Origin of the sequence: Streptococcus sp. HPH0090, from assembly GCF_000411475.1 — a bacterium.
GTDB lineage: Bacteria > Bacillota > Bacilli > Lactobacillales > Streptococcaceae > Streptococcus.
The window spans coordinates 459,673-575,015 of sequence record NZ_KE150464.1 but is presented as its reverse complement, the minus strand read 5'-3'; the positions used below and the strand labels follow the sequence as shown (position 1 = coordinate 575,015).

The following is a 115,343-nucleotide window of genomic DNA, read 5'->3' as shown; positions in this document are numbered from 1 at the left end:
TTTTTAGACACAGCCAAGATTAAAGTAAAGGCTGGTAATGGTGGCGATGGCATGGTTGCCTTTCGTCGTGAAAAATACGTCCCTAATGGTGGACCATGGGGCGGTGATGGAGGACGTGGTGGTAACGTTGTTTTCGTTGTAGACGAAGGTTTACGTACCCTGATGGACTTCCGTTACAATCGTCATTTCAAAGCCCAATCTGGCGAGAAAGGAATGACAAAAGGAATGCATGGTAGAGGGGCAGAAGACTTAATTGTCCGTGTACCTCAAGGGACAACTGTGCGTGATGCTGAGACTGGAAAAGTCATCACTGATTTGATAGAGAACGGACAAGAGTTCATCGTGGCTCATGGAGGTCGTGGTGGTCGCGGAAATATCCGTTTTGCAACACCTAAAAATCCTGCGCCAGAAATCTCAGAAAATGGAGAACCAGGTCAGGAACGTGAATTACAGTTAGAACTTAAAATTCTTGCGGATGTTGGCTTAGTTGGCTTCCCATCTGTCGGTAAATCAACTTTGTTAAGTGTTATTACTTCTGCAAAACCAAAAATTGGAGCTTACCATTTTACAACAATTGTTCCAAATCTTGGTATGGTTCGGACTCAATCCGGTGAATCCTTTGCAGTGGCAGACCTTCCTGGATTGATTGAAGGTGCAAGTCAAGGCGTTGGACTAGGAACTCAGTTTTTGCGTCATATCGAGCGTACCCGAGTTATCTTGCATATCATTGATATGTCTGCCAGTGAAGGACGTGATCCTTACGAGGATTATTTAGCGATTAATAAGGAACTTGAATCTTACAATCTTCGTCTGATGGAGCGTCCACAAATCATTGTTGCCAACAAGATGGATATGCCAGAGAGTCAGGAAAACCTTGAAGAGTTCAAGAAAAAATTAGCTGCAAATTATGATGAATTTGAGGAATTACCGCCAATCTTCCCGATCTCAGGTTTGACCAAGCAAGGCCTTGCACCTTTATTAGATGCAACCGCTGAACTTCTTGATAAGACGCCAGAATTTCCAATTTACGATGAATCTGAAATGGAAGAAGAAGCATACTATGGCTTTGATGAAGAAGAAAAACCATTTGAGATTGGTCGTGATGATGATGCAACATGGGTTCTTTCCGGTGAAAAACTCATGAAACTCTTTAACATGACCAACTTTGACCGCGATGAGTCTGTTATGAAGTTTGCCCGTCAGTTGCGTGGTATGGGAGTTGATGAAGCTTTGCGTGCTCGTGGCGCTAAGGATGGGGATCTTGTTCGTATTGGAAAATTTGAGTTTGAATTTGTAGACTAGGAGATAGCTATGGGTGATAAACCAATATCTTTCCGAGATGCTGATGGAAATTTTGTTTCTGCAGCAGACGTCTGGAATGAAAAGAAATTAGAAGAACTTTTTAATCGCCTCAATCCAAATCGTTCATTGAGACTTGCGAGAATGAAGAAACAAGCCGAAGAAAAAAAATAAGAATAAAAAAACCCGTGATATTCGTATCACGGGTTTTCTGGTTTACTAACTATTTTTGATAAGGAAGTTCTAGACTTGATTGTGAAAGGTCCACAGTTAATTGATAGTCTGTATTGTCACGTATAGTGATCTCAAAGTCAGTAGTATAAAGAACGAGTCGAATTGTATCGCCTTTTCTTAGTTTGTAAATTGTTGGTTGGAGTTCAAATTGGAATTCCATCCATTCATCTGGCTTAACTTCTTTAATTTTCAATAAATCATGACGATTTTGGAGATTGAGGTAGCCTTTGGTAATAACACGCTGTGCATTTGGGCTAAATGGTAGTTCACAAAGATTTTCCAGCATGTGGTAACGGCCATTATCGATTGTACGGACTGATAAGATTCCTGGATACGGTTGTAGGTATTTCTTTTGACCAAGTTCAAGAAGTTGAGCAGAAAGTAAGCCTTTATTGGTACTTGATTTAAGATGGAGGTTTAGTTTGACACGACCATTAAGATGAAGGTCTTCCGTCACTGGAATGTCAATGGTTACCTGATTGACTTTCCCTTGATAGAGTTCATTGTTAAAGGTTTGGTAGGTTTTTCCAAAACGTTCAAAGTCAGAATCTTGGTAATGATTTTCAATGATAGCTTCTTCAGTACCCAAAGAGAAAGTTTTATGTTCAGCTTGATTTCCAAAGTCATTTAGTTTATGCCAGGTTTGTGGACTAGTATTGTCTTGCCAAACGACTCTTGGAAGTTGGTAGTCAGTTTCTTGCCCCAATAATTTATGTGTCAAAAGGGCATTCATAGATTCACGGAAATCAATAGACTGCCAGTTGTTCATATAAACATGAGCCCCGTTATGATAAAAGAGGTGCTTATTAATATGACTTGGAAGAGCATTAAACATTTGATAGACGTGAAGTGGTTTGACATTCCAGTCTTGCGAACCGTGGGTAAAAACAACTTCAGCCTTAACTTTTTCAGCATTAAGGAGGTAATTTCTGTCATGCCAAAATTGGTTATAATCTCCAGTTTTACGGTCTAGATTATTCTTCAGTTCTTCTATGGATTTTTTATGAGCCTCGTTTCCACGAATATAGTCACCAGCTAAGAGATTACGAGAATAAGTTAATTCATCTAATGAATCGAAGTCCTCCCCTGGATAGCCACCTGGGCTTGTCACAAGACCATTTTCACGGTAATAGTTGTACCATGATGAGATACCTGCTTCAGCAATAATGACTTCTAAACCATCAACTCCTGTAGTAGCCAGACCATTAGACATTGTTCCTAGGTAAGAAAGTCCAGTAGTTGCTACTTTACCATTTGACCAGTCAGCATTTACTTGACGTTCACGACTATGGTCTGTGAAGGCACGGCATCGACCATTGAGCCAATCAATGACATTTTTATAAGCTTCGACTTGTCGGTAGTCACCATTGGTCATTTGACCTTGAGAATCCTTGGTACCAAGACCAGATACATAGATATTTGCAAATCCTCTTGGGAGGAAGTAGTCGTTAAGTGTGTAGCTACTATTGATATGAGTGAGTTTTTCTTCAGCATCAGAAACGAGTGTTGCGTCCCCAACTGGTTCAACCAAGTCTAGGGTTGGCTTATCTAGCGTAATTTCATGTGGTTCCTTGACTTCTAGTTCGGCTTCCATTTTATAGAGAGCCTTATCGCTTGCCTTATCATTGGTTCCTTGATGGTATGGGCTTGCTGTCATGACAGCAGGAATCTTTCCATGGTATGTTGGTCGGATTATGCTCACCTTAATGAGATCAGGCAGACCATCCTTATCAGAATCAACACGAGTTTCTACATAAACTACTTCACGAATGACATTGTTAGTATTGAAGGTTGCCAAACTCTTACCATTGAAGTAATGATAGTCATTGTCCTCAGGAATGAGACCATCACTAACTAGCTGATCAATCAAGGTATTTCCCTTTTTAGTGCGCGTATTAAGAAGTTGGTAGAGGTTATCAATCAAATTACCGTAAACAATTGGGAATGCTGTTTCTTTATGAAAAGCAAGACTATCTTCAAAGTCTACTAAGTAACTGAATCCAAGTAACTGGAATGCTACAGTATAGAAAATCTCTGCAGTTAATTCACGTTCTGAATTGAAGAAGGTTAACAGGTCAGTCTCCTTATCAACTGCTAAAGCGGAAAGTGGATAGTCGGTATTTTTGTAATTGAAGAAACACTTTCTGACGAAAGATTCAAACTGCTCTTTGGCTGATGCTGATAGGTCAAGATTGAAGCCAAGGTCAGATAATTCCTTTAGAGCTTGTTGATTTGTAACGGGATAATAACTAAATTGATTAAAACGCATTAATATCTCCTTTAAAGATTCATTCAAAAGTCATTATATCAAAAAAAGATAGAAAATAACAGAAATAGTAGAGTATGTCTGATAGTCAGGCATGATAAGAGAGTCGATACTAAAACAAGGACAATTTTCATTTTTTGAGTATCTTATAAGGATATGCTATACTAGATATATGTTAGATTTGGAGAAATATGGCGTGTCCATGTGGGAAGAAGATAAAATTCGCTCTTTCCGAAATAAATTATTAGCCTGGTATGATGAGAATAAGCGAGATTTACCTTGGAGAAGAAGTAAGAATCCTTACCATATCTGGGTGTCTGAAATTATGTTACAACAGACCAGAGTTGATACAGTTATTCCCTATTATGAACGGTTTCTAGAATGGTTTCCTACTGTCGAGAGTTTAGCAAATGCACCTGAAGAACGTTTATTAAAGGCATGGGAAGGTCTTGGATATTATTCGCGTGTTCGCAATATGCAAACTGCGGCTCAGCAGATTATGAATGAATTTAATGGAGAATTTCCTTCAACTTACGAAGGTATTTCAAGATTGAAAGGGATAGGTCCCTATACAGCCGGAGCTATTTCAAGTATTGCCTTTAATCTAGCACAGCCTGCAGTTGATGGGAATGTCATGCGTGTTTTGGCTCGTTTATTTGAAGTCAATCACGACATTGGCAATCCAAGTAATCGCAAGATATTTCAAGCCATGATGGAAATTTTGATTGATCCAGAACGTCCAGGTGATTTCAATCAAGCCTTGATGGATTTGGGTTCAGATATTGAGGCCCCCGTTAATCCGAGACCAGAAGATAGTCCAGTTAAAGATTTTAGTGCTGCCTATCAAAATGGAACAATGGGACGCTATCCCATTAAAGCGCCAAAGAAAAAGCCAGTTCCTGTCTATCTTAATGCTTTAGTTGTTCAAAATGATAAAGGACAGTTTTTACTAGAAAAGAATGAAAGCGAAAAGTTACTAGCTGGATTTTGGCATTTTCCCTTGATTGAGGTAGATGAATTTTCTAAAAATGAAGAACTAAATCTCTTTAATCAGGTAGCTGAATCATCTATTCAACTTGGGCCATCACCGCAAGAAAGTTTTGAGCAGGATTATGATTTAGAAGTTGAGTGGCAGGATAGTCATTTCGAAGAAGTGAAACATATCTTTAGCCATCGAAAGTGGCATGTACGAATCCTATCTGGGCAAGTAGTTGATAGCAAAGAATATTGTGATAAAGAGGTAGTTTGGTTAACCCCTGAAGAGTTTGACCTCTATCCACTAGCAAAACCTCAACAAAAAATTTGGCAAGCATATTTAAAAAGATAGGATAATACCAGTCTTTCGTGTCTTCTTTGCATTTTTTTGGTATAATTGATATAAGGAAAAAGGTGACTATATGAAAAAAATATTGATTGTAGATGATGAAAAACCAATCTCAGATATTATTAAGTTTAATATGACCAAGGAAGGTTATGAGGTTGTTACAGCCTTTAATGGACGCGAAGCCATCGAATTGTTTGAAGCTGAGAAACCAGATATTATTATTTTGGATCTGATGCTTCCAGAGATTGATGGTCTTGAAGTGGCTAAAACGATTCGCAAAACAAGTAGTGTTCCAATTATCATGCTTTCGGCAAAAGATAGTGAGTTTGACAAGGTTATTGGTCTTGAACTTGGTGCGGATGATTATGTGACCAAGCCATTTTCAAACCGTGAGCTACAAGCGCGTGTGAAGGCTCTTCTTCGTCGTACGGAGTTAGTAACAGTAGATAACCAAGAGGAAGATACTAAATTGCAAAGTCTTCAAATTAGGGATTTAGAGATTCTTCCAGATGCTTATGTAGCCAAAAAATATGGAGAAGAATTGGACTTAACTCACAGAGAGTTTGAGCTATTGCATCACTTAGCTTCTCATCTTGGTCAAGTTATTACCCGTGAACATCTCCTTGAGACTGTTTGGGGTTATGATTATTTTGGTGATGTTCGTACTGTCGATGTTACCATTAGACGTCTACGTGAGAAGATTGAAGACACACCAAGTAGACCTGAATATATCTTAACTCGTCGTGGTGTGGGTTATTATATGAGAAATAATGATTGATATAATTAAACAAACAATTTTAACCAGAGATTTCGTCTTTGTACTCATATTAATTGGTTTTATTATGCTTGTTAGCTTTCTCTTGCTTGAAGGCCGAAGAGATAATATTCGACTTAAACAGTTGAATCAAAAGATTAAAGATTTAATTGCGGGTGATTATTCTCAGGTATTAGATATGCAGGGGAATACTGAAATCACTAACATTACGAATAACTTAAATGATTTGTCTGAAGTTATTCGTCTAACTCAGGAAAACCTTGAGCAGGAAAGTAAAAGATTGCATAGTATCCTGTCATATATGACAGACGGAGTTCTTGCAACCAATCGTCGTGGTCAAATCACTATGATTAACGATATGGCTAAAAGACAACTTGGGGTTGAAAGTGATGACGCGCTCAATCAGAACATTTTAGAGTTGCTCAAGATTGAAGATGAGTACGAGCTTAGAGACTTAATTACGCAAAGTCCTGAAATGATGATTTATTCCCAAAATGTAAATGGGGAGTATATTAGTTTGCGTGTGCGTTTTGCCTTGATTCGTAGAGAGTCTGGCTTTATCTCTGGTTTAGTAGCGGTTCTACATGATACGACTGAACAAGAGAAGGAAGAACGTGAGAGAAGACTATTCGTTTCAAACGTTAGTCATGAATTGCGAACTCCATTGACCAGTGTAAAATCTTACTTAGAGGCCTTGGATGAGGGTGCATTATATGAACCTGTTGCTCCTGATTTTATCAAAGTATCTCTAAATGAGACCAACCGTATGATGCGAATGGTAACGGACCTCTTGCATCTTTCGCGTATTGATAATGCAACTAGCCATTTAGATGTTGAATTGATTAACTTTACAGCTTTCATTACGTTTATCCTAAACCGTTTCGATAAGATGCGATCTCAGGATCAAGAAAAGAAATACGAGTTGGTTCGAGATTATCCGATTACATCGGTCTGGATTGAAATTGATACAGACAAGATGACTCAGGTAATCGATAATATTCTTAACAATGCCATCAAGTATTCGCCTGATGGTGGGAAAATTACGGTTAGTATGAAAACCACTGATGACCAGATGATTTTATCTATTTCGGATCAAGGACTTGGGATTCCTAAAGAAGATTTACCAAAGATTTTTGACCGTTTTTATCGTGTTGACAAAGCAAGAAGTCGTGCGCAAGGTGGTACTGGTCTAGGACTTGCTATTGCTAAAGAAATCGTCAAACAACATAATGGTTTTATCTGGGCTAAGAGTGAATACGGTAAGGGTTCAACCTTTACCATTGTACTTCCTTATGATAGAGATGCTGTGAAGGAAGAAGTATGGGAGGATGAAGTAGAAGACTAGAATGAGTGAAACAGGCTTTAAATATAGTATTTTAGCATCGGGTTCTAGTGGTAATTCCTTCTATCTAGAAACCCCTAAGAAAAAGATTTTAGTAGACGCAGGATTATCTGGCAAAAAAATCACAAGCTTATTGGCTGAGATTAACCGTAAGCCAGAAGATTTGGATGCTATCTTAATTACGCATGAACACACGGATCACATACATGGTGTTGGAGTTTTAGCGCGTAAGTATGGCATGGATCTTTACGCCAATGAGAAAACTTGGCAAGCTATGGAAAATAGTAAGTACTTAGGTAAAGTTGATTCTTCTCAAAAGCATATTTTTGAAATGGGAAAGACTAAAACCTTTGGCGATATCGACATCGAGAGTTTTGGTGTTAGTCATGATGCGGCAGCTCCCCAGTTCTATCGTTTTATGAAGGACGATAAAAGTTTCGTCATGCTGACAGATACAGGCTATGTCAGTGACCGTATGGCTGGTATTGTTGAAAATGCAGATGGTTACCTTATCGAGTCAAATCATGATGTAGAAATTTTGCGATCTGGATCTTATGCTTGGCGACTCAAACAACGGATTCTTTCTGACCTCGGTCACCTTTCGAATGAAGATGGTGCAGATGCCATGATACGTACACTTGGTAATCGTACCAAAAAAATCTACCTGGGCCATTTATCTAAGGAAAATAATATCAAGGAGCTTGCCCACATGACCATGGTCAATCAGCTAGCTCAAGCGGATCTCGGTGTAGGAGTAGATTTTCAAGTTTACGATACGTCTCCTGATACCGCAACACCATTGACAGATATATAAAAAAAAAGAAGGCATTTGCCTTCTTTTTTTTATGTTTTTTACAAACCAGCAAATTCTTTGATTTCTTGTGCAGACATAGAAGAATCACAACGAACCTTGATTTCTCCATTAGCAACATGTACGAATCCAGGTACTGTAGGGATTTCATAACGTGAGCGGAAGTTTTGTAATGCATCGAGCTGACTTGGTTCTTCGCTGTTGATGAAGTAGATGTGTGCTTTTGTTTCGGCAACGACACCAGCTAAAGTTTCGGCAAATTTACGGCAGTAAGGACAAGTTTTACGGCCGATAAAGAAAGTTGCAGTTTCTTTTTTATCAAGGGCTTCTTGAGCACGTGCTACAGTTGTAACTTCGAGATCTTTAATATCTTCTAAGAATTGTTCCATGAGTTTACCTCGCTTTCATTGATAAATCTAGTATGCCATAAAGTTTTTAAAAATGCTTAGATTTGATACGAAAAAAGATGAGATGGTCTATCTCATCTTTTTAAGTTGTTATTTTACAAAAGCGTTGATTTCAGCTTCAATGTTTGCAATTTTAGTTTGTGAATCTTCATTGCTTTCACCAACCACTGCAATATAGAATTTAATTTTTGGTTCAGTACCTGAAGGACGAACAGCAATCCAAGAACCATCCGCAAGTGTGTATTTCAAGACATCACTTGGAGGAGTTGTCAAGGCTGTTACAGTGCCATCTGCAGCAGTAGATGTTTGAGCTTTAAAGTCTTCAACAACAGTAATTGCTGTATTATTGAATTCTTTTGGACCATTGTCACGGAATTTAGCCATGATTGCCTTGATCTGCTCAGCACCATCAACACCTGAAAGGGTAACAGAAATAGTCTTTTCAGCATAGTAGCCGTACTCTTTGTAGATTTCTTCAATACCATCTGCAAGTGTCAAACCACGAGAGCGGTAGTAGGCAGCAAGTTCAGCAACGACAAGAACAGCTTGAATCGCGTCTTTATCACGTACGAATGGTTTGATTAAGTAACCGAAGCTTTCTTCAAATCCCATCATGTAAGTGTGATTGTGTTTTTCTTCGAATTCTTGAATCTTTTCAGCGATAAATTTGAAACCAGTCAAAACGTTAAACATAGTTGCGCCGTAGCTTTCAGCAATCTTAGTAACCAAGTCAGTTGAAACGATTGATTTGCAAAGGGCTGCATTTTCTGGAAGGGTTCCAGCGTTCTTGTGAGCTTCCAAGATATACTTAGCCATGATAGCACCGATTTGGTTACCTGAAAGGTTGAGGTAGCTACCGTCTTTTTGAAGGACTTCAACACCAACACGGTCAGCGTCAGGGTCAGTCGCAACAAGAACATCAGCTCCAACTTGACGACCAAGCTCTTCAGCAAGGGCAAATGCTGCTTGATTTTCAGGGTTTGGAGATTTAACAGTAGAGAAATTTGGATCTGGAGTTGCTTGAGCTTCAACAACCTGAACAGAGTCAAATCCTGCTTGAGCAAGAGCGCGACGAGCCAACATTTCACCAGTACCGTGAAGAGGAGTATAGACAATCTTCATATCTTTACCAAACTCTTCAATCAAGGATGGGTTGATGTTTACATCTTTAACTTCTTTAAGGTACTCTGCATCAACTGCTTCACCAATGACCTCAATCAAACCAGAAGCTTTTTCAGCTTCAACATCAGCAACCTCAATAGTAAATGGGTTTTCGATAGCACGGATGTAAGTTGTCAAAGCATCTGCATCGTGTGGAGGCATTTGACCACCATCTTCACCATAAACCTTGTATCCATTAAATGGAGCTGGGTTGTGGCTAGCAGTGATCATGATACCTGCGAAGCAGTTGAGGTGACGAACAGTAAATGAAAGTTCTGGAGTAGGACGGAGACTTTCAAAGACATATGATTTAATACCGTGTTTTGCAAGAACAGCTGCAGATTCAAAGGCAAATTCTGGAGAGAAGTGACGGCTATCGTATGCGATGGCTACCCCACGTTCTTTTTCATTTCCACCTTTAGATTCAATCAAACGAGCCAAACCTTCAGTCGCTTGACGGACTACATAGATGTTAATGCGGTTTGTACCTGCACCAATCAATCCGCGCATACCAGCTGTACCGAATTCAAGATTAGTATAGAAGGCGTCTTCCTTTGTTTTCTCATCCATATTTTCTAAATCTTGACGGAGGTAGTCAGGAAGTTCTGCAAAATCTACCCATTTTTGGTAATTTTCTTGATAAGTCATTGAAGTTCTCCTTTTTTTGTTATTATTATTAACCGTTTACATTATAGCATTTTTTAAAGTTTTAGTAAAACGTTAGCATGAACAATTTATATGAATTCATGATATCATTTTTTGTAAAAATAGGTAGTTTTTTATCATTTTTTTAAAAATATATAATATTTTTAAAGCGATTTCCCGTTTCTAGTTTGAAATTTTTAGATGGTATGGTACAATATAGTAAATAATAAAAGGAGATTTTCTATTATGAAAAAAGTTCTTAAGCATTCTGCTTTGCTTTTAACTGCTTTAGCATTAGTAGCTTGTGGAAATAGTAAAAAAGCAAGTGACAATGGTACTGCATCTAATTCAAACTTTGAAGTTTCTGTTAAAGACGGTATGTATGTTCTTCCAAAAGATGAAGATTCAAACTCACACTACCTTGCTCTTCAAGTAGAAATCAAAAACAATCGTGATAAACAGTTTAGTTTTACTAGCCATGATATCACGCTTTATAACGAAAAAGACGAAAAAGTTGAACCGATTCAAATCTATGAGTCAGACAGTAAAACAAAATTTATGTCTTATGGAGACAGCCTCTCTAAAGGTAAGAGTGTAGCTGGTTACGTTGTATATGAAGTTGATAAAGACGCTAAGTATGAACTTCACTTTGCACCAAGCTTTTACGATGATGTAAAAGAAAACTCAAAAGATAAAAACGATGTAGCGATTAAGGTTGATCCTAGCCAATACGAAGACAATATTGATGAAGCCAAAGAAGCTTTGAAAAAATATGTAGATGCTGTTTACCTTGATGGAGAAAACACTGGTGGAGCTTCTAATGTAAGTTTTACTAATGACAAATCTCAAATCGTTGCACTTGAAGACAAAAAATCTGATAAGAAATCAGATGATAAGAAATCAGATGATAAGAAATCAGATGATAAGAAATCAGATGACAAGAAGTCAGATGACAAGAAATCAGATGACAAGAAATCAGATGACAAGAAGTCAGATGACAAGAAGTCAGATGACAAGAAGTCAGATGACAAGAAATCTTCTAATGATTCAGATGTTATCACAAATGATGTGAAAGCTGACAGAGAAGAATTCATCAAAAAATTCATCGAATCATTTGGTAAAGGTTTCTACAACTACAAACCTTCTGATTCTGAACTTCGTACATTTGCAGAAGCATACATCAAAGCGAATGCTAAACGTGCAAAAGTAGATTATAAAGTTAAAACATACCTTCCAGACTACGCTGTTGTCTATGTCCGTCCTGAAACAATTGATTTGGATAACTTGAATGTTTACGAATTGAGCCGTAAGTTCTACAACGAGAACAAAGGGAAATACAGCAGCTATTCAGAAGCTATGAAAGCTGGTGAGAAATACATTTTAGAAAATGCACCAAGTCAATTTGATTCAACACCGCTTGATACTAGCGATAATATGCAAAAAGAAGGTTACGAAATCAAAATGACCAAGAAAGACGGAAAATGGACAATCGACACATCTTCTAAGAACTATAACTTAAAAGATATGGCGCGTACATTCCGTGGTGGTATCGGTTATTAACATTTAAAAGTTCGAGTGTTAAACTCGAACTTTTTTTATTTGAATTGTTAAAAATAGAAAAAGATAGTAAAATAGTTACATGATTATATTACAAGCAAATAAAATCGAACGCTCTTTTGCAGGAGAAGTTCTATTTGAAAATATTAACTTACAAGTCGATGAAAGAGACCGTATTGCCCTGGTTGGGAGAAATGGTGCAGGAAAGTCTACACTTTTAAAAATCTTGGTAGGAGAAGAAGAACCAAGCTCTGGAGAGATTAATAAGAAAAAAGATATTTCTCTGTCTTATCTAGCACAAGATAGTCGTTTTGAGTCAGAAAATACTATCTATGATGAGATGTTGCACGTCTTTGATGGCTTGCGCATGACTGAAAAACAGCTTCGTCAAATGGAGCTAGAGATGGTTGAAAAGTCAGGTGCGGATTTAGAAAAACTAATGGCTGACTACGATCGTTTTTCAGAAAACTTCCGTCAGGCCGGAGGTTTCACCTACGAAGCGGATATTCGGGCTATTTTAAACGGATTTAAATTCGATGAATCGATGTGGCAGATGAAGATTGCCGAGCTCTCTGGTGGTCAAAATACTCGTCTCGCACTGGCAAAAATGCTCCTTGAAAAACCCAATCTCTTGGTTTTGGATGAACCAACAAACCACTTAGATATTGAAACGATTGCCTGGCTTGAAAATTACCTCGTAAACTATAATGGTGCCCTTATTATCGTCAGTCACGACCGCTATTTCCTCGATAAGGTAGCAACTATAACGCTTGATTTAACCAAACATTCTTTAGATCGATATGTAGGAAATTACTCTAGTTTTGTTGAGCAAAAAGAACAGAAGTTACTGACTGAAGCTAAGAACTATGAAAAGCAGCAGAAGGAAATTGCTGCTCTAGAAGATTTCGTAAATCGCAATCTTGTTCGAGCTTCGACAACAAAACGTGCGCAATCGCGACGCAAACAACTAGAAAAAATGGAACGTTTGGACAAGCCTGAAGCTGGAACTAAATCAGCTAATATGACCTTCCACTCTGATAAAACATCTGGTAATATTGTTTTAACTGTTGAAAATGCTGCGATTGGCTATAATGGAGAAATATTATCAGAGCCTATCAACCTCGACCTTCGTAAGATGAATGCCGTTGCAGTAGTAGGTCCAAATGGTATTGGAAAGACGACCTTTATCAAGTCTATTGTTGATCAGATTCCTTTAATTAAGGGCGAGAAGCGTTTCGGTGCAAATGTTGAAGTTGGTTACTATGACCAAACTCAAAGTAAGTTAACACCAAGCAATACAGTTTTAGATGAACTTTGGAATGATTTTAGATTGACGCCAGAAGTAGAAATCCGTAATCGTTTGGGTGCTTTTCTTTTCTCTGGAGACGACGTTAAGAAATCAGTTGGCATGCTTTCAGGTGGAGAAAAAGCTCGCTTGCTCTTAGCTAAACTTTCTATGGAAAACAATAACTTTCTGATACTCGATGAGCCGACAAACCATTTGGATATCGATAGCAAGGAAGTCTTGGAAAATGCCCTGATTGACTTTGATGGTACTCTTCTATTTGTCAGCCATGACCGTTACTTTATTAATCGTGTAGCGACTCATGTGCTAGAATTGTCAGAGAATGGATCAGCCCTCTATCTGGGTGATTATGACTATTATGTTGAAAAGAAAGCAGAGCTAGTAGCTAGTCAAGCGGAAGAATCGGCAGCTGTTAACCAAGAAAAAGAAGTTTCTCCAGTTAATGATTACCAAGCTCAGAAAGAGAGTCAAAAAGAACTGCGTAAGTTGATGCGCCAGATTGAAAGTTTGGAAATGGAAATTGAAGAACTGGAAAATAAAGCCCAAGATATTTCTGACCAAATGCACACTACAAATGATGCAGATGAACTGATGCAATTACAAGCAGAACTGGATAAAATTAGCAATCGTCAAGAAGAAGCTATGCTTGAGTGGGAAGAGTTATCAGAACAGGTATAAAAAAACAGCGATTGACGCTGTTTTTTTATTCTAGCTATCCACCCTGAGGGAATCGAACCCCCATTTCAAGAACCGGAATCTTACGTGATATCCATTACACTAAGGGTGGAAACTCTCATCATTATATCAAAAATAGGAGTTTTACTCAAGACCAATATAATACTAAAGAAAAGTAAAAAAAGGATTTAGACAAATCTAAATCCTTTTACATTCTTAGTTTTTTTCAAGAAGTGCTTTGATTTCTTGAAGAACTTCCAATTCAGTTGGACCAGCTGGAGCTGCTTCAACTTCTTCTTTCTTACGAAGGTTTTGAGCTTTCTCAATTCCTTTAATTACAAAGAAAAGAACAGTACCAACTACTACGAAGTTGATGATAGCGCTCAAGAAGTTACCATAAGCAACACCGTTCCATGAAAGTTCAGCAATGCGGTCAACTTTCGCAGCTTTCAAAGCTGGGTTCAATAGTAGTGGAGTGATGATATCGTTAACGAATGAAGTTACGATAGCACCAAAAGCAGTAGCGATGATCACACCGACAGCAAGGTCTACGACGTTACCGCGGAGCAAGAAATCCTTAAGATCCTTTAACATAATCTTTTTCCTTTCAAAATTTTATCAAATTTTTACAGGAAACATTATATCGTGAATTTGTGGGGAAAGCAAGAAAAGTGCTCAATGATTTTTAAAAACAAAAAGCTTGCTAAATAAGTAGTTTAGAACGACTATTGTAACCTGTGCAAAAATGATTTCTATGGTGTTAACCATGTTGATGTCATCACCAACAAATTGATCGATAATATGAGGAAATTTAGTAACAAAGATAAAGGTTAATGCCATATCAAGTAGGAAGGTAAAAGCTCTAGCTCCTGAGAATTTAATGAGACGCCCAAACCAATTTTCACGTTTTTGTTTAAAAACAATGGTGTCGTTGGTAAAAAAGGCAAATAAAATACCTGTTATATTTCCTAAAGCAGTTGCTAGCAACTCTTGTCTGGTTATAAAAAATATAATCATGCGGGTTCCTACGGAAACAATCGTAGTTGCAACTCCAAAAAATAAATAGGATAGAATTTCGTTATCGAAGAATTTTTTTATGTATCTTTTCATAAGATTAGTATAGCATAAAGCCTATATTTGTGCTATACTAATAAAGTTGACTTGATCAACCCTTGGTGCTTAGCTTCTTTCACCAAGCATATTATACGCGGGATAGCCGCTAAAGGAGAAAATATGAAAAAACTAACTGTTCGTGATTTGGCAGATATTGCCATTGTCGCAGCTATTTATGTGGTTTTGACAATCACACCACCACTTAATGCCATCAGCTACGGCGCTTATCAGTTCCGTATTTCTGAAATGATGAACTTTCTAGCTTTTTACAATCCTAAGTACATTATCGGTGTTACTCTTGGATGTATGATTGCTAATTTCTTTAGTTTTGGACTTATTGATGTTGCAGTCGGTGGAGGATCAACTCTTGTCTTCCTAAGTCTAGGAGTTCTGTTGTTTAGTAAATACAGTAAAGATTATCTGTTTAATGGATTGATTCGTAAAGATCATTTCTTCTTTTCAATTCTATTTTCAATTTCAATGGTAACAATCGCTGCTGAATTGCACATCGTAGCAGAAGCACCATTCTTCTTTACATGGTTCACTACTGGTATCGGAGAATTCGCTTCACTCATTGTAGGAGCTATTATCATTGGTAAAATTGGGCAACGTATCGATTTGACGAGATAAGTATCCAATATTTAAATCTGATGAATGGACTGAACTTTGTTCAGTCTTTTTTTATGAATTAATATCCTATAAAAGTGGTATAATGAAGAAAAATGAAGAGAGTCGGTTTTTATGTTTGATTATTTTTGGATTGGATTTAAATTATTGTCGAAAAGTCCTGTTATTACATCGGCAATTTACTTTCTAGCCTTCATTCTTTTACTGATACTTTGGCGTCGGTATAGTATAGCCAAAAGGAGTGGCGGAAATTTTTTATCACCATTTCAAATTGCACAGGGGAATTTTTATATCCATAATGCTTTTGTCTTTAGAAATCGCATTATACCTCTAAATGATATTAAAATGATTGAGGTCCATTTTATTCCAAGTGTTAAATTGAATGGAGCCAGATATCTTTTGTGTATCCAACAAAAGAGTGGAAAAGCTCTGGCCTATTTCTTTGGCCAATCAAAAGAGAATGATAAGCTTGTCAGAAATCTAAAAAATGAAACAAAAAAATACAATATCAAAATACGCATTTTAGAATCATAGGTTTTAATTTTTTTAAAATTTCAGAAAGCCTTTCCATAAAGTCGATTTTATGTTATAATATTCACAAATAAAAGTTTTAGGAGTTTATATGGTTTCATCAGAATTTATCTCAAAAATTGAATTTGCTTGTAAAAAGAAAGAAAGTCTTTATTCAAATAGCAAATTCAAGTATGCTATCCGTTCAATGTTTGCAGGTGCATTCCTTACCTTCAGTACAGCAGCTGGAGCTGTTGGTGCTGACTTGATCAATAAAATCGCTCCTGGTAGTGGACGCTTCCTTTTCCCATTTGTTTTCGCTTGGGGATTGGCCTACATTGTCTTCTTGAATGCTGAGTTGGTAACATCAAACATGATGTTCCTTACAGCTGGTAGCTTTTTGAAAAAAATAAGCTGGAGAAAAACAGCTGAAATTCTTTTATATTGTACTTTCTTTAACTTAATTGGTGCGCTTATCGCTGGTTGGGGATTCGCACACTCAGCAGCTTACGCAAACTTAACACATGATAGCTTTATTTCTGGCGTTGTAGAAATGAAGTTAGCGCGTTCAAATGAATTGGTGTTACTTGAAGGTATTTTAGCGAATATCTTTGTAAACATCGCCATTCTTTCGTTTGTTTTGGTTAAAGATGGTGGAGCTAAACTTTGGTTGGTTCTTTCAGCCATTTACATGTTTGTATTCTTAACAAACGAACACATCGCCGCAAACTTTGCATCATTTGCTATTGTGAAGTTCAGTGTTGCTGCTGATTCTATCGCAAACTTTGGTATTGGAAATATCCTTCGTCACTGGGGTGTGACCTTTATCGGTAACTTTATTGGTGGTGGTCTACTAATTGGATTACCTTACGCTTTCTTAAACAAAAACGAAGATACATATGTAGATTAAAAGTTGGATTGATTCCAACTTTTTCTTTTTGTTTTTCCATGCTATAATGAAAGTAGTAATGTTAAATTTAGAGGAAAATCATGAACGAAATTAAATGTCCAAATTGTGGCGAAGTTTTTACTGTTAATGAAAGTCAATATGCAGAACTAATTTCTCAAGTTCGCACTGTAGAGTTTGACAAGGAGTTACATGCCCGAATCAAGCAAGAATTGACATTGGTGGAACAAAAGGCCTTGAATGAACAACAGGCAAAACTTGCTCAAAAGGATCAAGAAATTGCCCAGCTACAAAGTCAAATTCAAAACTTCGATACTGAAAAAGAATTGGCCAAAAAAGAGGTAGAGCAAAGCGCTAGCCAAAGTCTGTTAGAAAAAGAAAAAGAGGTCCAAGCTCTTGAGAATCAATTGGCCACCTTGCGCTTGGAGCATGAGAATCAACTACAAAAAACTCTTTCTGACCTGGAAAAAGAACGCGATCAGGTCAAAAATCAGCTCCTTTTGCAAGAAAAAGAAAACGAGCTTTCTCTTGCTTCGGTGAAACAAAACTATGAAGCACAGCTCAAGGCAGCTAGTGAGCAAGTTGAATTTTACAAGAATTTCAAGGCACAACAATCTACAAAGGCAATTGGTGAAAGTCTAGAACAGTATGCAGAGAGCGAGTTTAACAAGGTTCGTAGTTTTGCCTTTCCAAATGCTTATTTTGAAAAAGACAATAAGATTTCTGCGCGTGGTTCTAAAGGAGACTTCATCTTCCGTGATTTTGATGAAAATGGGCTGGAATTCATTTCCATCATGTTTGAGATGAAAAATGAAGCAGACGGGACTGAGAAGAAGCACAAGAATGCCGATTTCTACAAGGAGTTGGACAAGGACCGCCGTGAGAAGAACTGTGAGTATGCTGTATTAGTATCGATGTTAGAAGCCGATAATGACTACTTTAACACAGGGATTGTGGATGTCAGTCATGAGTATGAAAAAATGTATGTTGTCCGTCCTCAGTTTTTTATCCAGTTGATTGGTCTCTTGCGCAATGCGGCTCTTAACTCTCTAAAATATAAGCAGGAGTTGGCGCTTATACGTGAGCAAAACATTGATATCACTCATTTTGAGGAAGATTTGGAAGCTTTCAAGGTAGCCTTTGCCAAAAACTACAATTCAGCTTCTGTTAACTTCGGTAAAGCCATTGATGAAATTGACAAAGCCATCAAGCGGATGGAAGAAGTCAAGAAATTCCTGACAACATCCGAAAACCAACTCCGCCTCGCTAACAACAAGTTGGATGATGTTTCCGTTAAAAAATTGACAAGAAAAAATCCGACTATGAAAGCTAAGTTTGATGCCTTGAAGGAAGACTAGGAGGCTCTTATGCAGATACGAAAAGCAAACATAAAAGATGCTGAAGTCCTACTGTCTTTATACGAAGACTTGGGCTATCCAACGACCGCTTCTAAGCTGTCTCGACGTTTAGAAATGATTCTTTCTCAACCACATTATGGCTGTCTTCTAGCTGAAAGAAACGGAGAAATTTTAGGTTTCTTAGGGTATGCAAAGCTCTACTTTTTTGAAACAGATGGATCTTACTATCGTATTTTAGCTTTGTCAGTTGCAAAATAAACAAGAAGACAAGGAATTGCTAGTAGGCTAATTGATGAATTGAAAAAACAAGCGATAAAAGAAGGAGTTAAGGCACTGGCTCTAAATAGTGGATTAACCGCTGAACGAAATGCTGCACATCAGTTTTATCAGGCAGTTGGATTTGAAAAAGTGACTGCCGGCTTTGCCTTGCATTTATAAATTCAACATAAATAAATCATGAAAAAATAGTAGAGGGAACGAAGTAATGTCTTCAACAAAAGGGAAAACCTTACATTTTAACGAAAAGAGCATGGACTATGTGACATTTGGAAAAGGAAAGGATCCTCTAGTAATTATACCAGGCTTGGGGGATGGGCTTCAGACCGTGAAAGGTATGGCTATACCTCTTTCAATCATATACCGTATACTTGCCAAACGTTACAAAATTTATGTTTTTTCTCGAATCAATGAGTTGAGGCAGGGTTATACCACACGGGATATGGCAGCAGATGTTGCAGAAGCAATGGAGACACTAAACTTAGATACCGCCTATATCATAGGAATTTCACAAGGTGGAATGATTGCCCAATGGTTGGCAGTTGATTTTCCTGAAAAGGTTCAAAAGCTAGTTTTAGCTGTCACAACTGCTAAACTAAGTAATCTAGGTAGGGAGAGAATTAGTTGCTGGCTGAACCTGATTCAAACAGGTACTTATAAAGATCTGATGATTGATATTGCTCGTCACTCTTACACGACTAAATCCTTTGGAAGATTTAAATACCTTTATCGAATAATGGGAATCTTTGGTCGCATTAAAGATAAACAACGTATTGATATTCAGGCTGTATCTTGTTTGAAACATGATAGTCTAGATTTTTTGGAAAAAATTAACTGCCCTACGTTAATCGTTGGAGCAGAAAAAGATGATGTTCTTGGCGTAGAAGCTTCGCTTAGAATGCATCAGCATATCAAAAGTAACCAGCTCACTATTTTGCCAGAGTGTGGGCATGCACTATATGAACAGAATAAGGATTTCCAAAAGAGAGTTTTAGTATTTTTAGAAAGTTAATGAATGAACGGTATTATCAACTTAAAGAAAGAAGCAGGGATGACCTCACATGATGCGGTTTTTAAACTGCGTAAGATTTTAGGGACTAAGAAAATCGGACACGGTGGGACCTTGGATCCGGATGTTGTGGGTGTTTTACCCATTGCTGTAGGGAAGGCGACTCGCATGGTTGAGTTCATGCAGGATGAGGGAAAGGTCTACGAAGGTGAAATCACACTTGGATACTCTACGACTACTGAGGATGCTAGTGGTGAAATAGTTGCAGAAACTCCTGTGTTAGCTCCATTGGATGAACATCTTGTCGATGAAGTCATTGCGAGTTTAACTGGTCCTATCACTCAAATCCCACCAATGTACTCGGCCGTTAAGGTCAATGGTCGCAAACTCTATGAGTATGCGCGTGCTGGTCAGGAAGTGGAGCGTCCAGAACGGCAGGTAATCATTTATAGTTTTGAAAGAACGAGTCTGATTTCTTATGATGGTCATCTTGCACGATTTACTTTTCGTGTAAAATGCAGTAAGGGTACTTATATCCGTACCTTGTCAGTCGACTTGGGAGAGAAACTTGGTTATGCTGCGCATATGTCTCAGTTAACACGGACCAGTGCTGCTGGTTTGCAATTGGAGGACGCATTGACTCTAGAAGAAATTACTGCAAAAGTAGAGTCTGGTGAATTGGACTTTCTCCATCCTTTAGAGATTGGGACCGGTGACCTTGTCAAAGTTTTTCTTACACCTGAACAGGCAGAAGAGGTTCGTTTTGGACGTTTTATCGAATTAGAGCAAACAGAAAAACAATTAGCTGCTTTTGAAGGCGAGAAGCTATTAGCTATTTTAGAAAAGCGTGAAAATCTTTATAAACCTAGAAAGGTTTTCTCTTAAAAATTTACCAAACCGTTGATTTTTATCTACAATTTAGAAGATGAGTTTTTCTCATATATTTCAAAAAATGGCCGTGAAAATATTTTAGAATTTTATGTCCTAAAAAACCATTGAAAATACAGTGTTATTTGACAGTTTGGCTTACTTATGATAAGATTTAATTTAAGAAAAGTTAGAGAAAAATAGAGGATATTATGAGTATTGAAATGACTGTCAGTGAGATTGCTGAGGTCTTGGGGCTATCCCGACAAGCAATCAATAATCGTGTCAAAGAATTACCTGAAGAAGATATTACAAAAAACGACAAAGGTGTCACCGTTGTTACCCGTAGTGGATTGATCAAACTTGAAGAAATCTACAAAAAGACTATCTTTGAAGATGAACCAGTTAGTGATGAAGTTAAGCAACGAGAGCTTATGGAGATTCTTGTTGATGAGAAGAATGCCGAAATCATCCGTCTTTATGAGCAATTAAAAGCTAAAGATAAACAACTGGCTGAAAAAGATGAACAGATGCGAGTCAAAGACCGCCAAATCGCTGAAAAAGATAAGCAATTGGATCAACAACAACAGTTAACCCTTCAAGCTATGAAGGATCAAGAAACACTTCAGTTGGAGTTGGATCAAGCTAAGCAAGAAGTACAAGCATCGAAGAAAGGCTTCTTTGCTCGCTTATTTGGAAAATAAGAAAAAACTGCTTGGTTTCTATAAATAGACCAGGTGGTTTCTTTTTACAAACTAATTAGGTACGATAAGATGGAAACACTAAGAGATTATATCTCATTTGATTTAGAATTTAACAAACACCAGGATAAGACTCATTTGATTCAAGTATCGGCGGTACATTTTAAAGACGGTGAAGAAGTAGGAGCGTTTGACTCTTATGTCTACACTGATGTTCCTTTGAAAAGTTTTATTAATGGTTTGACTGGTATTACTTCAGAGACTCTCAAAGATGCTCCAAAGGTAGAAGAAGTTCTCCAAAAGTTTCAAGATTTCGTTGGTAACTTGCCCCTTGTTGGATACAATGCTGCAAAGAGTGATTTACCGATTTTACTAGAACATGGGTTTGACTATCGTGATCAATATAAAGTCGATCTTTATGATGAGGCTTTTGAACGTCGTAGTTCTGATCTACACGGAATCGCTAATCTAAAATTGCAAACTGTGGCTAGCTTTCTAGGATTTAAAGGGCAATCTCATAATAGTTTAGAAGATGCTCGCATGACTGCGCAAATTTATGAAGCTTTTCTGGATTCGGATGAGAGTCGGCTTTTACTCAATACTCAGAGCAACCTCAATTCTAATCCTTTTGGTGGTTTAGATTTATCACAACTTTTTGATTAGGAGGTTTTTATGAAACCTGAAAAACCGAAAAAATTGGGTTTTAAAAAGATTTACCTTAATCTAGATAAAATCCTATTTCTATTCTTTCTAATCTTTATGCTGGTTGACTATATTTGGTTGCCATTAAACTCAGTCATAGCTGGATTTTTACTAAGTCAGACTGGATATTTGTTTATTTCTTATAACAATATTTTTTCAATCATAAAAAATGCTCCTATAGTCAGTCTTGGTTTTGTGGTTTTGATAGCCATTAATCTACTGGTAGCCTATTTTCAACTCAGTATTCTCTTTATTGGAGCACGTCATCTCCTTTATCATGAAAAAAGAACTCTCATAGAATATAGTCGAAAAGTATTCCGTGAAAGCCTTGCTTTTATGAAGAAGTTGACTATTTCTAAAGCATTATTTATCTTTCTTTTTGTGGCAATGCTATTTCCTTTTATCAGAAAGATATTTAAGATTTATTATTTCAATAAAATAGTGATTCCGGAGTTTATCCAAACTTACATGGAAGATAAATATTGGATGTGGTGGGTAGCTATTATTAGCTTATCACTTTTATTCTTCTATGTTTCGGTTCGGTTGATGTTCGCATTACCAAAAGTCTTTTACGAAAAGATGTCAGTTAAGGACTCCGTTCTTTATAGTCTTGAAAAAACCAAGAATAACTTTTGGTTTTATGCCTGGCATTTATTCTTAATTATTGTAAAGACAAACCTATTCTTTTACCTACCTCTCATCCCTATATTATCAATTCAGTTTATAGTGGATAGCATAACACAGAAAGAATCCCTAGTTCTTGCTATTATTAACTTTGTTCTCATCAAGAATTTTCACTATATGGCATTAACCTATTTCCTTGTTAAATTCTCTTCTTTTCTAACAGGAGAAGAACTTGACATTATGCCAAGACGGGAGAAGGACCATATCATGAGATGGGGTGTGATGGTCTGTGCAAGTACTTTCTTTGCAATTGAAGGATATAATTATCTAGAAGCTCCTGTAGTCAATCCGCCACTTGTAATTTCACATCGGGGCGTATCAAATGGCAATGGTGTACAAAATACAATCCAATCCTTGGAAAAAACTGCTCAATTAAAACCAGATTTAATCGAGATGGATATCCAGGAAACCAAGGATGGCCAATTTGTCATGATGCACGATGCCAATCTTAGAGGTTTAGCAGGGATCAATAAAACGCCACAGGATTTAACCTTAGAAGAGTTACAAGAGATTGATATACACGAGAATGGTTATGAGACAAAGATTTCGAGTTTTGATGATTACTTGAATCGTGCAAATGAATTGCATCAAAAACTACTCATTGAAATTAAGACCAGTCACAAAGATAGCCCGCAAATGATGGATCATTTTCTCGAAAAGTATGCTGCAAAAATTAAGGTTTATGGTCATCAAATGCAATCCTTGGATTATCACGTTGTTGAGAAAGTAACCCAGTATGATAAGGATATTCCAATCTATTTTATCCTTCCTTATAATTCTGTCTTCCCGAGAACAAATGCAACGGGGTATACTATGGAGTACTCTACATTGGACGAATACTTTGTAACCAAACTTTGGAATACTGAACAAAAACTCTATGTATGGACAATCAATAGTTCTGAGTCATTTGATAAGTCTTTCCGCTTAGGTGTCAACGGCATGATAACGGATAACTTGGAAATGATTAAAGATGAACTAGAAACAGCTCAGGAAGATCCTGAGTATACAGACTTGCTTTTAAAAAAGGCAACTGAATTCTTTACATTCTAATCAAAAAAGAGGCTGTTAACCAGCCTCTTTTTGTACGATATTAAAAAGGTAATTTACCTGCGAATGCACCAAGTTTCTTTTTGGTAGTTTCGTCAATTTGCTCGAGAGCAGCATTGAGTGCTTGGACAGTCATATCAGATAGTGTCTCAATATCTTCTGGATCTACGACTGCTGGATCAAAATCAATCTTAATGACTTTTTTATCACCGGTTAATGTTGCAGTTACCAGATTTTGAGCAGAAGTTCCAACAAATTCAGTAGCAGCAAGCTCAGCTTGGCTTTGCTCCATTTGTTTTTGAAGTTTTTGAGCTTGGCGCATCATGTTTTGCATATTCATCATGGCGGTAGTTAGCTTCCTTTTCTTTTATTTTCCATTTTATTTTATCAATTTTAAAACGAAAAGTCTATTTTTAATTTTAGTGCTCTTTTTCTATCTAAATTCATTTTAAGGTTTCTTTAAGTTTTTTATACTATTCTGAAGAACTCTATATTAATCGAGAGCTTGAAATAACAGATTAGAACTCAATTTTACCAAAAACGTAATTTTGATAGTAGTTTCTAGCTTGAGGGACCTAGTATTTATTTTAAGATAGTGCTAGATTATGATATAATAGAAAAGAATGAGTTTTTAGAACAAACCAAAGGAGAATCAATATGATTTATGCTGGAATTTTAGCAGGTGGAACCGGCACGCGCATGGGTATCAGTAATTTACCTAAACAATTTCTTGAGTTGGGAGACCGCCCAATTCTAATCCATACAATTGAAAAATTTGTCCTAGAACCAAGTATTGAAAAAATTGTTGTTGGAGTTCATGGTGACTGGGTGACACATGCAGAAGATTTAGTCGAAAAGTTCCTTCCACTCCACAAGGACCGTATCATCATTACAAAAGGTGGAGCAGACCGCAATTCTAGTATTGAAAAGATTATTGAAGCTATCGATGCTTACCGTCCACTAACAGAAGATGATATCGTAGTGACGCATGATTCGGTTCGTCCCTTTATCACACTTCGCATGATTCAAGACAATATCGCTCTTGCTCAAAAACATGATGCGGTTGATACTGTGGTTGAAGCAGTGGATACTATCGTTGAAAGTACAAATGGTCAGTTCATTACAGATATTCCAAATCGTGCTCATCTATACCAAGGACAAACTCCACAAACCTTCCGTTGTAAAGATTTTATCGACTTGTATGGTTCTCTTTCAGCAGATGAAAAAGAAATTTTAACAGATGCATGTAAAATCTTTGTCATTAAGGGGAAAGATGTAGCCTTGGCTAAAGGGGAATACTCAAACCTTAAAATTACAACAGTTACAGACTTGAAGATTGCTAAAAGCATGATTGAGAAAGACTAGAGACATGATTAATCAAATTTATCAACTGACAAAACCAAAGTTTATTAATATTAAATATCAGGAAGAAGAAATTGATCAAGAGAATCATATCCTCATCCGACCAAACTATATGGCTGTTTGTCATGCGGATCAGCGCTATTATCAAGGTAAACGAGATCCAAAAATTTTAGCAAAAAAACTACCAATGGCTATGATTCATGAGTCTTGTGGTACAGTCATTTCTGACCCAACAGGTACCTATAAAGTTGGTCAGAAGGTTGTCATGATTCCAAATCAACCACCTATGCAAAGTGATGAGGAATTCTACGAAAACTACATGACTGGAACGTATTTCCTATCAAGTGGCTATGATGGATTCATGCGTGAATTTGTTTCTCTTCCAAAGAATCGTGTAGTAGCTTATGAGGACATCGAAGATACGGTAGCTGCTATCACTGAATTTGTCAGTGTAGGTATGCATGCCATGAATCGTTTTTTGACAGTTTCTCATAGCAGAAGACAGAGAATAGCTGTCATTGGTGATGGAAGCTTAGCCTTTGTTATGGCGAATATTATCAATTATACCTTGCCTGAAGCTGAAATTATCGTCATTGGTCGTCACTGGGAAAAGTTGGAACTCTTCTCATTCGCTAAAGAGCTTTACATTACTGATAGTATCCCAGAAGATCTTAGTTTTGACCATGGTTTTGAATGCTGTGGTGGAGATGGATGTGGACCTGCTATAAATGACTTGATCCGTTACATCAAACCTCAGGGAACGCTATTAATGATGGGTGTTAGTGAGTATAAGGTAAATATAAATACCCGTGATGCCCTCGAAAAAGGTTTGTTACTAGTGGGTTCATCTCGTTCTGGGCGAATTGACTTTGAAAAAGCCGTTCAAATGATGGAAGTCAAGAAGTTTGCCAATCGTTTGAAAAATATTATTTATCTAGAAGAGCCAGTCAGAGAAATCAAAGATATTCACCGAGTTTTTGCAACTGACTTAAATACCGCTTTTAAGACAGTCTTTAAGTGGGAAGTCTAATGGAGGATGATTGTGGAAAAAATCATTAAGGAAAAGCTTACTTCTTTACTATCAACTGATGAAGATATTCTGAGCGTTGAACAATTAGGTGGGATGACCAATCAAAACTACTTGGTCAAAACATCTTCGAATCAATATATTGTTAAGTTTTTCGGAAAAGGTACAGATAAATTAATCGACCGTCAGAATGAAAAGTTCAATCTTGAATTGTTGAAAGATTTGAAATTAGATGTAGAAAATTATCTTTTTGATATTGAAGCAGGCATCAAGGTTAATCAATACATTGAAAACGCTGAAACGCTTAACTCATCTACTATTAAAACCAAATTTGAAAAGATTGCACCAATACTACAAACCATTCACGCTTCAGGTAAAGAATTAAAAGGAGAGTTTGCTCCTTTTGAGGAAATTAAAAAATATGAATCTTTGATTCAAGGGGAAATTTCCTATCCGAACTATGAAGTTGTCAGAAATTCAGTATTCTCACTAAAAGATCAACTTGAAGAAATTGGAATTGATAGAAAATCATGTCATATTGATTTGGTTCCAGAAAACTTTATTGAAGGACCAGATGGACATCTTTATCTCATTGATTGGGAATATTCATCTATAAATGATCCTATGTGGGATTTGGCAGCCCTCTTCCTAGAATCTGAATTTACAAGTGCAGAGGAAGAAGACTTCCTAAGTCATTATGAGAGTGATAAGACTCCCGTTTCAAGGGAGAAAATTCGTATTTACAAAATCTTGCAAGACATCATTTGGAGTCTTTGGACTATTTACAAGGAAGAAAATGGTGCAGATTTCGGAGATTATGGAATCTCTCGTTACAATAGAGCTGTGAAGGAATTGGATTCTATGGGAGGTTCCAATGAAGACTAAAAATGGAGTTTCTTTTGGGCTACTATCGGGTGTGTTCTGGGGATTAGGACTAACTATAAGCGCCTATATATTTTCTATCTTTACAGATCTTTCACCTTTTGTAGTAGCAGCAGCACACGACTTCCTAAGTATTTTTATCTTACTAGGTTTCCTTCTAGTTAAGGAAGGTAAAGTTCGTTTTTCAATCTTCTTGAACATTCGAAATGTGAGTGTTATTATCGGAGCACTTTTAGCAGGACCAATTGGTATGCAGGCCAATCTCTATGCGGTTAAATACATCGGGAGTTCCTTAGCATCATCGGTCTCAGCTATTTATCCTGCTGTTTCAGTCTTGCTTGCCTTCTTCTTTTTGAAGCACAAGATTTCCAAAAATACAATTTTCGGTATCTTTCTAATCATTGCTGGGATTATTGCTCAGACCTATAAGGCAGAACAAGTGAATTCTTTCTATATCGGAATTTTATGTGCCTTGATTTGTGCCCTAGCTTGGGGAAGTGAAAGTGTTCTAAGTTCTTTTGCTATGGAAAGTGATCTCAGTGAAATTGAAGCTCTTTTGATTCGACAAGTTACATCCTTCTTGTCTTATCTAGTCATTGTACTCTTTACACATCATTCATTTGCAGAAGTGGCAAATGGCCAATTGTTTGGTCTATTGATTGTCTTTGCAGCCTTTGATATGATTTCTTATCTTGCTTATTATATGGCTATTAATCGATTGCAACCGGCAAAAGCAACGGGGCTAAATGTCAGTTATGTAGTCTGGACTGTCTTCTTTGCAGCAATGTTCTTAGGTACACCTCTGACTGTCTTAACAATTATTACTTCATTTGTTGTAATGGCTGGTGTTTATATTATTATTAAAGAATAAAGGAGAAAACGCGTGAAAGCGATCATCTTAGCAGCAGGTTTGGGAACTCGTTTACGTCCTATGACAGAAAATACTCCCAAAGCCTTGGTTAAAGTCAATCAAAAACCTTTGGTTGAATATCAAATTGAATATTTAAAAGAACGAGGAATTGATGACATTATCATCGTCGTAGGTTATTTAAAAGAACAATTCGACTATCTTAAGGAAAAGTACGGTGTGCGTTTAGTCTTCAACGAAAAGTATGCTGATTACAATAACTTCTATTCACTTTATCTAGTAAAAGAAGAGTTGGCTAATAGCTACGTTATCGATGCGGATAACTATCTTTTCAAGAATATGTTCCGTAATGATATCGAGCGTTCAACATACTTCAGCGTTTATCGTGAAGACTGTGACAATGAATGGTTCTTGGTTTACGGTGATGACTATAAAGTACAAGATATCATCGTTGATAGCAAAAATGGACGCATCTTGAGTGGTGTGTCATTCTGGGACGCTCCAACAGCTGAGAAAATTGTTGGGTTTATCGATGAAGCCTATGCAAGTGGCGAATTTGTTGACCTCTACTGGGATAATATGGTTAAAGATAATATCAAAGAACTTGATGTATATGTAGAAGAGTTAGAAGAAAATAGCATCTACGAAATTGATAGCGTCAAAGATTACCATAAATTAGAGGAAATTCTCTCATCGCAAAAAAAGTAAACTAAAATTCGTCAGACACCTTACCTATTTTTACTTGACTTTTTATGTTGGTTACAGTATACTAGTGGAAATTTAACCTTTAAGGGAAGTCCAGAGAGGCTCACAAGGTGTCAGATAGAAAATAGATTACACAAACTTCGAGTAAACACAGTTTATTTGATTCTTTTCTGTAAGTATCTTAACTGAAACCTTGCGATTGCAAGGTTTTTCTTTTTCTGAACCCCTTAAACTTTAAGGAGGAAAAGGTATGAATCCTAATTGTAACAAACGCATGGGTGCTATTCGCTTAGAAACTATGAAAGTTGTAACCCAAGATGAGATTGCACCAGCAATCTATGAGCTAGTACTAGAAGGAGAAATGGTAGAAGCTATGAGAGCTGGACAATTTCTTCATTTACGAGTTCCTGATGATGCTCATCTCTTGCGTCGTCCAATTTCAATCTCATCTATTAATAAGTCTCAAAACCAATGTCATCTCATTTATCGTATTGAGGGTTCTGGCACAGCAATCTTTTCGACCTTAAAAGCAGGGGATAGACTGGATGTTATGGGACCTCAAGGAAATGGATTTGATTTATCAGAATTAGACCAACGTAGTCGTGTTCTTCTAGTTGGAGGGGGAATTGGTGTTCCACCTTTGCTTGAAGTAGCTAAACAACTAAATGAGCGTGGTGTTGAAATAACAACTGTGCTCGGATTTGCTACTAAAGATGCTGTCATTTTGGAAGCCGAATTAGCCAAATATAGTAAAGTGTTTGTGACGACCGATGATGGCTCTTATGGAATCAAGGGTAATGTCTCAGTTGTGATTAAGGAATTGGATAGTGAATTTGATGCTGTTTACTCTTGTGGGGCACCTGGTATGATGAAATACATCAATCAAACCTTTTACGACCATCCAAGAGCCTATCTATCTTTAGAATCGCGTATGGCTTGTGGTATGGGAGCTTGTTATGCTTGTGTCCTAAAAGTTCCAGATAGTGAAACAGTTAGTCAACGTGTCTGTGAAGATGGGCCTGTATTTAAAACAGGAACAGTAGTTTTATAAGGAGAGTGTCATGACTAAAAATCGATTACAAGTTTCTCTACCTGGTTTAGAGTTAAAGAACCCTATCATTCCTGCTTCAGGTTGTTTTGGTTTTGGTCAAGAGTATGCCAAATACTATGATTTGGACCTTTTAGGGTCTATCATGATTAAAGCAACTACACTTGAGACACGTTTTGGGAATCCTACTCCTCGAGTAGCAGAAACCCCTGCAGGTATGCTAAATGCTATCGGTTTACAAAATCCTGGTTTAGAGGTCGTTTTGTCTGAAAAGTTACCTTGGCTTGAAAGAGAATATCCAAATCTCCCTATTATCGCCAATGTTGCTGGATTTTCAAAACAGGAGTATGCAGCCGTTTCTCATGGAATTTCAAAGGCAAATAATGTAAAAGCCATCGAGCTCAATATCTCATGTCCTAACGTCGATCATGGAAATCATGGTCTTTTAATCGGGCAAGACCCTGAGTTAGCTTATGATGTAGTAAAAGCTGCTGTAGAGGTTTCAGATGTCCCTGTCTACGTTAAACTAACTCCAAGTGTGACGGATATCGTAACTATAGCAAAGGTAGCAGAAGATGCCGGTGCTAGTGGTCTTACCATGATCAATACTCTTGTTGGGATGCGTTTTGATCTCAAGACAAGAAAACCAATCCTCGCAAATGGAACAGGTGGGATGTCAGGTCCAGCAGTCTTTCCGGTAGCTCTCAAATTGATCCGTCAAGTAGCCCAATCTACCAATCTACCAATCATTGGTATGGGAGGAGTTGATTCAGCTGAAGCTGCTATAGAAATGTACTTAGCTGGTGCGTCAGCGATAGGTGTCGGAACAGCAAACTTTACCAATCCATATGCCTGCCCTGATATCATTGATAAACTACCAAAAGTTATGGACAAGTATCATATCGAAAGTTTGGAACAACTGAGAAAAGAAGTGAAGAGTAGCCTATAATCTTTTAAATTCGTAATATTTTGAATGCCTTCTTCTTTTTGGTATAATATGACTATGATTGTAACAATACCTATTAAAACTGAAAAAGACATTGCAACACCAGGTCCAACAGTCCTTGTTTTAGGATATTTTGATGGTATTCATCTAGGACATCAAAAATTATTTAGCATTGCTGGTGAAATTGCTGCTAAGAAGAGATTAAGCGTTGCTTTAATTACATTTCATGAATCACCAAAATTAACCTTGAATCCTTATTCGCCAGAAAATTTACTTCATATCCTGAATGCAGAAGAACGTGAACGTAAGTTTAAACGTGCTGGTGTCGAAAATCTTTATTTAATGGACTTCTCAAGTCGTATCGCTAATATGACAGCTCAAGAGTTTGTAGATACTTTTGTCAAAGAAGTTAAAGCAGATACCATTGTAGTTGGATTTGACTATAGTTTAGGTTCTGATAGAAAATCAGCAGAAGATTTAAAAGAAATCTTTGATGGAGAAGTAGTTGTAGTTCCTCCTGTAGAAGATGAAAAAGGAAAGATTAGCTCTACTCGTATTCGTCAAGCTATCCTTGAAGGGAATGTGAAAGAAGCAGGTCAGCTGCTTGGAAGTCCACTTCCTACAAGAGGAATAGTCGTACACGGCAATGCTCGTGGCCGAACAATCGGCTATCCAACTGCCAATCTCGTGCTCTTGGATCGTACTTATATACCGGCAGATGGTGTCTATACTGTTGATATCGAAATCAAGAGAAAACTCTATCGTGGAATGGCCAGTGTCGGTAAGAATGTTACCTTCGATGGAGAAGAGGAGCGATTTGAAGTCAATATCTTTGATTTTGATGAAGATATTTATGGTGAAACAGTAACCGTCTATTGGTTAGATCGTATCCGAGATATGGTAAAATTTGACAGTGTTGAACAACTGGTCAAACAACTCGAAGAAGATGAAAAAGCTGCAAGAAAATAAAAATGAAGTTCGAATGAAAATTCGAGCTTTTTATTTTGTTAAAATCTAAGAATAACTAGGATTAGAGATGAGATATGAAATAAAGTCTGTTATAATTTCATTAAGAGACTAAAGGAGATTTTAATGTTTAAAGAAAAAAGAAATAAAGGCTTTACCGCAGTTCTTTTGATTTCACTCGTATTTTTCGCACTCGCTACTATATCTGGATTCTTAGGTCAGATTCATAAGAAACCTACGGAGAGATTTGCAGATACGACTGAAACTGGAAGAGAAGTCACCATGCAAGTTTATGGTATCTATCCTGAGCCAGTCGGTGAGGTTGATGGTGGAACTGTGGTCTACATTGTGAAATACAGTAATGAAGGAGATGGGAAATTTGCAATAGTTGAGTCTAAAGTGAAAGATGAATCAATCAATAAGCTTCTTGAGAATGCAGAAAGTCTTGCTGATAATCCTGGAACTCTCACAGGTATTCAGTTAGAACCCCTCACTAATACCAATTTTATCAATACTTCGAAAAATACCAAGATTATAAATCTTGACGAGTTTATTAGTTCGATACTTCCTGCTAAATCAGTTGTTGCACGAAATATGAATACAAGAATCTATCTCAGTCTTAGTGAATATTCTAGGGATAGTTTAAGCTATATTTTTGGTATCGTGATTTTCTCTGGTATGGGATTAATGACCTTAGCCGCAGCCTTTATCATACGAAAGAAAACAATTGATTCATTCAAAGAGCTTTATCGTCTGTATCCTGAATTAAAAGGAAATCTTGAGTTGGTTGATACTTTAGCCGAGTTCTACAATCAAGACTTGAAAGTTATTTTGTATAAAAATCACCTCATTACTTATTGCAAAGGAACCCAAACTTTAGATCTTAGAGATGTGTGGAGAATCTATTTAGTACGTACAAGTTATAGCCGTTTTAGCAAAATTTATCAGTTTGTATATACTAGAAAAGATAGTTCTAAAAAGTATAGCCTAACTATTCGAAGCACTAATAGAGTAGAAGAGCAATTAGAAGAATTTTGGCAACTCCTTCCGAAAAAGTTTCCAGAAATATATATTGGTAGTTTGTAAGAAGCACCGTTAAAGCGGTGTTTTTCTATTAGTAAAATTTTGGGAAAAAGTGAATTTATAACTTGACATCTTAAATTTTAAGGAGTAGAATGTTTACTAGTTAATTAAATAGTTAAGTTTCTATGTAAAATATAGTTGGCTAAATATTTTTAGAAACTCATAAATAGAAGTAGACTTTTTGCTTTATTTTTATAAATTATTCTATATACAAACTTAACCAGTTAAGAAAAAAGAAGTTTTAGCAATTCGATATCTTCCGTTTAATAAGAAAATAGAAAGTGTGTTTAGATGAAAATTAATAAAAAATATGTTCTTGGTTCTGTAGCTCTTTTAACATTAAGTCTTTCAAGTTATGAATTGGGTCGTTATCAGACAAGGCAGACCAGTAAAGAGTCTAATCGTGTGGCTTATGTAGAAGGGAATCAGGCTAATAGTAAGACTGAAAATTTGACGCCAGATGAGGTTAGTCAACGAGAAGGTATTAATGCAGAACAGATTGTCGTTAAGATTACCGATCAAGGTTATGTAACTTCACATGGAGATCATTATCACTACTTTAATGGCAAGGTTCCTTATGATGCTATTATTAGTGAAGAACTCTTGATGAAGGATTCGAACTATCAACTTCGAAATGAGGATATTGTCAGCGAAGTTAAGGGTGGTTATGTCATTAAGGTTGATGGTCGCTATTATGTATACCTCAAGGATGCTTCCCATACAGAAAATATTCGTAGTAAGGAAGAAATCAATCGTCAGAAGCAAGAACATGGGCATGATGGTGGATCAAAGGTTAGCAACGAAGTCACTCTAGCAAGGGCTCAGGGACGTTATACGACGGATGATGGCTATGTTTTTAATGCAAGCGATATTATCGAGGATACGGGTGATGCATACATCGTTCCCCATGGCAATCATTTCCACTATATTCCAAAGAGTGACTTATCGGCTAGTGAACTGGCCGCTGCCCAGGCCTTTTTAGCTGAAAAAGGTGGTCAAACAAGCTCAGTTGGGTATCGACCGTTAACAAATTCTTCTAGCAGTTCATCAGAGGCATCGAATAGTAGTTCATATGGACAAACAAATCATAGTAATGTTGAGTCAAATATTAGAAGATGGGCTCCAACTGTTAGCCCACAAGTGGATAATAGTTATCAAGCAAGTCAAAGTGAAGACGTATCTAGTCTCTTGAAACAACTTTATGCCTTACCGCTCAGTCAACGTCATGTGGAATCAGATGGTTTGATCTTTGATCCAGCTCAAATCACAAAAAGAACAGCAAATGGAGTAGCAGTTCCTCATGGGGATCACTATCATTTTATCCCTTATTCTCAAATGTCTGATTTAGAGCAGAAGATTGCGAGAATGATTTCAGAAAAAGGACAAAATAATGGAAAAAACAAGCCAGTAAATACCCAAAAGCCAACAAACAGTACTGTTGAGCATACATTTTTAGGAAATTCAATTAAAGCTTATGGTAAGGGTCTGGATGGCAAACCATACGATACTAGTGATGGATATGTGTTCAGTAAAGATTCTATCTATTCAGTTGATAAATCAGGTATTATAGCGAGACATGGAAATCATTTCCATTATGTGGGATTTGGAGAGTTAGAACAATTTGAATTAGACGAAGTTAGCAAGTGGATGAAGGAAAAAGGTCAAGCTAATGATAGTGTTATTCCTTCAGAGAAGATGAATAAAGAAGAAAAACCAAAATTTGATTCAAAAAAAGTGACTAGTAAAGTTACCAAAGATGGTAAAGTTGGTTATGTTATTAAAGAAAACGGAAAAGAATATTTCTATTCTCGAGACGAACTTGATCTTACTCAAATTGCTTTTTCTGAACAAGAACTAATGCTTAAGGATCGAGATCATTATCGTTATGATATAGTTGACACAGGAATTAAACCGAGATTAGCTGTAGATGTCTCAAGTTTGCCGTTGCATGCAGCAAATACTACCTATGATACTGGAAGTTCATTCATTATTCCACACATTGATCATATTCACGTTGTGCCTTACTCATGGTTAGAGCCTCATCAAATTGCGACTATTAAATATGTCATGCAACACCCTGAGGTTCGTCCTGAAGTTTGGTCTAAGCCGGGTCATGAGGACTCAGGTTCCGTTATTGCTAATGTGACTCCTCTTGAAAAACGCGCTGGAATGCAGAATTGGCAAATTATCCATTCTGCTGAAGAAGTTCAGAAAGCTCTTGCAGAAGGTCGATTTGCAACTCCAGATGGTTATATTTTTGATCCGAAAGATGTATTGGCAAAAGAAACCTTTGTATGGGAAGACAAATCATTTAGTATTCCAAGAGCTGGAGGTGGTTCATTGAGAAGTATCACTAAATCCGACTTATCAGAAGTAGAATGGAAACAAGCGCAAGACTTAATTGCCAAAAGAATGAAAGAAAAAGAATCCAAAACTGAAACGTCTACACATCCTAATAAAGAATTAAAACCTGATTCAAACAATACTGAAAATAGTGATAAGAATAATACTGCTGTAGATAAAACTGAAGAGCAACCGAAGAAAAATATCGGGGAGAATGAGACTGGTACAACCAACGAAATTTCTTCAGAAAATAAAGAGAATTCCAAAGAAGAAAATGACGATGATTTACCAGACTATGGGTTAGATAAAGTAACTTTAAATGAACATATAGAAAAGTTAGCGAAAATTGCCCAAATTGATCCTAAGTTTCTAATCTTTCAACCAGATGGGGTTCAGTTTTACAATAAAAACGGTGATTTAGTGATGTATGACATTAAGACACTAAAACAAATAAAACCTTAAAAGATTTTTATTAGTTATAATTTATTCGAAAGGATATTGTTCGATTTTTGATTGAATAATGTCCTTTTCTTTATTAAAAAACTGAAATTTGCTGACTTAAAAAATGAATCAAGGAGTTCTAAAACGATTAAAAGTCAAATGTTAAAAATAAGCAGTGAGAACAGAGAAAGAAATCTAGTTCTTACTTTTTTCATGAAAATGCAAAAAAATATTGACATTTTAAATTTTAAGGTGTAGAATGTTTACTAGTTAATTAAATGGTTAAACACTAGTTAAGGAGTTGTGATGAAAAAAAGAAGTGTCCTGTGGCTTGTAATTGCCTTGTTTGTTTTTTTCTTAGGAGCTTGTGGACAAAAATCTAGTCAAGATAGTAGTAGTGAAGCTAAGGGGATGAAGATTGTGACTAGTTTTTACCCTGTCTATGCCATGGTTAAAGAAATTTCTGGCGATTTAAATGATGTTCGGATGATTCAGTCGAGTTCAGGTATTCATTCCTATGAACCATCTGCAAATGATATTGCAGCAATCTATGATGCTGATGTTTTCGTCTATCATTCCCATACCTTGGAGTCATGGGCAGGAAGTTTAGACCCAAGTCTGCAAAAATCTAAGGTGAAGGTTTTAGAAGCATCAGAAGGTATGACTTTAGAGCGCGTACCTGGTTTAGAAGATATGCAGGCAGGAGATGGGATTGATGAGAAGACCTTGTATGATCCTCATACTTGGCTTGATCCTGAAAAGGTTGCTGAAGAAGCTCAGATTATCGCTGATAAGTTATCCGAACTAGACAGCGCTAACAAGGATACTTATCAGAAAAACGCACAAAATTTTAGTGCCAAAGCTCATGATTTGACCAAGAAATACCAACCCATTTTTGAAAAAGTCAATCAAAGAAATTTTGTAACTCAACATACAGCTTTTTCATATTTAGCTAAACGCTTTGGATTAAATCAACTTGGAATAGCTGGTATTTCACCAGACCAAGAACCAAGCCCGAGACAGTTAACCGAAATTCAAGAATTTGTAAAAAATTATAAGGTCAAAACTATCTTTACAGAGAGTAATGCTTCGTCTAAAGTTGCTGATACACTTGTCAAATCAACAGGTGTGACTCTTAAAACACTCAATCCTTTAGAGGCCGATCCACAAAATGATAAGTCCTACTTGGAAAATTTAGAAGACAATATAGCTATTTTAGCTGAAGAATTGAAATGAGGAGTTTATGAAAATTAATAAAAAATATCTAGCAGGATCTGCAGTGGTCCTTGCCTTAAGTGTCTGCGCTTACGCTTTAAATCAACACCAAGCGCCTGAGAACAAAGAAAATAACCGTGTATCCTATGTTGATGGGAAAGAGTCTGATGCAAAAAAGAATGAAAATCTGACACCTGATCAAGTTAACCAAAAAGAAGGAATAGAAGCTGAACAGATTGTTACTAAGATTACAGATCAAGGCTATGTGACTTCCCACGGTGACCATTTCCATTTCTACAATGGTAAGGTGCCTTTTGATGCCATCTTTAGTGAAGAATTGGTCATGAAGGATCCAAACTATAAACTAAGTGATGGAGATATTGTCAATGAGATTAAAGGTGGCTATATCATCAAGGTGGATGGCAAATATTATGTCTATCTGAAGGATGCTAGTCACGCAGATAATATTCGTACCAAAGACCAAATCGAGAAACAAAAACAAGAACACACATCAGATAGTAGCAGTACAAGTAATGAAGTTTTTGCTGCCAGAGCACAAGGTCGTTATACCACTGATGATGGGTATGTCTTTAATCCTGCTGATATTATAGAAGATACGGGTGATGCGTTTATCGTTCCTCATGGTGGCCATTATCATTACGTTCCTAAGAGTGCCTTATCCTCAACTGAACTAGCTGCTGCTCAAGCTTACCTTGCTGGAAAAGGAAGTCAACAAAGTCTAACAGACTACAAACCGATTCCAAGTGTTGAACCAAGTCATCAAGTAGAGAAACCAGCTACAAGCAATCCAGTACAAGAAGAAAATAATCTTCAAAAACTTCTAGAACAGCTTTACGCTTTACCAGTTAGTCAACGCTATAAAGAATCTGATGGTTTGGTATTTGACCCGGCTAAAATTACCAGTCGTACGCCTAATGGAGTTGCTATCCCTCATGGAAATCATTACCATTTCATCCCTTATAGTAGTTTATCTGCTTTGGAGCAAAAGATTGCACGCTTGATACCACTTTCAGGTCTAGTAACACCATCAAATCCTGTAGAAATTCCAAGTAAACCAAACGAAGATCATAACCATGACCATGGCCACGAAGATGTTGATCATCAACACGAAGAAGACCATGACCACGATCATGCTAATCATCGACACGGTGAAGACCACGATCATGGCTTTGCTATTGATCGAGTAATTAGTGAGGACGACCAAGGTTTCGTAGTTTCACATGGAGACCATGCACATTATTTCTTTAAGAAAGATTTGTCGAAAGAGCAGATAAAGGCTGCGCAGGATCATTTGCATGGTCACCATCAGGCAGAACCTGTTAAACCTCTTGCCAAGACTGTAGAAAGTTTCTCTCGAGATGCTAGCGATAAAGAAAAGACAGCATATATCTCTAAGACATACGGAGTTCCGCTTGAAGCTATCAGAATTTCAAATGGATTCTTTGTATTTGGTAATCCAGACCAGGCTTATGACCCAACTCACATTCACCCTTACGCTGTTCGTAAGGAACACGTTCGTATTCCGCTTCAAACAGGTGATGCAGAACTTGATTTTCTAAACGAACTTTATACAACCGCACTTCGTGACGGTGTCTCTCCATATAGCTTACAGGTTGAAAATGGTAGCTTCGTCATACCTCACGGTGACCATAATCACTACATCAAAGTTCAGACTAAAGGTTATGAAGTTGCTTTGAAACATAAGATTCCTGCCTTGCAATCCAACTATCAACCAGGAGCCTTTGATGAAGCGACTGTTCAAAATAAGGTTGACCAGCTTCTAGCAGAAAGTCGTGAAGTTTACAAGGATAAACCAATACTACAGAGACAGATTGAGCTTGCTTTGGGACAATTCTCTGAAAATATGAAGAAGCTCTCAACCAACTCTACAGCTGGGTATCTAGCCGCATTAGATCTCTTTGACAAGCAGTATATCCATGTTGATGCTAGCGTAAAACCAACAGAAATCAGTCCTTTAGACAAGAAATATCAAGCTTTAGTAGATAAGATTAATACCTTGGATACGGATGCTTATGGACTTCCTAAGAAGGATCTCTTGACTCAGCTCCAAGAAAATAAATTGGCTCAAGATGAGGCTGGTTTAGATGCAGTTGAAGCTAAGTTACAAGCCTTGCAAGATTTTAATGACCGTACTGGTGTTACGACAGTCGAATACATCAAGTATTTCTACCAACATCTATCTGATGGTCGCTTAAATGACACTCTTAGACATAAAGTTGCTAACTTAACTTGGACACTTTATCAATCACAATCCTTCCTTAAGGCGACTGACTTGAACAAATTATTCCCAGAAATCTATCAAACAAAACTGGAAGTTGAAGAAGCTCTGAAGAATGAACCTGTTACAAGTAAGCCTTCTGAAACGATTTTAGATACAGAAAAAGTGGATGGTCATAGTGCTAAAACAGCAGTCTATGAGTTTTTGAAAGGTTTGTATGATGATATTAAGCCTGAGGAACAAAGCAATCATGTTCGAAAAGCTCAAGTAGAAGGACTCTTAACGAAAGCTGATGAATTAGTGGCTCAAGTCAAAGAAGAAGGCGTAAAAGCTTCACTCGCTGACGAGGTGAAAAACCTGAAAGCTGCTCTAGATAAAGATGACGCAGACCTTGATGAACTAAACATACAAGTCCAAGATCTTATAAAACGTATTTCGCAAACCATTCAGACTGAACGTGAGAATGCTAATCAAGATCCAGAGGTTTTAGTCCTCTATCAAAAATTATATAACGGAGTCCTTGCCCTACATAATTATTTGGAAATGAATAATGGTTCCGATGCGGACTTTGAAAAAGTGGATGCCTTGTTTGATAAACTAAGTGGAGCAAGCAAAGACAAGCAAGCTCTTCTAGCACTTGCGCAAGAAATTGTCTCATTAAACCAAGAACTTCAATCCAAAGCTAAGCCGAGTGAAGCAAGTTCTGAAACAACTACCAAACAAGCAAGCGACAAACAGGCTGAATCAAGCAATCCAACAACTAGTTCTCCAGAAACAAGTGAGAAAGAAGTCAACTAAAAAAGAAGTAGCTTTGCTACTTCTTTTTTAGTCTTTGTAAGATACGATTCCAATGATTGTATCAACTGCACGCTCCATGGTTTGAAGGCTGACATATTCAAAACGACCGTGCATATTTTCACCACCAGCAAAGATATTAGGAGTAGGAATTCCCATGAAGGAAATCTTAGACCCATCTGTTCCACCACGGATAGGTTCGATGATAGGTGTGATATCAAGACTTTCCATTACTGATTTAGCGATTGTTACTGGCGTCATATCTTTTTCTATGACTTCTTTCATATTGTAGTATTGGTCAGTAAGAGTTAAGGAAACACGATCGCTTCCAAGTTCTTGGTTCATCTTATCAGCAATAGCTTGCATAGCGGTTTTGCGTGCTTCGAAGCTGTCTTTTTCAAAGTCACGAATGATATAGCTAGCACGCGCTTCCTCAACACTACCAGTTATATCCATGAGATGGTAGAAACCTTGGTAACCATCAGTCAATTCAGGTCGGTCACCAGCTGGAAGTTGGTTATGGAAGTCAATTGCCAACTGAAGGGCGTTAACCATTTGTCCTTTAGCCGTTCCTGGATGAACATTTCGACCTTGGAAGTGAAGTTCGGCACCTGCCGCAGAGAAGGTTTCATACTGCAATTCTCCAAGAGGTCCGCCGTCGACTGTATAAGCAAAGTCAACATTGAAGTCCTCTGCATCAAATTTATTGGCACCAACACCAATCTCTTCATCAGGTCCAAAGCCGACACGAATTTCGCAGTGCTTAATTTCAGGATGAGCGTTCAAGTACTCAATAGCTGTCATGATTTCAGCGATACCAGATTTGTCATCGGCACCGAGAAGTGTAGTACCATCAGTAGTAATCAAGGTTTGACTAGGATATTTCTCTAAGCTCTTGAAATCCGCTGGATCTAGTTTGAAACCAGAGTTCCCAAGCTCGATAACGCCGCCATCATAATTTTCAATAATTTGCGGGTTAACGCCTTCAGCATTAAAATCAGCTGTATCCATGTGGGAGATAAAACCAATCTTACGAGTCAAACTAGGATCGTTAGCTGGAAGAGTACCGATAGCGAAACCGTTTGATAGATAGTAAACATTTTGCAAACCGACACGTTTCATCTCTGAGATGAGAACATTGGTTGCGAAGTCTACTTGGCTTTGAGTACTAGGTGTTGTCGTTGAGTTTTCGTCAGAACGAGTATTGACTTTGACGTATGTCAAGAAGCGTTCTAGTAGTGTAGGGTATTTCATCATAACTCCTTTTTATAATTTTTATTTACCTAAACAGAATTGGCTAAATAATTGAGTAATAAGTTCATCTGGCGCTGCATCACCAGTAATTTCTCCGAGAATTTCCCAAGTGCGGGTCAAATCAACCTGAAGTAGATCGACTGGCATACCGAGTTCAAGACCTTCGTTAACAGCTTGTAAGCTTTCGACTGCCTTTTCGATTAATGAAATATGACGAGCATTGGATAGATAGGTAGCATCTTGTTCGACCAAGCCTGCATTTTCAAAGAAGAGATTATTGATGCGTTCTTCAATCTTATCAATGTTTTGATTTTTGAGGACTGAAATGCGGATCACATCTTCTGGAAGTTCTTCGGTTTCAATTGCTACTGGAAGGTCGGTTTTATTTAGTAGAATAATACGGTTGGTATCTTGACTAATTTCAAGAAGTTGTCGATCTTGCGGAGTAAGAGGCTCGCTAGCATTTAAGACAAGCAGTACCAAGTCAGCTTCCTTAAGAGCTTTTTTCGAACGTTCGACACCGATTTGCTCGACGATATCATCCGTTTCACGGATACCTGCAGTATCAATTAATTTCAATGGAACACCGTTGATGTTAACGTATTCTTCGATGACATCACGAGTTGTTCCGGCAATATCAGTGACAATGGCCTTATCTTCACGAAGGAGGTTGTTGAGCAGACTTGATTTTCCAACGTTGGGGCGTCCGATGATGGCTGTTGAAATTCCTTCGCGGAGAATCTTCCCACGACGAGCTGTTCTAAGTAGATTGGTTAATAATTGTTCAAATTCCATGGTTTTTTCACGAACAACAGCAGTAGTGGCTTCTTCAACGTCGTCGTACTCAGGATAGTCGATATTAACTTCAACTTGAGCTAGTGTATTGAGTATCTCCTGGCGAGTATTATTAATGAGATCAGACAAGGATCCGTCTAGTTGCTTGACCGCAATATTCATAGCCTTGTCCGTCTTGGCACGGATGATATCCATAACAGCTTCAGCCTGAGTCAAGTCGACACGACCGTTGAGGAAGGCACGCTTGGTAAATTCACCTGGCTCTGCCAACCGAGCACCTTCACGGATAGCAAGTTGCAGGATTTCATTAGTTACTGCAATTCCACCGTGAGTGTTAATCTCGATAATATCCTCCCGAGTGAAGGTCTTTGGAGACTTCATAGCCCCAACCATGACCTCGTCCATAACCTTACCAGTTTGAGGATCAACGATGTGTCCGTAGTTTAGAGTGTGGCTAGCAACCTTGCTCAAATCCTTGCCTTTAAAAATTTTCTGGGCGATAGCAAAGCTATCCGTTCCGCTTAAACGAACAATCCCAATAGCCCCTTCACCAAGAGGAGTCGAGATTGCTGCGATGGTATCAAATTCACGTGTAATCATTTCATTTCCTTTTTACAATTTATATACAAATATCACTTAAAATTGTAACAAAATATAGCGTTTTATTCAACGAATGCCACTTATAAAGAAAAGCCTAAGCAGATTGCTTAAGCTTTATTTAGTGCGCATTTCACCTTGTGGGAAATAAGTTCCTTCAGGCATATCGTTAATGATAACGTGAACAGCTGACTGAGGTGCTCCTGTGTTACGAACAACAGCTTCTGTAACTTCCTTAGCTAGGGCTTTCTTTTGCTCTAGAGTGCGTCCTTCAAATAAATCAATGCGTACAAATGGCATAATTACGTCCTCCACTAGTTATTTGATTTCTTCTATTTTACCACATTTTGGCATTTAAAGCTTTGGGAAAATATGGTATACTAGAATGTAGCAAAAAATTTAGAAATGGACGTGAAATAGAAGCATGGCACAGTTGTATTATCGTTATGGGACCATGAACTCTGGCAAAACCATCGAGATTCTCAAGGTAGCCTATAACTACGAAGAGCAAGGAAAAGGAGTTGTGATTATGACTTCGGCTCTGGATACGCGTGATGGTGTAGGCTATGTTTCAAGTCGGATTGGGATGAAAAGACCAGCAATTGCTATTGACGAAACAACAGATATCTTTGGATTTATCCGAGATCTACCTGAAAAACCTTACTGTGTACTTGTCGATGAAGCCCAGTTTTTAAAACGTCATCATGTTTACGACCTGGCTCGTGTTGTTGATGAGTTAGACATACCTGTTATGGCTTTTGGTTTAAAAAATGACTTTCGCAATGAGCTGTTTGAAGGTTCCAAACACCTTTTGCTCTTAGCAGATAAGATTGATGAAATTAAGACCATTTGCCAGTATTGTAAGAAAAAAGCAACTATGGTTTTGCGTACGCAGGACGGACTGCCAGTCTATGATGGTGAACAAATCCAGATTGGTGGAAATGAAACCTATATCTCAGTTTGCCGTAAACATTATTTTGCCCCTGAAATCAATAAGGAGAATAACACAGAATGAATATCTATGATCAACTACAAGCTGTAGAAGACCGTTACGAAGAGTTAGGAGAATTACTCAGCGACCCTGATGTGGTCTCTGATACCAAACGTTTCATGGAGCTTTCAAAAGAAGAAGCTTCCACTCGTGACACCGTCACAGCTTACCGTGAATACAAACAAGTTCTTCAAAACATTGTCGACGCTGAGGAAATGATTAAGGAATCAGGCGGAGATGCGGACTTGGAAGAAATGGCCAAGCAAGAATTGAAAGATGCTAAGGCTGAAAAAGAAGAGTATGAAGAAAAACTGAAAATCTTGCTCCTTCCTAAAGACCCAAACGATGATAAGAACATTATCCTAGAAATCCGTGGTGCAGCTGGTGGAGATGAAGCAGCTCTCTTCGCTGGAGATCTTCTAACTATGTACCAAAAGTATGCTGAAGCCCAAGGTTGGCGCTTTGAAGTCATGGAAGCTTCTATGAATGGTGTTGGTGGTTTCAAAGAAGTGGTTGCCATGGTTTCTGGTCAGTCTGTTTACTCTAAACTTAAGTACGAATCAGGCGCCCACCGTGTGCAACGTGTCCCTGTGACTGAAAGCCAAGGTCGTGTACACACTTCAACAGCGACAGTTCTTGTCATGCCTGAAATCGAAGAAGTTGAATACGATATTGATCCAAAAGACCTTCGTGTCGATATCTACCATGCCTCTGGTGCTGGTGGACAGAACGTCAACAAGGTTGCAACTGCTGTTCGTATCGTTCACTTGCCAACCAATATCAAGGTTGAGATGCAAGAAGAACGTACCCAGCAGAAAAACCGTGAGAAGGCTATGAAAATCATCCGTGCGCGTGTGGCAGACCACTTTGCTCAAATTGCCCAAGATGAGCAAGATGCTGAACGTAAGTCTACTATCGGTACTGGTGACCGTTCAGAGCGTATTCGTACTTACAACTTCCCACAAAACCGTGTCACAGACCACCGTATTGGCTTAACGTTGCAGAAGCTTGATACAATCCTTGCTGGTAAGTTGGACGAAGTAGTGGATGCCTTGGTTCTTTATGACCAAACACAAAAATTAGAAGAATTAAACAAGTAATGAAATTAGCTCAACTATTTAAAGATTTTGAGGAAAAGTTAATAGCACAAGGAGAGGAAGCAGAAAGCCTCTCTTTTGTCTATCGTAGTCTGGAAAATCTATCTTTTACAGACTTTGTCTTTGCTCTCCAGCAAGAGGTAACAGAGGAAGATAAACACTTCGTAGAAGGAATTTACACGAAACTGGCAGCTCATATACCAGCCCAGTACATTATCGGTCATGCTGAATTCTTTGGGATGCAGTTAAAAGTAGATGAACGAGTTTTGATTCCCCGCCCAGAGACAGAAGAGTTAGTGGAACTCATTTTGGCTGAGAATCCAAAGGAAAACCTCAAAGTTCTTGATATCGGTACAGGAAGTGGCGCAATTGCCCTTTCCTTAGCTAAAAATAGGCCAGATTGGACAATCACAGCTGCCGATATTTCTCAAGATGCATTAGACCTAGCATCGGAGAATGCAAAGCGTTTAAATTTGGGGATCTCATTTATCAAATCTGACTGTTTCTTCGAAATTTGTTCAAAATATGATATAATTGTATCCAATCCACCATACATTTCTCGAGCAGATGAGGAAGAAGTTGGTTTGAATGTTCTGCATTCAGAGCCACATTTAGCCCTTTTTGCAGATGAGGAAGGTCTAGCGATTTATCGCAGAATCGCGGAAGAATCAAAGGACCATCTAAATGATGGTGGTAAGATTTATCTTGAAATTGGCTACAAACAAGGTCAAAGTGTTCCAGCTCTTTTCAAGGAAAATTTTCCCGAGAAGCGAGTTCGGACTCTCAAAGACCAATTTGGCCAAGATAGGATGGTTGTCATTGATGATGGAGAAGATTAAGCAAGAATTGGAAAAAGGTGGGGCTGTAGTTTTACCAACGGAGACTGTCTATGGTCTTTTTGCAAAAGCTTTAGATGAAAAAGCTGTTGATCATGTCTACCAGCTTAAACGTCGCCCTAGAGATAAGGCGCTCAATCTTAATGTCGCTAGTCTAGCTGATATTTTGAACTTTTCTAAGAATCAGCCACCTTATTTACAACAACTTGTAGAAAAATTTTTACCAGGTCCATTGACCATCATCTTAAAAGCTAATGATAAAGTTCCTGACTGGGTCAATTCAAATTTGACGACAGTTGGATTTCGCATGCCGAATTATCCTGTAACACTGGAATTGATTCGTGAGTTCGGTCCATTAATCGGACCTTCTGCCAATATTTCTGGTCAAGCTAGCGGAGTTACTTTTAAAGAAATTTTAAAAGATTTCGACCAAGAGGTTCTGGGAGTAGAAGATGATGCTTATTTAACAGGGCAAGATTCAACTATTTTAGACTTATCTGGCAGCAAGGCGAGAATCCTACGACAAGGAGCAGTGACTAAAGAAGATATCCTTGCCAAGATACCTGTAATTCCTTTTGAGGAGGTATAACATGCTACGTGATTTGAAAATAACTGATGTTGATGCAATTTATAAGATTAACAAAGAAGCTTTGGGTTATTCTTTTAATCTAGAGGACACAGCTAGTCAATTAGCTAAGTTGTCTCAAGACTCTCATCACTATTTACTGGGTTTCGAGGATTCGTCTAGCCATGACTTGCTTGGCTATGTACATGCTGAAGTTTATGAATCCCTTTATTCAAAACCGGGTTTTAATATCCTGGCTTTAGCTGTTTTGCCCCAAATGCAAGGACAAGGTATTGGGAAAACTTTACTACAAGGTTTGGAACAAGAAGCAAAAGATCAAGAATATCAGTTTATTCGCTTAAACTCTGCAGACCATCGTCTAGGCGCTCATGCTTTCTATGAAAAAGTGGGTTATACCTGCGATAAAGTTCAGAAGCGCTTCATACGAGTCTTCTAGTACAAAATGGTTGAATACGAGGAATACTATTTATATGGATATTTATATTAAGAAGGCTATTATCCATCAGTTCAGCCCTGATGACACAGAGTTGTACTTAGCGGATAAATTTCTCAATATCACTCCTAAAATTGAAGAATACTTGCGTAAAAAAGTGGAACGTGTGTATTCTGATGATGCTAAAACTGGTATTTTTAAAGAGGATAACCCATTTTTCAACAACATTACAGAAGATTTAATGGAAACATCTGTGACGATTGCCAATCTATGGAAAGAGGAATTCTCTATATCTGAAAATCAAAAGACAAACGATTTGGTCTTTGTACAGTTTTCAAAAGAAGGAGTGGAACACTTTGCCTTCCTTCGAATTGCATTGCGAGAAACCTTAACACACTTAGGTGGTGAGGTTGATAATCCAATCAAACTGACTCAGAATAATCTACCAGGTTTTGGTACTGGAGCTGATGAAGCCCTTGTGGTTAATCTTCAAAGTCGTAAGTATCACTTGATTGAAAAACGCATCAAGTACAATGGAGCTTTTTTAAACTATTTTTCTGAGAATCTCATTCAAGCTCAACCAAAGATTTCACCTAAGAAATCAATCAAGGAACTTGAAAAAACGGCTCAAAAAATTGCCGAAACCTTTAATGCGGATGATTTTCAATTTCAATCCAAGGTTAAATCAGCAATCTTCAATAATATCGAAGAAAACAATGAACTCTCTCCAGAAAAATTAGCTAATGATCTCTTTGACAACAATCTTACTGCCCGTCTAAGCTTTATTGACAGAGTCAAAGAAGCAGTACCTGAGCCAGTTCAGTTTGATGAGATTGATGCTAGTCGTCAGTTAAAGAGATTTGAAAATCAGAAACTTTCCTTGTCTAACGGAATTGAACTCATCGTACCAAACAATGTCTATCAAGACGCAGAATCGGTTGAGTTCATCCAAAATGATAATGGAACTTATTCTATCTTAATCAAAAACATCGAGGATATTCAAAATAAATAATGTTTAAACTTATACGAAGAGTGCTGGTACTAGCAGTCTTCCTTTTCGCTGGATACAAAGCCTATCTCATTCATCAGGATGTCAAACAAGTCATGACCTACCAACCCATGGTACGTGAAATCTTGAATGAAAGAGATACTCCAGCAAATGAAGAGCTTGTGCTCGCCATGATCTATACAGAAACTAAGGGTAAAGAAGGAGACGTGATGCAGTCTAGCGAGTCTGCTACCGGTTCTACTGATACCATAAACGATAATGCAAGTAGTATTCGTCAAGGGGTTCAAACTTTGACAGAAAATCTCTACCTAGCTCAAGAAAAAGGAGTGGATGTCTGGACAGCCATTCAAGCTTATAACTTTGGGCCTGCTTATATTGATTTTATCGCACAAAATGGGAAAAAGAATACGATTGCTCTAGCTAAACAATATTCTAGAGATACAGTTGCGCCGACCTTAGGGAATACAACTGGAAAAACCTATCGCTACATTAATCCTATTTCCATTTTTCAAGGTGGAGAACTTTATGTCGATGGGGGAAACTATTATTACTCAAGACAGGTTCAAGTAAATCTCTATATTATGAAAATTTTTAATCTATTTTAAGCATCTAGAAATTCTAGGTGCTTTTATAAGTTTTCTTTAAGGATACTTTAATATGCTAGAGGAGAAAAGGAGGAACGTCTCATGCGAAAGAAATTCTTTCTGACGAGTGCTGCAGTTCTTTTGGCGGTTGCAACATTGCAAAACGTTCATGCAGCAACTGATGTTCAAAAAGTCATTGATGAAACCTATGTTCAACCTGAGTATGTCTTGGGTTCTTCACTAACAGAAGATCAAAAAAATCAAACACTTAAAAAACTAGGCTATGATGCTTCTAAAGATACTAAAGACTTGAAGACCATGACACCCGATGTCTACTCAAAAATTATGAATGTGGCCAACGATTCTAGTCTTCAGCTTTATTCATCAGCGAAAATTCAAAAATTAGGAGAAAAATCTCCACTTGAAGTCAAGATTGAAACACCAGAAAATATCACAAAAGTGACCCAAGACATGTACCGTAATGCGGCTGTTACTTTGGGTGTTGAACACGCGCGTATCACCGTTGCAGCGCCAATCCCAGTTACTGGGGAAAGTGCCCTAGCTGGTATTTACTATTCGCTTGAGTCAAATGGTGTAAAATTACCTCAAGAAAATAAAGACTTAGCTCAGGAAGAGCTCAAGGCCTTGTCTGATATTAATGATGAAAACAAGGACAAATCTGGCTATGATGCCAATAAACTCAATGTAGCCCTTGCTGATATCAAGTCTGCTATTGCTAAAGCTAAAGAGTCTAAAGGTGAGCTCACAGAGGATGATGTTCGTAAGATTGTCGAAGATACATTAAAAAATTATAAGCTAGATCAGGTTATAACAGGAAATCAGATCAATGTCATCATCAACTTTGCCTTTAATCTTTCAAAGAGCGATATTCTTAATAACGAAGACTTTACTAAGACGCTAAAAGATCTGAAACAAAGTATCGTTGCGCAAGCTGGTGACAGTTTCAGCAATATCGATCTTAACTTTGACGCCAATAAAGCTATTCAAGACGGTGGGAACATCCTTAGCTCTATTTGGCAAGCGATCCTTAACTTCTTCAAGAGTTTTGGTGCTTAGGTCAATTCATGGTATAATAGATGGTAACAGGATTGTTGCCGTCTTTTTTTATCGGCTTATAGAAAGTGAAATTATGTTAAAGAAAAATGATATTGTAGAAGTTGAGATTGTCGATTTGACCCATGAAGGAGCTGGTGTTGCCAAGGTTGATGGCTTGGTCTTTTTTGTAGAGAATGCTTTACCAACAGAAAAAATCCTTATGCGTGTCCTTAAAGTTAATAAAAAGATTGGTTTTGGTAAGGTCGAGGAATATTTTACACAATCTCCACATCGTAATCAAGATTTAGATTTGGCTTACCTGCGTTCAGGCATTGCCGACTTGGGACATCTAGCTTATCCAGAGCAACTCAAGTTTAAAACTAAGCAAGTAAAAGATAGTCTCTATAAGATTGCTGGAATCACGAATGTAGAGGTTGCTGATACTCTTGGCATGGAACATCCGATCAAGTATCGTAACAAGGCTCAGGTTCCTGTTCGTCGCGTTAATGGTGTTCTGGAGACTGGTTTCTTCCGTAAGAATTCTCATGATCTTATGCCGTTGGAAGATTTTTATATCCAGGATCCAGTCATTGACCAAGTTATTGTAGCCTTACGTGATTTGCTTCTCCGTTATGACTTAAAACCCTATGATGAGAAGGAACAGTCTGGCTTGATTCGTAACCTTGTTGTTCGTCGTGGACATCATTCAGGTCAAATCATGGTTATCTTGGTGACAACTCGTCCTAAAATTTTCCGAGTTGAACAGTTGATTGAACAAGTCATCAAGCAGTTCCCAGAAATCGTATCAGTTATGCAAAATATCAATGACCAAAATAACAATGCCATTTTCGGGAAAGAATGGCGTACGCTTTATGGTCAAGATTACATTACGGACCAAATGTTGGGGAATAGCTTCCAAATCTCTGGACCAGCCTTTTACCAGGTCAATACAGAAATGGCAGAGAAGCTTTATCAGACAGCCATTGACTTTGCGGAGTTAAGAGAAGACGATGTGGTGATCGATGCCTATTCAGGAATCGGAACTATTGGATTATCTGTCGCTAAGCATGTTAAGGAAGTTTATGGGGTTGAGGTCATCCCAGAAGCGGTAGAGAATAGCCAGAAGAATGCAGAATTGAACGGTATCACCAATGCCCACTATGTCTGTGACACAGCTGAAAATGCCATGAAGAATTGGCTCAAGGAAGGCATCCAACCAACCGCCATCCTGGTTGATCCACCCCGCAAGGGCTTGACCGAAAGCTTCATCAAAGCAAGCGTCCAAACAGGAGCTGATCGCATCGCCTATATCTCATGTAATGTGGCAACCATGGCGCGTGATATCAAACTCTACCAAGAGTTGGGCTACGAATTGAAGAAAGTCCAGCCGGTGGATCTTTTTCCGCAAACGCATCATGTTGAGGCGGTAAGTTTGCTAGTCAAGGAGTAAAACGACGAAGATTAGCATTTACTTCCGCCCATGCGATAGCTGTCCGTGATTGACAAGTGCTAGCACGCAGACAGAACGGAGATAGCGAACCGCTGAGTGTGTCGCTCTGCTCGTAAAAGCTTAGAAACCTTTGAACGAAAGGGATAATAAAAGCCTTGATTGCAAGGCTTTTTGCTTTATGGTGGGTAAGTATCAGAGTGAGAAAATTTTTGGAATGAGTAGAAGTGATAGCTAGAAATTATCAGTTTCTATTTCCATTTACCCTGTGGGTACGTGTTTGTTTCCATTGACAAGGAGTTTGTGGGAATAGAAATGTACCCACCTTGTTTGAATCAAGTGAAGTGTAGTTGAAGGAAATCTGTTGAAAGCAATACTTCATTTTACCGAATAAGTAATAATTTAGGCAACTTCAAATCGATTAAAAAAAACTATTTTAAAGGTTAAGAGTAGACAAAAATTGTCCACTCTTTTTTGCAAACTCAATTTATCAATAAATGAAATGAGGGAATGTAAAATGAAATATTTTGAGGTTGAGTTAGAAAATCCTGATGAATTTTTAAAACTACAAACAGAAGATTTTGTGAAAGCTAATCGCTTGCTACTAAGGAAGATAATCCAGATCGTTACAGTCTATGAAGAAAACTTCGTCATATCCTTTAAATCTGGCATCGAATTGGAAGTATGAGTCTCATTCCATAACTTTTATATTGAACATATCATCTTGTTGTGTTATACTATAAATTGATATAAACAAAGATGTAGGAGGAACCGAAACTATGACAGCCTCAATGCGTTTAAGATAAGCTGGCAATAAAAAAAGCAGAATCTATACCCGATGATAGGCTTTTTTGTTGTGCTTATTTATACGATATTGAGCATTCATTAGTTACGGTGAGGATATTGGTTATTTAACTATACCTTTATTTAACTATGTCTTTAATATGAATGTTTCCAAATTGTATGTATGCAGACCAAAAGCCACATTGTGGGGTTTGGCCTGCATTTTTTATTGCCTAGAATGCTATTCAAAATAGAAATTCAAGCAAAATAATATGCAGGAGATAATATAAATGGAAAAATACAACAATTGGAAACGAAAATTTTATGCAATATGGGCAGGGCAAGCAGTATCATTAATCACTAGTGCCATCCTGCAAATGGCGATTATTTTTTACCTTACAGAAAAAACAGGATCTGCGATGGTCTTGTCTATGGCTTCATTAGTAGGTTTTTTACCCTATGCGATTTTGGGACCTGCCATTGGTGTGCTAGTGGATCGTCATGATAGGAAGAAGATAATGATTGGTGCCGATTTAATTATCGCAGCAGCTGGTGCAGTGCTTGCTATTGTTGCATTCTGTATGGAGCTACCTGTCTGGATGATTATGATAGTATTGTTTATCCGTAGCATTGGAACAGCTTTTCATACCCCAGCACTCAATGCGGTTACACCACTTTTAGTACCAGAAGAACAGCTAACGAAATGCGCAGGCTATAGTCAGTCTTTGCAGTCTATAAGCTATATTGTTAGTCCGGCAGTTGCAGCACTCTTATACTCCGTTTGGGATTTAAATGCTATTATTGCCATCGACGTATTGGGTGCTGTGATTGCATCTATTACGGTAGCAATTGTACGTATACCTAAGCTGGGTAATCAAGTGCAAAGTTTAGAACCAAATTTCATAAGGGAGATGAAAGAAGGAGTTGTGGTTCTGAGACAAAACAAAGGATTGTTTGCCTTATTACTCTTAGGAACACTATATACTTTTGTTTATATGCCAATCAATGCACTATTTCCTTTAATAAGCATGGAACACTTTAATGGAACGCCTGTGCATATTTCTATTACGGAAATTTCCTTTGCATTTGGGATGCTAGCAGGAGGCTTATTATTAGGAAGATTAGGGGGCTTCGAAAAGCATGTATTACTAATAACAAGTTCATTTTTTATAATGGGGACCAGTTTAGCCGTTTCGGGAATACTTCCTCCAAATGGATTTGTAATATTCGTAGTTTGCTGTGCAATAATGGGGCTTTCGGTGCCATTTTATAGCGGTGTGCAAACAGCTCTTTTTCAGGAGAAAATTAAGCCTGAATATTTAGGACGTGTATTTTCTTTGATCGGAAGTATCATGTCACTTGCTATGCCAATTGGGTTAATTCTTTCTGGATTCTTTGCTGATAAAATCGGTGTAAATCATTGGTTTTTACTATCAGGTATTTTAATTATTGGCATTGCTATAGTTTGCCAAATGATAACTGAGGTTAGAAAATTAGATTTAAAATAAACAATATTGGAGGAATATTTATGTATCTTATTTTCATGTAACTCTTCCTGCTAAAATCGCAGGGTTTTCCCTGCATACAAGCAAATGAAAGCATGCGATTATAGACAGGAGGAAATGTTATGGAATTAATATTAAAAGCAAAAGACATTCGTGTGGAATTCAAAGGACGCGATGTTTTAGATATAAATGAATTAGAAGTATATGATTATGACCGTATTGGTTTAGTAGGAGCAAATGGTGCTGGAAAAAGCACTTTACTCAGGGTACTTTTAGGAGAATTAACTCCCCCAGGATGTAAAATGAATCGTCTGGGTGAACTTGCCTATATTCCCCAGTTGGACGAAGTAACTCTGCAGGAGGAAAAAGATTTTGCACTTGTAGGCAAGCTAGGTGTTGAGCAATTAAATATACAGACTATGAGCGGTGGTGAAGAAACAAGGCTTAAAATAGCACAGGCCTTATCGGCACAGGTTCATGGTATTTTAGCGGATGAACCTACGAGCCATTTAGACCGTGAAGGAATTGATTTTCTAATAGGACAGCTAAAATATTTTACAGGTGCACTGTTAGTTATTAGCCATGACCGCTATTTTCTTGATGAAATAGTAGATAAAATATGGGAACTGAAAGATGGCAAAATCACTGAGTATTGGGGAAACTATTCTGATTATCTTCGTCAGAAAGAGGAAGAACGTAAGAGCCAAGCTGCAGAATACGAACAATTTATTGCGGAACGTGCCCGATTGGAAAGGGCTGCGGAGGAAAAGCGAAAACAGGCTCGTAAAATAGAACAGAAGGCAAAAGGTTCTTCAAAGAAAAAAAGTACTGAAGACGGAGGGCGTTTAGCTCATCAAAAATCAATAGGAAGTAAGGAAAAAAAGATGTATAATGCTGCTAAAACCCTAGAGCACAGGATTGCGGCCTTAGGAAAAGTAGAAGCTCCGGAAGGCATTCGCAGAATTCGTTTCAGGCAAAGTAAAGCATTGGAGCTCCATAATCCATACCCTATAGTCGGTGCAGAAATTAATAAAGTATTTGGGGATAAGGCTCTGTTTGAAAATGCATCTTTTCAAATTCCGTTAGGAGCAAAAGTGGCGTTAACTGGTGGTAATGGAATCGGAAAAACAACTTTAATCCAAATGATCTTAAACCATGAAGAAGGAATTTCTATTTCGCCTAAGGCAAAAATAGGTTACTTTGCACAGAATGGTTACAAGTACAACAGTAATCAGAATGTTATGGAGTTTATGCAGAAGGATTGTGACTACAATATATCAGAAATTCGTTCAGTGCTAGCATCTATGGGGTTCAAACAGAACGATATTGGAAAAAGTTTATCTGTTTTAAGCGGTGGAGAAATTATAAAATTGTTGCTTGCTAAAATGCTCATGGGTAGATATAACATCCTAATAATGGATGAACCCAGTAACTTCCTTGACATACCAAGTTTAGAGGCTTTGGAAATACTAATGAAGGAGTACACCGGAACTATCGTGTTTATCACCCACGATAAACGATTACTCGAAAATGTAGCAGATGTAGTTTATGAAATTAGAGATAAGAAAATAAATCTGAAACATTAAATTTAAGGTAGTCGCTGGTCAGTATAGTCTGTTCTGGTTGGCGACTCCATTGTTAAAGAGTATAAAGACTTTAGATTTTATGAATATTAAAAATAGGAACAGTCAATTGAACTGCTCCTATTTTTCTGCTAAATATATTGTAGTTTTCTTATATGTATAATGATAGATTAGCGGATTCTCATCTACGGTACTTACTTCAAATATGAAGAAGTGATCGCGGTTATCTCTGGACTTTTCCTTATTGAGGACAAAGTAATTCTTACGTGAAGTCGCCATTGTTTTTAGGATATCATCAGTTAGGAAGGTCAATGGAATATTCATGTTAGAGTAGCGGTAGAAGTCACGTTCAAAATCTTGGTAGCTCTCGCTATAATAGTCCATTTGTAGGTGATTACGCTGAAACTCAAGCTGATTCATAGAGCACCTCCTCAACAAGTTCAATACTAATAATGTCTTTCAATTTCAAATTGATGTGACCTGTTGTAGTTTTTATCAAAATGAAATCCTTATTCAGACTTGGTATTGTTCCAGTGTGGGAAACACGCTTGTTTTTTTCAATCACTTGAATGCGTGTGTGTAGCTGCCCAGCGTATACTTGACTGAGGAGTAATAATTTCTTCTCCATTGACAAATCTGACATGTACGTTACTTTGTTTGTATCATCAGAGAGTGCTGATGTATGCTCAGATAGGAAAAAGCCCATCCATTTTTGCATCTTTGTATCCTGGTACTCTCTTGCTGACTGAAATGGTAAGGATGAACGGTCAATCATTTTAATCCCTCCAATCCACCAGCGGAATGACCGCCAATAAGTTTACTGCGTTCAATATTTTAGGAACCTTCAGTTAGGACGGTTCCTTTTTGTATGGCTAAAAAGCCAAACTGTTCTCTGACAACATCAATAGCTGTCTGAAGTCTATTTTCTTTTTCAATTTCTTCTACATCATGCAAAATGAGGACAACCCTTTTACTACCAAGGTGTTCTGTGCAGAATGCGGTTCAGCTTTTGGACGTAAGAACTGGACGACCAGTCGTGGCAAACGTAAAGTTTGGCAGTGTAACAACCGTTATAAGGTAAAGGGACAGATTGGTTGTCAGAATAACCATATCGATGAGGGAACACTAGAGAAAGCTGTAATGATGGCAGTTAAACTACTGAGTGAGAATATGGATTTGTTGCATGGAAAGTGGAATAAGATCTTGGAAGAAAACCAGTTATTAGAAAAGCATTACAGTGTGTTACTGGCTGAATTGATAAATAAGGAGTGTTGGGAATATGATTCCTTTGAGATGTGTCAGGTACTAGATAGTATTTTGATTTCGGAGGATGGACAGATAACCGTTAGATTTTTGGAAGGAACAGAAGTTGATTTATAAGGCTGTAGGCATAGTATAGTTCACTATGTTTGCAGCCTTTTTTCTTGTTTAGTGGTATAATTATATGTAGGATTTTTTTAATATCGGTTACTTTTTATGAATTAACCAAAAAACTAAAATGGAGTTGTTTTATAATGAGATATTCTGAAGAAGCATTACAATCATGGATTAAGCCGTTATCTGCCACTGAAGAAACACGGGTTGAAAATACTATTGGAATGATTAAAGATGCAATAGAAAGGAGTGGGCTCTCTTCAAAGTATGAATATGAAATTTTTGCCCAAGGTTCTTATGCAAATAATACGAATGTAAAGAAAAATAGCGACATTGATATCTGTATCATGGTGAAATCTTTATTTTATTGTGAGTATGTAGATGGGTTATCGGACCTAGACTATAATTACTCTAGTAGCAGCACCAATGCTAATGTATTTAAAAACGAAGTGATTAAAGCGTTAATTTCAAAATTTGGTGCAGAATCAGTTTCTATTGGCAATAAGTGTATCAATATTAATTCTAACTCATATCACGTAAATGCAGATGTAGTCCCATGTTTTCAATATCGAAATTATAGATATATTGGTAGCAGGTCATCTGAAAAATTTGTTGAAGGCATCAAATTTTTTACCTCAAACGGAAATTATGAAGTAATTAATTATCCTAAAGTTCATATACAAAATGGTATCTCTAAGAATAAATCTACTCACTATAAATATAAATATTTAGTTAGGATTATGAAGCATATTAAGAACGAGATGCAGGAGCTAGGATTGACAAACGAACGCATTTCTTCATATATGATAGAATGTTTGGTCTGGAATATACCTGAACAGATGTTTTTCAATAGTAATAGCTACACAGGGTTGTTACAGCAAGCGTTATATTACATAGTGTCTCAAGTGAATTTAAATTGGGTTGAAGTAAGTGGAATGTATTACCTTTTTCGTTCAGAGCAGAAATGGAATTTACAGGATACAAAAACTTTTTTAGTTAGAATGATTGAATTTTTGGATTATAAATAAAACTTATGAATGAACAGCAGAAAAAATTTTTGAATATTACAATATGGGTTTTTGCAATTTGCTTGTTATTAAGATTGTTAATAAGTGGCCAAGAGATTGCAGTGAATCTTAAATCTGATATTTTGGCATTGGTATATTCAGCCATTGGGTATATTGGTGAAGCTATATCAGTTACAGCAATTATTATGGCTATTTTTGAAAAAACAGCATGGCGGTGGCCATTACTATCTAAGATTCATAATGTTCCAATTTTATTTGCGAATTATGTAGGTAGTTTCAAGACGGACTATGATCAGAATGAAAGAAATTGTGAACTTACTATTGAACAGTCATTTACGACTATTAAAGTTAAGTTTAAAACGGGTGAAAGTTCGAGCCATAGCATTACAGCATCAATTATCAATGATAATGGAACACAAAAATTAATTTATACATATTTAAATAGCCCAAGGGCTGAATTGCAAAGTCCTATACATTATGGGACGGTAATTCTTGATATTGATAATCCAAATCAACTAGAAGGAAATTATTATACTAATCGAGGAACCAAAGGTTCAATGAGTTTTGAGATAAACAACCCTTCTCGCTAGTTGGATTTGTAAAGATTTAAATAAAGAAAGAAGAACTAACTATCGGAAACTTGGCATAGATGTAACAATACTGTATATTAACGAAGCCGTAAATACTCGCATTAGTTACGTTTAATAGTTTAATACGGATATTCAGCAGCTTTGATTTCGTTTCACAGTATAGGTAGTAACCGTCAAGACACGTCGAATGTGTAAGTTTGTTAGAGAAACGCAGCTAAACATCTCGCTTTTACATTTCAAGGGGAGTTCAAAGCTCCACTAGAGCTTTGAACTCCCCTTACCTTTTGAGTCCACAAACGCATCATGTTGAGGTAGTTTCACTGCTTGTACGAGCTGAGGCATCAGTGAATTAGAAGTAAATGATCTCCCATGCGATAGGACTCGTAGAATGAGGAGGGAAACCGACGAAATGATACGGTAAGTCCGAGCCGCTGAGTGCGTTAGTTTGTTGGTAAAACTTAACTAATCCTCAAAAGGTTCACGTTGATGAGTCATCACTACTTGTTCAAACTGATTAAACAAGTATTTATCTGGTGAAAGTCCTACAGTAAGGAGTTTATATATGAGATTCTATGAATTTGGAGATAGGAATTTGCCTCCTATCATACTGATACATGGCGGTGGCAGTTCTTGGTGGAATTATCTTCGACAAGCGCGAATCTTGTCAGAAGAATACCGTGTTATTCTACCCACGCTGAATGGCCACGGTGAAGAATATCAACTCGATTATGTTTCTACGGAAGATTCTGCTTTGGAGATCCTAGACTATGTCAAAGCAAACTGTGGTGGGAAATTGTTTGCGATCGGTGGTGTTTCGCTCGGAGGTCAAATTGCCATGGAGCTTTTGACATTAGACAGCGAGATAGCTGAGAAGGCCATCATAGATGGAAGCCTCTGTATTCCTCAACCAAGGTTTGCTAAAATCAGCATTTTTCTAGTATCCCTATTTGGTAAACTGATGTTCAGTAAATTCTCTTGCAAACTTCAATTAAGCATGATGAACAAACTCTATCCTAAACTGGCTTATCCTGAGGAAATAAAAGCTTATTATTTGGAGGATTTGCCAAGGATGTCTATCAAAACATTGGTGACCATTTACAAAACCTATATGGGGCATTACAAGCTAAAGGATACGATTTCTGCAAGTAAGGCGCAGGTTATTTATATTTATGGTGAAAAAGAATTGAACTGTGTGAAAGCATCAGCGAAATTATTTCAACAACTGCATCCAAATACGATTTTGTATGAAGCTAAGGGCTATAACCACGGCTATTTATCAGCTTACCTGCCTCAAGAGTGGATTAATTTGGTGGTGCCATTTTTAAAGAGTGATTCATTGGAAATGTGTAATGAATCTGATATATCATAAGGAGGAATCTGATGCTAGGAGCAATAGTTGGAGATATTGTTGGTTCTGTTTATGAATGGGACAACATTAAAACGAAAGACATTCCATTTTTTAGAGAAGACTGCTTTTTCACAGATGATACGGTGATGACCTGCGCCGTTGCAGAAGCAATTATGAATGGCGGTCAAAAGAATGACTTTATTGATGCCATGAAGAAATATGGTAGAATGTATCCCGATGCTGGTTACGGGGCTAGATTTAATACATGGATTCAAAGCAATGATTGTTCCCCTTATAATAGCTTTGGCAATGGCTCTGCGATGCGTGTTTCTCCGTGCGCTTGGATGATGGATTCCACCACAGGCGAGTTGCCGTCTGAGGTGAAACGTCTGGCGCAACTTTCTGCAGAGGTGACGCATAACCATCCAGAAGGAATCAAAGGAGCAATGGCTACAGTGGATGCTATTTACATGTGCCGTTATTTCTTTGGTGATGATAGTAGCGATAACCCTGAGGAGCTTAAAAGACGCATCAAGGAACACATCGAGAAAGAGTATGGATATGACCTTTCTAAAACGTTAGATGAAATTCGTCCTACGTATCGATTCAATGAAACGTGTCAGGATACGGTTCCTCAGGCCATTGTTGCCTTTTTGGAGAGTACAGATTTTGAAGATGCGATTCGAAACGCGATTTCACTTGGTGGGGACAGCGACACTCTTGCTGCAATCACAGGAAGTATCGCCGAAGCAGCTTATGGAATTCCTGAGTGGATTAAGGACAAGGCCTATAGCTATCTCGATGAGCCTTTGAAAGAGGTGCTTAGACGATGGGAAGAATTCGTAGTAATCAAATAATCGTATATATTGGCGTATGACCATATGTTGACGGGGCATGCAGATTGACGTTACAGTCGTAGATTTGAAAGGTGGAGGTGATGGTTTGACGGAAAATAGACCTAGTTTTAAAGAAATCAAATCATTTGAAGAATTTAACCAATACTATTGGTATCGAGAGGAACTTTCCCAAATTTGTAAGTCTCTTGGATTAGAGTACAGAGGTACGAAGAAAGAATTGACTTTTATAATTGAACAGTATTTTCAGGGAAATAAAATAGAGAAATCTTTGAGAAAAAGCCATAAAACTCAATCCGAAGTAATCACTTTAGAGACTCCGCTCCTGAACTGTGGGTTTTCTTTTAACCAGAAGTTTAGAGATTATTTTTCAGCAGTAACAGGGGTCAGTCCGTTTAAATTCAATGCGGATATGGCAACCGCTTGGCGAAAAGTAAAAAGGGATAATGATTTACAATTTACGATTCAAGACATGATTAAAATTTATTATGGAGAGTCAGATTACGCCAAATATGATCATTCGGCTTGTCAGTGGAATCAATTTTTAAAAGACTTTTGTTCAGATAAAAGTAGTCATCAGTATGCGAACAAGCTAACCGTTGCAGCAATCCTTTGGAGGGAAGTTCGAGATTCAAAAGATGAAAAAGTTTATTCCAAACAGCTTCTGAAAGAACATAGCCATAAAATAGAGGCGTATCGTAAATAAGCAACTACTCTTTCTTCTATCTGATCCATTGTTGCGAAAGCCTCTACGTACCTTTTAAAGGATTATAGATAGGGTTCCTCATGAAGGCAGGTCTACTGGATGTACATCGTGAGCGTTTGTTTCATGATAATTGACGGCAACATAATAATGTTTAGAACGAAAAAGCTTAGGAGGGTTTTCGATGGTTATATTGGAATTGTATCAAGGTGATTATCAAAAGGATTTAGTCGCTTTTGATTCTTTAGAAGAAGGGAGAGCCTTTGTAGCTCAAATTCCGGGATATACTTTAGAAACAGAAGATGGGTTTGAAGTGGAGTATGTGAACCCCAAACAATTGCCGGATTATACGGAAATTGTCTTCAATGGAAATATTGTCCCTTTATCTAGATTTTCGTTTAATCCTGAGGAAAATGTGGATATTATTTGGAAAGAAATTTCGAATCTATCCGCTAAAAACGATAAAGTGATCGAAGGCGCTACAAAAATCGATGCGTATGTCGTTAACAACGATGAAGTGAAAGCCTATGTCGAAGCCAGAGAAGCTAACTTCAGAAAGGCAAAAGACTTCTTAGAACGCAACGGATATGAAGTCGACAGAAGCTTTTTTGGAAGCGAAGACGGCGAAGCAATTCTCTACAGAAAACACGACACCGAAGATTGGCACTTCTTATGCCACTTAGACCCGCTGTTTGTAGAGATTGAAGATGTAGAGGGATATGTGAAAGAAGCGATGAATGCTATTCAATAGCCAACCAAAGTTCGTTTTGAGTTACTATCACGTCTTGTGTGAGCTGATTGACCATCAAATAGTAAACCTTTAGCATTGCTAGTTTCTTAAGGAGAAATATCTATCATGAAAATGGAAATCGGGAAAACCTATCTTGTAAAAAAAGATATTTTTGGTTTAAAAAAAGATGAACTTTGGACTTTAGTTGACAAGGGTTATCAGGCTTATTTTGGTGAACATAATTTCGTATTTGTCAATGATGATAAAGTGAAGGTATTTGCAGTTTTGCAAGATGGTTCAGAAGAAGATATGCGAATCTACCATCATCCTGATGACTATCTTGAAGAAGTCGCTCATGAGAATTTCTAGAAGAGGATGCGAGTTGCAAATTGAAAGCTCTTACTTTTAATTAAGCTTAGACCTAATTAATCAATTTTAGGTTAAGAGTTTATATTTGAAATAGAGTCTTCATAGAGACTTTTTCGTTATAAAAACATTAGACTGAAACAAAGGTGAAAACCATCCGCTTCAGTCTTTTTTTCTGTTTATGTAGTATAATATAGGATGTAGGTATTTTATTTTTTAATAGTTTTTTCAAGAATGAAAATTCATCTAGAAAGAGGAAAAATATGAAACAATCACTTGAATTTTTAAGAGAAAGAATCACCAATAAGATGCCCTTGGAGGGAATGGTCGCAATCTTTGAAGACTTGTGTCGTGAGCCTATTGATGATGAAATGATTTTGTTTGAAGTAGGGACATTTACAAGTATATCTGATAAACCCTTGTTTCAACCATCATTAGTAAGGCAAGCTCCAAATGAAGATGAAGAGTTTTATCAAGTTCACCTTGATATTTTCTATGAAGCTAGTCAAGAGAATCAAATCTTTAGTGAATCAACCTGGGATGAAGATATAGAGGAAAATATCTTTGATTACATTAGAGCTTCAGAGGTATTTAACTATGCTAAAGAACAGGAATACCAAGCGGTCAAGATTTATATGGACCAAACTTGAGATGGTTAGTTAAAGTGAGAAAATCTAATGACAGGAGAATTATAAATGAAAAAAATTATGGTAATCATCAATCCAACCTCTGGAGGCGAAAAAGCCTTGGATTATAAAGTCAAACTGGAGAATAAAGCTAGAGACTATTTTGAAGATGTGGAAATTAAAATTACGGAGAAAGCGCAAGACGCCACAAACTTTGCAGAAGAAGCTTCTCGTGAGCGATATGATGCTGTTCTTGTTTTTGGTGGAGATGGGACTGTCAATGAAGTAATCTCAGGTATCGCGGAAAAAGACTACATTCCTAAACTCGCGATTATCCCAGGAGGAACTGGAAATCTCATTACGAAATTTTTAGAAATCAATCAAGATATTGACGGTGCGATCGACGAGCTTGATTTTAGTTCTACCAACAAGATTGATATCGGAAAATCAAATGGAAACTATTTTGGCTATATCTTTAGTATCGGCTCTTTGCCAGAAGCTATCCACAACGTTGGGATAGAAGATAAAACAAAGTTTGGTATGCTCGCCTATGCGATTAATACCATGAAGTCTGTGGTTACAGATCAAGCATTTAACATTACAGTTGAGACAGAAAATGGAAATTACATCGGCCCAGCCAGTCATGTCTTGGTTCTCCTAACCAATTATTTCGCTGACAAGAAGATTTTTGACGAAAACAAGGATGGCTATGCTAATATTTTGATTCTAAAAGATGCATCGATTCTTACTAAATTGTCTGTAATCCCTGATTTATTAAAGGGAGATGTTGTCGTAAATGATAATATCGAGTATCTGAAAGCTCGTCATATCAAGATTTCTTCAGATACTGAATTAGAAACGGATGTTGATGGTGACAAATCCGATAATCTACCTGTAGAAATCAAGGTCCTAGGGCAGCACATCGAAGTCTATTCTCAACCGAAAGAATAAGAATTTTTAACAAAGGAAAACATAGACGTGGGTAACTAGATACACCATTATCATGACTAGTGATACTAGCTCTCATACAAAAACAAGTCGTTAAAGATAAGGAGTAGATATATGGAATTACAAGATTTTACCGAAAAAGAACAAGAAATGATTAAAAAGGGATTAACTTTCTCTAAACTGAGTGATAAAGAAACTGCGGATAAGATTATCGCCTTAATCCCTCAAGAATATATAAAACGTATACCGTTTTTCGTTAGAAAACATGCTATTACACGTACTGTCAAGAGAATCTCGCTCGAGTACCCAGAATTATACGCAGTCGCTGAACAAGAAGGCCAGCTTCCAGAAAAGGAAGCTCAAGAATTGCGACAAATTCTTAAAGATATTTTCCAAGAAAAAATGAACAAGCATAAGATTAAGTAGTTTTTAATCATTTACTTAATCCTATACTTGCTCGTATTGAAATGATACTATCTTATTCCCATATACTGTGTTGGGCTCTGACACCATAGCTATCTAGGGAACCATCTGAATTGAACTTGGCTTCAATCCGGTATCTTTTCCAGAGGTCGTAATCTGCTGTTTGAATAGTCAGAATGAATTTGGTATCCTTATCAGAGACATTATAATCAGCAGGATTGACTTCAAAGATATCGATTAATTTTCGTGTTTGAAAATCTTGGAGCTTGAGATTTGCTAGCTTGACATGATTGATGGAAATTTCTTCTAGTTGATTGCTATCCTTGGGTGTTCTGTAATAGGTGATGACGCAGTTTTTAAGTTGATCAGTATCTTTTCCTGTAGGAGTAAGGCTCATAAAGCCATAGGATTGATCATTCCGCTTGACTTCAAGAAGCTGACCGTAGTAGAAGTGGTCATTTTTTGGGTTGGTTATAGGATTATTTGCACCTTTATCTTCGAAGGTGAATCCTTGCTCTAATAGCTCGGACGCCTTGGTCTCTCCGATAATGACAGTAGTATCTCGAATGGTTACTGTAACTGGTTGAGCTGGAAGACCACTCATCATCATGCAAAACATAAAAACATAACTCGTTAAAAAAGCTGTCCCAATAACAGCGTTGGTTGATGCATAAGCATGACTGTTATGAAAGTTTTTTCTTATAGCCAGTACTACAAATTTACCAAAACTTTTTAGAATCATACAAACAAGTACGATGAAAAATTGTTTTTTCAAACATTCATAAATGGCTTGAGGAAAGCTATTGCCATGATAGTAGAAGCCAGCCAATACCAGTAGATTTACGATTAGATAGATTAGAAAGAACCAATGAATCTCTTTAAGGGCATTAGCATCAGTGATTTCTTCATAGTCAACGTGAATTCTTCCTTGAACAGCATGGCCAAGTTTATAAATCCATTTGGGAATGTCTTTGCCTTTTTTAACCGCAACTACAAGTCTAATATAGAGGTAAATGGTAAAGGATAAGGAAAGAAAGAAAAGAGCATAAAAAGCCAAAACAATACTAGTGAACATGACTATTTCTCCTTTTTTTACCAATGGATACAGAACACTTAATTACCTCCATTATAGCACTTTCTTGGGAAATATAGCCAGAAATATCAGCAAATCCTTAAAGATAAAAAGGTGGGAATCATTGCCATTTATGCTATACCGATTATACGGATAGAAGGTAGTCCTTTCTTACTAATCGTTTTATTTGTTGGGAATTGGACATTAAAGAGAAAGATAAGATTTGAGAGAGAACGTAAAGGAGTAGAGAGCCATGGGTAGAACGGTAATTATAGGTACTTTAATAGTTTTTACAATCTTTAATCTGCTGCTCGATCTGGGCTTTTATCTTTTTCTTAAGAAAAGGAGAGAGAATGGACAGTAATTGTACGAAACGGCTGTAAACCAACAAACTCGAACAGAAAAACTGGGTTTAGGAGAGATTTTGGTCTACCTGACCTTGATTGCAATCGCAGGTATGTTTGCTTTTCAGACCTTAAATAGAGGTGGTGTGGGGAATTCTATTTTAGCCAAAATGATTATCCTACCAGCACTAATGGCTCTTTTCAATGCAAGAAAAAGGACTGGAAAGTCTTTACTCGCACTCCTTATAACTTTTATGGTCTTTCTAGTAGGGGTCATGTTTAATCTCACGATTGGTTTGCCACCTCAAGCACCGGTTTTACAAATTAATGAAAGTAAAATCACTTTGGCAGAAACCAAAGCAAGCGATCTGATGGAAGCTGGATTTGATATCTATGTAAGACAGGGTGATGGTGGTAGCGACTACGAAGACCTTCTGACAGATGGTAGTTTCCAAAAGTATCCAGGCGATAAAACAGTTACCATCGAAAAAGGCTTCAGACTGGATAGCAATGCTGTCCCTTACGCTCCCTTTCTTCTTGTAAAAGACGGTATAGTACTTGGTAGTATTTCCTTTTACGGTGCTGCAGATAAGGATGTGGTTCTAGAAAACTCTAAGGTTATTCAGGTACGGTTTAACAAGGAAAGTATCAAGGCAGCCAAAGAACATTCTATTGTTTTCAAATTGGATAAACTGGACTTAACCTCTCAACTGGAACTTCCCCTTGTGCAAGAAACATTCAAGAAGCATCTATGGTCAATTCCTCCAACAAGTACAAAGGATGTCACTCAATTGTGGTATGGATTACAGTGGTTGAGTAACAGTGACTCTCTATTTTGGAATGAGTATTATAGTCTCATTCGCCTAGATGAAAATTATTTGATGACTGATTTTGAACTAGCTTGCCAAATAGCGAGAGATGAGTAAATAGGATTTTGAATAGTTGACTATACTTATAACTAATTGATAAACTGAGTATTTTAGTTCCTTTTTAATTTTTTTGAACTTATTTTAAAACGGTTTCTATTTAATGGTTCGTTGAATTTCACGAACAAAATATTAAATTGTTTAAAAAAAGTTCTAAAAATACTTTACAAGATAGTGAAAACATGATATAGTAATGAAGCTTAGAAAATGAGATGATGTTTTCTAGCAAATATAAACCCGAGTAAAAAATGCCTACGGACAGGCAGGGTTGAATGCCGAAGCGTGGTTGAAAAGCCACATTATTGATAGGGTTAAAAGCCTACTTTTATAAGTTGATGTTAGGACACTTGTCCTAATTCGTATAGATTTGTTAGTGTGGTGAAAGCACACGTCATCTTGTGAAACGATCAATAAAGTACGTAATATTTGCTACTAGAGAGTTAGGAAACATCAGGAACAGACATACTCAAAAGAAACAAACATAAACACGTCAGTAGATTGTAGAGCAGGTGCCAACCTGCTCTTTTTTCATAAGTATCCTTTAGAGCCTTACATGCTTAAGGTGTAAAAAATATGATAAAGGAGTATGTCTTTATAATGTTAAATCAAAACCAAGCTCCCATCTATGAGGGGTTGGTCAAGTTACGAAAGAAAAGAATTGTACCTTTTGATGTACCAGGTCATAAGCGTGGCCGTGGGAATCCAGAGTTGGTTGAACTTTTAGGGGAAAAATGTGTAGGTATAGATGTTAACTCTATGAAGCCATTGGATAATCTAGGACATCCCATTTCGATTATCCGAGAAGCAGAGGAACTAGCTGCAGAAGCTTTTGGAGCGGCTCATGCCTTTTTAATGATCGGTGGAACAACATCATCAGTACAAACCATGATTCTCTCCACCTGTAAAGCAGGTGATAAAATCATTCTTCCTCGAAATGTTCATAAGTCAGCCATCAATGCGCTCGTTTTGTGTGGCGCTATTCCCATCTATATCGAGATGAGTGTGGATCCAAAAATCGGTATTGCTTTGGGGCTTGAAAATGATCGTGTGGCACAAGCTATTAAGGAACATCCAGATGCCAAGGCTATCCTGGTCAACAATCCAACCTACTATGGAATTTGTTCGGATTTAAAGGGCTTGACAGAGATGGCTCACGCTGCAGGAATGAAAGTCTTAGTAGATGAAGCTCACGGAGCTCATCTGCACTTTACAGATAAACTTCCTCTATCTGCTATGGATGCAGGAGCAGATATGTCAGCAGTGTCTATGCATAAATCTGGTGGCAGCTTGACTCAAAGCTCGCTCCTTCTCGTTGGTAATCAGATGAACCCTGAGTATGTCCGCCAGATCATTAACCTCACCCAGTCAACATCAGCATCTTACTTGCTGATGGCAAGTCTCGATGTTTCTCGTAGAAACTTAGCCCTTCGTGGTAAAGAGTCCTTTGAAAAGGTCATTGAGTTGTCCGAATATGCTCGTCGTGAAATCAATGCCATCGGTGGCTACTATGCCTACTCAAAAGAGCTAGTAGATGGTGTATCTGTTTGTGATTTTGACGTTACTAAGTTGTCAGTCTACACCCAAGGTATCGGCCTAACAGGTATCGAGGTTTATGACCTTTTGCGAGACGAATATGACATTCAAATTGAGTTTGGTGATATTGGCAATATCTTGGCCTATATTTCAATCGGTGACCGCATTCAAGACATTGAGCGCTTAGTGGGTGCGCTAGCTGATATCAAGAGACTCTACTCAATAGATGGAAAAGATTTGATTGCTGGCGAATATATCCAACCAGAGTTGGTGCTATCTCCTCAGGAAGCCTTCTATGCAGAGAGAAGAAGCTTAACATTAGACCAGTCCGTTGGCCAAGTCTGTGGGGAATTTGTCATGTGTTACCCTCCCGGCATCCCAATCCTAGCGCCAGGTGAACGGATTACACGAGAAATTGTCGATTATATTCAATTTGCCAAAGAACGTGGTTGTTCCCTCCAAGGAACGGAAGATCCAGAGGTCAATCACATCAATGTTATTGAGAGAAAGGAGAACTAAATGGATTTATGGTTTTCTGAAGTTCATACTCCAGATGTGAAATTGTCTCTGAGAACAGCCAAACAACTCTACGCTGGTAAAAGTGAATGGCAGGATATCGAAGTTTTAGACACGCCTGCTTTTGGGAAGATATTGATTTTAAATGGGCATGTCTTGTTTTCAGATGCAGATGATTTTGTCTACAATGAAATGACGGTTCACGTGCCTATGGCTGTCCATCCCAATCCAAAGAAAGTCTTGGTTATTGGGGGTGGTGACGGAGGTGTTGCCCAGGTATTAACACTCTATCCTGAACTGGACCAAATCGATATCGTGGAACCGGATGAGATGCTAGTAGAGGTTTGTAGAGAATATTTCCCAGACTTTGCTGCAGGACTTGATGACCCTCGTGTCACTATTTATTATCAAAATGGATTGAGATTTTTGAGAAACTGCGAAGATGACTACGACATTATTATCAATGATGCGACAGATCCATTTGGACATACAGAAGGTCTTTTTACCAAGGAATTTTACGGCAATAGTTATCGAGCCTTGAAAGAAGACGGGATCATGATCTATCAGCATGGTAGTCCTTTCTTTGACGAAGATGAGTCAGCATGCCGAAGCATGCACCGCAAGGTCAATCAAGCCTTTCCAATTAGCCGGGTTTACCAGGCCCATATCCCTACCAGTCCTGCTGGCTATTGGTTGTTTGGATTTGCATCGAAAAAATATCACCCTGTCAAAGATTTTGACAAGGAAGGCTGGAAAAAACGCCAGCTATTCACAGAATACTATACTGCAAACTTACATATTGGTGCCTTTATGTTGCCTAAGTATGTAGAAGACATTTTAGAAGAAGAGGAAAGAAAAAAATGAGTCGTTTATTAGTTATTGGATGTGGGGGCGTTGCCCAAGTTGCTATATCAAAGATTTGCCAAGATAGCGATACTTTTAAAGAAATTATGATTGCTAGCCGTACCAAGTCAAAATGTGATGACTTGAAAGCTAAATTAGAGGGAAAAACAAGCACTAAAATTGAAACAGCTGCTCTTGATGCTGACAATGTCGAAGAAGTCATTGCCTTGATTGAAAGCTACAAGCCAGAAGCTGTTTTGAACGTAGCTCTACCATACCAAGATTTGACAATTATGGACGCTTGTTTAGCAACAGGAGTCCACTATATCGACACAGCCAACTATGAGGCTGAAGACACAGAAGACCCTGAATGGCGTGCTATCTATGAGAAACGCTGCAAAGAACTTGGTTTTACTGCCTACTTTGACTACTCATGGCAATGGGCTTACCAAGAAAAATTCAAAGAAGCTGGCTTGACCGCTCTTCTTGGTTCTGGTTTTGACCCAGGTGTAACCAGCGTCTTTACTGCATATGCATTGAAACACTATTTTGATGAAATCCACTATATCGACATTTTAGACTGTAATGGTGGGGACCACGGTTATCCATTTGCAACTAACTTTAACCCCGAAATCAATCTACGCGAGGTGTCTGCACCAGGTTCTTACTGGGAAGATGGAAAATGGGTAGAAGTTGAAGCCATGTCTATCAAGCGTGAGTATGATTTCCCTCAAGTTGGTCAAAAAGACATGTATCTCCTCCACCATGAAGAAATTGAATCATTGGCTAAAAACATCCCAGGTGTTAAACGTATTCGTTTCTTTATGACTTTTGGCCAATCCTATCTAACTCACATGAAATGCTTGGAAAATGTTGGGCTCCTTCGTACAGATACCATTAACTTTAACGGTCAAGAAATCGTGCCAATCCAATTCTTGAAAGCCTTGCTTCCAGATCCTGCAAGTCTTGGTCCACGTACAGTTGGAAAAACCAATATCGGATGTATCTTTACAGGTGTCAAAGATGGCGTTGAAAAGACTATCTACATCTACAATGTTTGCGACCATCAGGAGTGCTACGCAGAAGTTGGTTCACAGGCTATCTCTTACACAACAGGTGTTCCTGCCATGATTGGAACAAAATTAGTGATGGATGGCACTTGGAGACAACCTGGAGTGTTTAATCTTGAAGAGTTGGATCCAGATCCATTCATGGAAGCTTTGAATAAATACGGTTTGCCATGGGTTGTGGTTGAAAATCCACAAATGGTGGACTAATGAAGTTAGAACAAGTACCAACACCTTCTTATATCATTGACTTAGGAAAATTAGAAGAGAATTGCCGCATTCTGCAACAGGTTCAAGAAAAAACCGGCTGTAAGGTTCTACTAGCTCAAAAGGCTTATTCTCTCTATAAAACCTATCCCCTAATTAGCCAGTATCTATCAGGTACGACAGCTAGTGGACTCTATGAAGCGAAGTTAGCTAGAGAAGAGTTTCCGGGGGAAGTCCATGTATTTGCGCCTGCTTTCAAGGAATCAGATATGGAAGAGCTACTGCAAATATCGGATCATATTGTTTTTAACTCAGAGAGACAACTACGAAAATATGGTCAACGTTGTCGTGAAGCTGGTATCAGTGTGGGTCTTCGGATCAATCCTCAATGTTCAACGCAGGGTGACCACGCGCTTTATGACCCTTGTGCTCCTGGCTCTCGTTTTGGAGTAACTTTGGATAAGATACCAAGTGATTTATTGGAATTGGTTGACGGACTTCATTTTCATACCCTCTGTGAGCAAGGGGCAGATGATTTACAAACGACTTTGAAAGCAGTAGAAGACCAGTTTGGTACCTATTTGCATCAAGTTAAATGGCTCAATATGGGTGGTGGACATCACATTACAAGAGATGACTATGATGTGGAATTACTGATTTCTGAGATTAAACGTATTCGAGAAACTTATAACCTTGATGTCTATGTCGAACCAGGTGAAGCCATTGCCCTTAATGCGGGCTATCTAGCGACAGAAGTCTTAGATATTGTTGAAAACGGGATTGAGACCTTGGTGCTAGACGCCTCGGCAAGTTGTCATATGCCAGATGTCCTTGAGATGCCTTATCGCCCCCCATTGAGAGATGGATTTGAAGTGCAAGAAAAACCTTATACTTATAGACTCTCTTCAAATACTTGCCTGACAGGGGATATCATTGGGGATTACAGCTTTGAAAAACCGATTAAAATCGGCGATCGCCTCTATTTTGAAGACATGGCTATTTACTCATTTGTCAAAAATAATACCTTTAACGGGATTGGGCTTCCAAGTTTGTATCTCATGGATAAAGAGGGTGAGTGCAGTCTAGTCAAAGCTTTTGGTTACCATGACTTTAAGGAGAGATTATCATGATTGACAGCCCAAAGAAATTAGGTTATCGTATGCCTGCAGAGTATGAACCCCATCATGGGACTCTTATGATATGGCCGACGCGACCAGGGTCTTGGCCTTTTCAAGGGTTGGCCGCTAAAGCAGCTTTTAGCCGTATTATCAAAACCATTGCCCAAGGGGAAACAGTCTACCTTTTAGTAGACCAGAATTATTTGTCTGAAGCCCAATCCTTTCTTGGAGACCAGGTCGTTTATCTAGATATCCCAACAAATGATGCCTGGGCTCGTGATACTGGTCCAACTATTCTCCTTAATGATAAAAGGGAAAAGTTGGCGGTAGACTGGTCTTTCAATGCCTGGGGTGGCTCATATGACGGTCTTTATCAAGACTATGAAGCAGATGACCAAGTGGCCAGTCGCTTTGCAGAAGTTTTAGAGATACCTGTTTACGATGCCAAACCTTTTGTACTAGAAGGTGGAGCTATTCACAGTGACGGTCAAGGAACTATACTTGTGACTGAAAGTTGCCTTCTCAGTCCGGGTCGCAATCCTCATATGACTAAAGAGGAGATTGAAAAGACTTTACTAGAGAGTCTTGGAGCTGAAAAAGTCATCTGGCTTCCTTATGGCATTTATCAGGATGAAACCAACGAACACGTCGATAATGTGGCAGCCTTTGTTGGCCCAGCAGAGATTGTCTTAGCTTGGACGGACAATCAGGATGATCCTCAGTATGCCATGTCTGCGGCGGATCTAGCTCTTTTAGAGAAGGAAACAGATGCAAAAGGTCGAAGTTTCACTATTCATAAACTTCCAATCCCAGCTATTCATCAAGTAGTTACAGAAGAAGATTTGCCGGGATATACTTATGAAGAAGGCGAAGAGGAGCGTTATGCAGGTGAAAGACTAGCAGCTTCCTATGTGAATTTTTATATCGCCAATAAATCTGTCTTGGTGCCGCAATTTCAAGATGTAAACGACCTAGTGGCCTTGAATATTCTGAGCCAGTGTTTCCCAGACCGTGAAGTTGTCGGAATTCCTGCAAGAGATATTCTTTTAGGTGGTGGAAATATCCACTGTATTACCCAACAAATTCCAGAATAGGAGAAAAAGATGAGAAATGTAACGGTTGCAGCTATTCAGATGCAATGCGCTAAGGATGTTGAAACGAATATCCAAACAGCTGAACGTTTAGTTCGACAAGCTGCTGAGCAGGGAGCCCAAATTATTCTCTTGCCTGAATTATTTGAACGTCCCTATTTCTGTCAGGAGCGTCAGTATGACTACTACCAGTATGCCCAGTCGGTGACAGAAAATACGGCTATTCAGCATTTTAAAGAGATTGCCAAGGAACTAAAGGTCGTTTTACCAATCAGTTTCTATGAAAAAGATGGTAATGTCTTATACAATTCCATTGCTGTCATTGATGCGGATGGAGAAGTACTGGGCGTTTATCGTAAAACTCATATCCCAGATGACCATTATTATCAGGAGAAATTCTTCTTTACACCTGGAAATACTGGTTTCAAGGTCTGGGACACTCGCTATGCCAAGATTGGAATTGGGATCTGTTGGGATCAATGGTTCCCTGAAACTGCCCGTTGTCTTGCTCTAAATGGCGCAGAATTACTTTTTTATCCAACAGCTATTGGATCAGAGCCTATTTTGGATACAGATAGTTGTGGGCATTGGCAACGTACCATGCAAGGGCACGCAGCAGCAAATATAGTACCAGTCATTGCGGCTAATCGTTATGGTTTGGAAGAAGTCACTCCTTGCGATGAAAATGGAGGACAAAGTTCAAGTCTGAATTTCTACGGTTCATCCTTTATGACCGATGAAACAGGAGTTATCTTGACCCAAGCAGAACGACAAGGCGAAGCTATCCTGTTAACAACTTATGACCTCGACAAAGGAGCAAATGAGCGCCTAAACTGGGGCTTGTTTAGAGACAGAAGACCGGATATGTATAAAGATATTATCAGATAAAAAAGCCTAGTATAGGCTTTTTTCTGTAAATACTATAGTAATTTTTGATAATGTCCTAGGATTCTGATAAAATGGGGTATAAGAAGTTAATAAGAAAGAGAAGCACCATGCAAACACAAGAAGAAATGAATATTCTGGTACCTGAAAAACTAGCGGAAATTGAACGTACTTATGATGTTACCGTATTGTGGGCAATTGAGTCTGGCAGTCGCGCTTGGGGCTTTGAATCTCCGGATAGTGACTTTGATGTGCGTTTTATTTACAAGCATAAGCAAGATTTTTATCTTAGCTTGAACGATCATCGCGATGTCATCGAACTACCAATTGACGATACATGGGATGTGAGTGGCTGGGATTTGGACAAGGCTTTAAAGTTGCTTTATAAGTCAAATCCAACCCTCTTTGAGTGGTTACAGTCGCCAATCGTTTACCAGCAAGACGAAGGCTTTATTGACCGTATTCGTCCGCTTGTTAGTCAGTATTTTTCCGAGAAAAAGATGCTCCACCATTACTTGAATACTGCTAGAACTCAAATGAATAAGTATCTTTCAGGAGACAAGGTCAAACCTAAAAAGTACTTCTATGCTCTGCGTCCCATTTTAGCCTGTCGTTGGATAGAAAAATATCATTCTGTTCCACCAATTTTGTTTGATGATTTAGTGAAAGAATTGCTTCCTGATGAAATGAAAGAGCATGTGTCTAGATTGCTTGATATCAAGATAAATGGACCTGAAGGTATGGAAATTGAGCCGATTAAGCCCATCCAGGACTACATCACCAATAATATACAAGAACTAGATGATTACATCCAAAGTGTTACCGAGGAGAGGAAAGACTGGGAAGCTCTCAATAAATTTTTCCTTGAAGAATTAAGTAGTTACTGAGGTTAGATATGGGTAAATGGACATGTAAATGTGGGCAAGCTATGAATGACCACCGAGCGCCCGATCCAAATGCCTATTCGGTTTATTCGGATGAGTTATTAGTAGAAATCATGAATAAAAAAGATGGTAATGATACAATTTCCTATGAAGACATTTCAGAGGCTTCTTTCTATATGTGGAAATGTCCAAATTGTGGTAGTTTTATGGTCTTTGGTGAAGATGATGATTCGGATTGTTACACCTTTTATGAGCGCCAGACCAGTGAAAAAGTTGAACCACTTTTCGATCCTGATCAGGAATTAAATATTGTAGTTGTTGAGTTTCAAGAAGGTGGAAATGGTTATACTTATATCTGTGACGACCCAACTATTCATGTTGGACATGCTGTGATTGTTCCAACCGGGAAGGAAAATACTGAAAAAACTGCTCTAGTTGTCCAGAAGTATCATGCCCTACCAAAGGATATCACTTTTCCCGTTGAAAAGTTAAAACATGTCATTCGTAGGTATACAGATTTTGATCCACTGACTTCTACAATAGTTTGTGTAAATATAGTTAAACATGGGAGGATTTTAGATACTTGCTTGAAAAAAATAAATGTAAATTCTAAACAAATCTATAATGTAATTAAAACTCCCTTGGGACACTTTTGGTTAGAGTTAAATGGAGTTCCTATTCCAATGAAAATCACACAAATCCAAGCCAGAGATAAAAAGTATCAGGTGGATGGTGCCTTTTATATTAAGCCCGCCAAAGTAAACTATAGAAAATTCTTTACACTAGAGTTATGTGCAGATTTTGATATTGACGCCTCTCGTTGGATTGATGTTCTATCAGACGAAAATGTTTGGGGAAATACTTGGGAATTGAATGGTCTTCAATTTGGAATTACTGCAGGAGAGTCTCCAGAATTTGAAGACGAAGTTGTTGCAAGAAAGTATAGTCGTATCCCACTTTATTATGACTGGCATACTGAATTTGAAGATTATTATGGCTTCAGTTTAGCTTGGAAAAAATATGAGTCTGATAGTGATTTGTCGATTTATTTCTATACAACATAAGCTAGAGGAGAATAAGCATGAATCAAGCCTAGGAATTATTGTTTGAGGGGGAGATTGAAGAGGTCAAGAAATAAGTCTCAGAAACATTCTCGTTAAAAACTTGCAAGGATTACAACCTTCTCAATTTATGGGGCATATCAAGCTCTTTAAAAAGCAGGCGATCAGGTCGGAGTCCGAAAAGTTAAAACCTGACTAAACAAGAAAAAGTAGCCCCCTCAGGCTACTTTTTTAGAATTCTTTGTAAACATATGGATTCTCTGGTTTGTCCACTTTGATGAAAGACTGGACTTCAAGGGTTGGGAGAACCTGGTTGAGTTCCTTGTGATAGTGATTGCTAATCTTACCTTTGACTCTCACCCAGGTGTTATTCTCATAATGATTGGTATTTCCTGTGGTTAAGAGGCCAAAAACTCCTGAATCAGCGATACAGTGCATGATGCCAAAGCGAAAGACAAATTGACTATTGGTATGATTTGGATCGTTGTAGACAAAGCCAATAAACTCGATTTCCTTGCCTTCAAATTCATTTGGATAATCATAGATAGCTTCCATGACCTCCAGGTAGTTTTCATCATTGATAACTATACTAGATTGAGCTATGTACTTATCAGCACTCTTCCGAATAATATTTTCATGAGCTGTTTGTGAATAAAAGCGACTGGTATCCGGCTTAAGATACTGACTGTTCGTTCCTTCACTTGCTTGGATTGCCTTGTCAGTTCCTTCCGACAAAGGGAAATAATATCCTTTTGCCGATACTGTTTGTGAATCCAGAGTAACTGTTGGAAAAGTGAAACCAACTAACAAAGGCAAACCTAAGAGGATAAAACTAGCAATTTTGGCTGAAAAACTCTGTAAGTGGCTATGTGCTTTCAAACGTTTGAAGCAAATATAGGCTTGAACGATGGCTAGTATCAAAGATAGAACCATTGTCATATAGGCTAGATAAGAATAGTGGAGGTTTAAATACTGATTGAGCTTACCTGAAATATGTAGATAAAGAGTCAAAGAGAAATAACCAAATAAAATAAGAAATCGTATCATAGCATCACCCCGACTATATAAGAATAGACAATAACAACAAAAGTCACAATTGTCATAAATTGCCAAATAAATCGCGTTTTGAGATAATTCTTCATCATGAGTAGATTTTTGACATCAAGCATAGGACCTATAACCAGAAAAGCTAAAACAGGAGCTAGACCAAAACTTGATAGAAGAGAAGAGCCGATAAAAGCATCCGCTTCACTACAAAGTGATAGTAGGAAGGATAAGACCATCAATAGAACAATAGCAAGTAGTGGTGTTGCGCTGATAGATGTCAGGATACGAGTTGGAACATAGACCTGAACTATGCTGGCAAAAAGACAGCCAAAGACTAAGTAACGCCCCATATCAAAGAATTCATCAATAGCTTGAATGAATACCTGAAGAAGTTTCTGACCTTTCGTTAAATGAGAAAAATCATGTTCATGACAAGCTAGTCTATTTTCTTTGTGAATAGGTTCCTCACAGAAAAATCCAAGGAAAATACCCAATATCGTAGCAATGAGTATTGCCCCTAAAGCTCTTAGAAGAACCATTTGAATGGAATTACCAAAAGCTGAATAGGTCGTAAAGAGTACGATGGGATTAATGATAGGAGCTGTTACTAGAAAGGGAACAGCTGTATAGCTTGGAACCTTCTTCTCCAAGAAACGATTAATGATAGGAACAATTCCACATTCACAAGAGGGAAAGAGAAAACCAATGAAGGTACCAAAAAAGATTCTCCCCAAACGATTTTTAGGGAGAAATGTATAAACCTTCTCAGGAGTGACGTAGACTTCAATAGCACCAGAGATGATGCTACCAATTAAGACAAAGGGTAAAGCTTCAATGATAATTGATAGAAAAATGGCACCAGCTTGTAAAACACTTGAAGGCAGGTTTTGAAAGAGATCCATCTATTTTTTCTTTTCTGCCTTATCTTTCTTTTCTTTGTCATCTGGAAATGTTACTTGCTTTAAGTCAGGTAGTTTAGCGAATTCTTCGAACATCTTATCTAAGTCATCAGTTTTTGTAAATTTAACAGCCATAAGGCATACCTCGATTCTTTTAGTTATCACTATTATACTATTATTTCTAAGAAATAGTTGGATTTTAAAATAAACATGGCTTTTATCTTTATAAAGTTGTAATAAAGCAACAAATTAATGAAAACAAGCTTTCCTGCTTATGGTATAATAGTTTCATGGATAAAAAATATGAAAAAATTTCCCAAGATTTGGGTGTAACCTTAAAACAAATTGATACAGTCTTATCTTTGACAGCTGAAGGTGCTACGATTCCCTTTATCGCTCGTTACCGCAAGGATATGACTGGTAGCTTGGATGAAGTGGCTATTAAGGCAATTATCGACCTTGATAAAAGCCTAACTGCTCTCAATGATCGAAAAGAAGCCGTTTTAGCAAAAATCAAAGAGCAAGGCAAGTTAACCAAGGAATTAGAAGAAGCAATTCTTTCTGCCGAAAAATTAGCTGATGTAGAAGAACTCTATCTTCCTTATAAAGAGAAACGTAGGACCAAGGCAACGATTGCGCGTGAAGCTGGTCTCTTTCCACTTGCTCGCTTAATCTTACAGAATGTTTCTGATCTAGAAAAGAGAGCAGAATCATTTGTATGTGAAGGTTTCGAGACTCCACAAGATGCTTTAGCAGGTGCAGTTGATATCTTGGTTGAAGCTCTATCTGAAGATGTCAACTTGCGTTCAATGACTTATCAAGAGGTCCTTAGACATTCTAAGATTACTTCACAAGTCAAGGACGAAAGTTTGGATGAGAAGCAAGTCTTTCAGATTTATTACGATTTCTCAGAAACAGTTGCCAATATGCAGGGTTACCGTACGCTTGCCCTTAATCGTGGTGAGAAGCTAGGTGTTTTGAAGATTGGATTTGAGCATGCAGTTGATCGTATTCAAGCCTTCTTTGCTGCTCGTTTCAAGGTTAAGAATGCTTATATAGACGAAGTGATTCAACAATCTGTTAAGAAAAAAGTATTGCCAGCTATCGAGCGCCGTATTCGTACTGAATTGACAGAAAAGGCAGAAGAAGGAGCTATCCAACTCTTCTCAGAAAACCTTCGGAATCTCCTTCTGGTTGCACCTCTAAAAGGGCGCGTGGTTCTAGGTTTTGACCCAGCCTTTCGTACAGGGGCAAAGCTTGCAGTAGTTGATGCGACTGGTAAGATGTTGACAACACAAGTTATTTACCCAGTCAAACCAGCTTCAGCTCGTCAGATTGAAGAGGCTAAGCGTGATTTAGCAGATTTGATTGGTCAATACGGTGTTGAAATCATTGCAATCGGAAATGGAACTGCCAGCCGTGAGAGTGAAGCCTTTGTTGCTGAAGTTCTCAAAGATTTTCCAGAAGTCAGCTATGTCATTGTGAGCGAAAGCGGTGCTTCTGTCTACTCAGCTAGCGAACTTGCCCGTCAGGAATTTCCTGAGTTATCCGTTGAAAAACGCTCTGCTATCTCCATTGCCCGTCGCCTGCAAGATCCCCTGGCTGAATTGGTTAAAATTGACCCCAAATCCATCGGTGTCGGCCAGTACCAACATGATGTAAGTCAGAAAAAACTATCTGAAAGTTTGGACTTCGTCGTGGATACAGTCGTTAACCAAGTCGGTGTCAATGTCAACACAGCTAGTCCAGCGCTACTTTCCCATGTTGCAGGGCTTAACAAAACGATTTCAGAAAACATCTTTAAGTATCGTGAAGAAGAAGGCAAAATCACTTCTCGTGCTCAAATCAAGAAAGTACCTCGACTGGGAGCAAAAGCTTTTGAACAGGCAGCAGGTTTCCTTCGCATTCCTGAAAGCAGCAATATCCTTGATAATACAGGTGTTCACCCAGAAAACTATGCAGCGGTTAAAGAACTTTTCAAACGTTTGGACATTAAAGACCTAAATGAAGAAGCACAAGCTAAGCTCAAATCGGTTTCAGTTATTGACATGGCTCAAGAGCTAGAACTTGGCCAGGAAACTCTTAAAGATATTATTGCTGATCTTCTCAAACCAGGTCGTGATTTCCGTGATTCTTTTGATGCTCCAGTCCTACGCCAAGATGTTTTGGATATCAAGGATTTAAAAGTTGGGCAAAAACTAGAGGGAGTGGTTCGGAACGTCGTTGACTTCGGCGCCTTTGTTGATATCGGTATTCACGAGGATGGCCTGATTCATATCTCTCACATGAGCAAGAAATTTATCAAACATCCTAGTCAAGTCGTATCGGTCGGTGATTTGGTAACTGTTTGGGTGAAGAAAATCGATGTCCAACGCGAAAAAGTAAATCTGTCGCTCCTTGCACCAGATGAATCTAACTGATTACGTTAGGCAAGTTTCTTTAGAAGACTTCGGAAAACCTTTCAAACACCAGGCTCAATGGAATACTCGTCTGCGGTCGACAGGTGGACGATTTTTCCCTAAGGATGGGCATTTGGATTTTAATCCTAAAGTCTATCAAGAGCTAGGGTTAGAAGTTTTTCGGAAGATTGTCCGTCACGAACTCTGTCATTATCATCTTTACTACGAAGATAAAGGGTATAAACATAAAGATATAGATTTTAAGGAACTGTTAAAAGAAGTAGATGGACTACGCTTTGTTCCCCCTTTATCAAGTGTCAGTCAAAAACCTGCTTTGGTTTATAAGTGTCACTCTTGTGGCCAAACCTATCAAAGAAAACGTCGAATTGATACCAAACGTTATCGTTGTGGCCTTTGTCATGGTAAACTTATCCTACAAAATCAGCCCAAGGACTGATGCAGGGTGTTTTAGTGCATGTTATACTTATTTCAAGAATACCGAAAGAGGTACAAATCATGAATAAAAATTTTTATAAAATTAGACGAAATCGTATGATATCAGGAGTTCTTGCTGGACTATCTGATAGATGGGATCTTGATGTGACATTGGTACGCTTCATTTTTGCTATCTTTACAATCGCAAACTTTGGACTCGGAATCATCATCTACATCATCCTAGCCTATATCCTACCAACTAAGGAAGATATCGAAGCGGAGATGTACGGAACAGGCCCACGCAAGATGAAAGAAGCGGAACCTATCGATGATGATAAAGGTTGGTTTTGGTAAATCGCTTTTCCATTCTTAAAAAAATAAACCCTTGTAGTATCAAGGGTTTTTCTTTTGCTTGAAAATTTGTGGTAAACTAATAGTAGTTGATTTCAAAAAAATATCTCTATCTTACAAAAATGTAAGATTAAAGCTCCAAATGTAAGGTTATGTTATGGAACTAACTCTTTTTTTAGAGTACACTTATATCATAAAGATAAAGGAGCAAAACTATGAAAAATATTATACAAAAGAAACAAACAAGTAAACCGAGTCCTAAGGATATCGAGCGAGTTGGGCTCGGCATTCAAATGATGCTGGCTCAGTTTCAATTAATTGGATATTAAAAAGGAGATTATCATGACACTATTAGATGTAAAACACGTTCAAAAGATTTATAAAACTCGTTTCCAAGGCAACCAAGTAGAAGCCCTGAAAGATATTCACTTTACCGTTGAAAAAGGCGACTACGTTGCTATCATGGGTGAATCTGGTTCAGGTAAATCAACCTTACTTAATATTCTCGCTATGCTTGACAAGCCAACGCGTGGGCAGGTCTTCCTAAATGGAACTGACACAGCGACCATTAAAAATTCAGAAGCCTCAAGCTTCCGTCGTGAAAAGTTAGGCTTTGTCTTCCAAGACTTCAATTTGTTAGATACGCTTTCTGTTAAAGACAATATCTTACTCCCTTTGGTATTGTCTAGAAAGCCTATTACAGAAATGATGAAAAAATTAGTCGTGACGGCTGAAAATCTTGGCATCAATCAATTGCAGGAGAAGTACCCTTATGAAATCTCTGGTGGACAAAAACAACGTGTAGCAGTTGCACGCGCCATCATCACAGAACCAGAAATTCTTCTTGCTGACGAGCCGACAGGAGCTCTAGACTCCAAATCATCTGCTGCACTGCTTGATATTTTTGATCAGATCAACGAGCAAGGACAAACCATTCTCATGGTAACTCACTCAACTGCAGCTGCTAGCCGTGCAAAACGTGTCCTTTTCATCAAGGACGGCATTCTCTATAATCAAATCTATCGTGGTGAAAAGACTGATCGTCAGATGTTCCAAGAAATCTCTGACACCTTGACTGTTATGGCAAGTGAGGTGAACTAGCATGTTTCGATTAACCAATAAGTTGGCCATATCCAACTTAATCAAAAACCGCAAACTCTATTATCCTTTTGCTCTGTCTGTCATTTTGGCAGTCACTATTAGCTATCTCTTTTATTCCCTAGCCTTTAATCCTAAAATTGTGGATTTGCGTGGTGCATCCGCTATACAATTTACCCTACAACTAGGACTTATTGTAGTGACATTTGCATCTGCCATTATTGTGCTTTATGCCAACAGTTTTGTCATGAAAAATCGCTCCAAAGAACTGGGTGTATATGGCATGTTGGGCTTAGAAAAGCGTCATCTGATTGGTATGACCTTCAAGGAACTCCTGATTTTTGGTCTGGTAACAGTGACTGCTGGTATTGGGATAGGCGCCCTCTTTGATAATCTGATCTTCGCATTATTGCTTAAACTTGCAAAGATGAAGGTAGAGTTAGTTGCAACCTTCCAATGGTCCGTAGTGCTTTCAATTCTTCTAGTATTCGGTTTTATCTTTTTAGTCATTGTCTTCCTAAATGCTATCCGCATTATCCGTATGGATGCTCTCCAACTCTCTCGTGAGAAATCAAAAGGTGAGAAGAAAGGGCGTTTCCTAGTTCTTCAAACTTTAGTAGGACTCATTGCACTAGGTGGTGGCTACTACTTAGCACTAAGCGTAACAGATGCTTTCAAAGCTGTCGCTACTTTCTTTATTGCGGTTATGTTAGTTATTGTAGGGACCTATCTCTTATTCAATGCGGGTATTACAGTTTTCTTGCAGTTGCTCAAGAAAAACAAGAGATATTACTACCAACCAAATAACCTCATCTCTGTTTCTAACCTCATCTTCCGTATGAAGAAAAATGCGGTCGGATTAGCAACCATTGCCATCCTTTCAACCATGGTTTTAATCACCATGTCGGCAGCAACCAGTATCTACAACGGTTCTGAAAACATGAAAAGACTCCTATATCCTCACGATTTTACTGTTAATGGACAAAATGTAGAAGTTGAGGATCTAGACAAACTTTTGACTCAGTATGCAAGTGAGAAGAATCTAACGATTAGCAATAAAGATGTACTCAGCTATGCAAGTTTCGGCCTTTCGAGTCAAGATGGGACCAAATTAACCATCTTTGAAAAAGGGCAAAATAATGTTATGCCCAAGACGGTCTTCTTAGTTTTCGACCAAAAGGATTACGAAAAGATGACTGGTCAGAAATTAAATCTCACTGGAAATGAAGTAGGGCTTTGGGCTCGAAATGACCAACTTAAAGGACAGAAAGCATTTAGTCTAAACAATCAGAACTATACGATCAAGGAAGCAATCCAGCAGGATTTTATTGCTAATCATGTTTCAAATCCTTATGTACTATTGGTATCGGATTATAACTATCTTGTAGTAGCTGATCTTCAAAGCTTTTTGGAACAGTACCAGGATTCAGCTATATACACACAGCTCTACGGTGGTATGGATGTAACAGCTAGTCTAGAGGAACAGTTAAAGCTATCTGATGATTTTGAGGAGTTTGCAAATAATTTTAGTCATAATCTCAAAAATGAAAAGGGTATGGTTTATGGTGGAGGCACTGCGAGTGACGCAATTGCCCAAATGAATGCTCTCTTTGGTGGAGTTCTCTTTATTGGTATTTTCCTCTCTATCATCTTTATGATTGGAACAGTACTCGTTATCTACTATAAACAAATCTCAGAAGGTTATGAGGATCGTGAACGCTTTGTAATCCTGCAAAAGGTTGGCTTGGACCAAAAACAAATCAAACAAACTATTAACAAGCAAGTCTTGACTGTTTTCTTCCTTCCTGTAATCTTTGCTTTCCTACATTTGGCATTTGCCTATCATATGTTAAGCTTGATTCTTAAGGTCATTGGGGTAGTAGATACAGCTATGATGTTAAGTGTAACACTTTCTATCTGTGGTATCTTTGCCCTCATCTACGTACTTATCTTTATGATTACTTCAAGAAGTTATCGCAAAATTATCCAGCTATAATATAAAATACCTCGATTTTTTCGAGGTATTTTTATGTTTTAAATACTAAACAACTGACCCAATAGATAGGTCACTCCCATGGTCAAAAGACCGATACAAAGGTTACGAATCATAGCTGTTTTGGTTGGGGCTTTTCCGAGTTTGGCACTGGTGTAACCTGTAATCAATAGAGAAATCGCAACGATAAAAACAGTAGCAGGGATGCGATAGTCACTTGGAAAGATAGTAATGGAAAGCATTGGTGGTAAACTACCTAGAACAAAAGCGATAAAGCTAGATGCTGCAGCATGCCAAGGATTGGTAAACTCTTCATACTCGATTCCGTATTTTTCCTCAACCAAGGCTTTCAGTGGATTTTTAAGAAAAGCTTTATTGACTAAAAGTTGAGCTGAAGTTTCACACTCACCATTTTGAAGATAAGCAGCATAGAGAGATTTCTTTGCAGCCTCGATATCCTTATCCAAAAGTAATTGTTCACGAGCCACAGCGGCTTCCTCAGTGTCTTTTTGAGTGGATACTGAAACATATTCACCTCCAGCCATAGAGAAGGCACCCGCTAAGATGGCGGCCAAACCTGAAAGAAAGATTATCCAGATATTACTGGTTGCACTGGCAACTCCGATAACAACTCCAGCTATGGAAATAATCCCGTCATTGGCTCCGAGCACACCAGCACGTAAAATGTTTAAACGACCAGCGAAGTTTGAATCAATTTCATGTGTAATTTCTGACATAGTTTTCTCCTTTCTAAACATTATAAAGTATAGGAGCAGTGAAGACAAACTTTTTAAACTATCTGAAAAAAGTTTTTCAATTCTAATATATGCCATAGCTGTTGCTTATGCCAATATATAACAAAGTTGTATTTGTAACTGACTGTCATAGATGATACAATTAATGTAATGAAATCTTTGGAGGTCTGATGATGACTCGTGAATTTAAATTTGAAACCCTACAATTGCATGCAGGACAAGTGGTAGATGCTACTACCAAGTCTCGTGCTGTCCCTATTTATCAAACAACATCTTTTGTATTTGAAGATACACAGGAGGGTGCAGACCTTTTTGCCCTTCAAAAAGCTGGAAATATCTATACTCGTATTACCAATCCAACAACTTCGGCCTTTGAAGAGCGTATTGCAGCACTAGAAGGCGGAGTAGGTGCACTTGCCACAGCTTCTGGGATGGCAGCTCTTACTTATACTATCCTTGGACTTGCTCATGCAGGAGACCACGTGGTTGCAGCTTCAACTATCTACGGTGGTACCTTTAACCTTTTGAAAGAAACCCTTCCTCGTTACGGAATCACCACAACTTTTGTTGATATTGATAATCTAGAAGAAGTAGAGGCAGCGATTAAAGATAATACAAAACTTGTTTTGATTGAAACTTTGGGTAATCCAGTTATCAACATTCCTGATATTGAAAAAATAGCTGAAATTGCTCACAAACACCAAATTCCTTTAGTTTCTGACAATACATTTGCAACACCATATCTCATTAATGTCTTTTCACACGGTGTAGATATCTCAGTTCACTCGGCAACTAAATTTATCGGTGGACACGGTACAACTATTGGCGGTGTCATTGTTGATAGCGGTAAATTTGACTGGGCAGCTTCAGGGAAATTCCCTCAATTCGTCAATGAAGATCCAAGCTACCATAATTTGAGCTATACTCGAGATGTAGGTGCTGCAGCCTTTATCGTTGCTACTCGTGTTCAATTGCTTCGCGATATGGGAGCTGCCCTTTCACCATTTAACTCATTCTTGCTCCTACAAGGTCTTGAAACACTATCTCTCCGTGTTGAACGTCATGTTCAAAACTCTGAAAAAATTGTTGATTTCCTTGTGAACCATCCAAAAGTTGAAAAAGTTAATTATCCAAAATTAGCTGATAGCCCTTACCATGCCTTGGCTGAAAAATATTTACCAAAAGGTGTTGGTTCAATCTTTACCTTCCACGTTAAGGGTGGAGAAGCAGAAGCACGTAAAGTGATTGATAGCTTAGAAATCTTTTCAAACCTTGCAAACGTAGCAGATGCCAAATCATTGGTCGTTCATCCAGCAACTACAACTCATTCTCAATTGTCTGACTCTGATCTAGAAGCAGCAGGAGTAACTAAAAATCAAATCCGTCTATCAATTGGACTAGAAAATGTCGATGATTTGATTGAAGATTTACGACTAGCTCTTGAAAAAATCTAAAAATAACTTATATTTATCAAATTAAGCTTCCTTCTCACGAATAATAAAGTGAGGAGGATTTTTATGTATAGTATTTCATTTCAAGAAGATTCGCTATTACCAAGAGAGAGACTAGTAAAAGAAGGAGTAGAGGCTCTCAGTAATCAAGAATTACTAGCTATTTTACTAAGGACAGGTACAAAACAGGCCAATGTTTTTGAAATAGCACAGAAGGTCTTAAATCAGATGACATGTTTAACTGACCTCAAAAGAATGAGTCTACAGGAATTGCAGACTCTATCGGGTATTGGACGTGTTAAGGCTATCGAATTACAAGCAGTTATTGAATTAGGCTACCGTATCCATAAAAGGGAAACAGTGGAAATGGAGAGTATTCTTAGCAGTCGTAAATTAGCTAAAAAGATGCAGTCTGAGCTTGGAGATAAAAAACAAGAGCACCTAGTGGCGCTCTATCTGAATACTCAAAATCAAATCATTCACCAACAGACTATTTTTATCGGGTCTGCCACGAGAAGCATTGCTGAACCCAGAGAAATTCTCCACTACGCTTTGAAGCATATGGCAACATCTGTGATTCTGGTTCATAATCATCCATCAGGAGCAGTAGTTCCTAGCCCCAATGATGACCATGTTACGAAGCTTGTTAAAGAAGCCTGCGAATTAATGGGATTGGTCTTATTGGACCATTTAATTGTCTCTCATTCTGATTATTTTAGTTACCGCGAGAAGACGGACCTGATATAGGATTATTTTTTGAAGTTTAGGGGACCCTGCTCAATCGCTGGTAAAGCATAGGACTCAACTTCGTTCATATCAATTTTAGGAAGAGGATCAATTGTAGGGATTAGCAACTTTTCTTGCACGATAAAGTCAATAATAGCATTGAAGTCTTCAATTTTATAATACTTTTTTGAGTGGATCAAGATATCTCTGTAAAAGACAAGCGAAGAACGAAATCTGCCTTTAAATTTAGCATCTGCCTTTTTACAAAATGGTTTTGCCTTTTTAGACATTTCTTTCAGTTCTTTTTGTTTGTCTTTTAGTGAGAGTTTGTCTAGATACTCTTTATTCTTAGAAAATGATTGGTAACTTTCTGCTGTTAAAAGACTATATAGATTAGAAAGTTGAAAATAAACTTCTATTTTCTTTTCCTTATAGGATAAGAAATGGTCAATATTCTTGCTCTTAACAGATGAGAAAACATTAACATCTAAATCTCTCAAAAGGTCATGCGTAGAAGGTGGGGTAAGTTCATTCATAATTAATTAACTAATTTATCGAATTTATAATTCATTGACGACATAGTCGAACAATGTTTTATCTTTGGGGCGATTTTCAAAGAGAAATTCAGGATGCCATTGAACACCAAGATAAGGGAAGCCGTCCGTAGTTGTAACAGCTTCGATAATACCATCTTTAGGATCATGTGCTACAACCTTAATATTAGGGGCTAAATCTTTGATGCTCTGATGGTGGAAAGAATTGATATGAGAGATTTCTCCATAGATTTCTCTTAGAATAGTATCTGGTTCGGTGACAAGTCGCTGAGTGGTGTATTCAGCGGAAGTATCCTGCCAATGATCCTCGATATCTTGATACAGAGACCCACCCATGGCAACATTAAAGAGCTGAGTACCACGACAGACAGAAAAAATTGGTTTCTTTTGCTTGATAGCCTCTTTAATGAGGGCTAACTCAAAAATATCACGTTGAAGGAGGTAATCATCGCTATCGATGACCTTGGGTTCACCGTAGTATTTTGGATCAACATTTTGACCACCTGTTAGGATTAATTTATCAATCAGGCTAATGTAGTAGCTAGCCATTTCTTCATCACCAATTGGTAGGATAATGGGGATACCTCCAGCTTCCTTAACTCCTTCAACAAAGCCTTTGGCAGCATAACTCATCATAAGCTCATCGTCTGGATGGGCTTTTTCGTTTCCTGTAATCCCAATAACTGGTTTATTCATAAATATTTACACTTTCTAATCCTCTTTACGCATGAAATAGAGGAGGGTTTGAAGTTCACTTGTAAGATCGACATACTGAACAACTACGTCTTTAGGAAGATGTAGGTGAACAGGAGAAAAACTGAGAATACCTTTGATGCCAGCATCAACCAACAATTCAGCAACTTCCTGGGATTTAACACTAGGAACAGTAAGAATTGCTGTTTTGATATTGGCGTTTTTTAATTTTTCCTTAATTTGAGAGATTCCATAGATTGGAACACCGTCAGGAGTCTGGGTACCAACCTCAGGATGATCATCTAGGTCAAAAGCCATAACGATTTTCATCTTATTACGCTCGTGAAAGCGGTAGTGGAGGAGGGCATGTCCCATATTTCCAATACCAACCAGCATAACGTTGGTAATAGAGTTATCATTTAAAAGATCGGCAAAAAAATTCATGAGCTTCTTGACATCATAGCCAAAGCCACGTCTTCCAAGTTCGCCAAAGTAAGAGAAGTCACGACGAACCGTCGCAGAATCAATTCCAATTGCCTCTGCAATTTGTTTGGAATTAGCTCTTTCAATTTTCTCAGCATTAAATCTTTTAAAAATACGATAGTAGAGAGAAAGTCTCTTTGCTGTTGCTTTAGGAATAGCAGACTGTTTTTCTTTCACAAAATCACAACCTTTCTATCTACTATTTTATAGAAAGCTTGTGAAAAAAGCAACAATAACGAAAAAAAACTAAGAAAAATCTTAGTTTAGCTATTTTCGTGGTAAGATTTCAAAAAACGGTAGAGATCACCAAGAAGCCCTTGATAGATCTCAACTCCATTATGTGTTAATGATGTGATAATAGTCGTATCAGGAAGGGTTACACAACCTGATAGAGATAGCATAAGTGCTTCATAATCTTCATATTCTTGCACACGTTCAACTTTATAAGGATCCTTGTAAGTTAATCGAAACATAACGACCTTTTATCTTTCACTTTTTGTAAATACACCACGTTCAACAAGACTATCCATCAAGAAGTAGAATTTCTCTTGGTGAATATGTGTTTCTTCAGACTTAAAAATATCAACTAAACGAAGGCCAAATTTATCTGTGATATTAATTTTTGCACCTGTCAGATCTTTGTTGATGATAATCTTAAGCTGGAAACCTTCTCCACTATTTGGAACTTTTTCAAGTAGACGTGTCAGTTCATAGTTACCAACTTTAGTTTCAAAGAAAGTATTATCTTTAAGAGTAAATTTCTTTACAGTTGGGCTAAGTGTGTAATCGTAACGACAATTTTTTAGTTTAATTGTTTGTTCGAATGCCATTGAGTTATCCTCCGATGATATTTTTAAGAGTTTTAGCAAGAGTTATCATTTCTTGTTCTGTATTTTGAGGTGAAATGCTGACGCGAACAGACTCGTGTAAGCGAGGCGAGTCTTCTCCATAAAAAGCCTGAAGAACATGACTGACTTGAACAACACCAGCAGTACAAGCAGAACCAGTCGAGATAGAAATCCCTTCAAGGTCTAGACGAAGTAGCAGTAGGTCGTTGCGTTGTCCCGGGAATCCAATATTGAGGACATAGGGAAGTTGCTCTTTACCTTGGTTTAGATAGTAGTTTGATCCATCCATTTCAGCTAGAAATGTTTCTTGTAGTTTTTGAACTTTTTCAAAGTTAGGCTCTATATGTTCAAGATCATCCTTTAGAGCTGCGACCATACCAATTATTGCAGGAAGGTTTTCTGTCCCTGCTCTTTTTTTCTGTTCTTGATCGCCACCGTGTAGGTAAGAATCAAAATCAGTGGTCGCAGCATAAAGGAAACCAACGCCTTTGGGACCATAAAATTTGTGAGCAGAAGCACTGAGAAAGTCAATTCCCAATTCTTCAGGTAGGATTTCAATTTTACCAACTGCCTGAACCGCATCTACATGATATACAGCCTGATGGTCATTTAAAACTTTCCCGATTTCTGCAATAGGTAATAAAGTTCCTGTTTCATTATTGGCATACATTGTAGAAACTAAAATAGTATCTTCGCGAAGAGCATTTTTGACTTGGTCTGCTGTGATTTCTTGATTTTCAGGTTCTAGAATTGTCACTTCAAACCCAAATTTTTCAACTAGATATTCAATAGGTTCAAGAACTGCATGATGTTCAATAGCAGTGGTAATGATATGTTTGCCACGATCTTGATGGCGGAGGCAATAACCGATAATAGCAGTATTATTACTTTCAGTACCACCAGAAGTAAAGAAAATGTGTTGGGGCTTTGTTCCTAATAAACGAGCTAACTCTTGACGTACTTCACGTAACAATTTACCCGCCTGACGCCCGTGACCATGAATACTAGAAGGGTTCCCATATGTTTCTTGCATGACTTGAGTCATTGCTGAGATAGCTGCAGGTGACATCGGTGTCGTAGCAGCATTATCCAAATAAATCAAAAACTCACCTAATTTCTATTTAAATTTAAATAGTGGACTAACTGGTTTTCTTTCATGAATACGAACCATGGCATCACCAATTAATTCACTTGCAGTAATGTATTGTACATTTTTTGGTTTTTTACTTTCTGTTACCACAGAATCTGTAACCAAAATTTCCTTGATATTAGCTGCATCAAGCAATTCTGCAGCGCCGTCAACGAAAAGTCCATGACTTGAAACTGCATAGATTTCAGTCGCACCATCGCGTTCTAGGATTTTAGCAGCTTCAGAGAAAGTACGACCTGTATTTAGAATATCATCAATCAAGATTGCTTTCTTGCCTTCAACTTCACCGATAATATATCCTTGGCTACGTTCAGAATCATCTTGAGCATAGTCGATGATAGCAATCGGTGCATCAAGGTACTCAGCAAGGCTACGAGCACGTTTTACACCTGAATTTTTAGGGCTAACAACAACCACATCTGAACCTGTCAAACCTTTATCACAATAATGTTTTGCAAAAAGAGGAATTGTATAGAGGTTGTCAACCGGAATATCAAAGAAACCTTGAACCTGAACAGCGTGAAGATCAAGTGTCAATACACGACTAACTCCAGCTTTAACCAACATATTTGCAACAAGTTTAGCTGTAAGAGGTTCGCGAGAAGAAGCGATACGGTCTTGACGAGCATAACCAAAATAAGGCATGACAACATTGATTGTATTTGCACTAGCACGAACACAGGCATCAACAGTGATTAAAAGTTCCATCAAATGATTGCTAACAGGATAAGAAGTAGATTGGATGATATAAACATCATAGCCACGAACACTTTCTTCGATGTTAACTTGGATTTCACCATCTGAGAATTGACGTGATGATAATTTTCCAAGTGGCACACCTGCAGCATCTGCGATTTTTTGAGCAATTTCATGGTTTGATGAAAGCGAAAAAAGCTTCATATTCTTTGTATCTGACATTGATAAACCGTCCTCTATAAACTAAGTGAATCAGCAAAAGGAAACAATTTTAAAATAAGTGTTTTCTGTTACAGATTCTAATATTTTTTATCTCTTTTATTTTATCAAAAAAAGTTGATTATTTCAGGAATTTTTCATATTTTCTATAAATCTCACTAATTTTGAAGGAGCTTTCTTATATTGGATTTCATTCGCACATAAAAACTCTTGAAAATCAAGGTTACCTTGGTCGCTGTTTTCTACTTCCAGTTCAAGTTCATAATCAACAATATCGAAGTAATGGTTTTGATCAAGGGCCATGAGTCCAATAGCTGTTTCTTTTTCGTAGCGAACAGTCGTTAAACAACCCAAAACAGCCCAACCATTTGGTGAGAGTCCTCGACTTTTTAGTTCTTCCATAATCATCCCCTGAGGGAGTTTACATTCTTCAAGGCAATATTTAGCTTCCTCAAGAGTAAGCGCTTGGTTGTATTCCATATTTCCAACTGCTTGAGGAATTTTTATGGTCAACTCAGCGCTTGTATCAAAAGTACGAATGCGCATAGCAATTTTGTGTTGACGAAGGTGAAAATCAGGCGTGTCTAGGTAGTAATTTTTTTGTGTAACTGGTGTGACTTCTAAAAATTGAGTTTGCAATCGGTCATATTCTTCTTTGCTAAGAAGTGTCTTCATTTCAATTTCTAAATGTTTCATTTTAACAACCTTTTCTTTATATTTGAAAGCGATTTATGGTATAATAAGCATTGTATTTATTGTATATGATTTTCATAAGAAAATCAAAAACTAGATAAATTATAGTGTAGAGAGAATTGGACGTAAGAGTTATATGATTACAGAATGGGAAGAATTTTTAGATCCTTACATTCAGGCTGTCGGAGAGCTAAAAATAAAACTCCGAGGAATCCGAAAACAATATAGAAAACAAAACCGACATTCTCCGATTGAGTTTGTAACAGGTCGCGTAAAGCCGATTGAAAGCATCAAAGAAAAAATGGCACGTCGTGGAATAACCTATGACACGCTTGAACAAGATTTGCAAGATATTGCAGGATTGCGTGTGATGGTTCAATTTGTAGACGACGTGAATGAGGTTGTATCTATCCTTCGTAAAAGACAGGATATGAGAGTTGTTCAAGAACGAGATTATATCACTCATCGTAAGGCGTCAGGTTATCGTTCTTACCATGTAGTTATTGAATATACAGTCGATACTATAAATGGTGCAAAAACCATCTTAGTTGAGATTCAAATTCGTACGTTGGCAATGAACTTTTGGGCGACGATTGAACATTCACTCAACTATAAATACCAAGGAGATTTCCCGGAAGAAATCAAGGAAAGGCTTGAGATCACTGCCAGAATTTCTCATCAGCTAGACGAAGAAATGAGTAAAATACGTGCTGATATCCAGGAAGCGCAAGCACTCTTTGATCCTTTGCACAGAAAATTAAATGACGGGGTAGGAAACAGTGACGATACCGATGAAGAATACAGGTAAACGAATTGACCTAATTGCCAACCGTAAACCTCAGAGTCAAAAGGTTCTTTTTGAATTAAAAGATCGCTTAAAAAAGAATAATTTTATCCTGAATGATAAGAATCCAGACATCGTTATCTCTATTGGTGGAGATGGCATGTTACTGTCTGCATTTCATAAATATGAAAACCAACTCGATAAGGTGCGTTTCATTGGAGTGCATACTGGGCACTTAGGTTTTTATACGGATTATCGTGATTTTGAGTTGGATCAATTAGTCACAAATTTACAGTTGGATAATGGAGCTCGAGTTTCTTATCCGCTCTTAAGTGTTAAAATCTTTCTTGAAAATGGTGAAGTCAAGTCTTTCCGAGCACTAAATGAAGCTAGTATTCGTCGAGCGGATCGCACTATGGTTGCTGATGTTATCATTAATCATGTTCCTTTTGAACGTTTCCGTGGTGACGGCTTGACGGTTTCAACTCCAACAGGTAGCACAGCCTACAATAAATCGCTTGGTGGAGCAGTTCTACATCCAACGATAGAAGCATTACAATTGGCGGAAATTGCTAGTCTGAATAATCGAATTTATCGAACACTTGGTTCTTCAATCATTGTTCCTAAGAAAGATAAAATCGAACTGATACCAACTCGAAATGATTATCATACTATCTCTATCGATAATAGTATCTATTCTTTCCGAAATATTGAAAAAATAGAGTACCAAATCGACCACCACAAGATTCATTTCGTAGCCACTCCAAGCCACACCAGTTTTTGGAATCGTGTTAAAGATGCCTTTATTGGTGAGGTGGACGAATGAGGTTTCAGTTTATTGCTGACGAACATATCAAGGTCAAAACCTTTCTGAAAAAACATGAAGTTTCTAAAGGGTTACTTGCCAAGATTAAGTTTCGAGGTGGTGATATTCGAGTCAACGGGCATCCACAGAACGCTACCTATCTCTTAGATATTGGGGATGAGGTTGTCATTGATATTCCTCCAGAAGAAGGTTTCGAGACACTGGAAGCAATTGATTATCCGCTAGATATTCTATTTGAAGATGATCATTTCTTGATTATTAATAAACCCTTTGGTGTTGCATCTATTCCTAGTGTCAATCATTCCAATACCATTGCCAACTTTATCAAGGGTTACTATGTCAAACAGAACTATGAAAACCAACAAGTTCACATCGTTACAAGACTTGATAGAGATACCTCTGGCTTGATGCTTTTTGCAAAACATGGCTACGCGCATGCTAGATTAGACAAGCAATTGCAAAGAAAGGCTATTGAAAAGCGTTATTACGCCTTGGTTAAAGGAGAGGGGCATCTGGATCCTCAGGGAGAAATCATCGCTCCAATAGCTCGAGATGAAGATTCCATCATCACTAGACGGGTCGCAAAAGGTGGGAAGTATGCCCATACTTCCTATCGGATAGTAGCATCTTATGGAAATATTCACTTAGTTGATATTCGTCTCCGTACTGGGAGAACCCACCAGATTCGGGTTCATTTCTCGCATATTGGATTTCCATTACTTGGAGATGATCTTTATGGTGGAAGCTTAGACCATGGTATAGAACGCCAAGCGCTTCATTGCCATTACTTATCGTTCTATCATCCTTTCTTAAAAGAACAGTTGGAGCTAGAATGCCCACTACCGGATGATTTTAACGCACTTATTACACAGTTATCAAATAATAATTTATCTTAAAAGGAGTCAAAACTCATGGAAGTTTTTGAAAGTTTGAAAGCCAACCTAGTTGGTAAAAATGCACGCATCGTTCTACCTGAAGGTGAAGAACCACGTATCCTTCAAGCAACGAAGCGTTTGGTAAAAGAAACAGAAGTTATCCCTGTCCTATTAGGAAACCCTGAAAAAATTAAAATCTATCTTGAAATCGAAGGAATTACAGAAGGTTACGAAATCATTGATCCAGAACACTACCCACAATTTGAAGAAATGGTAGCTGCACTTGTTGAACGTCGTAAAGGAAAAATGACAGAAGAAGAAGCGAGAGAAGTGCTTGTCAATGATGTTAACTACTTTGGTGTAATGTTAGTCTATATGGGCTTAGTAGATGGTATGGTTTCAGGAGCTATTCACTCAACAGCTTCAACAGTTCGTCCAGCTCTTCAAATTATCAAGACTCGTCCAAATGTTAGCCGTACATCAGGTGCCTTCCTCATGGTCCGTGGTAGTGAACGTTACATATTTGGTGACTGTGCTATCAACATCAATCCTGATGCTGATGCTCTAGCTGAAATTGCTATTAACTCAGCTATCACAGCTAAGATGTTTGGTATTGAACCTAAGATTGCTATGCTTAGCTATTCAACTAAAGGCTCAGGTTTTGGCGAAAGTGTTGATAAGGTTGTTGAAGCAACTAAAATCGCACACGACTTGCGTCCTGACCTTGAAATCGATGGTGAATTACAATTCGATGCTGCTTTTGTTCCTGAAACTGCAGCTCTTAAAGCACCTGGAAGCAATGTAGCCGGACAAGCAAATGTCTTCATCTTCCCTGGTATTGAAGCAGGTAACATTGGTTACAAGATGGCAGAACGTCTTGGTGGATTTGCTGCTGTTGGACCTGTTTTGCAAGGCCTTAACAAACCAGTAAATGATCTTTCGCGTGGATGTAACTCTGACGATGTTTACAAACTAACTCTGATTACTGCATCGCAAGCTATCCATCAATAATCATTTTATCCCTCTTTTCCTCTTGGTAAAGGGGGATTTCCCTTTTTAAAAGGCACAATTCACCTGCAAAAATAGCCAAAATATGGTAAAATAGTCAGTAATCATCTATGTTTTTTAGAATAAGTTTGTATGAAGAAAAGGAAATAAAATGGCAACTATTCAATGGTTTCCTGGACATATGTCCAAAGCACGACGTCAGGTTCAGGAAAATTTAAAATTTGTTGATTTTGTGACAGTTTTAGTAGATGCACGTTTGCCCTTGTCTAGCCAAAATCCAATGCTGACTAAAATCATCGGGGACAAACCAAGACTATTGATTCTAAACAAGGCAGATCTTGCAGACCCTGCATTGACAAAAGAGTGGCGTCAGCATTTTGAATCACAGGGGGTTCAAACACTCGCTATTAATTCTAAAGAGCAAATTACGGTAAAAGTCGTGACAGATGCTGCTAAGAAACTCATGGCGGATAAGATTGCTCGTCAGAAAGAACGTGGTATTCAAATTGAAACCTTGCGTACCATGATTATTGGAATTCCAAACGCAGGAAAATCAACTCTGATGAACCGTTTAGCTGGTAAGAAAATTGCTGTAGTTGGTAATAAACCGGGTGTCACAAAAGGCCAACAATGGCTTAAAACCAATAAGGATTTAGAAATTTTGGATACTCCTGGTATTCTCTGGCCAAAATTCGAAGATGACACTGTCGCACTTAAACTCGCATTGACTGGAGCCATCAAAGATCAGCTGCTCCCGATGGATGAAGTGACGATTTTCGGTCTTAATTACTTTAAAACTCATTACCCTGAAAAGCTACAAGAACGTTTTAAACAAATGAATTTGAACGACGAAGCTCCAGAAATTATCATGGATATGACTCGTATTCTTGGTTTCCGTGATGATTACGATCGTTTTTACAACCTTTTTGTAAAAGAAGTTCGTGATGGAAAACTAGGCAACTATACATTAGATACATTGGAAGACCTCAATGGCAACGATTAAAGAAATAAAAGAAGAATTAGGGAAGATAACTGAACTTGATAGTCCTTTATTTAAGGAGTTTGAAAAAGATTCTCGTTCAGGTGTTCAAAAAGAAATTGAAAAGCGCAAGAAAGCTATTCAATCTGAAATTGATGAAAATTTGCGCCTAGAAGGCATGTTAGCTTACGAAAAAAAGCTTTATGCACAAGGTATTAGCTTAATTGCAGGTGTAGATGAGGTCGGACGCGGTCCTTTAGCTGGTCCTGTTGTTGCTGCAGCAGTCATTCTTCCGAAAAATTGTAAGATTAAAGGCTTAAATGACAGTAAAAAAATCCCTAAGAAAAAACATGAGGAGATTTTTCAAGCTGTTAAAGATAAGGCTCTTGCAATCGGTATTGGCATTATGGACAATCATGTCATTGATCAAGTCAATATTTATGAAGCGACTAAACTAGCTATGAAAGAAGCTATTTCACAGCTTCAGCCTCAACCAGAACATCTTTTGATTGATGCAATGAAGTTGGATTTGCCGATTTCTCAGACTTCCATCATTAAAGGTGATGCTAATTCTCTATCCATCGCAGCAGCATCCATCATTGCTAAGGTTACCAGAGATAAGATCATGTCTAACTATGACCAGGTATTTCCAGGTTATGATTTTTCTCAAAATGCCGGCTATGGAACGGCTAGACATTTAGAAGGGTTAGAAAAGCACGGTGTTTCACCGATTCATCGCACAAGCTTTGAACCAATTAAAACGATCGTTTCAGAAGCTGAAAAAGATAATTAAAGGAGAAAATTATGGAGGAACAGTCGGAAACACTTAGTTCCAAGAAAGAATTTGCCTTTGCATCTAGTACAATTCTATCTCAAGTAGGGCGAGGAATTATCGTTGGATTAGTAGTAGGCCTTATTGTAGGATCTTTTCGGTTTTCTATTGAAAAAGGTTTTCATGTCATCCAAGGGCTTTATCGTGATCAAGATAATCTTGTACGTAACCTGTTGATGATTTCCGTGCTTTATCTTGTTATTTGTTGGCTTAGTGCTAAATTAACACACTCAGAAAAGGATATCAAAGGTTCTGGTATTCCTCAAGTTGAGGCGGAGTTAAAAGGTCTCATGTCACTCAACTGGTGGAGTGTGCTTTGGAAGAAATACATCCTTGGTATTTTAGCGATTGCTAGTGGACTCATGCTCGGTCGTGAAGGTCCAAGTATTCAACTAGGTGCTGTTGGAGGCAAAGGAATTGCTAAATGGCTGAAATCTAGCCCAGTAGAAGAGCGCTCTTTAATAGCTAGTGGAGCTGCTGCTGGACTTGCTGCAGCCTTTAATGCACCGATTGCAGGGTTATTATTTGTAGTAGAAGAAGTTTATCATCACTTTTCAAGATTTTTCTGGGTTTCAACTCTGGCTGCCAGTCTGGTAGCAAACTTTGTCTCCCTTCTCATCTTCGGCTTAACACCTGTTTTGGATATGCCAGATGATATCCCTCTCATGAGTTTGAGCCAATATTGGATTTATCTTGTTATGGGGATTTTTCTTGGACTCTCAGGTTTTCTTTATGAGAAAGCGGTTCTAAATGTTGGAAAAATTTATGACTGGGTTGGCCAAAAGCTTAACATTGATAAAGCTTATCATCCAATTCTTGCTTTTATCCTGATCATTCCAGTTGGAATATTTCTTCCTCAAATACTTGGTGGCGGAAATCAAGTTGTATTATCCTTAACAGAACAAAATTTTAGTTTCCAAATTCTCTTACTTTACTTTATCATTCGCTTTATCTGGAGTATGATCAGTTACGGAAGTGGACTGCCAGGAGGTATTTTCTTACCGATTTTAGCATTAGGTTCTTTACTTGGGGCTCTAGTAGGCGTTATTTGTGTCAATCTTGGACTTGTTAGCCAGCAGCAATTTCCTATCTTTGTAATTCTTGGAATGAGCGGTTATTTTGGGGCTATCTCAAAAGCACCTTTGACAGCTATGATTCTTGTAACTGAAATGGTTGGTGACATCCGAAACCTTATGCCTTTAGGTATGGTGACCCTAGTAGCTTACATCGTCATGGATTTGCTCAAAGGAGCACCTGTCTATGAAGCCATGCTTGAAAAAATGCTACCTGAATCAGCAACTGATGATGGAGAAGTTACCCTAATTGAAATCCCAGTTTCTGATAAGATAGCTGGTAAGCAAGTACATGAACTCAATTTACCACACAATGTGCTTATCACAACCCAAGTACATAACGGTAAAAGTAAGACAGTAAATGGATCTACAAGGATGTATCTAGGAGATATGATTCATCTCGTGATTCCAAAAAGTGAAATTGGGAAAGTAAAAGATTTGTTGTTGTAGGAAGTGTTTTACATAATTTATGTTATGTGTTAAAGATTTCAAAATAAATTAAAATAACTTTGAAGCGTATTGGCAAATTGTTACTTATTAAAAAAACTCGATTCTAAATGAAGGTGTCGAGTTTTTTTGTATGTGATTAAACTGAAGAGAATCAAAAGTATTCTGTAGAGAAATTTGATTGAGCATTGATTTAATAACGATTCTGATATGATTTTTTTATTTGACAGTTAATTTAGCCATTCCTATATATCTCCTATATCATCTTTCCGAAAAACTATAATTTTCTTGAAAAATATACATGGGTATGCTATACTACTAGTATAGAAAGATTTGGAGAAAAACATGAAACGCGAGATCTTATTAGAACGGATTGATAAACTCAAACAAGTCATGCCCTGGTATGTATTAGAATATTACCAATCAAAACTGGCCGTTCCATATAGTTTTACGACCTTATACGAATACTTAAAGGAATACGATCGATTTTTCACCTGGGTTTTGGAATCTGGTATATCGGATGCTGACACCATGGCCAATATACCTTTAGATGTACTTGAGCACATGACCAAGAAAGACATGGAATCTTTTATTCTTTACTTACGTGAACGTCCTTTGCTCAATGCCAATACGACTAAGCAAGGTGTCTCCCAAACAACCATCAACCGTACTTTATCAGCGCTTTCTAGTCTTTATAAGTACTTGACTGAGGAAGTTGAAAACGAGCAAGGTGAACCTTATTTCTATCGCAATGTTATGAAGAAAGTTGCAACTAAGAAAAAGAAAGAAACCTTGGCTGCTCGAGCCGAAAATATCAAGCAAAAGCTCTTTTTAGGTGATGAAACAGAGGGATTTTTAAATTATATTGATGAGGAATATCCCAAAACTCTCTCAAATCGTGCCCTATCTTCCTTTAATAAGAATAAAGAGCGAGATTTAGCTATTATAGCACTGCTTCTTGCCTCTGGTGTCCGTCTCTCTGAAGCGGTTAACCTGGACCTTCGAGATCTCAACCTCAAGATGATGGTAATTGATGTCACTCGAAAAGGTGGAAAACGAGACTCAGTTAATGTTGCTGCCTTTGCTAAGCCTTATTTGGAGCAATATCTTGCTATAAGAGACAAACGTTACAAGACAGAAAAGACTGATACAGCCCTCTTTCTAACCTTGTATCGAGGTGTTCCAAACCGTATTGACGCTTCTAGTGTCGAAAAGATGGTAGCCAAGTATTCAGAAGACTTTAAAGTCCGCGTGACACCCCATAAACTTCGCCACACTCTTGCGACTCGTCTCTATGATGCAACCAAATCACAGGTTCTGGTCAGTCACCAGCTAGGACATGCAAGCACACAAGTTACCGACTTGTATACCCATATCGTTAATGATGAGCAAAAGAATGCGCTGGATAGTTTATAATCTCACATAATATAATTTATGTAATATTTGTAAAAAGAGCGTTAGATAATCAAAAATCTAACGCTCTTTTATTGTTCTATAAAAATTCAATCCAATAATTTCTGTGTGGCTCAATTATAACTGGCTTTCCCCAAAATGACTTTAGATAAGCCAGATTCGCAGGGGTTACGGGTCTTTTTTCTTCATTGTACTTCTCAGCACTTTCTTTAGTTAAAAAACATTTAATAGCTTCATATGGCGTACCATCACTTGCTTTACGTTCAATACCCATATAAGCAATTTCATCACCTTTTTGAGGAGTGTCAGTAAGAAATTTTCCAAAAAAGTAGACCGTTTTATCTTTCATTAATTCATAAGCTTTACTATTTTCAAGTCGGTTATTCGCTGCTGCATACATAATACAAAAACTATCAACAATGTCTTTCATTGGCAGTAATTCTTCTTTGCTAACGATGATTTCCTCAGGAGCAAGACCACCAATAATTAAGGCTTTAAAATGTGCTTGCTGAATAACATTATCTAAAGCCATTCCCAGAGGGATTTGGACAGCTTGAAAACCTAAAGGCTCTAACTCTTGTCTTTTCTTATCGAAGTGCTCTTGTGTGATACTGACACTCAAATCGTATGGATTTGTAGTTTCTTGTTTCTTAAAAAATGCTACCACAGTACGATCTAACTGTTCAAATAGACCAAGATTTTCAACTGGAATCTTTATCATTATTAATTTTTCCTCTATATATTTTAAATTTCCACTATATTATACTCTCATGATGATTGATTATCAAGTTTAAATAAAAAGAAATCCACATTACATGGATCTCTCTTTGTTTATTCAACCACTGCCTCAGCAATTTCTTCTGCAGTGATTCCTGCGAAGTAACGACCTAGGTTAATGGTTTGAAGTGCTTTAAGGACATCTTCTCGTTCGTATTTAACACCACGAAGAACATCTTCTACTGCTGCTACATCTTCGATACCAAAGAAGTCCCCGTAAATTTTAATGTCTTGAATTTTTGATTCAATTACATTAGCAAAAATTTCAACCTTACCGCTTGGGAATTTAGTTCCACGACGGACATTGTATTCAGGTGATTTCCCATAATTCCAGTCCCAAGTTCCAAACTTAGTTTCTTTGATTCGATTGATTTCAGCCAATTCTTCATCTGAGAACACATACTCTGTCATTTCAGGGTATTCTTTTTTCATGTATTCCAAAAGTAAGTCACGGAATTCTTCAACAGTGATTTTTTCTGGTAATTCATCAACGATATTGGTTACACGTGCGCGAACGGATTTAACACCTTTAGATTCGAACTTGTCTTTAGAAACTTTGAGTGCGTTAGCAAGGACTGACAAATCCACGTCAAAGAGAAGACAACCATGGTGCATGATACGTCCATTGATATAAGCTTGTGCATTCCCACAGAATTTCTTGCCGTCAATCTCAAGGTCATTGCGGCCTGTAAATTCAGCTTTAACACCAAGTTCCGCCAAAGTGTTGATAACCGGAGTAGAAAAGCTCTTGAAGTCAAAGGCCTTGTTTTCATCTTCTTTTGAAATGATAGTATAGTTGAGGTTGTTCAAATCATGGTAAACTGCTCCACCACCACTGATACGACGTACTACTTCAATTCCGTGTTCACGAACGTAGTCTCTGTTGATCTCTTCAATGGTATTTTGGTGACGTCCTACAATGATAGATGGTTTGTTAATCCAAAGCAGGAAAATTTGATCCTCGTCCAAAAGGTGTTTAAAGGCATATTCTTCCAAAGCAATATTAAAGGCAGTGTCGTTTGAATGATTGATAATATATTTCATAAGATACCTTCTAATACGATAGAGACTGGAAAATAATTCCAGTCTAGTCTATCTATTTTTATTTTTTCTTAGGTGAATGGATGGCCATTCCAAGAACATCCGCAAAGGCTTCGTACATAACTTCAGAGTATGTTGGGTGGCCGTGGATTGTCTTAAGCATTTCTTCAACAGTGATTTCCATTTCGATGATGCTTGACGCTTCGTTGATCAACTCTGCAGCAGCAGGACCAATGATATGAACACCAAGGATTTCACCATATTTCTTGTCTGCAATGACTTTTACAAATCCTTGAGCCGCATCTGATGCAATGGCACGACCATTAGCCGCAAAATTGAATTTACCGATTTGGACATCATATTTCTCACGAGCTTGTTCTTCAGTCAAACCAACTGCTGCTACTTCTGGAAGTGTGTAAATAGCTGCAGGAGTCAAGTTCAATTTAGCAACATGGTGATTCCCTTTAAGGGCATTTTCAGCAGCAACTTCACCCATACGGAAGGCAGCGTGGGCCAACATCTTAGTACCGTTGATATCACCTGGAGCATAGATACCTGGAACAGAAGTTTCCATGTATTCATTAACCTTGATACGACCACGGTCTAACTCAAACTCAACTTCTCCAATTCCTTCAAGATCTGGAACACGACCGATTGAAAGAAGAGCTTTATTTGCGATGATATCATCTTTTCCTTCAACTTTGATACGGAGTTTGCCATCTTCTTCAATGATTTCTTGAAGTTTAGTACCTGTCAAGATAGTCATACCTTTGCGTTCAAGAATCAAGCGAAGGTTCTTAGATACTTCCGCATCCATTGCTGGAACAATACGGTCCATCATTTCGATAACCGTAACTTTTGAACCGAAGGTCATGAAGGCTTGACCGAGTTCGATACCGACAACTCCACCACCAATGATCACAAGGCTTTCTGGTACTTCATTCATTTCAAGGATGTCATCACTAGTCATCACAAGAGATGATTCCATACCAGGAACGTTAATCTTGCTTACTTTTGAACCACCAGCAAGGATAATCTTCTTAGTTTCAAGCAATTCAGAACCATTTACCAAGACATTCTTATCTTTAGTAATAGTACCGATACCCTTATGAACATCAACTCCATAACTACGAAGGAGTCCTGCAACACCACCAACAAGAGTATTAACAACTTTAGATTTAGTTTCTAAAAGTTTTTCCATATCAACAGTGAAGTTAGGATTTTCAATCACGATACCACGATTTGCAGCGTGACCGATATTCTCGATAATTTCAGCGTTGTGAAGGTAAGTTTTAGTTGGGATACATCCGCGGTTCAAACATGTTCCACCAAGTTCAGATTTCTCAACAAGAGCAACCTTACCACCTAATTGAGCTGCTTTAATGGCAGAAACATAACCAGCAGGTCCACCACCAATAACAACGATATCATAAGCATCATCGCTCTTACCATCATCGTTTGAAGCACTTGCTGCAGGTGCTGGGCTAGCTTCTGGTGCAGCTGCTCCAGCTGTTGGGATATTTTCCCCTTCTTCACCAAGATAACCGATAACTTCTGTAACAGGGACTGTCTCGCCGTCCCCTTTCAGGATAGCGATCAAGTAACCGTCTTCTTCTGCTTCCAATTCCATGCTGACTTTGTCAGTCATGATTTCCAAAAGGATTTCTCCTTCTTTTACAAATTCTCCGACTTTTTTATTCCATTGGACGATTTGTCCTTCTGTCATATCCACGCCGGCTTTTGGCATAATTACTTCTAAGGCCATATCTTACTTCCTTTATCTATATTTCTAAAAATAAATTCTCTAAACCAACATTGAGATTGGATTTTCAATTAAAGCTTTCAAGTCTTTCATAAACTTAGCACCAGCCATACCATCTACGACACGGTGGTCAATTGTTAAACCAAGACTCATAATTGGACGAATCACGATTTCACCATTTACTACAACAGGTTTCTCAGTTGTCGAGCTAACCCCAAGGATTGCTGAGTTCGGTTGGTTAATGATTGGACCGAATGATTGAACACCAAACATTCCCAAGTTACTGATGGTGAAGGTTGAATTTTGCAATTCGCTAGGAGCTAGTTTACCATCCAAAGTACGTCCGATAACATCTTTGAAGGCAACTACCAACTCAGACAAGCTCATTTTTTCAGCATTATAAACAACTGGCGTCATCAAACCATTATCCATTCCAACAGCCATCGCAAGGTTGACATAGTTGTGAGTGATAATTGTCTTACCATCTTCCGTTAATGAAGCGTTAATGTACGGGTGTTTCATAAGCGTCTTAACAACCGCAAGTGAAAGCAAGTCTGTAACGGTAATTTTCTTACCAGTTGCTTCCATAATTGGATCAAGGACTTTCTTACGAAGGGCAAGCATTTCAGACATATCGACATCGTAGTTAAGCGTGAAGGTTGGTGCAGTCAAGTATGATTCAACCATACGTTGAGCAATAACCTTACGCATCGGTGTCATTGGAATACGCTCGATTTCCCCATAAGGAGTTACGTTATCTGGAACTTCTTCCACTTTTTCGATCTGAGAAGGTGACTTAATCGTATCGTTTTCAATATTTTCCGGAAGGAAAGCTAAAACATCCTTCTTCATAATCTTGCCACGATGACCAGTTCCTTGGATTTCCTGCCATGCAATGTTATGTTCAAGGGCAATTCGTTTTGCAAGTGGTGAAATGCGAACCACATTAGTGTCTTTAAATGTTTCCACGTCTTCTTTGTGGACACGACCGTTTGCGCCTGAGCCAGAAATATCGTAGAGATTAATTCCTAAATCATCCGCTAATTTTCTAGCTGCAGGAGTCGCTCTTAGCTTATCATCAGCCATGACCTCTCCTATTCTATACTAAGATATTAAGGACGAAGAGGGCAATGAAAAAATAGGAGATTGACGATGTGTTCGATAAACACAAGGAAATCTATCTTTTTTTCACAGACCTCCGTCCGAATTCAATTACATGATGCAAAGGGCGTTAAAAGTCAAAGTGAAAATAGAAAACTTGACGAAGAAACTTTAGTTTCTATGAAAGTTTATCTTTTTCACACAGACTCTAGCCCGTGCTCTAATCAAAGATATTAAGAACGTAGAGAACTTTGCATCATTAGATACAAAGCTTCTTCGTCTGAATTAATACAAGTTACATAATTTATTTTATGTATTATTGCTTGTTGTGAGTTTTACGGATTGCATCTTTGATGCTTTCAACCGTTGGAATCATTGCATTTTCAAGATTTTGTGCATAAGGCATTGGTACATCCTCACCTGCACAACGGCGAATAGGTGCATCTAAATAATCGAATGCTTCTGATTCTGAGATAATAGCTGAAATTTCACCGATAAAACCACTTGTCTTGTGGGCATCGTTGACAAGAACTACTTTTCCTGTTTTCTTGACAGAGTTAATAATAATCTCTTTATCAAGTGGAACCAAAGTACGTGGGTCTACTACTTCTACTGAGATGCCTTCTTCAGCCAATTCCTCAGCTGCTTGGATGACACGACGAAGCATTTTACCGTATGTTACTACTGTTACATCAGTTCCTTCGCGTTTGATTTCTCCGACACCAAGTGGGATAGTATAGTCTGGATCAACAGGAACTTCACCTTTTTGGTTAAATTCTGATTTGTATTCAAGAATGATAACAGGGTTGTTGTCACGGATAGAAGACTTAAGAAGTCCCTTCATATCAGCTGGTGTACCTGGAGCTACAACCTTCAATCCTGGGATATGAGTAAACCAAGATTCCAATGATTGTGAGTGCTGAGCTGCAGAACCTACTCCGTTACCAGCGGCACAGCGGATTGTAATAGGCACTTGACCTTTACCACCAAACATGTAACGAGTTTTAGCTGCTTGGTTGACGATATTATCCATGGCTATAACAGAAAAGTCCATGAAAGTCATGTCAACGATTGGGCGAAGTCCAGTCATAGCAGCACCAGCAGCTGCTCCAGAAATAGCTGCTTCGGAAATCGGACAGTCACGAACACGTTCTGGACCAAATTCTTCAAGCATACCTACAGATGTACCAAAGTCTCCACCAAAGACACCTACATCTTCACCCATCAAGAGTACGTTTTCGTCGCGACGCATTTCCTCAGACATTGCAAGGATAATGGTATCGCGGAAAGACATTAATTTTGTTTCCATATTTCTCTACTTCTCCTTAGTCTGCGTAAATATCTTCAAATGCTGATTCTAGTGGAGGGAAAGGACTTTCTTCAGCAAATTTAACAGACGCTTCCACTGCTTCTTTCACTTCTTCTTGAATCTGATCCAATTCTTCTGCGCTCGCGATTTCATTTTCAAGGAGATACTTGCGAAGGTTTTCAATCGGATCTTTCTTCTTCCACTCTTCGACTTCTTCACGTGTCCGGTATTTACCAGGGTCAGATGAAGAGTGTCCAAGCCAACGATAGGTTACACTTTCAATCAAGACAGGACCTTTACCAGAGCGGACGTGTTCAACAGCCTTTTGGAATCCTTCGTAGACATCGATAACATTGTTACCGTCTTCAATAAACATTCCAGGAATACCGTAAGCAGCACTACGCTCATGGATATGCTTGACATTTGTCATTTTCTTAATGTCGGCAGAAATTCCATAACCGTTATTGATACAGTAGAAAATAACAGGTAGATTCCAAATCGAAGCCATATTAACAGCCTCATGGAATACACCTTCATTAGTCGCTCCATCACCAAAGAAGCAGACAACGATTTTACCAGTGTTTTTCATTTGTTGAGTAAGGGCTGCACCTACTGCAATCCCCATACCACCACCTACGATACCGTTAGCACCAAGGTTACCTGCATCTAGGTCGGCGATGTGCATTGATCCACCTTTACCTTTACAAGTTCCAGTATACTTACCAAGGATTTCAGCCATCATACCATTAAGGTCGATTCCTTTAGCAATGGCTTGCCCATGGCCTCGGTGGTTTGATGTGATAAGGTCATCTTCATTAAGAGCTAACATAGCCCCAACGTTAGCAGCCTCCTCACCAACAGAAAAGTGCGTCATTCCTGGCACTTTCCCTTTTTTTACTAATTGAGCAATCTTCAAGTCCATACGACGGATTTCTTCCATCTTTCGGAACATTTCAAGCAGAAGATTTTTATCTAGAGTTGACATAATCTTGCCTTTCTAAGTTTAATTTCTTATAGTTCTATTCTAACTTATAGGTTAATTTGAGTCAAAGATTACGCTTGATAATTTTTCACAATATAAAAAAAGAAAAGTCTTGATTTCATTGACTTTTCTTTACATAAAATGACTATTTCACAAAGTGATTTTCAAGGATATTTTCAACAAATTATTTGAATCTTTTCATAATAACTTGTAAACGCCACTGATAGAGTAATCCACTGACAACTAAACTTACGATAAGACCTATCCAATATGAATAAGCATCGAGATTTGTTGAATAATCTAGAAACAAACCAAGAGGTATAGCAACTCCCCAGTATCCAAGGAGACCAAGGTAGAAAGGTATGACAGTATCTTTGTAGCCTCGTAAAATCCCTTGTAATGGTGCCGCAAATGTATCAGCTAACTGGAAAAACAAGCTATAGGTCATAAAACTTGCAGTTAATTGAATAAACTCTGGATCATGACCATATAGACTGGCAACATTTTCTCTAAAAACATACAGAAAGGAAAGCGTTAAAATTGCGAATGCCATAGCTGATAGTCGTCCAATTTTAATGTATTTCTTAGCGTCCTCTAGACGTTTGGCTCCAACTTCGTAAGAAACAACAATCGCCATCGCTGTTGAAATACTCATCGGAAAAGCATACATGAGTGACGAAAAGTTCATAGCGGACTGATGGCTAGCGATAATCAACGATGAAAATTTTGCCATAATCAAGCCAACGGCTGAAAAAATAGCAACTTCTGCAAATACAGTTCCACCTATTGGTAATCCTAATTTGATTGCTTCTTTTATTTTATCGCCGTCTAAGGGTAATCGTTTCTCTAAATGCAGTTCTTTCAATTTTTCCTGTTTAAGAAGGACTAGTATGGAAATCCCCAGCAATGCCCAATAAGCTAAAGATGTACCAAGACCTGCTCCAGCACCTCCTAACTCAGGTAAACCAAAGGCTCCATAAATTAGTAAATAGTTAAAACCACTATTTAAAGGTAACAATAAAAGCATTAAATACATGGATAGTTTGGTCAGTCCCAGCGCATCCAACAGTGATCGAATTACACTAAAAAGTAAAAGTGGAATAATCCCGATTGCTAAAAACCATAGATAGCGTATTGCTATATCTGCTACTGCTGTTTCCAAACCCATATTGTTTAGAATTAATGGCGCAGCAAGAAAAACTAATGCAAATAGAACAATTGATAAACCAAGTGAAAGATAAAGAAATTGATAAAAATCAGAAGCCACTTCATTTTTCTTTCCTCGACCCAAATGATGCCCAACTATAGGTACCAAGGCTGATACAATACCAGTTAGGAAGGTAAAAAAGGGATTCCATAGACTTGTTGCCATTGATACCCCAGCCAAATCTATGGTATTATACTGGCCAGTCATGGTCGTATCGACAAAAGAAGCGGAATAATTGGCAAATTGATAGACTAGAATTGGAAAGAAAATCTTAAGAAATAAGATAAATTTGTCTTTAAAATGATGGGTTGGGTACATATCGTCTCTCTAATTAATGATTCGAAAGACCAGATTTCACCTAATTCTTATAGACAATCTGTCCATTACAGATGGTGTATTTGACCTGCCCTTTCAAAGATTCACCGATAAATGGTGAATTCGCTGCTTTAGAAGCAAAATGACTATCCACGATTCGGTCCGCTTTATCATCAAAAATTGTAATATCAGCTGGACCGTTTTCTGATAAATAACCTGCTTCAAAGTTATAAAGTTTTGCTGGGTTGTAGGACATTTTTTCTAGCAATTGCATTAAACTTAACTCGCCAGGTTCCACCAAATAGGTTAAACCGAGTGATAAAGAAGTTTCCAAACCTGTCATACCTGATGGCGCTTTGGTAATATCCTCAACATTTTTCTCATCAGCATGGTGAGGCGCGTGGTCAGTAGCAATGACAGAAATGACTCCAGATTTTAAACCTTCAATAACAGCACGTCGGTCAGATTCCAGACGTAGAGGTGGATTCATCTTAGCGTTACTTCCCTTAGTTAAAAGAAGAGCTTCAGTCTTCGAAAAATGCTGTGGAGCTACTTCTGCGGTTACGTTGGCTCCTAAGCCTTGAGCAAACTCCACAACCTTGACACTTTCTTCCTTAGACAAATGCTGAATATGAACATGAGCCTTGGTTGCATAGGCAATCATGACATCACGAGCAATCATAGCGTACTCTGCAACTCCTGTTGCACCGCAAATATGAAAATGCTCTTTAGCGATATTCTCGTTAAAACCAAGCGTACCATTCAAGCCAGGATCTTCTTCATGAAGACTAATAAAAGTATTTAGTTTTTTCGCTTCTTCCATGGCTTCCTTGACAACTTTACTACTTTCAAGAGGAATCCCGTCATCAGAAAAACCAACTGCCCCTGCTTCTAAAAGGGCTTTAAAATCAGTTAAGTCTTGACCATTAAAGTTTTTGGTAATTGTAGCCACAGACTTAACGTTAATCTTTTCCTTAGCTGCAGATTGAAGAACTTCCTCTAAAGTCTTAACATCTGAGATAGTTGGATTGGTATTAGCCATCATAACGACAGTTGTAAAACCACCTGCTGCAGCTGCTAAAGCACCTGTATGAATGTCTTCTTTATGTGTTTGACCTGGTTCACGAAAATGAACATGGATATCTACCAATCCAGGCGCAACTACAAGACCAGTTGCATCAATCACTTGAGCTCCTTCAACCTGGATTTCAGGAGCAATTTGTATGATTTTCCCTTCATCAACCAAAACATCACAAACTTGATCCAAACCAGACTTTGGATCCATTACACGGCCATTTTTGATTAGTAACATATCTATACTCCTTTACTCGTAGAAATCCACTTGTGTATCCAATAATTTATCACCATCATAGACAAACTTGGCTGAAAAGAAGGGTTTATCCTCTAAGAGCCACTCGACAAAGGTATGATCTCCTTCCCAGGTCGGCTTGCTCAGAACTTCATCATAAGGAACCCATTCTAGCGTCCCCTCATTACAGTCAATTAACTCACCCTCAAACTCAGTCACCTTAAATACATAGGTGTACCAGTCTAAATCTGGAGTGAATTCGGGAAAAGTGATAACTCCCTTTAAAACCGGCTTAGCCTTCAACCCTGTTTCTTCTAAAATTTCACGGGTGGCACATTCTTGTGGAGTTTCACCGCGTTCTAACTTTCCACCTACACCGATCCATTTTCCTTCATGAACATCATTCGGTTTTTTATTGCGATGGAGCATGAGTAATTCTTTTCCGTTATCAATGTAGCAAATTGTCGCTAACTGAGGCATATTCTCTCCTTATCTAAGCCAATCGATTGGCTCTTGTCCTGTTTCTTTTAAGAATGCATTGGCCTTAGAAAAAGGCTTGGAACCCCAAAATCCTCTGTAAACAGAAAGAGGACTTGGATGGGCTGACTCGATAATCAAATGCTGAGGATTGGTAACCAAGGACTTCTTCTTACGGGCGTAGGCTCCCCAAAGTACAAAAACTACGGGTCTATCTAGGTTATTGACGACCTTAATAACAGCATCTGTAAATGGTTCCCAAATCTGACCAGCATGCCCATTTGCTTGGCCTGCTGGCACTGTTAAACATGCATTAAGGAGTAAGACTCCCTGCTCAGCCCACGCTGTCAAATCATGCGATTTCTTAACTCCGATATCGTCTGACAGTTCTTTTAGAATATTTTGCAAGGAAGGAGGTGCTGGGATCGAATCAGGAACTGAAAAACTCAATCCCTGAGCTTGACCAGGTCCATGATAGGGATCCTGCCCCAGAATCACTACCTTAACCTCTTCCAGAGGAGTCGTCAAAAGAGCCTGAAAAACCTTTTCCTTGGGCGGATAAACAGTCCCATGAGCATAGACCTGTTCCATAAAGTGATTAATTTTCCCAAAATATCCCTCAGGTAATTGCTCTTTTATAAACCTGTGCCAGGATGAGTGTTCCATAGCTTTCTCTCCTTTACCGTATCCATCGAAAAGCACGTCTTAATTCATCCGTACCATTTTTAAAAAGGCATAAACCATGTGCAAGTATGATCTTATCCGGTTTCCAGTTTAACATACGGGAAAAAGACATTTTTGCTTCCCTTTGTCTTCCTAAAAAAGTCATCCGATAATCGATAGGAGTTTGTCCATCAGGGGATGTTACACGAGCTAAACGATAGAATCTTCTGCGGATTGGACTAGCTATCTTTTCCGGTTCAAAATTCTCTATGAGGTCTGTTACAATCAGTGTTTTAGTTGATTTATGAAAAAACACCACCTCTTCGATGACTGAACTTCCCTTAAAAATGAGTTGATCAATCTCATCAGACCATAAGTCAGGAGCATTATCTGTTAAGGCAGCATCAAATACAACCTTGACTTTCTGACTTTTTGCTCTCTCTTCAACTCCTGGACTAGACCACGCTTGCGCATGAGGATATCTTTCCTTCCAATCTGCAATATAGGCGTAGTGGATTTTATTTGGTGAAATCAGGTAAGCAACTTTGCCCAAAGCATCCAGTTCGGTAAAGAGTTGCTCATTTGGCGCAATAGGAGAATGAATCCAAAGTTTGCAATCATTTAACTTAATCACCGTCATACGTGTCTGAAATGGAAGTTTGAAGATTTTCATGTCCATTTGAATTAAATCACCATCTACTATCCAGATATTTTGATCAACTTCCTTTAGTGTATACAATGGTTCATAAAGAGAAAGTTCTGCCCTTAACATCGTTATCTATTCCTTCGTTTTTACTGCCTCTATTATAGCAAAAAGTGGCTATCTAAACCACTTTTTACAGTTATTAATGCCATTTCTCGTCGCAAACCATTGTTTTTTGAAAGAAAGGAATCGATCAATCAATTAAAAACTTTCCTATTGTGTCAAACGCATGCGAAAGTTGTTCATTAACAAACCTCATTTGAACCACATTTACATCCATATAATAAAGTTCGGATAATCCCCCCCTAGGTATAAAAAGCGCATTGTGGATGTTTATCTTTTCTCGAGTACTTAATTTTATATGATGATTTAAGGAGTACTGCAATTCCTTTAAGGTATTCACTTGAGGGTGTACACCTTTTAACTGATACTGTTCAATGAGACTTAGCAAGTTATCAATCTCTTTAATCACTTTATTTTCCATAAAATAACCTTTTAGACAAAGTATTAAATCGAATCTAAACAATCCAGTAACTCTTGATAAGAATGAACTTCATAGATTGGTTTAGCTTGCGTTTTATTTTCCAGATTATGCGGATTGTACCAGATAGTATCAATACCAGCGTTATTGCCACCCTGGATATCCGCTGTCAAAGAATCACCAATCATCACGGTATTTTCTTTGCAAAAACCTGTTATTTGCTGTCCAATTTTTTCGTAGAAAAGAGCGTCAGGTTTTTGTGTTTGCAACTGTTCTGATATAAATACTTGATTGAAATAAGGAGCTAGTCCTGATTGAGTTAAGCGCCCTGTCTGAATGGTAGTTATCCCATTTGTGGCAGCGTAAAGTTCATAGCCACGATCAATCAGATTATCTAAAAGTTCCATAGCGCCAGAAAAAATTTGGCCCTGTTGTGCTAAATAAAACTGGTAGCGATTTGCTAAATAGGTACCATCTTGCTCAATTCCGAAATGTTCAAACAATCTAGAGAAACGAGTATTGACTAATTCTTGTTTTGTAATTTTTTTCTGCTCTAAGTCCTTCCAGAGGGTTTTATTCATAGGTATATAATAATCCTTATATGCCTGAATATCAGCAACTCCTTCTTCTTTCAGAAGTTGTGTCAATGCTACATCTTCGGCAGCATCAAAATCAAGTAAAGTATGGTCGAGGTCGAAAAGTAAAAAATTGTAGCTCATCCGTTTTATATCCTTCTTTCGATAATTTACACATTTCAAAGTATAGCATAAAGAACAAGAATAACCAAATACACTTATGCAATGACTGATGTTATAAATAGACTAATAATTTAAAAATCGAGAAATAATCTGTGAAAATTGAAAAAAATTTATAAAATCATCCTACAAAAAAATATATTAAATCTTGTAATCTCCTTGAAATATTTGACTAGGATTTTAGGTAAATTTCCTATTTTATTTTTCCTGTAAAATAAAAGATGTAAGCGGTTATTCTATCTTTTTATGTTATTAAAAACATAAAACTTCTAATATTTCGAAAAATTCACATTTTAATATTAATTTGATACCTTTAACATTGCCGTCCCTTTTTCAATGTGATATAATTCACAGTATAGGGGAGTTTTAGTATTAGACTAGGGGGAGGCTTTATTAAGATTTGTCTGCAAAATTAACCTATATCATCAATTCGTTTATTTTAATTTTTGAATAATTCAATTAGAAGGTATAACACAATGAGCAATAAGAAAAAGTTTAGTATTTTCTCGTTTTTGATTTGCGTCCTGACAACTATTTTTGTTTTTAGTTTGAATAAAACTTTTGCTGAAACTCCTGAAGTTTCAGTAACTGGTAAATTCGCAGATACAATCACGGTTGTGAACGTAACAAATAATGAAGGTGGCAATCTAGATTGGGATCTAGCACAATGGGCTACTTTCCGTATTAATGCTACATATGATTTAGCAGGAAAAAATGTTAAAGCTGGCGATCAAACAGTAGTTACTGTACCAGATGCATTAATGATTACTTCGGATAGTTTTGAAATTCGTGATATCAATACTAACGAAGTCATTGCTCATGCTACGGTTGATGCTACGAACAAAAAATTAACATTAACGTATACAAATTATGTTGAAACGCACTCTGATACAAACGGGTCTTTCTTCTTCTATGCACGTATTGACTTCAAAAAACACCCTCAACAAGGAGAAATTCCAATTGAAGTAACAGTGAACTCAGTAACAAAAGTAGCTGGTAAAGTAACATTTAAAGGTATCGGGGACGGTAACCCAAGACTTTTAACAAAGACTAGCTGGGTTAATAGCGGAAATCATAAAGAAGTTCAATACACAATTTCTGTCAATCGTAACAAACAAAATATCAAGGGTGTAACAATTGAAGATCACTTGAGATTTACGAATGCATCCTATGTAAAAGATAGTATCAAAGTTATCAAAGGTAAGTTTTCTTACGAAACTGGTGAGTGGGTATTCTCTAATCGCGTCGACGTAACTGATCAACACAAGATAACAATCAGTGAAGATGGACAATCATTTGTTATTGATTTAGGTGATATTACTGATCAAGATCAATATCGTATCGATTATAACGTACATTTGAATTATGAACCTGTAGATGGTGAACTTTTGAAAAATGAGGCAACTCTTAAAGGTAAAGAGATTGAGAGCAAAGATGTAACTAACGTTGCTGCAGTTCAAGTCGCTGGTGGTTCTGGTGTTGGTTATGTATACTCAATCAATATTCATAAAGTAGACGATGCAAATCAACCTCTTAAAGGTGCTAAGTTTAGAGTTGTTCGCCAAGCAAACAATCAAGTTATTGGTGAGTTTGAGTCAGATGAAAATGGTAACATTGCAGTTAACAAATTGTTAAAAGATAAGTATATCTTAACTGAAATTGAAGCTCCTTCTGGTCACGTTATTAAAGACGCAGTTACAGAGGTTAATGTTGAAGATTTTGGTGCAGATCATTCAGTGACGAAAACAATTGTAAATCCAAAAGAGGAAACAACTACAACAACTACAACAACTACTACAACTACAACGACTACAACTACTACGACAACTGAAGCTCCTACGACTTCAACTACTACAACTGAAGCTCCTACGACTTCAACTACTACAACTGAAGCTCCTACGACTTCAACTACTACAACTGAAGCTCCTACGACTTCAACTACTACTACAACTACTGGAGAAGAACCTAAATCTACAGTAACAACAACAGAAGACAAACAAGGTCTTCCAAATACTGGTGAAGGTAAAGGAACATTGGTTACAATCATTGGTTTTGTAACGTTAATTTCTTCAATCATCCTAGTAGCATTCTTGCATAAGTCAAAAAATGACTAATGTAAAATAAGGTTTTAAAAAGGATTTACTTTTAAACAGTAAATCCTTTTTTCTATCCATATGGCATGATATGTAAAAATAAAAATCGATAACCTTTTATAGTTATCGATATTAAAGAATCTTAATCTTTTTCACCAAGTTTACTATTGATAGTCATCATGATACTTGCTATCTTTTCACCCCAATATGGATCTGAAGCGTAAAGAACGTTCATACCTGATGATTTATTTCCAAGATAGGTTCTGCCTTCATCAATATAATTTTCTCGAATCCATTTGGCGGCACCCAAGATTCCCTTATCAACATTGTCAAAACTCTTTGCAGAATCATATGGTGTTGTATCGTAGGCTGCAATCCCAAAGAAATTATTCTTGTCCTTAGCAATCTGACTGCGTCCCCATGCACTTTCTAAAGCACTGTGAGCCATAAGGTAAAGTGCATTTACCTGATAGCGTTTTTCCGCTTCTTTAAAGACCTCTCCTTTTCCTGCAAGGCGGCTACCCTGAATATTCATAAGAGAATAAACCTTATTCAATTCTTCTGCAGTATAATTGGTAGGTTTTCTTAGATCTCTATAGAGGAATGGATTCTCCACTTTAAAGTTATCAAAGTTAATACCATCTGCTGAATAGTATTTTGTACCAATTGCCATCGATGAACTATGAGGGGCAACTTTAATACTTGTATAAGGTGATAATTCGTGATAAAGATAACGACCATCACTCGTATAATGAGGGATAAATTCATCGCTAGTGTTAACAGCTACTAAATCACTCTTGTTCATATAACCTGTGAGTCCAGAGATTTTTACCGGTAGTCTGTCACCTTGAGACGCAGCGTCAGAAACAGCAACAATAGTACCTTGCGAAATATAACTTAATCTAGCACCAGAAGCATCATAGACATACGCAGTTATCGGTTTTACTTTATAGTAACTAGATGGATTAGAAATCCATTTCCCATTATTTTCGAAGCTGTAATTT

At 37.8% G+C, this 115,343-nt stretch carries 114 protein-coding genes, 1 tRNA gene, 3 pseudogenes and 1 riboswitch (2 of these 119 only partly in view); of the genes and pseudogenes, 78 read left to right on the top strand and 40 right to left on the bottom strand.

What is annotated here, in order from left to right; all coding sequences use genetic code 11:
- Nucleotides 1–1,302: the 3' portion of a GTPase ObgE gene (gene obgE, locus HMPREF1481_RS04805; protein ID WP_016465925.1), read on the top strand. It extends 9 nt beyond the left edge of the window; only the last 1,302 of its 1,311 coding nucleotides appear in the window; its start codon lies off the left edge, out of view; its stop codon occupies nt 1,300–1,302.
- Between the two features lie 9 nt (nt 1,303–1,311).
- Entirely contained in the window at nt 1,312–1,473 is a 162-nt protein-coding gene (locus HMPREF1481_RS04800) for a hypothetical protein (RefSeq protein WP_006148428.1), read from the top strand.
- A gap of 49 nt (nt 1,474–1,522) precedes the next feature.
- On the opposite strand, the gene HMPREF1481_RS04795 is transcribed toward HMPREF1481_RS04800, so the two are convergent.
- Nucleotides 1,523–3,802 (bottom strand): Xaa-Pro dipeptidyl-peptidase, encoded by a 2,280-nt coding sequence (locus HMPREF1481_RS04795; protein WP_016465924.1) that lies wholly within the window; start codon nt 3,800–3,802, stop codon nt 1,523–1,525.
- A 169-nt stretch (nt 3,803–3,971) separates the two neighbouring features.
- Between HMPREF1481_RS04795 and mutY the strand changes: the two genes are divergently transcribed.
- The 4 genes from mutY (at nt 3,972) to HMPREF1481_RS04775 (ending at nt 8,054) form a co-directional block, all read left to right on the top strand.
- A complete protein-coding gene (gene mutY, locus HMPREF1481_RS04790; RefSeq protein ID WP_016465923.1) occupies nt 3,972–5,126 on the top strand; it encodes an A/G-specific adenine glycosylase in 1,155 nt (384 codons plus the stop codon).
- Between the two features lie 70 nt (nt 5,127–5,196).
- The gene (yycF, locus tag HMPREF1481_RS04785; protein WP_016465922.1) at nt 5,197–5,901 is read left to right on the top strand and encodes a response regulator YycF; all 705 of its coding nucleotides are present in this window, start codon (nt 5,197–5,199) and stop codon (nt 5,899–5,901) included.
- Entirely contained in the window at nt 5,894–7,243 is a 1,350-nt protein-coding gene (vicK, locus tag HMPREF1481_RS04780) for a cell wall metabolism sensor histidine kinase VicK (RefSeq protein ID WP_016465921.1), read from the top strand. The genes yycF and vicK overlap by 8 nt, the downstream gene beginning before the upstream one ends.
- Nucleotide 7,244: 1 nt before the next feature.
- Entirely contained in the window at nt 7,245–8,054 is an 810-nt protein-coding gene (locus tag HMPREF1481_RS04775) for an MBL fold metallo-hydrolase (protein ID WP_016465920.1), read from the top strand.
- A 38-nt stretch (nt 8,055–8,092) separates the two neighbouring features.
- On the opposite strand, the gene HMPREF1481_RS04770 is transcribed toward HMPREF1481_RS04775, so the two are convergent.
- Both HMPREF1481_RS04770 and HMPREF1481_RS04765 read right to left on the bottom strand, forming a co-directional pair.
- Complete coding sequence (locus tag HMPREF1481_RS04770; RefSeq protein ID WP_016465919.1) at nt 8,093–8,440, bottom strand: thiol reductase thioredoxin; 348 nt, start codon at nt 8,438–8,440, stop codon at nt 8,093–8,095.
- 108 nt (nt 8,441–8,548) lie between these two features.
- Nucleotides 8,549–10,267 (bottom strand): phospho-sugar mutase, encoded by a 1,719-nt coding sequence (locus HMPREF1481_RS04765; protein ID WP_016465918.1) that lies wholly within the window; start codon nt 10,265–10,267, stop codon nt 8,549–8,551.
- Between the two features lie 243 nt (nt 10,268–10,510).
- Here HMPREF1481_RS04765 and HMPREF1481_RS04760 point away from each other — a divergent pair, with 243 nt between their 5' ends.
- Nucleotides 10,511–11,824: a DUF4352 domain-containing protein gene (locus tag HMPREF1481_RS04760; protein ID WP_016465917.1), complete on the top strand. Its 1,314-nt coding sequence runs from the start codon at nt 10,511–10,513 to the stop codon at nt 11,822–11,824.
- 79 nt (nt 11,825–11,903) lie between these two features.
- A complete protein-coding gene (locus tag HMPREF1481_RS04755) occupies nt 11,904–13,805 on the top strand; it encodes an ABC-F family ATP-binding cassette domain-containing protein (protein WP_016465916.1) in 1,902 nt (633 codons plus the stop codon).
- 37 nt (nt 13,806–13,842) lie between these two features.
- Here HMPREF1481_RS04755 and HMPREF1481_RS04750 read toward each other — a convergent pair.
- The 3 genes from HMPREF1481_RS04750 to HMPREF1481_RS0101815 form a co-directional block, all read right to left on the bottom strand.
- Nucleotides 13,843–13,914 (bottom strand) — tRNA-Arg (locus HMPREF1481_RS04750).
- 104 nt (nt 13,915–14,018) lie between these two features.
- Nucleotides 14,019–14,396, bottom strand: coding sequence for a large conductance mechanosensitive channel protein MscL (gene mscL, locus HMPREF1481_RS04745; protein ID WP_016465915.1), 378 nt, complete (start codon nt 14,394–14,396; stop codon nt 14,019–14,021).
- Between the two features lie 81 nt (nt 14,397–14,477).
- A complete protein-coding gene (locus tag HMPREF1481_RS0101815) occupies nt 14,478–14,912 on the bottom strand; it encodes a GtrA family protein (RefSeq protein WP_025173267.1) in 435 nt (144 codons plus the stop codon).
- Between the two features lie 28 nt (nt 14,913–14,940).
- Nucleotides 14,941–15,038, top strand: a riboswitch (PreQ1 riboswitch).
- Here HMPREF1481_RS0101815 and HMPREF1481_RS04740 point away from each other — a divergent pair.
- From HMPREF1481_RS04740 to HMPREF1481_RS04695, 10 genes and pseudogenes are all read left to right on the top strand, one after another.
- Nucleotides 15,036–15,545, top strand: coding sequence for a QueT transporter family protein (locus HMPREF1481_RS04740; RefSeq protein WP_016465913.1), 510 nt, complete (start codon nt 15,036–15,038; stop codon nt 15,543–15,545). Its footprint overlaps the riboswitch before it by 3 nt.
- A gap of 111 nt (nt 15,546–15,656) precedes the next feature.
- Nucleotides 15,657–16,076 (top strand): hypothetical protein, encoded by a 420-nt coding sequence (locus HMPREF1481_RS04735; protein ID WP_016465912.1) that lies wholly within the window; start codon nt 15,657–15,659, stop codon nt 16,074–16,076.
- Nucleotides 16,077–16,164: 88 nt separating this feature from the next.
- On the top strand, nt 16,165–16,962 hold the full coding sequence (locus HMPREF1481_RS04730) for a formate/nitrite transporter family protein (RefSeq protein ID WP_016465911.1): 798 nt from the start codon (nt 16,165–16,167) through the stop codon (nt 16,960–16,962).
- An 80-nt stretch (nt 16,963–17,042) separates the two neighbouring features.
- Nucleotides 17,043–18,317, top strand: a complete 1,275-nt coding sequence (locus HMPREF1481_RS04725; RefSeq protein ID WP_016465910.1) for a DUF2130 domain-containing protein — start codon at nt 17,043–17,045, stop codon at nt 18,315–18,317.
- Between the two features lie 9 nt (nt 18,318–18,326).
- Nucleotides 18,327–18,755 (top strand): annotated as a pseudogene (locus HMPREF1481_RS10635) (GNAT family N-acetyltransferase).
- A gap of 46 nt (nt 18,756–18,801) precedes the next feature.
- Nucleotides 18,802–19,605 carry an alpha/beta fold hydrolase gene (locus HMPREF1481_RS04715; RefSeq protein WP_016465908.1) on the top strand — a complete coding sequence of 268 codons (804 nt, stop codon included), beginning with the start codon at nt 18,802–18,804 and terminating at the stop codon, nt 19,603–19,605.
- A gap of 3 nt (nt 19,606–19,608) precedes the next feature.
- Nucleotides 19,609–20,487, top strand: coding sequence for a tRNA pseudouridine(55) synthase TruB (truB, locus tag HMPREF1481_RS04710; RefSeq protein ID WP_016465907.1), 879 nt, complete (start codon nt 19,609–19,611; stop codon nt 20,485–20,487).
- Between the two features lie 194 nt (nt 20,488–20,681).
- The gene (locus HMPREF1481_RS04705) at nt 20,682–21,173 is read left to right on the top strand and encodes a DUF536 domain-containing protein (RefSeq protein ID WP_004252719.1); all 492 of its coding nucleotides are present in this window, start codon (nt 20,682–20,684) and stop codon (nt 21,171–21,173) included.
- A 69-nt stretch (nt 21,174–21,242) separates the two neighbouring features.
- Nucleotides 21,243–21,833, top strand: a complete 591-nt coding sequence (locus tag HMPREF1481_RS04700) for a 3'-5' exonuclease (RefSeq protein ID WP_016465906.1) — start codon at nt 21,243–21,245, stop codon at nt 21,831–21,833.
- A gap of 9 nt (nt 21,834–21,842) precedes the next feature.
- Complete coding sequence (locus HMPREF1481_RS04695) at nt 21,843–23,606, top strand: glycerophosphoryl diester phosphodiesterase membrane domain-containing protein (RefSeq protein WP_016465905.1); 1,764 nt, start codon at nt 21,843–21,845, stop codon at nt 23,604–23,606.
- A gap of 40 nt (nt 23,607–23,646) precedes the next feature.
- On the opposite strand, the gene HMPREF1481_RS04690 is transcribed toward HMPREF1481_RS04695, so the two are convergent.
- Nucleotides 23,647–23,946, bottom strand: a complete 300-nt coding sequence (locus tag HMPREF1481_RS04690; protein WP_016465904.1) for a YbaB/EbfC family nucleoid-associated protein — start codon at nt 23,944–23,946, stop codon at nt 23,647–23,649.
- A gap of 314 nt (nt 23,947–24,260) precedes the next feature.
- On the opposite strand from HMPREF1481_RS04690, the gene HMPREF1481_RS04685 reads away from it, so the two are divergent.
- From HMPREF1481_RS04685 to HMPREF1481_RS04630, 12 genes are all read left to right on the top strand, one after another.
- Complete coding sequence (locus tag HMPREF1481_RS04685) at nt 24,261–24,968, top strand: IspD/TarI family cytidylyltransferase (protein WP_016465903.1); 708 nt, start codon at nt 24,261–24,263, stop codon at nt 24,966–24,968.
- Between the two features lie 4 nt (nt 24,969–24,972).
- On the top strand, nt 24,973–25,995 hold the full coding sequence (locus tag HMPREF1481_RS04680) for a ribitol-5-phosphate dehydrogenase (RefSeq protein ID WP_016465902.1): 1,023 nt from the start codon (nt 24,973–24,975) through the stop codon (nt 25,993–25,995).
- Nucleotides 25,996–26,007: 12 nt separating this feature from the next.
- Complete coding sequence (locus HMPREF1481_RS04675; protein WP_016465901.1) at nt 26,008–26,877, top strand: phosphotransferase family protein; 870 nt, start codon at nt 26,008–26,010, stop codon at nt 26,875–26,877.
- Nucleotides 26,867–27,745, top strand: a complete 879-nt coding sequence (locus tag HMPREF1481_RS04670) for a DMT family transporter (protein WP_016465900.1) — start codon at nt 26,867–26,869, stop codon at nt 27,743–27,745. Before HMPREF1481_RS04675 ends, HMPREF1481_RS04670 begins: the two co-directional genes overlap by 11 nt.
- 12 nt (nt 27,746–27,757) lie before the next feature.
- A complete protein-coding gene (locus HMPREF1481_RS04665) occupies nt 27,758–28,450 on the top strand; it encodes a sugar phosphate nucleotidyltransferase (protein WP_016465899.1) in 693 nt (230 codons plus the stop codon).
- 247 nt (nt 28,451–28,697) lie between these two features.
- Nucleotides 28,698–29,498: a dihydroorotate dehydrogenase electron transfer subunit gene (locus HMPREF1481_RS04660; protein ID WP_016465898.1), complete on the top strand. Its 801-nt coding sequence runs from the start codon at nt 28,698–28,700 to the stop codon at nt 29,496–29,498.
- 10 nt (nt 29,499–29,508) lie between these two features.
- On the top strand, nt 29,509–30,444 hold the full coding sequence (locus HMPREF1481_RS04655) for a dihydroorotate dehydrogenase (RefSeq protein ID WP_016465897.1): 936 nt from the start codon (nt 29,509–29,511) through the stop codon (nt 30,442–30,444).
- Between the two features lie 54 nt (nt 30,445–30,498).
- Nucleotides 30,499–31,410, top strand: coding sequence for a bifunctional riboflavin kinase/FAD synthetase (locus HMPREF1481_RS04650; RefSeq protein ID WP_025173266.1), 912 nt, complete (start codon nt 30,499–30,501; stop codon nt 31,408–31,410).
- A 123-nt stretch (nt 31,411–31,533) separates the two neighbouring features.
- Entirely contained in the window at nt 31,534–32,493 is a 960-nt protein-coding gene (locus HMPREF1481_RS04645; RefSeq protein WP_016465895.1) for a hypothetical protein, read from the top strand.
- Nucleotides 32,494–32,781: 288 nt separating this feature from the next.
- A complete protein-coding gene (locus HMPREF1481_RS04640; RefSeq protein ID WP_016465894.1) occupies nt 32,782–35,295 on the top strand; it encodes a pneumococcal-type histidine triad protein in 2,514 nt (837 codons plus the stop codon).
- Between the two features lie 285 nt (nt 35,296–35,580).
- A complete protein-coding gene (locus tag HMPREF1481_RS04635) occupies nt 35,581–36,510 on the top strand; it encodes a metal ABC transporter solute-binding protein, Zn/Mn family (protein ID WP_016465893.1) in 930 nt (309 codons plus the stop codon).
- A gap of 7 nt (nt 36,511–36,517) precedes the next feature.
- Entirely contained in the window at nt 36,518–39,547 is a 3,030-nt protein-coding gene (locus HMPREF1481_RS04630; RefSeq protein WP_016465892.1) for a pneumococcal-type histidine triad protein, read from the top strand.
- 27 nt (nt 39,548–39,574) lie between these two features.
- Here the strand turns inward: HMPREF1481_RS04630 and pepT are convergent, their stop codons facing one another.
- From pepT to HMPREF1481_RS04615, 3 genes are all read right to left on the bottom strand, one after another.
- The gene (pepT, locus tag HMPREF1481_RS04625; protein WP_016465891.1) at nt 39,575–40,798 is read right to left on the bottom strand and encodes a peptidase T; all 1,224 of its coding nucleotides are present in this window, start codon (nt 40,796–40,798) and stop codon (nt 39,575–39,577) included.
- Between the two features lie 21 nt (nt 40,799–40,819).
- Nucleotides 40,820–42,193: a tRNA uridine-5-carboxymethylaminomethyl(34) synthesis GTPase MnmE gene (gene mnmE / locus HMPREF1481_RS04620; RefSeq protein ID WP_016465890.1), complete on the bottom strand. Its 1,374-nt coding sequence runs from the start codon at nt 42,191–42,193 to the stop codon at nt 40,820–40,822.
- A gap of 114 nt (nt 42,194–42,307) precedes the next feature.
- On the bottom strand, nt 42,308–42,490 hold the full coding sequence (locus tag HMPREF1481_RS04615) for a 4-oxalocrotonate tautomerase (protein WP_001117401.1): 183 nt from the start codon (nt 42,488–42,490) through the stop codon (nt 42,308–42,310).
- Nucleotides 42,491–42,614: 124 nt separating this feature from the next.
- On the opposite strand from HMPREF1481_RS04615, the gene HMPREF1481_RS04610 reads away from it, so the two are divergent.
- From HMPREF1481_RS04610 to msr(D), 12 genes are all read left to right on the top strand, one after another.
- Nucleotides 42,615–43,205, top strand: coding sequence for a thymidine kinase (locus HMPREF1481_RS04610; protein ID WP_016465889.1), 591 nt, complete (start codon nt 42,615–42,617; stop codon nt 43,203–43,205).
- Entirely contained in the window at nt 43,202–44,281 is a 1,080-nt protein-coding gene (prfA, locus tag HMPREF1481_RS04605; RefSeq protein ID WP_016465888.1) for a peptide chain release factor 1, read from the top strand. Before HMPREF1481_RS04610 ends, prfA begins: the two co-directional genes overlap by 4 nt.
- Nucleotides 44,281–45,117, top strand: coding sequence for a peptide chain release factor N(5)-glutamine methyltransferase (gene prmC, locus HMPREF1481_RS04600; protein ID WP_016465887.1), 837 nt, complete (start codon nt 44,281–44,283; stop codon nt 45,115–45,117). The genes prfA and prmC overlap by 1 nt, the downstream gene beginning before the upstream one ends.
- Nucleotides 45,101–45,703 carry an L-threonylcarbamoyladenylate synthase gene (locus HMPREF1481_RS04595; RefSeq protein WP_016465886.1) on the top strand — a complete coding sequence of 201 codons (603 nt, stop codon included), beginning with the start codon at nt 45,101–45,103 and terminating at the stop codon, nt 45,701–45,703. Before prmC ends, HMPREF1481_RS04595 begins: the two co-directional genes overlap by 17 nt.
- A 1-nt stretch (nt 45,704) precedes the next feature.
- Nucleotides 45,705–46,136 (top strand): GNAT family N-acetyltransferase, encoded by a 432-nt coding sequence (locus HMPREF1481_RS04590; protein WP_016465885.1) that lies wholly within the window; start codon nt 45,705–45,707, stop codon nt 46,134–46,136.
- A 34-nt stretch (nt 46,137–46,170) separates the two neighbouring features.
- Nucleotides 46,171–47,145, top strand: a complete 975-nt coding sequence (locus HMPREF1481_RS04585; protein ID WP_016465884.1) for a nucleoid-associated protein — start codon at nt 46,171–46,173, stop codon at nt 47,143–47,145.
- On the top strand, nt 47,145–47,747 hold the full coding sequence (locus HMPREF1481_RS04580) for a lysozyme family protein (RefSeq protein ID WP_016465883.1): 603 nt from the start codon (nt 47,145–47,147) through the stop codon (nt 47,745–47,747). The genes HMPREF1481_RS04585 and HMPREF1481_RS04580 overlap by 1 nt, the downstream gene beginning before the upstream one ends.
- Before the next feature lie 81 nt (nt 47,748–47,828).
- A complete protein-coding gene (locus HMPREF1481_RS04575; RefSeq protein ID WP_016465882.1) occupies nt 47,829–48,803 on the top strand; it encodes a DUF1002 domain-containing protein in 975 nt (324 codons plus the stop codon).
- A 73-nt stretch (nt 48,804–48,876) separates the two neighbouring features.
- Nucleotides 48,877–50,232, top strand: a complete 1,356-nt coding sequence (rlmD, locus tag HMPREF1481_RS04570) for a 23S rRNA (uracil(1939)-C(5))-methyltransferase RlmD (protein WP_016465881.1) — start codon at nt 48,877–48,879, stop codon at nt 50,230–50,232.
- Between the two features lie 514 nt (nt 50,233–50,746).
- Nucleotides 50,747–50,917 (top strand): hypothetical protein, encoded by a 171-nt coding sequence (locus HMPREF1481_RS04565; RefSeq protein ID WP_016465880.1) that lies wholly within the window; start codon nt 50,747–50,749, stop codon nt 50,915–50,917.
- A gap of 385 nt (nt 50,918–51,302) precedes the next feature.
- On the top strand, nt 51,303–52,520 hold the full coding sequence (gene mef(A), locus HMPREF1481_RS04560) for a macrolide efflux MFS transporter Mef(A) (protein ID WP_000417519.1): 1,218 nt from the start codon (nt 51,303–51,305) through the stop codon (nt 52,518–52,520).
- Nucleotides 52,521–52,639: 119 nt separating this feature from the next.
- Nucleotides 52,640–54,103, top strand: a complete 1,464-nt coding sequence (gene msr(D) / locus HMPREF1481_RS04555) for an ABC-F type ribosomal protection protein Msr(D) (protein WP_000420313.1) — start codon at nt 52,640–52,642, stop codon at nt 54,101–54,103.
- 117 nt (nt 54,104–54,220) lie between these two features.
- Here the strand turns inward: msr(D) and HMPREF1481_RS04550 are convergent, their stop codons facing one another.
- From HMPREF1481_RS04550 to HMPREF1481_RS10525, 3 genes and pseudogenes are all read right to left on the bottom strand, one after another.
- Nucleotides 54,221–54,520: a DUF5960 family protein gene (locus tag HMPREF1481_RS04550; RefSeq protein ID WP_001072467.1), complete on the bottom strand. Its 300-nt coding sequence runs from the start codon at nt 54,518–54,520 to the stop codon at nt 54,221–54,223.
- Nucleotides 54,507–54,875: a hypothetical protein gene (locus tag HMPREF1481_RS04545; RefSeq protein WP_000567198.1), complete on the bottom strand. Its 369-nt coding sequence runs from the start codon at nt 54,873–54,875 to the stop codon at nt 54,507–54,509. The genes HMPREF1481_RS04550 and HMPREF1481_RS04545 overlap by 14 nt, the downstream gene beginning before the upstream one ends.
- Nucleotides 54,872–55,051: pseudogene (locus HMPREF1481_RS10525) on the bottom strand (DNA polymerase); the annotation flags it as partial. The pseudogene HMPREF1481_RS10525 and the gene HMPREF1481_RS04545, both read right to left, overlap by 4 nt.
- 30 nt (nt 55,052–55,081) lie before the next feature.
- Here HMPREF1481_RS10525 and HMPREF1481_RS04535 point away from each other — a divergent pair.
- The 11 genes from HMPREF1481_RS04535 (at nt 55,082) to HMPREF1481_RS04485 (ending at nt 63,093) form a co-directional block, all read left to right on the top strand.
- Nucleotides 55,082–55,480, top strand: a complete 399-nt coding sequence (locus HMPREF1481_RS04535; RefSeq protein WP_004261296.1) for a zinc ribbon domain-containing protein — start codon at nt 55,082–55,084, stop codon at nt 55,478–55,480.
- A gap of 134 nt (nt 55,481–55,614) precedes the next feature.
- Complete coding sequence (locus HMPREF1481_RS04530) at nt 55,615–56,502, top strand: nucleotidyltransferase domain-containing protein (protein WP_016465879.1); 888 nt, start codon at nt 55,615–55,617, stop codon at nt 56,500–56,502.
- Nucleotides 56,503–56,507: 5 nt separating this feature from the next.
- On the top strand, nt 56,508–57,092 hold the full coding sequence (locus tag HMPREF1481_RS04525; protein WP_001005371.1) for a hypothetical protein: 585 nt from the start codon (nt 56,508–56,510) through the stop codon (nt 57,090–57,092).
- A gap of 562 nt (nt 57,093–57,654) precedes the next feature.
- Nucleotides 57,655–58,461, top strand: a complete 807-nt coding sequence (locus tag HMPREF1481_RS04520; RefSeq protein ID WP_016465878.1) for an alpha/beta hydrolase — start codon at nt 57,655–57,657, stop codon at nt 58,459–58,461.
- 11 nt (nt 58,462–58,472) lie between these two features.
- The gene (locus tag HMPREF1481_RS04515; RefSeq protein ID WP_016465877.1) at nt 58,473–59,297 is read left to right on the top strand and encodes an ADP-ribosylglycohydrolase family protein; all 825 of its coding nucleotides are present in this window, start codon (nt 58,473–58,475) and stop codon (nt 59,295–59,297) included.
- A gap of 85 nt (nt 59,298–59,382) precedes the next feature.
- On the top strand, nt 59,383–60,000 hold the full coding sequence (locus tag HMPREF1481_RS04510) for an SAP domain-containing protein (RefSeq protein ID WP_025173263.1): 618 nt from the start codon (nt 59,383–59,385) through the stop codon (nt 59,998–60,000).
- Nucleotides 60,001–60,181: 181 nt separating this feature from the next.
- Entirely contained in the window at nt 60,182–60,748 is a 567-nt protein-coding gene (locus HMPREF1481_RS04505; RefSeq protein WP_016465875.1) for a hypothetical protein, read from the top strand.
- 105 nt (nt 60,749–60,853) lie between these two features.
- Entirely contained in the window at nt 60,854–61,096 is a 243-nt protein-coding gene (locus HMPREF1481_RS04500; protein WP_016465874.1) for a hypothetical protein, read from the top strand.
- Between the two features lie 260 nt (nt 61,097–61,356).
- Nucleotides 61,357–61,743: a hypothetical protein gene (locus tag HMPREF1481_RS04495; RefSeq protein WP_016465873.1), complete on the top strand. Its 387-nt coding sequence runs from the start codon at nt 61,357–61,359 to the stop codon at nt 61,741–61,743.
- 45 nt (nt 61,744–61,788) lie between these two features.
- Nucleotides 61,789–62,670: a diacylglycerol/lipid kinase family protein gene (locus HMPREF1481_RS04490; protein WP_016465872.1), complete on the top strand. Its 882-nt coding sequence runs from the start codon at nt 61,789–61,791 to the stop codon at nt 62,668–62,670.
- Nucleotides 62,671–62,781: 111 nt separating this feature from the next.
- Nucleotides 62,782–63,093 (top strand): hypothetical protein, encoded by a 312-nt coding sequence (locus HMPREF1481_RS04485; protein ID WP_016465871.1) that lies wholly within the window; start codon nt 62,782–62,784, stop codon nt 63,091–63,093.
- A gap of 52 nt (nt 63,094–63,145) precedes the next feature.
- On the opposite strand, the gene HMPREF1481_RS04480 is transcribed toward HMPREF1481_RS04485, so the two are convergent.
- Nucleotides 63,146–64,165, bottom strand: coding sequence for a hypothetical protein (locus HMPREF1481_RS04480; RefSeq protein WP_016465870.1), 1,020 nt, complete (start codon nt 64,163–64,165; stop codon nt 63,146–63,148).
- A gap of 250 nt (nt 64,166–64,415) precedes the next feature.
- Here HMPREF1481_RS04480 and HMPREF1481_RS04475 point away from each other — a divergent pair.
- From HMPREF1481_RS04475 to HMPREF1481_RS04435, 9 genes and pseudogenes are all read left to right on the top strand, one after another.
- A pseudogene (locus HMPREF1481_RS04475) lies at nt 64,416–65,432 on the top strand (hypothetical protein).
- A 597-nt stretch (nt 65,433–66,029) separates the two neighbouring features.
- The gene (locus HMPREF1481_RS04470; protein ID WP_016465868.1) at nt 66,030–67,484 is read left to right on the top strand and encodes an aminotransferase class I/II-fold pyridoxal phosphate-dependent enzyme; all 1,455 of its coding nucleotides are present in this window, start codon (nt 66,030–66,032) and stop codon (nt 67,482–67,484) included.
- Entirely contained in the window at nt 67,485–68,345 is an 861-nt protein-coding gene (gene speE, locus HMPREF1481_RS04465; RefSeq protein WP_016465867.1) for a polyamine aminopropyltransferase, read from the top strand.
- The gene (locus tag HMPREF1481_RS04460) at nt 68,342–69,601 is read left to right on the top strand and encodes a saccharopine dehydrogenase family protein (protein ID WP_016465866.1); all 1,260 of its coding nucleotides are present in this window, start codon (nt 68,342–68,344) and stop codon (nt 69,599–69,601) included. Before speE ends, HMPREF1481_RS04460 begins: the two co-directional genes overlap by 4 nt.
- Nucleotides 69,601–70,728: a carboxynorspermidine decarboxylase gene (gene nspC / locus HMPREF1481_RS04455; protein ID WP_016465865.1), complete on the top strand. Its 1,128-nt coding sequence runs from the start codon at nt 69,601–69,603 to the stop codon at nt 70,726–70,728. The genes HMPREF1481_RS04460 and nspC overlap by 1 nt, the downstream gene beginning before the upstream one ends.
- Nucleotides 70,725–71,810: an agmatine deiminase gene (aguA, locus tag HMPREF1481_RS04450; protein ID WP_016465864.1), complete on the top strand. Its 1,086-nt coding sequence runs from the start codon at nt 70,725–70,727 to the stop codon at nt 71,808–71,810. The genes nspC and aguA overlap by 4 nt, the downstream gene beginning before the upstream one ends.
- 9 nt (nt 71,811–71,819) lie before the next feature.
- A complete protein-coding gene (gene aguB, locus HMPREF1481_RS04445) occupies nt 71,820–72,695 on the top strand; it encodes an N-carbamoylputrescine amidase (protein WP_016465863.1) in 876 nt (291 codons plus the stop codon).
- A gap of 107 nt (nt 72,696–72,802) precedes the next feature.
- A complete protein-coding gene (locus tag HMPREF1481_RS04440) occupies nt 72,803–73,579 on the top strand; it encodes a nucleotidyltransferase domain-containing protein (RefSeq protein ID WP_016465862.1) in 777 nt (258 codons plus the stop codon).
- 8 nt (nt 73,580–73,587) lie between these two features.
- Nucleotides 73,588–74,640 (top strand): hypothetical protein, encoded by a 1,053-nt coding sequence (locus tag HMPREF1481_RS04435; protein WP_016465861.1) that lies wholly within the window; start codon nt 73,588–73,590, stop codon nt 74,638–74,640.
- 228 nt (nt 74,641–74,868) lie between these two features.
- On the opposite strand, the gene HMPREF1481_RS04430 is transcribed toward HMPREF1481_RS04435, so the two are convergent.
- From HMPREF1481_RS04430 to HMPREF1481_RS10970, 3 genes are read right to left on the bottom strand one after another with little or no spacing between them, the layout of a single operon-like run.
- Entirely contained in the window at nt 74,869–75,684 is an 816-nt protein-coding gene (locus HMPREF1481_RS04430; protein WP_016465860.1) for a TIGR03943 family putative permease subunit, read from the bottom strand.
- Nucleotides 75,681–76,586, bottom strand: coding sequence for a permease (locus tag HMPREF1481_RS04425; RefSeq protein ID WP_016465859.1), 906 nt, complete (start codon nt 76,584–76,586; stop codon nt 75,681–75,683). The genes HMPREF1481_RS04430 and HMPREF1481_RS04425 overlap by 4 nt, the downstream gene beginning before the upstream one ends.
- Nucleotides 76,587–76,718 carry an SPJ_0845 family protein gene (locus tag HMPREF1481_RS10970; protein WP_000268695.1) on the bottom strand — a complete coding sequence of 44 codons (132 nt, stop codon included), beginning with the start codon at nt 76,716–76,718 and terminating at the stop codon, nt 76,587–76,589.
- A 155-nt stretch (nt 76,719–76,873) separates the two neighbouring features.
- Here HMPREF1481_RS10970 and HMPREF1481_RS04420 point away from each other — a divergent pair, with 155 nt between their 5' ends.
- The 5 genes from HMPREF1481_RS04420 to HMPREF1481_RS04400 all read left to right on the top strand — a co-directional run bounded on the left by HMPREF1481_RS04420 (nt 76,874) and on the right by HMPREF1481_RS04400 (nt 82,862).
- Nucleotides 76,874–79,003, top strand: a complete 2,130-nt coding sequence (locus HMPREF1481_RS04420) for a Tex family protein (RefSeq protein ID WP_016465858.1) — start codon at nt 76,874–76,876, stop codon at nt 79,001–79,003.
- The gene (locus HMPREF1481_RS04415; RefSeq protein WP_016465857.1) at nt 78,990–79,439 is read left to right on the top strand and encodes a SprT family protein; all 450 of its coding nucleotides are present in this window, start codon (nt 78,990–78,992) and stop codon (nt 79,437–79,439) included. Before HMPREF1481_RS04420 ends, HMPREF1481_RS04415 begins: the two co-directional genes overlap by 14 nt.
- A gap of 59 nt (nt 79,440–79,498) precedes the next feature.
- A complete protein-coding gene (locus HMPREF1481_RS04410; RefSeq protein WP_016465856.1) occupies nt 79,499–79,771 on the top strand; it encodes a PspC domain-containing protein in 273 nt (90 codons plus the stop codon).
- A 339-nt stretch (nt 79,772–80,110) separates the two neighbouring features.
- On the top strand, nt 80,111–80,869 hold the full coding sequence (locus HMPREF1481_RS04405) for an ABC transporter ATP-binding protein (protein WP_006152604.1): 759 nt from the start codon (nt 80,111–80,113) through the stop codon (nt 80,867–80,869).
- A gap of 1 nt (nt 80,870) precedes the next feature.
- Nucleotides 80,871–82,862, top strand: coding sequence for an ABC transporter permease (locus tag HMPREF1481_RS04400; protein WP_016465854.1), 1,992 nt, complete (start codon nt 80,871–80,873; stop codon nt 82,860–82,862).
- 38 nt (nt 82,863–82,900) lie between these two features.
- Here HMPREF1481_RS04400 and HMPREF1481_RS04395 read toward each other — a convergent pair whose 3' ends face one another.
- Nucleotides 82,901–83,596, bottom strand: a complete 696-nt coding sequence (locus HMPREF1481_RS04395) for a VIT1/CCC1 transporter family protein (RefSeq protein ID WP_016465853.1) — start codon at nt 83,594–83,596, stop codon at nt 82,901–82,903.
- Between the two features lie 191 nt (nt 83,597–83,787).
- Here HMPREF1481_RS04395 and HMPREF1481_RS04390 point away from each other — a divergent pair, with 191 nt between their 5' ends.
- Nucleotides 83,788–85,068, top strand: coding sequence for an O-acetylhomoserine aminocarboxypropyltransferase/cysteine synthase family protein (locus HMPREF1481_RS04390; protein WP_016465852.1), 1,281 nt, complete (start codon nt 83,788–83,790; stop codon nt 85,066–85,068).
- Between the two features lie 63 nt (nt 85,069–85,131).
- Nucleotides 85,132–85,812, top strand: a complete 681-nt coding sequence (gene radC, locus HMPREF1481_RS04385) for a RadC family protein (protein ID WP_016465851.1) — start codon at nt 85,132–85,134, stop codon at nt 85,810–85,812.
- 2 nt (nt 85,813–85,814) lie between these two features.
- Here the strand turns inward: radC and HMPREF1481_RS04380 are convergent, their stop codons facing one another.
- From HMPREF1481_RS04380 to HMPREF1481_RS04345, 8 genes are all read right to left on the bottom strand, one after another.
- Nucleotides 85,815–86,327: a hypothetical protein gene (locus HMPREF1481_RS04380; protein ID WP_016465850.1), complete on the bottom strand. Its 513-nt coding sequence runs from the start codon at nt 86,325–86,327 to the stop codon at nt 85,815–85,817.
- A gap of 24 nt (nt 86,328–86,351) precedes the next feature.
- A complete protein-coding gene (locus HMPREF1481_RS04375) occupies nt 86,352–87,041 on the bottom strand; it encodes a gamma-glutamyl-gamma-aminobutyrate hydrolase family protein (protein WP_016465849.1) in 690 nt (229 codons plus the stop codon).
- Between the two features lie 15 nt (nt 87,042–87,056).
- A complete protein-coding gene (locus HMPREF1481_RS04370; protein WP_016465848.1) occupies nt 87,057–87,698 on the bottom strand; it encodes a redox-sensing transcriptional repressor Rex in 642 nt (213 codons plus the stop codon).
- A gap of 86 nt (nt 87,699–87,784) precedes the next feature.
- Nucleotides 87,785–87,994, bottom strand: coding sequence for a DUF4649 family protein (locus tag HMPREF1481_RS04365; protein WP_016465847.1), 210 nt, complete (start codon nt 87,992–87,994; stop codon nt 87,785–87,787).
- Nucleotides 87,995–88,003: 9 nt separating this feature from the next.
- Nucleotides 88,004–88,351, bottom strand: coding sequence for a DUF1831 domain-containing protein (locus tag HMPREF1481_RS04360; protein ID WP_016465846.1), 348 nt, complete (start codon nt 88,349–88,351; stop codon nt 88,004–88,006).
- A gap of 4 nt (nt 88,352–88,355) precedes the next feature.
- Nucleotides 88,356–89,471, bottom strand: a complete 1,116-nt coding sequence (locus HMPREF1481_RS04355) for a cysteine desulfurase family protein (RefSeq protein ID WP_016465845.1) — start codon at nt 89,469–89,471, stop codon at nt 88,356–88,358.
- Between the two features lie 15 nt (nt 89,472–89,486).
- Nucleotides 89,487–90,437 (bottom strand): ribose-phosphate diphosphokinase, encoded by a 951-nt coding sequence (locus HMPREF1481_RS04350; protein WP_016465844.1) that lies wholly within the window; start codon nt 90,435–90,437, stop codon nt 89,487–89,489.
- A 123-nt stretch (nt 90,438–90,560) separates the two neighbouring features.
- Nucleotides 90,561–91,130 carry a CYTH domain-containing protein gene (locus HMPREF1481_RS04345; protein ID WP_016465843.1) on the bottom strand — a complete coding sequence of 190 codons (570 nt, stop codon included), beginning with the start codon at nt 91,128–91,130 and terminating at the stop codon, nt 90,561–90,563.
- Nucleotides 91,131–91,263: 133 nt separating this feature from the next.
- On the opposite strand from HMPREF1481_RS04345, the gene HMPREF1481_RS04340 reads away from it, so the two are divergent.
- The 8 genes from HMPREF1481_RS04340 to xerS all read left to right on the top strand — a co-directional run bounded on the left by HMPREF1481_RS04340 (nt 91,264) and on the right by xerS (nt 99,367).
- Nucleotides 91,264–91,935, top strand: a complete 672-nt coding sequence (locus HMPREF1481_RS04340) for a GTP pyrophosphokinase (RefSeq protein WP_016465842.1) — start codon at nt 91,264–91,266, stop codon at nt 91,933–91,935.
- The gene (locus HMPREF1481_RS04335; RefSeq protein ID WP_016465841.1) at nt 91,919–92,737 is read left to right on the top strand and encodes an NAD kinase; all 819 of its coding nucleotides are present in this window, start codon (nt 91,919–91,921) and stop codon (nt 92,735–92,737) included. The genes HMPREF1481_RS04340 and HMPREF1481_RS04335 overlap by 17 nt, the downstream gene beginning before the upstream one ends.
- Nucleotides 92,734–93,633 carry an RluA family pseudouridine synthase gene (locus HMPREF1481_RS04330; protein ID WP_016465840.1) on the top strand — a complete coding sequence of 300 codons (900 nt, stop codon included), beginning with the start codon at nt 92,734–92,736 and terminating at the stop codon, nt 93,631–93,633. Before HMPREF1481_RS04335 ends, HMPREF1481_RS04330 begins: the two co-directional genes overlap by 4 nt.
- Before the next feature lie 15 nt (nt 93,634–93,648).
- Nucleotides 93,649–94,623 carry a phosphate acetyltransferase gene (pta, locus tag HMPREF1481_RS04325; RefSeq protein WP_016465839.1) on the top strand — a complete coding sequence of 325 codons (975 nt, stop codon included), beginning with the start codon at nt 93,649–93,651 and terminating at the stop codon, nt 94,621–94,623.
- 148 nt (nt 94,624–94,771) lie between these two features.
- Nucleotides 94,772–95,623 carry a ribosome biogenesis GTPase YlqF gene (gene ylqF, locus HMPREF1481_RS04320; RefSeq protein WP_016465838.1) on the top strand — a complete coding sequence of 284 codons (852 nt, stop codon included), beginning with the start codon at nt 94,772–94,774 and terminating at the stop codon, nt 95,621–95,623.
- Nucleotides 95,610–96,392 (top strand): ribonuclease HII, encoded by a 783-nt coding sequence (locus HMPREF1481_RS04315; RefSeq protein ID WP_016465837.1) that lies wholly within the window; start codon nt 95,610–95,612, stop codon nt 96,390–96,392. Before ylqF ends, HMPREF1481_RS04315 begins: the two co-directional genes overlap by 14 nt.
- A gap of 11 nt (nt 96,393–96,403) precedes the next feature.
- Nucleotides 96,404–97,954: a ClC family H(+)/Cl(-) exchange transporter gene (locus HMPREF1481_RS04310; RefSeq protein WP_016465836.1), complete on the top strand. Its 1,551-nt coding sequence runs from the start codon at nt 96,404–96,406 to the stop codon at nt 97,952–97,954.
- A 342-nt stretch (nt 97,955–98,296) separates the two neighbouring features.
- Nucleotides 98,297–99,367, top strand: coding sequence for a tyrosine recombinase XerS (gene xerS / locus HMPREF1481_RS04305; RefSeq protein WP_016465835.1), 1,071 nt, complete (start codon nt 98,297–98,299; stop codon nt 99,365–99,367).
- A 76-nt stretch (nt 99,368–99,443) separates the two neighbouring features.
- Here xerS and HMPREF1481_RS04300 read toward each other — a convergent pair whose 3' ends face one another.
- From HMPREF1481_RS04300 to HMPREF1481_RS04240, 13 genes are all read right to left on the bottom strand, one after another.
- Nucleotides 99,444–100,085: a hypothetical protein gene (locus tag HMPREF1481_RS04300; RefSeq protein WP_016465834.1), complete on the bottom strand. Its 642-nt coding sequence runs from the start codon at nt 100,083–100,085 to the stop codon at nt 99,444–99,446.
- Between the two features lie 110 nt (nt 100,086–100,195).
- Nucleotides 100,196–101,185: a lipoate--protein ligase gene (locus HMPREF1481_RS04295; RefSeq protein WP_006150700.1), complete on the bottom strand. Its 990-nt coding sequence runs from the start codon at nt 101,183–101,185 to the stop codon at nt 100,196–100,198.
- Between the two features lie 58 nt (nt 101,186–101,243).
- Nucleotides 101,244–102,947 carry a dihydrolipoyl dehydrogenase gene (gene lpdA, locus HMPREF1481_RS04290; protein ID WP_006151487.1) on the bottom strand — a complete coding sequence of 568 codons (1,704 nt, stop codon included), beginning with the start codon at nt 102,945–102,947 and terminating at the stop codon, nt 101,244–101,246.
- A 39-nt stretch (nt 102,948–102,986) separates the two neighbouring features.
- Nucleotides 102,987–104,030, bottom strand: a complete 1,044-nt coding sequence (locus tag HMPREF1481_RS04285) for a dihydrolipoamide acetyltransferase (protein WP_016465833.1) — start codon at nt 104,028–104,030, stop codon at nt 102,987–102,989.
- Between the two features lie 331 nt (nt 104,031–104,361).
- Entirely contained in the window at nt 104,362–105,354 is a 993-nt protein-coding gene (locus HMPREF1481_RS04280; protein WP_016465832.1) for an alpha-ketoacid dehydrogenase subunit beta, read from the bottom strand.
- Between the two features lie 16 nt (nt 105,355–105,370).
- Complete coding sequence (locus tag HMPREF1481_RS04275) at nt 105,371–106,339, bottom strand: thiamine pyrophosphate-dependent dehydrogenase E1 component subunit alpha (RefSeq protein ID WP_016465831.1); 969 nt, start codon at nt 106,337–106,339, stop codon at nt 105,371–105,373.
- Nucleotides 106,340–106,520: 181 nt separating this feature from the next.
- Entirely contained in the window at nt 106,521–107,861 is a 1,341-nt protein-coding gene (locus HMPREF1481_RS04270) for an MATE family efflux transporter (RefSeq protein ID WP_016465830.1), read from the bottom strand.
- Between the two features lie 40 nt (nt 107,862–107,901).
- Nucleotides 107,902–109,170: a dihydroorotase gene (locus HMPREF1481_RS04265; RefSeq protein WP_016465829.1), complete on the bottom strand. Its 1,269-nt coding sequence runs from the start codon at nt 109,168–109,170 to the stop codon at nt 107,902–107,904.
- Nucleotides 109,171–109,182: 12 nt separating this feature from the next.
- Nucleotides 109,183–109,647, bottom strand: a complete 465-nt coding sequence (locus HMPREF1481_RS04260) for an NUDIX hydrolase (protein WP_016465828.1) — start codon at nt 109,645–109,647, stop codon at nt 109,183–109,185.
- Between the two features lie 9 nt (nt 109,648–109,656).
- The gene (locus tag HMPREF1481_RS04255; protein WP_016465827.1) at nt 109,657–110,310 is read right to left on the bottom strand and encodes a uracil-DNA glycosylase; all 654 of its coding nucleotides are present in this window, start codon (nt 110,308–110,310) and stop codon (nt 109,657–109,659) included.
- A 13-nt stretch (nt 110,311–110,323) separates the two neighbouring features.
- Nucleotides 110,324–111,079 (bottom strand): DUF4336 domain-containing protein, encoded by a 756-nt coding sequence (locus HMPREF1481_RS04250; RefSeq protein WP_016465826.1) that lies wholly within the window; start codon nt 111,077–111,079, stop codon nt 110,324–110,326.
- Between the two features lie 124 nt (nt 111,080–111,203).
- Nucleotides 111,204–111,494, bottom strand: coding sequence for a hypothetical protein (locus tag HMPREF1481_RS04245; RefSeq protein ID WP_016465825.1), 291 nt, complete (start codon nt 111,492–111,494; stop codon nt 111,204–111,206).
- 23 nt (nt 111,495–111,517) lie between these two features.
- A complete protein-coding gene (locus HMPREF1481_RS04240; RefSeq protein ID WP_016465824.1) occupies nt 111,518–112,210 on the bottom strand; it encodes a YjjG family noncanonical pyrimidine nucleotidase in 693 nt (230 codons plus the stop codon).
- 512 nt (nt 112,211–112,722) lie between these two features.
- Between HMPREF1481_RS04240 and HMPREF1481_RS04235 the strand changes: the two genes are divergently transcribed.
- A complete protein-coding gene (locus tag HMPREF1481_RS04235) occupies nt 112,723–114,360 on the top strand; it encodes an Ig-like domain-containing protein (RefSeq protein WP_016465823.1) in 1,638 nt (545 codons plus the stop codon).
- A 121-nt stretch (nt 114,361–114,481) separates the two neighbouring features.
- On the opposite strand, the gene HMPREF1481_RS04230 is transcribed toward HMPREF1481_RS04235, so the two are convergent.
- On the bottom strand, nt 114,482–115,343 hold the end of the coding sequence (locus HMPREF1481_RS04230; RefSeq protein WP_016465822.1) for a glucosaminidase domain-containing protein. Its footprint extends 1,208 nt past the window's final position; only the last 862 of its 2,070 coding nucleotides appear in the window; its start codon lies beyond the right edge, outside the window — the gene reads right to left on this strand; the stop codon is at nt 114,482–114,484.

Excerpts from the sequence above, each read along its gene's own strand:
- HMPREF1481_RS04800 (WP_006148428.1), top strand. The coding sequence starts at position 1,312 with ATGGGTGATAAACCAATATCTTTCCGAGATGCTGATGGAAATTTTGTT.
- HMPREF1481_RS04795 (WP_016465924.1), bottom strand. The coding sequence starts at position 3,802 with ATGCGTTTTAATCAATTTAGTTATTATCCCGTTACAAATCAACAAGCT.
- mutY (WP_016465923.1), top strand. The coding sequence starts at position 3,972 with ATGTTAGATTTGGAGAAATATGGCGTGTCCATGTGGGAAGAAGATAAA.
- yycF (WP_016465922.1), top strand. The coding sequence starts at position 5,197 with ATGAAAAAAATATTGATTGTAGATGATGAAAAACCAATCTCAGATATT.
- vicK (WP_016465921.1), top strand. The coding sequence starts at position 5,894 with ATGATTGATATAATTAAACAAACAATTTTAACCAGAGATTTCGTCTTT.
- HMPREF1481_RS04775 (WP_016465920.1), top strand. The coding sequence starts at position 7,245 with ATGAGTGAAACAGGCTTTAAATATAGTATTTTAGCATCGGGTTCTAGT.
- HMPREF1481_RS04770 (WP_016465919.1), bottom strand. The coding sequence starts at position 8,440 with ATGGAACAATTCTTAGAAGATATTAAAGATCTCGAAGTTACAACTGTA.
- HMPREF1481_RS04765 (WP_016465918.1), bottom strand. The coding sequence starts at position 10,267 with ATGACTTATCAAGAAAATTACCAAAAATGGGTAGATTTTGCAGAACTT.
- HMPREF1481_RS04760 (WP_016465917.1), top strand. The coding sequence starts at position 10,511 with ATGAAAAAAGTTCTTAAGCATTCTGCTTTGCTTTTAACTGCTTTAGCA.
- HMPREF1481_RS04755 (WP_016465916.1), top strand. The coding sequence starts at position 11,904 with ATGATTATATTACAAGCAAATAAAATCGAACGCTCTTTTGCAGGAGAA.
- mscL (WP_016465915.1), bottom strand. The coding sequence starts at position 14,396 with ATGTTAAAGGATCTTAAGGATTTCTTGCTCCGCGGTAACGTCGTAGAC.
- HMPREF1481_RS0101815 (WP_025173267.1), bottom strand. The coding sequence starts at position 14,912 with ATGAAAAGATACATAAAAAAATTCTTCGATAACGAAATTCTATCCTAT.
- HMPREF1481_RS04740 (WP_016465913.1), top strand. The coding sequence starts at position 15,036 with ATGAAAAAACTAACTGTTCGTGATTTGGCAGATATTGCCATTGTCGCA.
- HMPREF1481_RS04735 (WP_016465912.1), top strand. The coding sequence starts at position 15,657 with ATGTTTGATTATTTTTGGATTGGATTTAAATTATTGTCGAAAAGTCCT.
- HMPREF1481_RS04730 (WP_016465911.1), top strand. The coding sequence starts at position 16,165 with ATGGTTTCATCAGAATTTATCTCAAAAATTGAATTTGCTTGTAAAAAG.
- HMPREF1481_RS04725 (WP_016465910.1), top strand. The coding sequence starts at position 17,043 with ATGAACGAAATTAAATGTCCAAATTGTGGCGAAGTTTTTACTGTTAAT.
- HMPREF1481_RS04715 (WP_016465908.1), top strand. The coding sequence starts at position 18,802 with ATGTCTTCAACAAAAGGGAAAACCTTACATTTTAACGAAAAGAGCATG.
- truB (WP_016465907.1), top strand. The coding sequence starts at position 19,609 with ATGAACGGTATTATCAACTTAAAGAAAGAAGCAGGGATGACCTCACAT.
- HMPREF1481_RS04705 (WP_004252719.1), top strand. The coding sequence starts at position 20,682 with ATGAGTATTGAAATGACTGTCAGTGAGATTGCTGAGGTCTTGGGGCTA.
- HMPREF1481_RS04700 (WP_016465906.1), top strand. The coding sequence starts at position 21,243 with ATGGAAACACTAAGAGATTATATCTCATTTGATTTAGAATTTAACAAA.
- HMPREF1481_RS04695 (WP_016465905.1), top strand. The coding sequence starts at position 21,843 with ATGAAACCTGAAAAACCGAAAAAATTGGGTTTTAAAAAGATTTACCTT.
- HMPREF1481_RS04690 (WP_016465904.1), bottom strand. The coding sequence starts at position 23,946 with ATGATGAATATGCAAAACATGATGCGCCAAGCTCAAAAACTTCAAAAA.
- HMPREF1481_RS04685 (WP_016465903.1), top strand. The coding sequence starts at position 24,261 with ATGATTTATGCTGGAATTTTAGCAGGTGGAACCGGCACGCGCATGGGT.
- HMPREF1481_RS04680 (WP_016465902.1), top strand. The coding sequence starts at position 24,973 with ATGATTAATCAAATTTATCAACTGACAAAACCAAAGTTTATTAATATT.
- HMPREF1481_RS04670 (WP_016465900.1), top strand. The coding sequence starts at position 26,867 with ATGAAGACTAAAAATGGAGTTTCTTTTGGGCTACTATCGGGTGTGTTC.
- HMPREF1481_RS04660 (WP_016465898.1), top strand. The coding sequence starts at position 28,698 with ATGAATCCTAATTGTAACAAACGCATGGGTGCTATTCGCTTAGAAACT.
- HMPREF1481_RS04655 (WP_016465897.1), top strand. The coding sequence starts at position 29,509 with ATGACTAAAAATCGATTACAAGTTTCTCTACCTGGTTTAGAGTTAAAG.
- HMPREF1481_RS04650 (WP_025173266.1), top strand. The coding sequence starts at position 30,499 with ATGATTGTAACAATACCTATTAAAACTGAAAAAGACATTGCAACACCA.
- HMPREF1481_RS04645 (WP_016465895.1), top strand. The coding sequence starts at position 31,534 with ATGTTTAAAGAAAAAAGAAATAAAGGCTTTACCGCAGTTCTTTTGATT.
- HMPREF1481_RS04640 (WP_016465894.1), top strand. The coding sequence starts at position 32,782 with ATGAAAATTAATAAAAAATATGTTCTTGGTTCTGTAGCTCTTTTAACA.
- HMPREF1481_RS04635 (WP_016465893.1), top strand. The coding sequence starts at position 35,581 with ATGAAAAAAAGAAGTGTCCTGTGGCTTGTAATTGCCTTGTTTGTTTTT.
- HMPREF1481_RS04630 (WP_016465892.1), top strand. The coding sequence starts at position 36,518 with ATGAAAATTAATAAAAAATATCTAGCAGGATCTGCAGTGGTCCTTGCC.
- pepT (WP_016465891.1), bottom strand. The coding sequence starts at position 40,798 with ATGAAATACCCTACACTACTAGAACGCTTCTTGACATACGTCAAAGTC.
- mnmE (WP_016465890.1), bottom strand. The coding sequence starts at position 42,193 with ATGATTACACGTGAATTTGATACCATCGCAGCAATCTCGACTCCTCTT.
- HMPREF1481_RS04615 (WP_001117401.1), bottom strand. The coding sequence starts at position 42,490 with ATGCCATTTGTACGCATTGATTTATTTGAAGGACGCACTCTAGAGCAA.
- HMPREF1481_RS04610 (WP_016465889.1), top strand. The coding sequence starts at position 42,615 with ATGGCACAGTTGTATTATCGTTATGGGACCATGAACTCTGGCAAAACC.
- prfA (WP_016465888.1), top strand. The coding sequence starts at position 43,202 with ATGAATATCTATGATCAACTACAAGCTGTAGAAGACCGTTACGAAGAG.
- prmC (WP_016465887.1), top strand. The coding sequence starts at position 44,281 with ATGAAATTAGCTCAACTATTTAAAGATTTTGAGGAAAAGTTAATAGCA.
- HMPREF1481_RS04595 (WP_016465886.1), top strand. The coding sequence starts at position 45,101 with ATGATGGAGAAGATTAAGCAAGAATTGGAAAAAGGTGGGGCTGTAGTT.
- HMPREF1481_RS04590 (WP_016465885.1), top strand. The coding sequence starts at position 45,705 with ATGCTACGTGATTTGAAAATAACTGATGTTGATGCAATTTATAAGATT.
- HMPREF1481_RS04585 (WP_016465884.1), top strand. The coding sequence starts at position 46,171 with ATGGATATTTATATTAAGAAGGCTATTATCCATCAGTTCAGCCCTGAT.
- HMPREF1481_RS04580 (WP_016465883.1), top strand. The coding sequence starts at position 47,145 with ATGTTTAAACTTATACGAAGAGTGCTGGTACTAGCAGTCTTCCTTTTC.
- HMPREF1481_RS04575 (WP_016465882.1), top strand. The coding sequence starts at position 47,829 with ATGCGAAAGAAATTCTTTCTGACGAGTGCTGCAGTTCTTTTGGCGGTT.
- rlmD (WP_016465881.1), top strand. The coding sequence starts at position 48,877 with ATGTTAAAGAAAAATGATATTGTAGAAGTTGAGATTGTCGATTTGACC.
- HMPREF1481_RS04565 (WP_016465880.1), top strand. The coding sequence starts at position 50,747 with ATGAAATATTTTGAGGTTGAGTTAGAAAATCCTGATGAATTTTTAAAA.
- HMPREF1481_RS04550 (WP_001072467.1), bottom strand. The coding sequence starts at position 54,520 with ATGAATCAGCTTGAGTTTCAGCGTAATCACCTACAAATGGACTATTAT.
- HMPREF1481_RS04545 (WP_000567198.1), bottom strand. The coding sequence starts at position 54,875 with ATGATTGACCGTTCATCCTTACCATTTCAGTCAGCAAGAGAGTACCAG.
- HMPREF1481_RS04530 (WP_016465879.1), top strand. The coding sequence starts at position 55,615 with ATGAGATATTCTGAAGAAGCATTACAATCATGGATTAAGCCGTTATCT.
- HMPREF1481_RS04525 (WP_001005371.1), top strand. The coding sequence starts at position 56,508 with ATGAATGAACAGCAGAAAAAATTTTTGAATATTACAATATGGGTTTTT.
- HMPREF1481_RS04520 (WP_016465878.1), top strand. The coding sequence starts at position 57,655 with ATGAGATTCTATGAATTTGGAGATAGGAATTTGCCTCCTATCATACTG.
- HMPREF1481_RS04515 (WP_016465877.1), top strand. The coding sequence starts at position 58,473 with ATGCTAGGAGCAATAGTTGGAGATATTGTTGGTTCTGTTTATGAATGG.
- HMPREF1481_RS04505 (WP_016465875.1), top strand. The coding sequence starts at position 60,182 with ATGGTTATATTGGAATTGTATCAAGGTGATTATCAAAAGGATTTAGTC.
- HMPREF1481_RS04500 (WP_016465874.1), top strand. The coding sequence starts at position 60,854 with ATGAAAATGGAAATCGGGAAAACCTATCTTGTAAAAAAAGATATTTTT.
- HMPREF1481_RS04495 (WP_016465873.1), top strand. The coding sequence starts at position 61,357 with ATGAAACAATCACTTGAATTTTTAAGAGAAAGAATCACCAATAAGATG.
- HMPREF1481_RS04490 (WP_016465872.1), top strand. The coding sequence starts at position 61,789 with ATGAAAAAAATTATGGTAATCATCAATCCAACCTCTGGAGGCGAAAAA.
- HMPREF1481_RS04485 (WP_016465871.1), top strand. The coding sequence starts at position 62,782 with ATGGAATTACAAGATTTTACCGAAAAAGAACAAGAAATGATTAAAAAG.
- HMPREF1481_RS04480 (WP_016465870.1), bottom strand. The coding sequence starts at position 64,165 with ATGTTCACTAGTATTGTTTTGGCTTTTTATGCTCTTTTCTTTCTTTCC.
- HMPREF1481_RS04470 (WP_016465868.1), top strand. The coding sequence starts at position 66,030 with ATGTTAAATCAAAACCAAGCTCCCATCTATGAGGGGTTGGTCAAGTTA.
- speE (WP_016465867.1), top strand. The coding sequence starts at position 67,485 with ATGGATTTATGGTTTTCTGAAGTTCATACTCCAGATGTGAAATTGTCT.
- HMPREF1481_RS04460 (WP_016465866.1), top strand. The coding sequence starts at position 68,342 with ATGAGTCGTTTATTAGTTATTGGATGTGGGGGCGTTGCCCAAGTTGCT.
- nspC (WP_016465865.1), top strand. The coding sequence starts at position 69,601 with ATGAAGTTAGAACAAGTACCAACACCTTCTTATATCATTGACTTAGGA.
- aguA (WP_016465864.1), top strand. The coding sequence starts at position 70,725 with ATGATTGACAGCCCAAAGAAATTAGGTTATCGTATGCCTGCAGAGTAT.
- aguB (WP_016465863.1), top strand. The coding sequence starts at position 71,820 with ATGAGAAATGTAACGGTTGCAGCTATTCAGATGCAATGCGCTAAGGAT.
- HMPREF1481_RS04440 (WP_016465862.1), top strand. The coding sequence starts at position 72,803 with ATGCAAACACAAGAAGAAATGAATATTCTGGTACCTGAAAAACTAGCG.
- HMPREF1481_RS04435 (WP_016465861.1), top strand. The coding sequence starts at position 73,588 with ATGGGTAAATGGACATGTAAATGTGGGCAAGCTATGAATGACCACCGA.
- HMPREF1481_RS04430 (WP_016465860.1), bottom strand. The coding sequence starts at position 75,684 with ATGATACGATTTCTTATTTTATTTGGTTATTTCTCTTTGACTCTTTAT.
- HMPREF1481_RS04425 (WP_016465859.1), bottom strand. The coding sequence starts at position 76,586 with ATGGATCTCTTTCAAAACCTGCCTTCAAGTGTTTTACAAGCTGGTGCC.
- HMPREF1481_RS10970 (WP_000268695.1), bottom strand. The coding sequence starts at position 76,718 with ATGGCTGTTAAATTTACAAAAACTGATGACTTAGATAAGATGTTCGAA.
- HMPREF1481_RS04420 (WP_016465858.1), top strand. The coding sequence starts at position 76,874 with ATGGATAAAAAATATGAAAAAATTTCCCAAGATTTGGGTGTAACCTTA.
- HMPREF1481_RS04415 (WP_016465857.1), top strand. The coding sequence starts at position 78,990 with ATGAATCTAACTGATTACGTTAGGCAAGTTTCTTTAGAAGACTTCGGA.
- HMPREF1481_RS04410 (WP_016465856.1), top strand. The coding sequence starts at position 79,499 with ATGAATAAAAATTTTTATAAAATTAGACGAAATCGTATGATATCAGGA.
- HMPREF1481_RS04405 (WP_006152604.1), top strand. The coding sequence starts at position 80,111 with ATGACACTATTAGATGTAAAACACGTTCAAAAGATTTATAAAACTCGT.
- HMPREF1481_RS04400 (WP_016465854.1), top strand. The coding sequence starts at position 80,871 with ATGTTTCGATTAACCAATAAGTTGGCCATATCCAACTTAATCAAAAAC.
- HMPREF1481_RS04395 (WP_016465853.1), bottom strand. The coding sequence starts at position 83,596 with ATGTCAGAAATTACACATGAAATTGATTCAAACTTCGCTGGTCGTTTA.
- HMPREF1481_RS04390 (WP_016465852.1), top strand. The coding sequence starts at position 83,788 with ATGACTCGTGAATTTAAATTTGAAACCCTACAATTGCATGCAGGACAA.
- radC (WP_016465851.1), top strand. The coding sequence starts at position 85,132 with ATGTATAGTATTTCATTTCAAGAAGATTCGCTATTACCAAGAGAGAGA.
- HMPREF1481_RS04380 (WP_016465850.1), bottom strand. The coding sequence starts at position 86,327 with ATGAATGAACTTACCCCACCTTCTACGCATGACCTTTTGAGAGATTTA.
- HMPREF1481_RS04375 (WP_016465849.1), bottom strand. The coding sequence starts at position 87,041 with ATGAATAAACCAGTTATTGGGATTACAGGAAACGAAAAAGCCCATCCA.
- HMPREF1481_RS04365 (WP_016465847.1), bottom strand. The coding sequence starts at position 87,994 with ATGTTTCGATTAACTTACAAGGATCCTTATAAAGTTGAACGTGTGCAA.
- HMPREF1481_RS04360 (WP_016465846.1), bottom strand. The coding sequence starts at position 88,351 with ATGGCATTCGAACAAACAATTAAACTAAAAAATTGTCGTTACGATTAC.
- HMPREF1481_RS04350 (WP_016465844.1), bottom strand. The coding sequence starts at position 90,437 with ATGTCAGATACAAAGAATATGAAGCTTTTTTCGCTTTCATCAAACCAT.
- HMPREF1481_RS04345 (WP_016465843.1), bottom strand. The coding sequence starts at position 91,130 with ATGAAACATTTAGAAATTGAAATGAAGACACTTCTTAGCAAAGAAGAA.
- HMPREF1481_RS04340 (WP_016465842.1), top strand. The coding sequence starts at position 91,264 with ATGATTACAGAATGGGAAGAATTTTTAGATCCTTACATTCAGGCTGTC.
- HMPREF1481_RS04335 (WP_016465841.1), top strand. The coding sequence starts at position 91,919 with ATGAAGAATACAGGTAAACGAATTGACCTAATTGCCAACCGTAAACCT.
- HMPREF1481_RS04330 (WP_016465840.1), top strand. The coding sequence starts at position 92,734 with ATGAGGTTTCAGTTTATTGCTGACGAACATATCAAGGTCAAAACCTTT.
- pta (WP_016465839.1), top strand. The coding sequence starts at position 93,649 with ATGGAAGTTTTTGAAAGTTTGAAAGCCAACCTAGTTGGTAAAAATGCA.
- ylqF (WP_016465838.1), top strand. The coding sequence starts at position 94,772 with ATGGCAACTATTCAATGGTTTCCTGGACATATGTCCAAAGCACGACGT.
- HMPREF1481_RS04315 (WP_016465837.1), top strand. The coding sequence starts at position 95,610 with ATGGCAACGATTAAAGAAATAAAAGAAGAATTAGGGAAGATAACTGAA.
- HMPREF1481_RS04310 (WP_016465836.1), top strand. The coding sequence starts at position 96,404 with ATGGAGGAACAGTCGGAAACACTTAGTTCCAAGAAAGAATTTGCCTTT.
- xerS (WP_016465835.1), top strand. The coding sequence starts at position 98,297 with ATGAAACGCGAGATCTTATTAGAACGGATTGATAAACTCAAACAAGTC.
- HMPREF1481_RS04300 (WP_016465834.1), bottom strand. The coding sequence starts at position 100,085 with ATGATAAAGATTCCAGTTGAAAATCTTGGTCTATTTGAACAGTTAGAT.
- HMPREF1481_RS04295 (WP_006150700.1), bottom strand. The coding sequence starts at position 101,185 with ATGAAATATATTATCAATCATTCAAACGACACTGCCTTTAATATTGCT.
- lpdA (WP_006151487.1), bottom strand. The coding sequence starts at position 102,947 with ATGGCCTTAGAAGTAATTATGCCAAAAGCCGGCGTGGATATGACAGAA.
- HMPREF1481_RS04285 (WP_016465833.1), bottom strand. The coding sequence starts at position 104,030 with ATGGCTGATGATAAGCTAAGAGCGACTCCTGCAGCTAGAAAATTAGCG.
- HMPREF1481_RS04280 (WP_016465832.1), bottom strand. The coding sequence starts at position 105,354 with ATGGAAACAAAATTAATGTCTTTCCGCGATACCATTATCCTTGCAATG.
- HMPREF1481_RS04275 (WP_016465831.1), bottom strand. The coding sequence starts at position 106,339 with ATGTCAACTCTAGATAAAAATCTTCTGCTTGAAATGTTCCGAAAGATG.
- HMPREF1481_RS04270 (WP_016465830.1), bottom strand. The coding sequence starts at position 107,861 with ATGTACCCAACCCATCATTTTAAAGACAAATTTATCTTATTTCTTAAG.
- HMPREF1481_RS04265 (WP_016465829.1), bottom strand. The coding sequence starts at position 109,170 with ATGTTACTAATCAAAAATGGCCGTGTAATGGATCCAAAGTCTGGTTTG.
- HMPREF1481_RS04260 (WP_016465828.1), bottom strand. The coding sequence starts at position 109,647 with ATGCCTCAGTTAGCGACAATTTGCTACATTGATAACGGAAAAGAATTA.
- HMPREF1481_RS04255 (WP_016465827.1), bottom strand. The coding sequence starts at position 110,310 with ATGGAACACTCATCCTGGCACAGGTTTATAAAAGAGCAATTACCTGAG.
- HMPREF1481_RS04250 (WP_016465826.1), bottom strand. The coding sequence starts at position 111,079 with ATGTTAAGGGCAGAACTTTCTCTTTATGAACCATTGTATACACTAAAG.
- HMPREF1481_RS04245 (WP_016465825.1), bottom strand. The coding sequence starts at position 111,494 with ATGGAAAATAAAGTGATTAAAGAGATTGATAACTTGCTAAGTCTCATT.
- HMPREF1481_RS04240 (WP_016465824.1), bottom strand. The coding sequence starts at position 112,210 with ATGAGCTACAATTTTTTACTTTTCGACCTCGACCATACTTTACTTGAT.
- HMPREF1481_RS04235 (WP_016465823.1), top strand. The coding sequence starts at position 112,723 with ATGAGCAATAAGAAAAAGTTTAGTATTTTCTCGTTTTTGATTTGCGTC.